Source organism: Acidimicrobiales bacterium (assembly GCA_034521975.1).
Taxonomy (GTDB): Bacteria; Actinomycetota; Acidimicrobiia; order Acidimicrobiales; family SKKL01; genus SKKL01.
On sequence record JAXHLR010000004.1, the window covers coordinates 346030 to 461372 of the forward strand.

Annotated in this window: 112 protein-coding genes, 2 pseudogenes and 1 riboswitch (2 of these 115 only partly in view); of the genes and pseudogenes, 34 read left to right on the top strand and 80 right to left on the bottom strand. The window is 69.8% G+C overall.

Annotation, left to right across the window (positions count from 1 at the left end; genetic code table 11):
* Both U5K29_05965 and recA read right to left on the bottom strand, forming a co-directional pair.
* Positions 1-50: the 5' portion of an SDR family oxidoreductase gene (locus U5K29_05965; GenBank protein ID MDZ7678077.1), read on the bottom strand. 856 nt of this gene lie to the left of the window's left edge; 50 of the gene's 906 nt are visible here — the first part of the coding sequence; it begins with the start codon at positions 48-50; its stop codon lies off the left edge, out of view.
* Positions 51-181: 131 nt separating this feature from the next.
* Positions 182-3664: a recombinase RecA gene (gene recA, locus U5K29_05970; GenBank protein ID MDZ7678078.1), complete on the bottom strand. Its 3483-nt coding sequence runs from the start codon at positions 3662-3664 to the stop codon at positions 182-184.
* Positions 3665-3906: 242 nt separating this feature from the next.
* On the opposite strand from recA, the gene msrB reads away from it, so the two are divergent.
* The 5 genes from msrB (at position 3907) to U5K29_05995 (ending at position 9612) form a co-directional block, all read left to right on the top strand.
* Complete coding sequence (gene msrB / locus U5K29_05975) at positions 3907-4353, top strand: peptide-methionine (R)-S-oxide reductase MsrB (protein MDZ7678079.1); 447 nt, start codon at positions 3907-3909, stop codon at positions 4351-4353.
* A gap of 162 nt (positions 4354-4515) precedes the next feature.
* Positions 4516-6321, top strand: a complete 1806-nt coding sequence (locus tag U5K29_05980; protein ID MDZ7678080.1) for a sensor domain-containing diguanylate cyclase — start codon at positions 4516-4518, stop codon at positions 6319-6321.
* 106 nt (positions 6322-6427) lie between these two features.
* Positions 6428-8878, top strand: coding sequence for a phosphoenolpyruvate synthase (ppsA, locus tag U5K29_05985; protein MDZ7678081.1), 2451 nt, complete (start codon positions 6428-6430; stop codon positions 8876-8878).
* Between the two features lie 78 nt (positions 8879-8956).
* On the top strand, positions 8957-9373 hold the full coding sequence (locus tag U5K29_05990; protein ID MDZ7678082.1) for a hypothetical protein: 417 nt from the start codon (positions 8957-8959) through the stop codon (positions 9371-9373).
* Complete coding sequence (locus U5K29_05995; protein ID MDZ7678083.1) at positions 9370-9612, top strand: DUF6186 family protein; 243 nt, start codon at positions 9370-9372, stop codon at positions 9610-9612. Before U5K29_05990 ends, U5K29_05995 begins: the two co-directional genes overlap by 4 nt.
* A gap of 9 nt (positions 9613-9621) precedes the next feature.
* Here U5K29_05995 and U5K29_06000 read toward each other — a convergent pair whose 3' ends face one another.
* Positions 9622-10527, bottom strand: a complete 906-nt coding sequence (locus tag U5K29_06000) for an LLM class F420-dependent oxidoreductase (GenBank protein MDZ7678084.1) — start codon at positions 10525-10527, stop codon at positions 9622-9624.
* A 22-nt stretch (positions 10528-10549) separates the two neighbouring features.
* A complete protein-coding gene (locus tag U5K29_06005) occupies positions 10550-10921 on the bottom strand; it encodes a VOC family protein (GenBank protein MDZ7678085.1) in 372 nt (123 codons plus the stop codon).
* A gap of 151 nt (positions 10922-11072) precedes the next feature.
* A riboswitch (cyclic di-GMP riboswitch) is annotated at positions 11073-11147 on the top strand.
* A 13-nt stretch (positions 11148-11160) separates the two neighbouring features.
* Here U5K29_06005 and U5K29_06010 point away from each other — a divergent pair.
* The gene (locus tag U5K29_06010; GenBank protein MDZ7678086.1) at positions 11161-11730 is read left to right on the top strand and encodes a hypothetical protein; all 570 of its coding nucleotides are present in this window, start codon (positions 11161-11163) and stop codon (positions 11728-11730) included.
* A gap of 88 nt (positions 11731-11818) precedes the next feature.
* On the opposite strand, the gene U5K29_06015 is transcribed toward U5K29_06010, so the two are convergent.
* From U5K29_06015 to U5K29_06040, 6 genes are all read right to left on the bottom strand, one after another.
* Positions 11819-13078 (bottom strand): competence/damage-inducible protein A, encoded by a 1260-nt coding sequence (locus U5K29_06015; protein MDZ7678087.1) that lies wholly within the window; start codon positions 13076-13078, stop codon positions 11819-11821.
* Between the two features lie 61 nt (positions 13079-13139).
* Positions 13140-13694 carry a CDP-alcohol phosphatidyltransferase family protein gene (locus U5K29_06020; protein ID MDZ7678088.1) on the bottom strand — a complete coding sequence of 185 codons (555 nt, stop codon included), beginning with the start codon at positions 13692-13694 and terminating at the stop codon, positions 13140-13142.
* Between the two features lie 13 nt (positions 13695-13707).
* The gene (rimO, locus tag U5K29_06025) at positions 13708-15009 is read right to left on the bottom strand and encodes a 30S ribosomal protein S12 methylthiotransferase RimO (protein ID MDZ7678089.1); all 1302 of its coding nucleotides are present in this window, start codon (positions 15007-15009) and stop codon (positions 13708-13710) included.
* 64 nt (positions 15010-15073) lie between these two features.
* Positions 15074-15979: an SMP-30/gluconolactonase/LRE family protein gene (locus U5K29_06030; GenBank protein MDZ7678090.1), complete on the bottom strand. Its 906-nt coding sequence runs from the start codon at positions 15977-15979 to the stop codon at positions 15074-15076.
* Positions 15980-16043: 64 nt separating this feature from the next.
* On the bottom strand, positions 16044-17000 hold the full coding sequence (locus tag U5K29_06035) for a calcium/sodium antiporter (GenBank protein MDZ7678091.1): 957 nt from the start codon (positions 16998-17000) through the stop codon (positions 16044-16046).
* Positions 17001-17011: 11 nt separating this feature from the next.
* The gene (locus U5K29_06040) at positions 17012-19489 is read right to left on the bottom strand and encodes a DNA translocase FtsK (protein ID MDZ7678092.1); all 2478 of its coding nucleotides are present in this window, start codon (positions 19487-19489) and stop codon (positions 17012-17014) included.
* A 124-nt stretch (positions 19490-19613) separates the two neighbouring features.
* On the opposite strand from U5K29_06040, the gene U5K29_06045 reads away from it, so the two are divergent.
* Positions 19614-20726: a hypothetical protein gene (locus U5K29_06045; GenBank protein ID MDZ7678093.1), complete on the top strand. Its 1113-nt coding sequence runs from the start codon at positions 19614-19616 to the stop codon at positions 20724-20726.
* 122 nt (positions 20727-20848) lie between these two features.
* Here U5K29_06045 and U5K29_06050 read toward each other — a convergent pair whose 3' ends face one another.
* The 5 genes from U5K29_06050 to U5K29_06070 all read right to left on the bottom strand — a co-directional run bounded on the left by U5K29_06050 (position 20849) and on the right by U5K29_06070 (position 26908).
* Complete coding sequence (locus U5K29_06050; protein ID MDZ7678094.1) at positions 20849-22510, bottom strand: ribonuclease J; 1662 nt, start codon at positions 22508-22510, stop codon at positions 20849-20851.
* A complete protein-coding gene (dapA, locus tag U5K29_06055) occupies positions 22510-23394 on the bottom strand; it encodes a 4-hydroxy-tetrahydrodipicolinate synthase (protein MDZ7678095.1) in 885 nt (294 codons plus the stop codon). Before dapA ends, U5K29_06050 begins: the two co-directional genes overlap by 1 nt.
* Positions 23395-23514: 120 nt before the next feature.
* Entirely contained in the window at positions 23515-24858 is a 1344-nt protein-coding gene (locus tag U5K29_06060) for a hypothetical protein (GenBank protein ID MDZ7678096.1), read from the bottom strand.
* Positions 24855-26093: a hypothetical protein gene (locus U5K29_06065; GenBank protein MDZ7678097.1), complete on the bottom strand. Its 1239-nt coding sequence runs from the start codon at positions 26091-26093 to the stop codon at positions 24855-24857. Before U5K29_06065 ends, U5K29_06060 begins: the two co-directional genes overlap by 4 nt.
* 2 nt (positions 26094-26095) lie before the next feature.
* A complete protein-coding gene (locus U5K29_06070) occupies positions 26096-26908 on the bottom strand; it encodes an SURF1 family protein (protein ID MDZ7678098.1) in 813 nt (270 codons plus the stop codon).
* 54 nt (positions 26909-26962) lie between these two features.
* On the opposite strand from U5K29_06070, the gene U5K29_06075 reads away from it, so the two are divergent.
* Together U5K29_06075 and U5K29_06080 are read left to right on the top strand one after the other, a co-directional pair.
* On the top strand, positions 26963-27226 hold the full coding sequence (locus tag U5K29_06075; protein MDZ7678099.1) for a hypothetical protein: 264 nt from the start codon (positions 26963-26965) through the stop codon (positions 27224-27226).
* A gap of 5 nt (positions 27227-27231) precedes the next feature.
* Positions 27232-27396 carry a hypothetical protein gene (locus U5K29_06080; protein ID MDZ7678100.1) on the top strand — a complete coding sequence of 55 codons (165 nt, stop codon included), beginning with the start codon at positions 27232-27234 and terminating at the stop codon, positions 27394-27396.
* A gap of 9 nt (positions 27397-27405) precedes the next feature.
* Here the strand turns inward: U5K29_06080 and rsgA are convergent, their stop codons facing one another.
* A complete protein-coding gene (rsgA, locus tag U5K29_06085) occupies positions 27406-28398 on the bottom strand; it encodes a ribosome small subunit-dependent GTPase A (protein MDZ7678101.1) in 993 nt (330 codons plus the stop codon).
* A 140-nt stretch (positions 28399-28538) separates the two neighbouring features.
* On the opposite strand from rsgA, the gene U5K29_06090 reads away from it, so the two are divergent.
* Complete coding sequence (locus tag U5K29_06090; protein ID MDZ7678102.1) at positions 28539-29057, top strand: hypothetical protein; 519 nt, start codon at positions 28539-28541, stop codon at positions 29055-29057.
* Positions 29058-29081: 24 nt separating this feature from the next.
* On the opposite strand, the gene U5K29_06095 is transcribed toward U5K29_06090, so the two are convergent.
* A complete protein-coding gene (locus U5K29_06095) occupies positions 29082-30707 on the bottom strand; it encodes a long-chain fatty acid--CoA ligase (protein ID MDZ7678103.1) in 1626 nt (541 codons plus the stop codon).
* Positions 30708-30802: 95 nt separating this feature from the next.
* Between U5K29_06095 and U5K29_06100 the strand changes: the two genes are divergently transcribed.
* From U5K29_06100 to U5K29_06115, 4 genes are all read left to right on the top strand, one after another.
* Positions 30803-31528, top strand: coding sequence for a hypothetical protein (locus U5K29_06100; protein ID MDZ7678104.1), 726 nt, complete (start codon positions 30803-30805; stop codon positions 31526-31528).
* Positions 31529-31573: 45 nt separating this feature from the next.
* The gene (locus U5K29_06105) at positions 31574-33244 is read left to right on the top strand and encodes a response regulator transcription factor (protein ID MDZ7678105.1); all 1671 of its coding nucleotides are present in this window, start codon (positions 31574-31576) and stop codon (positions 33242-33244) included.
* A gap of 73 nt (positions 33245-33317) precedes the next feature.
* A complete protein-coding gene (locus U5K29_06110) occupies positions 33318-33878 on the top strand; it encodes an OsmC family protein (protein MDZ7678106.1) in 561 nt (186 codons plus the stop codon).
* 88 nt (positions 33879-33966) lie between these two features.
* Positions 33967-34953, top strand: coding sequence for a class I SAM-dependent methyltransferase (locus tag U5K29_06115; GenBank protein ID MDZ7678107.1), 987 nt, complete (start codon positions 33967-33969; stop codon positions 34951-34953).
* Between the two features lie 2 nt (positions 34954-34955).
* Here U5K29_06115 and dapB read toward each other — a convergent pair whose 3' ends face one another.
* The 5 genes from dapB to rpsO form a co-directional block, all read right to left on the bottom strand.
* Positions 34956-35753: a 4-hydroxy-tetrahydrodipicolinate reductase gene (dapB, locus tag U5K29_06120; GenBank protein MDZ7678108.1), complete on the bottom strand. Its 798-nt coding sequence runs from the start codon at positions 35751-35753 to the stop codon at positions 34956-34958.
* 27 nt (positions 35754-35780) lie between these two features.
* A complete protein-coding gene (locus U5K29_06125; GenBank protein ID MDZ7678109.1) occupies positions 35781-36488 on the bottom strand; it encodes a nitroreductase family protein in 708 nt (235 codons plus the stop codon).
* A gap of 1 nt (position 36489) precedes the next feature.
* Entirely contained in the window at positions 36490-37743 is a 1254-nt protein-coding gene (locus tag U5K29_06130) for a pitrilysin family protein (GenBank protein ID MDZ7678110.1), read from the bottom strand.
* A gap of 32 nt (positions 37744-37775) precedes the next feature.
* Positions 37776-40202, bottom strand: a complete 2427-nt coding sequence (locus U5K29_06135) for a polyribonucleotide nucleotidyltransferase (protein ID MDZ7678111.1) — start codon at positions 40200-40202, stop codon at positions 37776-37778.
* 224 nt (positions 40203-40426) lie between these two features.
* Positions 40427-40702 carry a 30S ribosomal protein S15 gene (gene rpsO / locus U5K29_06140; protein MDZ7678112.1) on the bottom strand — a complete coding sequence of 92 codons (276 nt, stop codon included), beginning with the start codon at positions 40700-40702 and terminating at the stop codon, positions 40427-40429.
* A 219-nt stretch (positions 40703-40921) separates the two neighbouring features.
* Here rpsO and U5K29_06145 point away from each other — a divergent pair, with 219 nt between their 5' ends.
* The 6 genes from U5K29_06145 to dusB all read left to right on the top strand — a co-directional run bounded on the left by U5K29_06145 (position 40922) and on the right by dusB (position 45982).
* Entirely contained in the window at positions 40922-41779 is an 858-nt protein-coding gene (locus U5K29_06145; protein ID MDZ7678113.1) for a ribokinase, read from the top strand.
* A 318-nt stretch (positions 41780-42097) separates the two neighbouring features.
* Complete coding sequence (locus U5K29_06150) at positions 42098-42535, top strand: VOC family protein (GenBank protein ID MDZ7678114.1); 438 nt, start codon at positions 42098-42100, stop codon at positions 42533-42535.
* The gene (locus U5K29_06155) at positions 42535-43104 is read left to right on the top strand and encodes a riboflavin synthase (protein ID MDZ7678115.1); all 570 of its coding nucleotides are present in this window, start codon (positions 42535-42537) and stop codon (positions 43102-43104) included. Before U5K29_06150 ends, U5K29_06155 begins: the two co-directional genes overlap by 1 nt.
* The gene (locus U5K29_06160) at positions 43101-43904 is read left to right on the top strand and encodes an ABC transporter ATP-binding protein (protein ID MDZ7678116.1); all 804 of its coding nucleotides are present in this window, start codon (positions 43101-43103) and stop codon (positions 43902-43904) included. Before U5K29_06155 ends, U5K29_06160 begins: the two co-directional genes overlap by 4 nt.
* Positions 43905-44001: 97 nt before the next feature.
* Positions 44002-44805: an ABC transporter permease gene (locus U5K29_06165; protein MDZ7678117.1), complete on the top strand. Its 804-nt coding sequence runs from the start codon at positions 44002-44004 to the stop codon at positions 44803-44805.
* A gap of 46 nt (positions 44806-44851) precedes the next feature.
* Entirely contained in the window at positions 44852-45982 is a 1131-nt protein-coding gene (gene dusB, locus U5K29_06170) for a tRNA dihydrouridine synthase DusB (protein ID MDZ7678118.1), read from the top strand.
* Between the two features lie 15 nt (positions 45983-45997).
* Here dusB and U5K29_06175 read toward each other — a convergent pair whose 3' ends face one another.
* The gene (locus U5K29_06175; GenBank protein ID MDZ7678119.1) at positions 45998-46354 is read right to left on the bottom strand and encodes a hypothetical protein; all 357 of its coding nucleotides are present in this window, start codon (positions 46352-46354) and stop codon (positions 45998-46000) included.
* A gap of 51 nt (positions 46355-46405) precedes the next feature.
* Between U5K29_06175 and U5K29_06180 the strand changes: the two genes are divergently transcribed.
* On the top strand, positions 46406-46777 hold the full coding sequence (locus tag U5K29_06180; GenBank protein MDZ7678120.1) for a hypothetical protein: 372 nt from the start codon (positions 46406-46408) through the stop codon (positions 46775-46777).
* 249 nt (positions 46778-47026) lie between these two features.
* Here the strand turns inward: U5K29_06180 and U5K29_06185 are convergent, their stop codons facing one another.
* The 9 genes from U5K29_06185 to rimP form a co-directional block, all read right to left on the bottom strand.
* A complete protein-coding gene (locus tag U5K29_06185) occupies positions 47027-48346 on the bottom strand; it encodes an acyl-CoA dehydrogenase family protein (GenBank protein MDZ7678121.1) in 1320 nt (439 codons plus the stop codon).
* A 66-nt stretch (positions 48347-48412) separates the two neighbouring features.
* Positions 48413-49291, bottom strand: a complete 879-nt coding sequence (locus tag U5K29_06190; protein MDZ7678122.1) for a thioesterase family protein — start codon at positions 49289-49291, stop codon at positions 48413-48415.
* 187 nt (positions 49292-49478) lie between these two features.
* The gene (locus U5K29_06195) at positions 49479-50423 is read right to left on the bottom strand and encodes a bifunctional riboflavin kinase/FAD synthetase (GenBank protein MDZ7678123.1); all 945 of its coding nucleotides are present in this window, start codon (positions 50421-50423) and stop codon (positions 49479-49481) included.
* 57 nt (positions 50424-50480) lie between these two features.
* Positions 50481-51353 (bottom strand): tRNA pseudouridine(55) synthase TruB, encoded by an 873-nt coding sequence (gene truB, locus U5K29_06200; protein ID MDZ7678124.1) that lies wholly within the window; start codon positions 51351-51353, stop codon positions 50481-50483.
* Entirely contained in the window at positions 51350-51772 is a 423-nt protein-coding gene (locus U5K29_06205; GenBank protein MDZ7678125.1) for a ribosome-binding factor A, read from the bottom strand. Before U5K29_06205 ends, truB begins: the two co-directional genes overlap by 4 nt.
* Entirely contained in the window at positions 51769-52062 is a 294-nt protein-coding gene (locus U5K29_06210) for a DUF503 domain-containing protein (GenBank protein ID MDZ7678126.1), read from the bottom strand. The genes U5K29_06205 and U5K29_06210 overlap by 4 nt, the downstream gene beginning before the upstream one ends.
* Before the next feature lie 17 nt (positions 52063-52079).
* A complete protein-coding gene (gene infB, locus U5K29_06215) occupies positions 52080-55079 on the bottom strand; it encodes a translation initiation factor IF-2 (protein MDZ7678127.1) in 3000 nt (999 codons plus the stop codon).
* Positions 55080-55518: 439 nt separating this feature from the next.
* Complete coding sequence (nusA, locus tag U5K29_06220) at positions 55519-56913, bottom strand: transcription termination factor NusA (protein MDZ7678128.1); 1395 nt, start codon at positions 56911-56913, stop codon at positions 55519-55521.
* On the bottom strand, positions 56910-57467 hold the full coding sequence (gene rimP / locus U5K29_06225) for a ribosome maturation factor RimP (GenBank protein MDZ7678129.1): 558 nt from the start codon (positions 57465-57467) through the stop codon (positions 56910-56912). The genes nusA and rimP overlap by 4 nt, the downstream gene beginning before the upstream one ends.
* Before the next feature lie 198 nt (positions 57468-57665).
* On the opposite strand from rimP, the gene U5K29_06230 reads away from it, so the two are divergent.
* Positions 57666-58937, top strand: a complete 1272-nt coding sequence (locus U5K29_06230; protein ID MDZ7678130.1) for a hypothetical protein — start codon at positions 57666-57668, stop codon at positions 58935-58937.
* A gap of 61 nt (positions 58938-58998) precedes the next feature.
* Here the strand turns inward: U5K29_06230 and U5K29_06235 are convergent.
* Both U5K29_06235 and proS read right to left on the bottom strand, forming a co-directional pair.
* Positions 58999-59664 (bottom strand): annotated as a pseudogene (locus U5K29_06235) (class I SAM-dependent methyltransferase).
* Positions 59665-59852: 188 nt separating this feature from the next.
* Positions 59853-61277 carry a proline--tRNA ligase gene (gene proS / locus U5K29_06240; protein ID MDZ7678131.1) on the bottom strand — a complete coding sequence of 475 codons (1425 nt, stop codon included), beginning with the start codon at positions 61275-61277 and terminating at the stop codon, positions 59853-59855.
* A gap of 74 nt (positions 61278-61351) precedes the next feature.
* Here proS and U5K29_06245 point away from each other — a divergent pair, with 74 nt between their 5' ends.
* Positions 61352-62719: an MFS transporter gene (locus U5K29_06245; GenBank protein ID MDZ7678132.1), complete on the top strand. Its 1368-nt coding sequence runs from the start codon at positions 61352-61354 to the stop codon at positions 62717-62719.
* Positions 62720-62755: 36 nt separating this feature from the next.
* Here the strand turns inward: U5K29_06245 and ispG are convergent, their stop codons facing one another.
* The 14 genes and pseudogenes from ispG to U5K29_06315 all read right to left on the bottom strand — a co-directional run bounded on the left by ispG (position 62756) and on the right by U5K29_06315 (position 78284).
* Positions 62756-63985: a flavodoxin-dependent (E)-4-hydroxy-3-methylbut-2-enyl-diphosphate synthase gene (gene ispG / locus U5K29_06250; protein MDZ7678133.1), complete on the bottom strand. Its 1230-nt coding sequence runs from the start codon at positions 63983-63985 to the stop codon at positions 62756-62758.
* 10 nt (positions 63986-63995) lie between these two features.
* The gene (locus U5K29_06255; GenBank protein MDZ7678134.1) at positions 63996-65219 is read right to left on the bottom strand and encodes a site-2 protease family protein; all 1224 of its coding nucleotides are present in this window, start codon (positions 65217-65219) and stop codon (positions 63996-63998) included.
* A 107-nt stretch (positions 65220-65326) separates the two neighbouring features.
* Positions 65327-66496 carry a 1-deoxy-D-xylulose-5-phosphate reductoisomerase gene (locus U5K29_06260; protein ID MDZ7678135.1) on the bottom strand — a complete coding sequence of 390 codons (1170 nt, stop codon included), beginning with the start codon at positions 66494-66496 and terminating at the stop codon, positions 65327-65329.
* Between the two features lie 14 nt (positions 66497-66510).
* Entirely contained in the window at positions 66511-67893 is a 1383-nt protein-coding gene (locus U5K29_06265; protein ID MDZ7678136.1) for a phosphatidate cytidylyltransferase, read from the bottom strand.
* A gap of 51 nt (positions 67894-67944) precedes the next feature.
* Positions 67945-68514, bottom strand: coding sequence for a ribosome recycling factor (gene frr, locus U5K29_06270; protein ID MDZ7678137.1), 570 nt, complete (start codon positions 68512-68514; stop codon positions 67945-67947).
* A gap of 64 nt (positions 68515-68578) precedes the next feature.
* Positions 68579-69358, bottom strand: coding sequence for a UMP kinase (gene pyrH / locus U5K29_06275; protein ID MDZ7678138.1), 780 nt, complete (start codon positions 69356-69358; stop codon positions 68579-68581).
* A 2-nt stretch (positions 69359-69360) separates the two neighbouring features.
* Positions 69361-70155 (bottom strand): translation elongation factor Ts, encoded by a 795-nt coding sequence (gene tsf / locus U5K29_06280; GenBank protein MDZ7678139.1) that lies wholly within the window; start codon positions 70153-70155, stop codon positions 69361-69363.
* 6 nt (positions 70156-70161) lie between these two features.
* Entirely contained in the window at positions 70162-71211 is a 1050-nt protein-coding gene (rpsB, locus tag U5K29_06285; GenBank protein ID MDZ7678140.1) for a 30S ribosomal protein S2, read from the bottom strand.
* 169 nt (positions 71212-71380) lie between these two features.
* Positions 71381-73285, bottom strand: coding sequence for a peptidoglycan DD-metalloendopeptidase family protein (locus U5K29_06290; protein ID MDZ7678141.1), 1905 nt, complete (start codon positions 73283-73285; stop codon positions 71381-71383).
* Positions 73286-73392: 107 nt separating this feature from the next.
* On the bottom strand, positions 73393-74172 hold the full coding sequence (whiG, locus tag U5K29_06295; GenBank protein ID MDZ7678142.1) for an RNA polymerase sigma factor WhiG: 780 nt from the start codon (positions 74170-74172) through the stop codon (positions 73393-73395).
* A gap of 8 nt (positions 74173-74180) precedes the next feature.
* Positions 74181-75020, bottom strand: a pseudogene (locus tag U5K29_06300) (tyrosine-type recombinase/integrase).
* Between the two features lie 123 nt (positions 75021-75143).
* A complete protein-coding gene (dprA, locus tag U5K29_06305; protein MDZ7678143.1) occupies positions 75144-76286 on the bottom strand; it encodes a DNA-processing protein DprA in 1143 nt (380 codons plus the stop codon).
* A 1-nt stretch (position 76287) separates the two neighbouring features.
* Positions 76288-77799, bottom strand: a complete 1512-nt coding sequence (locus U5K29_06310) for a YifB family Mg chelatase-like AAA ATPase (GenBank protein ID MDZ7678144.1) — start codon at positions 77797-77799, stop codon at positions 76288-76290.
* 110 nt (positions 77800-77909) lie between these two features.
* The gene (locus tag U5K29_06315) at positions 77910-78284 is read right to left on the bottom strand and encodes a cytochrome c (protein MDZ7678145.1); all 375 of its coding nucleotides are present in this window, start codon (positions 78282-78284) and stop codon (positions 77910-77912) included.
* Between the two features lie 131 nt (positions 78285-78415).
* On the opposite strand from U5K29_06315, the gene U5K29_06320 reads away from it, so the two are divergent.
* Together U5K29_06320 and U5K29_06325 are read left to right on the top strand one after the other, a co-directional pair.
* On the top strand, positions 78416-78640 hold the full coding sequence (locus tag U5K29_06320) for a hypothetical protein (protein ID MDZ7678146.1): 225 nt from the start codon (positions 78416-78418) through the stop codon (positions 78638-78640).
* Positions 78641-78718: 78 nt separating this feature from the next.
* Positions 78719-79396 carry a histidine phosphatase family protein gene (locus U5K29_06325; GenBank protein MDZ7678147.1) on the top strand — a complete coding sequence of 226 codons (678 nt, stop codon included), beginning with the start codon at positions 78719-78721 and terminating at the stop codon, positions 79394-79396.
* Between the two features lie 14 nt (positions 79397-79410).
* On the opposite strand, the gene U5K29_06330 is transcribed toward U5K29_06325, so the two are convergent.
* From U5K29_06330 to trmD, 3 genes are all read right to left on the bottom strand, one after another.
* Positions 79411-79755 (bottom strand): YraN family protein, encoded by a 345-nt coding sequence (locus U5K29_06330; GenBank protein ID MDZ7678148.1) that lies wholly within the window; start codon positions 79753-79755, stop codon positions 79411-79413.
* A 68-nt stretch (positions 79756-79823) separates the two neighbouring features.
* Positions 79824-80171 carry a 50S ribosomal protein L19 gene (gene rplS / locus U5K29_06335; GenBank protein MDZ7678149.1) on the bottom strand — a complete coding sequence of 116 codons (348 nt, stop codon included), beginning with the start codon at positions 80169-80171 and terminating at the stop codon, positions 79824-79826.
* Positions 80172-80256: 85 nt separating this feature from the next.
* Positions 80257-80994, bottom strand: coding sequence for a tRNA (guanosine(37)-N1)-methyltransferase TrmD (gene trmD, locus U5K29_06340; protein ID MDZ7678150.1), 738 nt, complete (start codon positions 80992-80994; stop codon positions 80257-80259).
* Positions 80995-81234: 240 nt separating this feature from the next.
* Here trmD and U5K29_06345 point away from each other — a divergent pair, with 240 nt between their 5' ends.
* Entirely contained in the window at positions 81235-82047 is an 813-nt protein-coding gene (locus tag U5K29_06345; GenBank protein MDZ7678151.1) for a DUF559 domain-containing protein, read from the top strand.
* Between the two features lie 124 nt (positions 82048-82171).
* Here U5K29_06345 and rimM read toward each other — a convergent pair whose 3' ends face one another.
* The 18 genes from rimM to U5K29_06435 all read right to left on the bottom strand — a co-directional run bounded on the left by rimM (position 82172) and on the right by U5K29_06435 (position 98533).
* Complete coding sequence (gene rimM / locus U5K29_06350; GenBank protein ID MDZ7678152.1) at positions 82172-82636, bottom strand: ribosome maturation factor RimM; 465 nt, start codon at positions 82634-82636, stop codon at positions 82172-82174.
* 10 nt (positions 82637-82646) lie between these two features.
* Complete coding sequence (locus U5K29_06355; protein ID MDZ7678153.1) at positions 82647-82943, bottom strand: KH domain-containing protein; 297 nt, start codon at positions 82941-82943, stop codon at positions 82647-82649.
* Complete coding sequence (rpsP, locus tag U5K29_06360; protein MDZ7678154.1) at positions 82940-83266, bottom strand: 30S ribosomal protein S16; 327 nt, start codon at positions 83264-83266, stop codon at positions 82940-82942. The genes U5K29_06355 and rpsP overlap by 4 nt, the downstream gene beginning before the upstream one ends.
* A gap of 89 nt (positions 83267-83355) precedes the next feature.
* Positions 83356-84804 (bottom strand): signal recognition particle protein, encoded by a 1449-nt coding sequence (gene ffh, locus U5K29_06365; protein MDZ7678155.1) that lies wholly within the window; start codon positions 84802-84804, stop codon positions 83356-83358.
* Between the two features lie 71 nt (positions 84805-84875).
* Positions 84876-85436 (bottom strand): BON domain-containing protein, encoded by a 561-nt coding sequence (locus tag U5K29_06370; protein ID MDZ7678156.1) that lies wholly within the window; start codon positions 85434-85436, stop codon positions 84876-84878.
* A gap of 79 nt (positions 85437-85515) precedes the next feature.
* Positions 85516-86646, bottom strand: a complete 1131-nt coding sequence (gene ftsY / locus U5K29_06375) for a signal recognition particle-docking protein FtsY (protein ID MDZ7678157.1) — start codon at positions 86644-86646, stop codon at positions 85516-85518.
* 64 nt (positions 86647-86710) lie between these two features.
* On the bottom strand, positions 86711-88126 hold the full coding sequence (locus U5K29_06380) for a trypsin-like peptidase domain-containing protein (protein ID MDZ7678158.1): 1416 nt from the start codon (positions 88124-88126) through the stop codon (positions 86711-86713).
* A gap of 56 nt (positions 88127-88182) precedes the next feature.
* On the bottom strand, positions 88183-91659 hold the full coding sequence (gene smc / locus U5K29_06385) for a chromosome segregation protein SMC (GenBank protein ID MDZ7678159.1): 3477 nt from the start codon (positions 91657-91659) through the stop codon (positions 88183-88185).
* A gap of 130 nt (positions 91660-91789) precedes the next feature.
* The gene (locus tag U5K29_06390; protein ID MDZ7678160.1) at positions 91790-92629 is read right to left on the bottom strand and encodes a DNA-formamidopyrimidine glycosylase family protein; all 840 of its coding nucleotides are present in this window, start codon (positions 92627-92629) and stop codon (positions 91790-91792) included.
* On the bottom strand, positions 92622-93338 hold the full coding sequence (rnc, locus tag U5K29_06395) for a ribonuclease III (GenBank protein MDZ7678161.1): 717 nt from the start codon (positions 93336-93338) through the stop codon (positions 92622-92624). The genes U5K29_06390 and rnc overlap by 8 nt, the downstream gene beginning before the upstream one ends.
* A 30-nt stretch (positions 93339-93368) precedes the next feature.
* Positions 93369-93659, bottom strand: a complete 291-nt coding sequence (locus U5K29_06400) for an acyl carrier protein (protein MDZ7678162.1) — start codon at positions 93657-93659, stop codon at positions 93369-93371.
* A gap of 103 nt (positions 93660-93762) precedes the next feature.
* Positions 93763-94749: a phosphate acyltransferase PlsX gene (plsX, locus tag U5K29_06405; GenBank protein ID MDZ7678163.1), complete on the bottom strand. Its 987-nt coding sequence runs from the start codon at positions 94747-94749 to the stop codon at positions 93763-93765.
* A gap of 9 nt (positions 94750-94758) precedes the next feature.
* A complete protein-coding gene (gene rpmF, locus U5K29_06410; GenBank protein ID MDZ7678164.1) occupies positions 94759-94938 on the bottom strand; it encodes a 50S ribosomal protein L32 in 180 nt (59 codons plus the stop codon).
* Positions 94939-95095: 157 nt separating this feature from the next.
* The gene (locus U5K29_06415) at positions 95096-95635 is read right to left on the bottom strand and encodes a DUF177 domain-containing protein (protein ID MDZ7678165.1); all 540 of its coding nucleotides are present in this window, start codon (positions 95633-95635) and stop codon (positions 95096-95098) included.
* Positions 95632-96267 carry an ATP synthase F0 subunit B gene (locus U5K29_06420; GenBank protein MDZ7678166.1) on the bottom strand — a complete coding sequence of 212 codons (636 nt, stop codon included), beginning with the start codon at positions 96265-96267 and terminating at the stop codon, positions 95632-95634. The genes U5K29_06415 and U5K29_06420 overlap by 4 nt, the downstream gene beginning before the upstream one ends.
* Entirely contained in the window at positions 96264-96749 is a 486-nt protein-coding gene (coaD, locus tag U5K29_06425; protein MDZ7678167.1) for a pantetheine-phosphate adenylyltransferase, read from the bottom strand. The genes U5K29_06420 and coaD overlap by 4 nt, the downstream gene beginning before the upstream one ends.
* Positions 96750-96755: 6 nt before the next feature.
* On the bottom strand, positions 96756-97289 hold the full coding sequence (rsmD, locus tag U5K29_06430; protein ID MDZ7678168.1) for a 16S rRNA (guanine(966)-N(2))-methyltransferase RsmD: 534 nt from the start codon (positions 97287-97289) through the stop codon (positions 96756-96758).
* Complete coding sequence (locus U5K29_06435; protein MDZ7678169.1) at positions 97286-98533, bottom strand: hypothetical protein; 1248 nt, start codon at positions 98531-98533, stop codon at positions 97286-97288. The genes rsmD and U5K29_06435 overlap by 4 nt, the downstream gene beginning before the upstream one ends.
* 16 nt (positions 98534-98549) lie before the next feature.
* Here U5K29_06435 and U5K29_06440 point away from each other — a divergent pair, with 16 nt between their 5' ends.
* The 3 genes from U5K29_06440 to U5K29_06450 all read left to right on the top strand — a co-directional run bounded on the left by U5K29_06440 (position 98550) and on the right by U5K29_06450 (position 100914).
* Positions 98550-99212 (top strand): helix-turn-helix domain-containing protein, encoded by a 663-nt coding sequence (locus U5K29_06440; GenBank protein MDZ7678170.1) that lies wholly within the window; start codon positions 98550-98552, stop codon positions 99210-99212.
* An 89-nt stretch (positions 99213-99301) separates the two neighbouring features.
* A complete protein-coding gene (locus U5K29_06445; GenBank protein MDZ7678171.1) occupies positions 99302-100699 on the top strand; it encodes a multicopper oxidase domain-containing protein in 1398 nt (465 codons plus the stop codon).
* Positions 100700-100716: 17 nt separating this feature from the next.
* Complete coding sequence (locus U5K29_06450) at positions 100717-100914, top strand: hypothetical protein (GenBank protein MDZ7678172.1); 198 nt, start codon at positions 100717-100719, stop codon at positions 100912-100914.
* Positions 100915-101002: 88 nt separating this feature from the next.
* On the opposite strand, the gene U5K29_06455 is transcribed toward U5K29_06450, so the two are convergent.
* Genes U5K29_06455 through U5K29_06465 form a run of 3 tightly spaced genes read right to left on the bottom strand, consistent with a single transcriptional unit; the run spans position 101003 to position 105136 of the window.
* Complete coding sequence (locus U5K29_06455; GenBank protein MDZ7678173.1) at positions 101003-101293, bottom strand: hypothetical protein; 291 nt, start codon at positions 101291-101293, stop codon at positions 101003-101005.
* On the bottom strand, positions 101290-103452 hold the full coding sequence (gene recG / locus U5K29_06460; protein ID MDZ7678174.1) for an ATP-dependent DNA helicase RecG: 2163 nt from the start codon (positions 103450-103452) through the stop codon (positions 101290-101292). Before recG ends, U5K29_06455 begins: the two co-directional genes overlap by 4 nt.
* Before the next feature lies 1 nt (position 103453).
* On the bottom strand, positions 103454-105136 hold the full coding sequence (locus U5K29_06465) for a DAK2 domain-containing protein (GenBank protein ID MDZ7678175.1): 1683 nt from the start codon (positions 105134-105136) through the stop codon (positions 103454-103456).
* Between the two features lie 127 nt (positions 105137-105263).
* Here U5K29_06465 and rpmB point away from each other — a divergent pair, with 127 nt between their 5' ends.
* From rpmB to U5K29_06480, 3 genes are all read left to right on the top strand, one after another.
* Positions 105264-105458: a 50S ribosomal protein L28 gene (rpmB, locus tag U5K29_06470; GenBank protein MDZ7678176.1), complete on the top strand. Its 195-nt coding sequence runs from the start codon at positions 105264-105266 to the stop codon at positions 105456-105458.
* 127 nt (positions 105459-105585) lie between these two features.
* Positions 105586-105822 carry a hypothetical protein gene (locus U5K29_06475; protein MDZ7678177.1) on the top strand — a complete coding sequence of 79 codons (237 nt, stop codon included), beginning with the start codon at positions 105586-105588 and terminating at the stop codon, positions 105820-105822.
* Between the two features lie 54 nt (positions 105823-105876).
* Positions 105877-107673, top strand: a complete 1797-nt coding sequence (locus U5K29_06480; protein MDZ7678178.1) for a phosphoenolpyruvate carboxykinase (GTP) — start codon at positions 105877-105879, stop codon at positions 107671-107673.
* A 17-nt stretch (positions 107674-107690) separates the two neighbouring features.
* Here U5K29_06480 and U5K29_06485 read toward each other — a convergent pair whose 3' ends face one another.
* The 8 genes from U5K29_06485 to U5K29_06520 form a co-directional block, all read right to left on the bottom strand.
* Positions 107691-108749 (bottom strand): DUF222 domain-containing protein, encoded by a 1059-nt coding sequence (locus U5K29_06485; protein ID MDZ7678179.1) that lies wholly within the window; start codon positions 108747-108749, stop codon positions 107691-107693.
* A gap of 370 nt (positions 108750-109119) precedes the next feature.
* Positions 109120-109329, bottom strand: a complete 210-nt coding sequence (locus tag U5K29_06490; GenBank protein ID MDZ7678180.1) for a hypothetical protein — start codon at positions 109327-109329, stop codon at positions 109120-109122.
* 322 nt (positions 109330-109651) lie between these two features.
* Positions 109652-109978, bottom strand: coding sequence for an antibiotic biosynthesis monooxygenase family protein (locus U5K29_06495; GenBank protein ID MDZ7678181.1), 327 nt, complete (start codon positions 109976-109978; stop codon positions 109652-109654).
* The gene (locus U5K29_06500; protein MDZ7678182.1) at positions 109945-110547 is read right to left on the bottom strand and encodes a 2OG-Fe(II) oxygenase; all 603 of its coding nucleotides are present in this window, start codon (positions 110545-110547) and stop codon (positions 109945-109947) included. The genes U5K29_06495 and U5K29_06500 overlap by 34 nt, the downstream gene beginning before the upstream one ends.
* A gap of 49 nt (positions 110548-110596) precedes the next feature.
* Positions 110597-111952, bottom strand: a complete 1356-nt coding sequence (locus U5K29_06505) for a TfuA-like protein (protein MDZ7678183.1) — start codon at positions 111950-111952, stop codon at positions 110597-110599.
* Complete coding sequence (locus U5K29_06510; GenBank protein MDZ7678184.1) at positions 111949-113268, bottom strand: YcaO-like family protein; 1320 nt, start codon at positions 113266-113268, stop codon at positions 111949-111951. The genes U5K29_06505 and U5K29_06510 overlap by 4 nt, the downstream gene beginning before the upstream one ends.
* Entirely contained in the window at positions 113265-113585 is a 321-nt protein-coding gene (locus U5K29_06515; protein ID MDZ7678185.1) for a hypothetical protein, read from the bottom strand. Before U5K29_06515 ends, U5K29_06510 begins: the two co-directional genes overlap by 4 nt.
* Positions 113586-113685: 100 nt before the next feature.
* Positions 113686-114933: an alpha/beta hydrolase gene (locus U5K29_06520; protein ID MDZ7678186.1), complete on the bottom strand. Its 1248-nt coding sequence runs from the start codon at positions 114931-114933 to the stop codon at positions 113686-113688.
* 128 nt (positions 114934-115061) lie between these two features.
* Between U5K29_06520 and U5K29_06525 the strand changes: the two genes are divergently transcribed.
* A complete protein-coding gene (locus U5K29_06525) occupies positions 115062-115199 on the top strand; it encodes a hypothetical protein (GenBank protein MDZ7678187.1) in 138 nt (45 codons plus the stop codon).
* A gap of 41 nt (positions 115200-115240) precedes the next feature.
* Positions 115241-115343, top strand: the beginning of a protein-coding gene (locus U5K29_06530; protein MDZ7678188.1) for a hypothetical protein. Its footprint extends 1406 nt past the window's final position; only the first 103 of its 1509 coding nucleotides appear in the window; it begins with the start codon at positions 115241-115243; its stop codon lies off the right edge, out of view.

Below are 115343 nucleotides of genomic sequence, written 5' to 3' on the forward strand. Positions count from 1 at the left end.
GCGCCGGTGATCATCACCGTGCGGCCGTCCATGCGTGGCAGATCGGACATGGCCCCAGCGTAGATCCGGACGCGGCACCGCCGACCGGTGACACGCACACGGCCGGCGGCGGCGTAGCCCCGAACCCGGACGGGCGAGGGCGATCTACTGGTCGGCTGCGCTCGGGGGCGCTGTGGCGGACTCAGTCATCGAGGGTGATGGGCTCGTCGTCGGCGTCGGTCATGGCCTCGACCCCGGCGGCATCCTCGCCGTCGCCCTCGGCCTCGGCCTCGGCGTCGACGCCGATGCCGACCTGGGTCCGGACCCGCTCGGAGATCTCGACCATGATCTCGGGGTTGTCGTGCAGGAACCCCTTGGCGTTCTCGCGACCCTGGCCGAGCTGTTCGCCCTCGTAGGTGTACCAAGCCCCCGCCTTCTTCACGATGCCGAGGTCGACACCGAGGTCGAGGACCGATCCCTCGCGGCTGATGCCCTGGCCATACATGATGTCGAACTCCGCTTGCTTGAACGGCGGGGCGCAGTTCGACACCACGATGTCGTTGGCCACGAAGGTGTGGTGCTCGTCGACCTCGACGTCATAGATCGGACGCCACTCGGCGGGTGAGACCTCGACGATCTGGTCGAACCAGACCTGCTCAGCGAGGATCTCATCCAGGAAGGAGCTTTCGAGCGCATCGGCGAGTGCTCGGACGCGGTCGCGACGCAAGCGGCTCGTTCCGAGCACCTGCTTGAGCCCGCCCCTCGGGTCCCCTGCCCCAGGACCCACCAATGCCGCTGCCTCTGCGGGGGCCATCCCCCGACCTCGCAGATAGGCCAGCACCGGCTCGGTCACTGCCACAGGCAGATAGTTGCGCTGGGAGCCGCGGTGTCGGCCCTCGCCTGCCTCGGCCAACGCAGCGCTCACTGCCTCGCCCTTGCGGCCCCACATGGGGATGACCTCGGCGTAGCGCTCGACGTTCTCGATGCCCGAGATACGTACCTCCCACACGACCTGCTTGGCCTGGATCCGGCGTCCCTCCACCAGACTCGGGCGCCGGGCGCTCGGATCGTAGGAGCGGACCGAGCTGCCGATGCCCCACCGCAACAACTGCCAGTGGATCTGATGGGCGAGCTGTTCGGATGTGGTGGTGAACCCGATGCGGATTCCACCGGTCTGCTCTCGGGTGACATAGCCATCACTGGCCCACAGCCCGAAGATGAGATTGGCAACGACCTCCGAGGACACCTCGGGAGCGAAGAAGGACGCCGGGATGCGCTTCTCGGATGCAAGGTGGCCATGGATCCCTGCCCAACGGACGAGAGCGAGTACGCCATTCTGTTCGCCTGGACGGTGCGAGAGGGCGTAGTCGTAGCCACGGCCCCGCTGATGCACCTCGCAGCCGAGGGACCGGGCGATGTCGCTCACGTCCTCGATGTACTCGGCATCGGTGTTGACGAAGGAGATCGGGGTCTTGCCACCGACATAGCCATCACCGATGAGGTACCCCAGCAGGCGGGCATGGTCGACCGGGACTGGTTCGACGTCGCCGAAGCCGAGGAAGGTGCGAGGGCGGGCGAGGCGATCACCCGTGTCGAGCTCGCCGGCCTCGACCCAGCCGCGGTCGGTCATGACCTTGTGGTCGGGTGTGACCCACAGCTCGGTGCCGTCACGAAGGTGCAGGCCGATCGTCTCCGCCTCACCTTGGTCGAACCGCTGGGTGATGGGACGGACGTGGAGCCCACCGACTTTGTCGGCAGCCACAACGTGGCCTCCCTGCTCGTGTTCGACGATGTCTTCAATCCGCTGGGTGAGCCCGCTGACCGGATCGAACACCGTGGTACCCGCGGCGACGCACTTGTTCTTCACGACCTTGCACCGGGTGCGGTTGCCCACCACCTCGACGCCGTCCTTGATCGACTCGATGCGGCGGATGTCGATGCGGATCGACGAGTAGAACTTCAGCGCCCGCCCACCTGGAGTGGTCTCGGGTGAGTTGTGCACCATGGTGCCGTCGACGAAGTAGTTGTGGGTGCCGTCGACCTCGATGTCGAAGCGGTGGGTGGCTCCACCGTGTGGTGGGCCGGTGGTGATGTCGATGACCGGCAGGGGCATGAGCACCTGGCGCTGGTCGGCGAAGACCGGCTCGACCTCGAAACGGCCCTGGTAGGCGGGCAGCAGCTTGTGCTGCATCGAGGGATGCACGAACGGGGCGATCAGCGCGTGCAGCTTGGCCGTCTCGTCCTTGGAGAAGGTGAGCACCGCCTGGCCCCGGGTCCCACGCGAGCTCAGCGTCGGGTGCAGGTCCCAGGTGTCGGCCAGGTACTCGACCAGACGCCGACGAGACCCTGCCTCGATGGCCTGGACGCAGATCTCCGAGCGCCCACTGCCGCCGTGGGTGCGGGCCTGCAGCCCCTTGGGCCGCAGGCTGAAGCCACCGTCGTCCATGTACCAGATGGCCAGCGACAGCGGCGTGAGGCCCTTGAGGTAGTCGTCGCTGAGCACCTTGCGGCCGCCCACATAGGTGGCGTCGCGCAGCTCGGCCAGCTCGGGAAGCGGCGACAGGTCGTGGAACACCGCGCCCTTGGCGTTGGCGGTGCGGCTGGTGCCGATGTTGGCGAACAGCTCGGCCTTCCAGTCGGAGTAGGGGGCCTGAGCAGCCCCGTGGCCCCATCGAAAGCGAGCGGCGTGGCCGCTGCGGCTCGGCGACAGGGCTCCGTCGCCCATCAACCCCCCGAGCACGACCTGCCACTGGAAGTCGGACAACCGCTCGGAGACCGTCTGCATGACCCGGTCGCCCGGCGCCAGCTCCTGGGCCTCCCGCCACCCGCCGGGTGTGCGGATGAGGTGGTTGGGGGTGCAGGCGAACTGTGATCGCCCGTTGCCCGACGGCTTGGCGACGGTGAACCGGAGGAACTCGTCGGTGCGTCCGTTGTCGAACCAGTTGGTGACCCGCTTGGGCACCACGGCATCGAGCTCGGGGTCATAGGACAGGACCTCGACCGGGAGCTTCTGGTTGACGATCTTGCCGATCTTCTCCTGGGTGCCGTCGGCCAGGGTGACCCGGGTGTGGTAGTCGAAGCACCCGAACATCACCCCGATCTTCTCGCGGAGCTGGTTGATGAAGATGCAGATGGTGTGGGACCGGTTGAGGTTGGCGGTGAGCTTGCGCAGCGCCTGGGACATGAGCCGGGCCTGCAGACCGACGTGGCTGTCGCCCATCTCGCCTTCGATCTCGGCCTTGGGGGTGAGCGCGGCGACCGAGTCGATGACCACCACGTCGAGCGCTCCCGAGCGCACCAACATGTCGGCGATCTCGAGGGCCTGCTCGCCGGTGTCGGGCTGGGAGATCAACAGCTCGTCGACATCGACCCCGATGGCGCGGGCATAGACCGGGTCCATGGCGTGCTCGGCGTCGATGTAGGCGCAGATGCCGCCGTTGCGCTGGGCCTCGGCCACCACGTGCATGGCCAAGGTGGACTTGCCCGATGATTCGGGCCCGTAGATCTCGGTGACGCGCCCTCGGGGGAGGCCCCCCACCCCCAGGGCCACGTCGAGGGCGATGGAACCGGTGGGGATCGATTCGATCGCCATCGTGCCCTTCTCGCCCATCTTCATGACCGAGCCCTTGCCGAACTGCTTCTCGATCTGGCCGAGGGCCATGGACAGTGCCTTGTCTCGTTCCACCGGTCTCTCCCGTGTGTCGTGCGATGCGTGCGATGCGTGCTCTGTCTGGTGGGGCCGGCACGTCTCCCGTGAGAGCTGTGGTGCGATGACCCGATGAACGAACCCTACGGAGGGGGTGTGACACCCGAGCGGCTGCCCGGGCGAATGACACCACCGTAGTTCCGAACGAGTGTTCGATCAAGCATCGAACAGCACAGGTCGAACAGGAGGATCCGAACCCCGCCGGTGGCAGCATGGAACCCATGGCCGACAACACCACCGACGACACCACCGACGACACCACCGACACGGTCTCCCCCATCGCGGTCGACGAGGACGAGCTGCGCGCCCGCCTCACCCCCGAGCAGTTCGAGGTCGCACGCCGCGCCGGCACCGAACGGGCCTTCAGCGGCGCCTACTGGGACACCAAGGAGCCCGGCACCTACCGCTGCGTCGTCTGCGACCTCGAGCTCTTCCGGTCCGACACCAAATACGACTCGGGCTCGGGCTGGCCCAGCTTCTGGGAGCCGATCTCGCCCGACCGGGTCACCCTCCACACCGACACCAGCCACGGGATGACCCGCACCGAAGCCCGGTGCGCGCGGTGTGACTCCCACCTCGGCCACGTGTTCCCCGACGGCCCCCGACCCACCGGCGACCGCTTCTGCATGAACTCGGCGTCGCTCGCCCTCGAACCCGATGAGCACTGATCAGGGCCCTACGCTGCACCCTCCTCGAGGGTTCGAGCCCCACTAGACTGCGAGAAGCTCCCATCTCCCGTCAGGCCCTCGATGCACCCATCACCGCGCCATGACCAAGTTCGGGGAGGCCACCCGCGGCGGCTCCGGCTCCGAAGCCTGATCCTGCTCGTCGTGCTCCTCCCCACCCTCGGGATGCTCGCCATGGCGACTGTCTTGGCGAGCGAAGCCCTCACCACCCGAGACAGCGCGCGACGGGTCGATGCGCGTGTCGCGACCCTCGGCGCGCTCGCCGACGCGAGGGTGGTGCTCGTCAACGAACGAACCACCTCAGGCGTGCTGGTCTTCGCCACCGAGCTCGGCTTCGACGAGGAGGAGCTCCTCGACTTCACGGGGACCGACCACCGCTCCGAGCTACTGGCGTCCCGAACGGCTGTCGACACGAGCGCCATCCTGCGCAGCCTTCCAGCGATGGCCGACCACCGCTCCCGCCTGCACGACGTGCGCGAGGCGGTCGACGAGGGGACCGCCTCGAGCTCCCAGGTCGTGTCGATCTATGACGACCTCACTGCCGCGGTCGACCAGGCGTGGACCGACGAGTTCGACCAGCTCCAGGACGACCTGCGATCCGGGGAGGTCACCGGTTCGCTCCAGAACCGAGCCGGTGCGCTGCGCGCGGCCTTCGCGGCCCAGCGGTGGGGGATGACGCAAGCGTCGTTGGTGATCGAGCTGTACGAGACCGAGACGTCCGACCCCGCGACTGAGATCCAGGTGATCGCAGCAGGTGCCCGCTACCATGCGGCGGTCGAGACCCTTGAGGATGTCCGCGGCCCCATTGCGAACGAGGTCTGGGACGACTACCTGAGCGACCCCGCCGTCCGACGTTTCGGTCGCGACCTCGAGGAGGTCGAGGAGGAACTGGTCTCCGGCCCGTCGCTGGTGCTGGAGGACCCGGCCACCTTCCAACAGTCACTCGCCGACGCCGAGGTCTGGGCCGCGGGACTCGGAGACCTGGTGCGGGCTGCGGCACAGGACCTGAGCACGGAGACCGTCCAGCAGGAGCGCGACGCCGCGAACAGTCTGCAGGTGCGCGTCGGCGCCGCCGGCGTCCTCACCCTCCTCTCGCTTGCCGGCGCGGTTCTGCTCACGAGGAACATGACCCGTCCGGTCCGGCGCCTCGAGGAGGCGGCAAGCCAGATCCGGGCTGGCCAGTTCGACCTCGAGCCGATCGAGACCGGCGGGCCACGCGAGTTGGCCGACACCGCGGTGGCGTTCAACGAGATGACCGCCACCCTCGCCAGCGTGGAGACCTACGCCACCACTCTGGCCGACGCACCCGAGGACCCGTTGCTCGACCACCCCATCCCGGGTCGCACGGGCCAGGCCCTGCAGGTTGCGCTCAACCGGCTGCGCTCGTCGATCCGCCAGGCCGAGAAACGCCGAGGGGAGCTCGAGGTGGTGGCGACCCACGATGCCCTCACGGGACTGTTCAACCGCTCCGCTGCGTTGACGATGATCGGACACGACCTGGCAGCCGCCGAGCGCTCCGACGGTGCGGTCATGGCGCTGTTCATCGACCTCGACGAGTTCAAGCCCATCAACGACCAGTACGGCCACGCCGCCGGCGACGATGCCCTCCGCCTCGTCGCCGATGCCCTTCGCGAGACCACGCGCGAGGCCGATGTCGTCGCCCGTATCGGTGGTGACGAGTTCCTCGTCGCCGGCGCGGTCGCCGACGATGCTGGCGAGGTCGAAGGCCTCGCCGAGCGCATCCGCGACGCGATCGGGTCCACCCGACTCGGCACCGTGGACGGACCGATCGGTCTGCACTGCAGCATCGGCATGGCCCTGAGCCTTCCCGGCGACAGCGTCGACCTGCTCGTCCAGCGCGCCGACGCGGCGATGTACGACGCCAAGAAGCAGGGACGCGACCGCATCGCCTGGGCCCGGTCCGAGCGAATGAGGCCCTCCCAGCCCTAGCGTCGAGCTGCCCCCGCCACGATGACTGAGCGACATGGCGAAGGTCCCGCGACGGAGCGACCATCTCCCCGGTTCGAGTCCTCGGCACAGGGGTAGGGTCGACACCATGACCACCGCCGCGAAGTCCACCACGTGGTGCCGGTGGTTCGCGGACCTGACCAACGACGACGTCGCCGAGGTCGGAGGCAAGAACGCCTCGCTCGGTGAGATGGTCCGCGAGCTCGGCGAACTGGGCGTCAAGGTGCCCGATGGCTTCGCCACCACCGCCGACGCGTACCGCACCTTTCTCACCGCGAACGATCTCGACGACAAGATCGCCAAGGAGATCGGCCGCTTCCGCGACGGCACCAGGCTCTCCACCGTCGGCAAGAAGATCCGCGACCTGATCCTCAAGGCCGAGCTGCCCGGCCCGCTCGCCGAGGCGATCACCAGCCACTACGGCGAGCTGAGCCAGCGCGCCGGACGCCACGACGGCCTCGACGTCGCCGTGCGCTCCAGCGCCACCGCCGAAGACCTGCCCGACGCCAGCTTCGCCGGCCAGCAGGACACCTTCCTCAACATCCGCGGTCCCGACGCGCTGCTCGACGCGGTCCGTCGGTGCTATGCATCGCTGTTCAACAACCGGGCCATCGCCTACCGCGAGGAGAAGGGGTTCGACCACCTCGAGGTCGCGCTGTCGGTCGGCGTGCAGCGCATGGTGCGCTCCGACGAGGCCAGCGCCGGGGTGATGTTCACCATCGACACCGAGACCGGCTTCCCCGACGCCGTGCTCATCGACGCCGCCTACGGGCTCGGCGAGTCGGTCGTCGGCGGCCTCGTCGACCCCGACGAGTACCGGGTGTTCAAGCCCCTGCTCCACGACCCCGACCGCCCCGGCCTCGTCCCCATCATCTCCAAGAAGCTCGGCACCAAGTCGACCAAGATCGTCTACGCGGAGGGGGGCGACGATCCCGGCGCCGATCCCACCGCGACCGTCGACACCGACGAGGCCGACCAGACCCGGTTCGTGCTCGACGACCGCGCCATCATCGAGCTGGCCCACGCCGCGCTCACCATCGAGCACCACTACGGCCGGCCCATGGACATCGAGTGGGCCAAGGACGGTCCCGACGGCGACCTGTTCATCGTCCAGGCCCGTCCCGAGACCGTCGCCGCCTCCCGCCAGACCTCCAGCATCCACACCTACCGCATCCACGAGCACCCCGAGCCCCTGGTCACCGGGGAGGCCATCGGCCAGTCGATCGGTAGCGGCGAGGTCACCGTCATCGACTCCCCCGCCGACGGCGACAAGCTGCCCGACGGCGGCGTCCTGGTCACCGGCATGACCGACCCCGACTGGGTGCCGATCATGAAGCGCGCCGGCGCCATCGTCACCGACCACGGTGGTCGCACCTCCCACGCCGCCATCGTCTCCCGCGAGCTGGGCGTCACCGCGGTGATCGGCACCGGCGACGCGACCGAGCGGCTCAAGGGTGCCGGCGTCGTCACCGTGTCCTGTGCCGAGGGCAGCACCGGCAAGGTCTACGAGGGCGAGCTCGACTACGACGTCGTCGACCACGATCTCACCGACATCCCCGAGACCCACACCAAGGTCATGCTCAACCTGGCCGAGCCCGACGGGGCGCTGCGCTGGTGGCAGCTGCCCGCCGACGGCATCGGCCTGGCCCGCATGGAGTTCGTCATCGGCCAGCACGTCCAGGCCCACCCTCTCGCACTCCTGCACCCGGACCGGGTCGAGTCCGACGACGACCGGGCCCGCATCGACGAACTGGTGCGCGGGTTCCCCGACCCCACGACCTACTTCGTCGAGACGCTCGCCCGCGGGCTGGCCTCGATCGCCGCGTCGCAGCACCCCCGCAAGGTGATCGTGCGGATGAGCGACTTCAAGACCAACGAGTACGCCGAGCTGGTCGGTGGGCGCGCCTTCGAGCCCCACGAGGAGAACCCCATGATCGGGTGGCGGGGCGCCAGCCGCTACTACCACGACAACTACCGCGACGGGTTCGCCCTCGAGTGCCAGGCCATCCGCCTCGCCCGCGAGACCATCGGGATGGACAACATCGTCGTGATGATCCCCTTCTGTCGGACCTTGACCGAAGCCGACGCCGTGCTCGCCACCCTCGCCGAGCACGACCTGATCCGGGGCGCCCACGGCCTCGAGATCTACGTCATGGCCGAGATCCCCGCGAACGCACTGCTGGCCGAGGAGTTCGCCGCCCACTTCGACGGGTTCTCGATCGGGTCCAACGATCTCACCCAGCTCGTGCTCGGAGTCGACCGCGACTCCGACATCCTCGGCAGCGAGTTCGACGAGTTCGACCCCGCGGTGCGCAAGGCGATCGAGATGATCATCGACGGTGGCCACGCCAGGGGCAAGCCGGTCGGGTTGTGTGGCCAGGCCCCGAGCGACCACCCCGAGTTCGCCGAGTTCCTCGTCGAGGCCGGCATCGACTCGATGTCGGTCACCCCCGACAGCTTCCTCTCGGTGAAGCAGCACGTGGCCACCGCCGAGCGCGAACATCGTCACGACCCGCGCTCGGAGGAGCATCGGGGCTGATCGCCCAATTCGGACCAGACACGAGGGCGGACTCTGGTGGACCACGCCGAGCAACCGATGCGCCGAGATCCTCCCGCGATGGCGCCGGCCACGACCACTGCCATCGTCGGTGTGGTCGCCTACAGCGTCGTCGTCGCCCGGATCGAACCGTTCACCCGCCCCTCCGAGGTGGCGATCGGTCTCGGCATCCTCGCGATCGCCGCCATCGCGGTGCGTGCCGGCTGGCACCGGCGGGGACCGACCGGCGCGCGGCTCCGAGCCCCACGGTCGTCGCTGGAACCAGGCTCTCGGCGATCTGGGTCGGTGCTGATCGCCGCCATCGGCTTGTTCCAGCTGGCCCAGTTCCAGTCCAATCCCCGCGAGCCCTATCCGACCCTCAGCTCGCTGGCCTCGATCGCCTTCGGGACATGGCCGGTGCGGGCCGCCGCGATCGCGGGGTGGATCGGCCTCGGCATCTACCTCGTCGGGGCAGGTCCGAGGAAGCACCATCGATGATGCGGGGACTGCCACCCGCCGACCGAACCACCAACCTGGTGATCTGGGTGGTGCTGTGGACCCTGTTCTTCGGCTGGACCGCGTTCACCGCCCTCCGCCACGACCTCCCGCGCTTCGCGACGCTGGTCTCGGCCTTCCGCCAGCGTCGCTGGGCTCGCTGGGCCCTGCTGGCGGCGTGGGCCTGGCTGGGCTGGCACCTGTTCGTGCGCACCTGGGTCGGCGCCCACGGCGAGCCCTGACGTTCGGGGTCATCCCCGCAGGGCCGGGCCGACCGTCTCGATGAAGCGGTCCATCACCTCGTGCTTTGCCACCCCCGCGGGGAGGGTGAAGTCGGGGACGATCAGCTCGTCGACCCCGGCGTCGCGGTAGTCAGCCACGATCTCCACCAGCTGGTCCGGGGTGCCGACGAGCGCCGCCCGGCCGATGTCACGTTCGCGCATCCTGGCCGCCGACGCCTCGTCGTCCATCACGAACAGCAGCCCCTGAGCCGACCGGGTGATCTCGGAGGGGTCGCGCCCGAGGTCCTCGCAGTGGCGATCGAGCACCGCGTTCTTGTGCCGGAGGGTGTCGGGGGTGCCCCACACGTTCCAGCGGTTGGCGTACTTCGCCGCGATGCGCATGGTGCGCTTCTCGCCTCCTCCGCCGATCAGCAGCGGTAGCGGGGAGCGCACCGGCTTGGGCTCGAGCGGCGCGTCGACCAACTGGTAGTGCGCGCCCGAGAAGGTCGTGGTGGGGTTGGCGAACAGCGAGGTGATGACCTCGCAGGCCTCGTCGAGGCGGTCGAGGCGACCCTTCACCGTCGAGAACTCGATGCCGTAGGCCCGGTGCTCGTTCTCCTGCCAGCCGGCCCCGAGACCGAGGACGATGCGACCACCGCTGACGTGGTCGGCGGTGGCGGCCATCTTGGCCAGCACCGCCGGGTGCCGGTAGGTGTTGCCGGTGACCAGCACCCCGATGTCGACCCGGGGCACCAGGGCAGCCAGCGCGCTCACCAGCGTCCAGCCCTCGTGCATCGGACCGGAGGTGTCCTCGGCGTTGGGCATGAAATGATCGACCACGTACACGCCGTCCCACCCGGTGGCCTCGGCGTGGCGGGCGCCGGCGAGGATGTCGTCCCACGGCTGTCCGTTGTTGGTCCAGAAGATGAAGCGCATGGCCAGACCGTACCGGGGGCAGTCAGGGCAGGTCGTGACAAACGGCTTCGATGTTGTGACCGTCGGGGTCGCGCACGAACGCGGCGTAGTAGCCGGGGTGGTACTCGGGCCACACCCTGGGGTTGTGCAGCACCTCGGCGCCCGCCACGACCGCTGCTCCGAAGAAGGTCCGCACCGCCTCGCGGTCGGCAGCGGCGAAGGCGATGTGGATCGGCCGGTTGGTGCCCTGGTCGACCAGGGGGCCCAGCCAGAAGCTGGGCTTGGCGCCGATGCCGTACCCGATCACCGCGCCGAAGTCCAAGACCCTGGAGACGCCCAGCGGCGCCAGCACCGCGTCGTAGAACTCGGAGCTGACCGGCACGTCGGCGCACTGGATCGACACATGGTCGAGCACCTCGCTCAACCTAGTTGCCAGCAGCCCGAGACGCCCGCCGTGGCGATCTCAGGGGGCGCGAGAGAACTCATCACGTCCTTCAGGAATCGGTAACGCCGGCGGTCCCCGGTGCGTTCCCCCTGTTGAGTGGATCACTCCGATCGCTCCTTCCAAGCCGAACAGGCAACCCGTCAGCGATGACGGCAAGCAACGCCACGGGCCTCCCCGAGGCATCCGGGCTACCGAACTGGAGACACCTCATGATGATCACCGAATTCCTCGCAGGGCTCGCCCTGACCACCAAGATCGCCGCGGTCACCGGCGCCGTGGCCGTCACCGGCGCCGCCGCAGGAGCCGCCGGGGTCCTGCCCACCCAGGCAGAGTCCACGATCGAGGCTGACGTCGAGGCCGAGGCCGAGGTCGAGGTCGAGACCCCCGCCGGGCCGGCTGATGCGGACACCGTCACCACCCCGGAGGCTGCCAAGTTCGGCACCGCCGTGGCCGAGACGGCCCGCGAAGGCGGCGTCGACGGTCCCTCGATCGCAGCCGAGGCACGCACCCAGGGACAGGGCGGCGCCGATCAGGCGAACAGCACCCCGGCCGCGGACCACATCCCCGACGGCACTCCGACAGGTCCGCCGGACTCGCTGCCGGCCGAGGCTGACACCCGGGCCGAGACCGACACCCGGGCCGAGACCGACACCCGGGCCGAAGCCGAAGCCGAAGCCGAAGCCAAGGTCGAAGCCGAGGTCGGGACCTCCTCGACCCCCGAGCTCGACGAGATCCCCGACGATCTCGGTTCCGGAGTCGCCCCCGGTCCCAGGGGCTGAGCCAGGCGAAAACCACTCCATCGCATGACCTGTGAGCGGGTCGTCGGCCACCCGGCGATCCCGCTCACCGTCGCGATCGGGGCGACACCTATGGATCGGGTGTCTCGGCCTGCAGGCGACGTCGGAGCAGGTCGAGCACCGAGATGGCCGAGAACTGCTGCACCCGGTGGCGGTCGCCGGGCATCCGCACCTGGCGGGACTCGACCTCGTCGCCGAGCGCCAACCCGAAGAACACCGTGCCGGGACGCTGGTCCTCCTGGGGTTCGGGCCCCGCAACCCCGGTGACGGCGATGCCGACATCGGCATCCAACCGTCGACGCACTCCGATGGCCATGGCCTCGGCCGCCTCGGCCGAGACGACGGGGCCTTCGGGTACGTCGAGCAGCGAGAACTTGACCGCTGACCCATAGGCGACGACGCCACCCCGGAACACCTTCGATGACCCGGGCACATTGGTGATGCGCGACGCGATCAGACCGCCGGTGACCGACTCGGCCACCGCCAGGGTGAGCCCCCGGTCCCCGAGCAGCGAGATCACGGCGTGCTCCATCGTCTCGTCGTCGACCCCGAAGACGATGTCGCCGACGATCTCGCGGACGATGGTCTCCTCCGCCGCGATCGCCTCGTCGGCCTCGGCCTCGGTGGGGGCCTTGACGGTGATCCGCACCTTGATCCCCTCGATTCCGCTGGCGAGGAACGCCAAGGTCGCCTTGGGCTCGGCATCGAGGCGTTCGATCTCGTCGTGGAGGAGCTCGGCCAGTCCCGACTCGGACTGGCCCCAGGTGCGCAGCACCCGGCTCTTGATGACCGCCGTGACCCCAGCCCGGTCCTGCAGGTCGGGGATGACGGTGCCTGCCACCATCTCCTTCATCTCGTAGGGGACCCCGGGAACGGCGTAGACGACCTTGCCCTCGTACGGACCCGCCATCGGACAGACCAGGCCCGGCGCGGTGCCCGGCATCTCAGCGATGGTCGAGGCACCCTCGGGGATCAGAGCCTGACGCAGGTTGTTGGCCGACATCGTCCGGCCCCGCGATCCGAACATCGCTCGGATCCGTGCCTCGATCGCCTCGTCGCGAACCAGCTCGACCCCCATGACGTCGGCGAGGACCTCCCGGGTGATGTCGTCCTGGGTGGGACCCAACCCACCGCACATGATCACCGCGTCGCTGCGGTCGAGGGCCACCCGCAGCGCGCTCACCATGCGGTCGTGGTTGTCGCCCACCTTGGTCTGGAAGTGGCTGTCGATGCCTGCGAGCGCAAGGTGCTCACCCATCCACGACGAGTTGGTGTCGACGATCTGACCCAACAGCAGCTCGGTCCCGACAGCGATCACTTCACAGCGCATGAGCGGTGAGGCTACCGGTAGCGCCGGCCCGGAGAACGACGAGGGGGCGCGCTGGGAGACCTCAGCCCACCTCGGCGGCCCGGCTGCCGTCGTAGAGGTAGTGCAGGCCGGTACCGACGGTGAGCACGACTGCGGCCCACAGGAGGCCGTCGGCCAGCCATGCCGGGTTGGATGCCAAGGGGATGAGGGCGAACCCCACCGCGAGCTGCTGGGTGAGGGTCTTGAGCTTGGCGCTGGTCCGGGCGGGGATCGTCAACCCCCGGCGGGCCCAGTACGAGCGGTACATGCTGATCGCCACCTCACGCACGGCGATGAGGACCACTGGCACGAGCGCGAACCGCCCGATGGCGACCAGCGCAGCCATGGCGCCGAGCACCAGCACCTTGTCGGCGAGCGGATCGAGGAAGGCACCCGAACGGGTGGTGCCGTGACGGCGGGCGAGGTAGCCGTCGAACCCGTCGGTGAGGCACAGGAGCGTCCAGGCGGCGAAGACCCACCACGACGCACCGGCCTCGGTGATCGACACCAGCAGCACCGGCGAGATGAGCAGGCGCGCGATGGTGACGTAGTTGGCCGGCGTCGCCAGCGCCGTCGGACCGAACGCCGTATCGGTCATCGCCCCGCCGTCCTCATGGCCGGGCTCCCACCACAGCGGCCGACGACTCTGCAGCGACGAGATCGGGGCCGAGCGATTCGGTCACCACCACCCGATGGAACCGGCCGACCTCGAGGTGGTCGGGAACGGTGATGACACCGTCGATCTCGGGGGCTTCGCGGTGGCTGCGGGCGACACCGGGCTCGTCGACGAGCACCTCGAGGGTCGACCCGATGAGCCCGGTGCGGCGGGACGCGGTGATGGCATCCTGCATCTCGGTGAGCTCGGCGAGGCGCTCGGCGACCAGCCCGTGGGGCACCACTCCGTCGAGGCCGGCGGCATAGGTGCCGGCCTCGGCCGAGTAGGCGAAGAAGCCGCACCAGTCGAGCTGGGCCTCCTCGACGAAGTGCAGCAGTCGGTCGTGGTCGTCTTCGGTCTCGCCCGGGTACCCCACGATGAAGTTGGACCTGAACGCGGCGTGTTCGTTACGTGCCCGGATCGTGGCGATGCGGTCGAGGAACCGCTCGCCGTCGCCCCACCGCCGCATCCGCCGCATCAACGGGCGCGACACGTGCTGGAGGCTGAGGTCGAAGTAGGCCACATCGGTGGCCAGAATGGCGTCGACCAGGGCGTCGGTGAGATCCGACGGGTACAGGTAGAGGAGCCGCACCCACGGGACCCGGGCGGCCACCGCCTCGACGAGCGGCACGATCGCGCGCTCGCCTACCCCCTGGTCGCGGCCGAACGAGGCCAGATCCTGGGCGACCAGCACCACCTCGGTCGCTCCCAGTCCATCGACCTCAGCCAGGATCGAGTCGATGCTGCGGGACCGCTGCGGGCCACGGAAGCTGGGGATGGCGCAGAACCCACACGCCCGGTCACAGCCCTCGGCCACCTTCACGTAGGCCCAGGGAGCGGTGGAGGGCGGGCGGGGCAGGTTCAACAGGTCGAAGCTGGGGACCGCGCTGGGAACCGCATCACCGGTGGAACCGCGGTCGGGACGGGTCGGCCCCAGGGTGACCGGCACCCCGAACCCCGCGACCGCATCGGCTTCGGGCAGCGCCTCGGCCAGTTCGTCGCCGTAGCGTTCGGCCATGCACCCGGTGACCACGATCTCGGCGCCGTCGCGACGCTGGTCGGACAGGGCCAGCACGGTGTCGATCGACTCCTGGCGGGCATCTTCGATGAAGGCGCAGGTGTTGACCACGACCAGGTCGGCGTCCTCGGGCCGGGACGCGGCGACGAGCCCGTCGGCGGTGAGGGTGCCGACCAGCTTGTCGGAGTCCACCTGGTTCTTCGGACAGCCGAGGGTCTCGACCCAATAGCTCCTGGCCATGACCGCACAAGCCTACCTGGGGGCCGAAGGCGGACCTCAGCCGGGCTCGGCGGCCACCGCGTGGTCAGCCGGCGTGGGACGGCCAGTCGATGGCAGCCAGCACCCCTGTGGCCGACATCGTGACGTACGCGGTGTTGGGGTCGTCGGGGCCGAAGCAGATGTTGGTGACCAACGGATCGGGGAGCTCGACGAACTCGACACGGGCACCGTCGGGTGACACCGCAGTGATCCCGCCGATGCCGAGCGTGCCGACGCAGATCCAGCCCTCGGGATCGACCGCGAGCGAGTCGAACAGCTTCCCGGCCCCCGGGTGACAGAGCACCTGGCCCCCGGCGTTGAGCCCGTCGGTGGAGGCCACCTCCCCGGGAGCGGGCACGTCCCACGCCAACAACCTCCCGTGGTGGGTCTCGGCGACGTAGACCCGATCATCCGATGGTGACAGTCCGATGCCGTTGGGAGAGTCGAGGGGAGCGATGACCTCGCGGATCGAGGCGCCGTCGGCGGTGGCGTGATACACCTGCCCGCGGTCGCGCGTGTTGCGGAACGTGCGTCCGTAGTCGGTGAACCAGAGATCGCCTCGGGCATCGACCACCAGGTCGTTCGGCGCGTGCAGGGCCTCGCCGTCGCAGCCCGTGTAGAGGGTGGTGATCTGACGGCTCGTGAGATCGATGCGCCGGATCGAGCCTCCCACCCAGGTGTCGGGCGTCGTCGGTCCGGGCACGAGCACCTCGCCCAGGTCGACGAAGTCGAAGTTGCCTCCGTTGTCGCACACATACAGCGCGTCGTCGTGACCGAGCGCCGCACCGTTGGGGCCGGGCAGCCCCTCGGCCAGGTTCGAGACCGTGCCGTCGGGGGCGACGCGGCTCACCACGCCTCCCGCGATCTGACACACCACGATCGACCCGTCGGCCATCACCACCGGACCCTCCGGGAACCGCAGCCCTGTCGCCAGCTCTCGCACCTCGGTCATGTGGATCCCCCGTTCGTCGGACCGTGCCGGCCATGGTCCCACGTGGACCGCCCGCCGGTGTCGATCAGCCGGATGGACCGACGAGCACGACCGACCCCGCGTAGACGGCGAGGAGGAACGCACCCTCCCACCGCGTGACCTGTCGCCCGGTGATCATCAACACCCAGGTGCCGAACCCGACCGCGACCATGGCGAGGACGCCGACACCGAGCAGCCGTGGCGCCTCGAGGTCGCCGGTCCCGGCCAGCACGAGCACCGCGCCGACCGCCAGCGAGTTGAACAGGTTGCTGCCCAACAGGTTGCCGACGATGAGGTCGGGCTCCCCGGCCCGAGCCGCCGCGATGGCGGTGACCAGCTCGGGCAACGAGGTGCCGATGGCCACCAGGGTGAACCCGACGAACCCGCCCGACAGCCCCGCTGCATCGGCGATGCCGACCGCGCCCATCACGAGGAGCTGGGCCCCGACGACGGTACCGACCAGGCCGGCGACGGTGCGCAGCACCTCGACCCGCAGACGCGGCATGTGGGCCCGGTGGGTGAACTCGGCCACCTCGCGCTCGAGGTCGGGATCGGGGGTCGTCCCGCCCGAGGTGATGATGACGCCCAGGCTGGCCACCAGTGCCACCAGGAGGACCACCGCCTCCCACCAGCTGATCCCGCCCTGGACGAAGATGGCGAACAGCACGACCGACCCCACCATCAGTGGGGTCTCCTTGCGCAACGTCGAGCCGGCGATGCCGACGGGCACGATCAGCGCGGCCGCGCCGAGCACGAGGGTGAGGTTGGCGACGTTGGACCCGACGACGTTGCCGACGCCGACCTCGGGGTCGCCCTGGAACGCGGCGACCCCCGAGACCAGCATCTCGGGCGCCGAGGTCCCGAACCCGACGACGACCGCACCGACCACCACCGCGGAGATGCGCAGGACCAGGGCGATGCGCGCCGCGCCGAGCACGAACTGATCGGCCGCCTTGGTCAGGAACACCAAGCCGACCGCCACGAGGACGATGTCGAGAATCACGGGATCGGACGCTAGGAGATGTGCTCGACCTCGTCTGCATCGGCATCGTCGTGGTCGGAGGAGCCAGCGCCTGCGAGCTCTTCGGGGGTCATCAGCACCGCCCTGGCCTTGGAACCCTCGGACGGGCCGACCACGCCCCGTTGTTCGAGCAGGTCCATGAGGCGGCCGGCGCGAGCGAAGCCGACCCGCAACTTGCGTTGCAGCATCGAGGTCGAGCCGAGCTGGCTGCGCACCACCAGCTCCATCGCCTGGTTCAACAGGTCGTCGTCATCGTCGCCCCCGGAGGCTCCACCACCACCGCCGCCGGTGCCGGCCAAGCCCAGTGCGGCACCTTCGCTCTCGGCCTGGACCTCCTCGTTGTAGGCGATCTCGGGGGCCTGCTTGCGCCACGCCTTGGCGACGTCGCGGACCTCCTCCTCGGTGACCCATGCACCCTGCACCCGCTGGGCGACCGACGACGTGGCGGTGAGCATCAACATGTCGCCCTTGCCGATGAGGCGCTCGGCGCCGGCCTGGTCGAGGATGACCCGGCTGTCGGCGAGGCTCGAGACCGCGAAGGCGATGCGGCTGGGGATGTTGGCCTTGATGAGACCGGTGATGACGTTGACCGATGGCCGCTGGGTGGCCAGCACCAGGTGGATGCCCACCGCCCGGGCCTTCTGGGCGATGCGGCAGATGCTGGCCTCGACGTCGCGGGCGGCGACCATCATCAGGTCGTTGAGCTCGTCGACCACGATCACGATGAACGGCAGGCGCTGGTACTCGAGCGGTTCGCCGTCGGGGCCGAGCTCTCCCGCGCCCGGGGCGTCACGCAGGTCGCCGCGGTCGTACGCGGCGTTGTAGCCGGTGATGTCGCGGACCCGGACCGCTTCGAGCAGCTCGTAGCGGCGGTCCATCTCCCGCACGGCCCAGTCGAGGGCGTTCGCGGCCTTCTTGGGGTCGACGACGACCTCGGTGAGCAGATGGGGCAGCTTGGAGTACTGGGTGAGCTCGACTCGCTTGGGATCGACGAGGATCATGCGCACCTGATCGGGTGTGGCCCGCATGAGCATCGAGGTGACCACCGAGTTGATGCACGACGACTTGCCCGCTCCGGTGGCCCCGGCGATGAGCACGTGGGGCATCTGGGCCAGGTTCAGCATCACCGACGAGCCGTTGATGTCGCGACCGACCGCGACCTCGAGGGGGTGCTTGGCCGCCTTGGCCTCGGGGGTGACGAGCAGATCGCCGAGGGCGACGATCTCTCGCCGGGAGTTGGGGACCTCGACGCCGATGGCCTGACGCCCGGGGATGGGGGCCAGGATGCGCACGTCGGGCGACGCCATGGCATAGGCGATGTCCTTGTGGAGGCTGGTGACCCGGGCGACCTTGACCCCCGGCCCGAGCTCGAGCTCGTAGCGGGTCACGGTGGGTCCGACCACCATCCCCACCAGGCGTGTCTCGACGCCGTGCTCGGCCAGGGCCTGTTCGAGCACCCGACCGGTGTCCTCGACCGCCTTCTGGTCGACCCGGTGGGGTCCGGCCTTGCGCAGGACCTCGGGCTTCGGCAGCTTCCAGGGCGATGACGCCGCGGCCGGCCCGAGATCGATGTGGAGCTGCTCGGCATCGGTGCGATCGCCGGCGGCGCCGGTTGAATCGGCGGCCGGCGCCGGTGGGCGACGCCGCCGCGTGGCCTTCGGGCCGCCTTGGTCCTGGTCGAACAGATCTGGCGACGGCGAGCCGTCGGGAGCAACCTCGGAGGTGGTGAGATCGATGGCGTGGCCGCCGACCACCATGGTCGGCGTCTCACCCGCGGTGCCGGGCCCGCCTGGGTGACCGTCATCCTGGAACTGGGCGGAGCCATCGGCGCGCTCACCCGGGGCCCGCATGAGGGCGCCGATGCCCGTGCCTGCGCCCCGCACGACGAACCGGAGCGCCGAGGCCACGGCGGCGAGCACGGTGCGGACGGGGATGTGGGTGATGACCACCAGCCCCAGCACGGTGACGGTGACGAGCACCAACGTCGCCCCCCAGACCCAGGCGACGGCCTCGAGCGGCGCGCCGGTGGCAGCGCCGAGGAACCCACCGGAATCGATCAGGGCGTCGACCCCGGTCACGTCGTCGGGCGCATCGACCCAGACGTGGAGGAGACCGGTCACCCCGACCAGCACCAGCGCCGCGCCGACCGCCACGCGGACAGCGGCGCCACGGTCCTCGGTGGCGACCTGCTGGCGAACCAGGGCGATCCCCGCCACCACCAGGGCAACCGGGATCACGTAACGGAGCAGACCAACCAGCGCTCCCGCCCCGGTGTCGATCGTGGTGCCGGCCGGGCCGGCGATCTCGAAGTAGGTGCCGAGACCCGCCACCAACCCGAGGGTCAACAGGATGAGACCCCACGCATCGAGGACGTGGCCCTCGAACGCGGTGCGCAGCACCGGCGGCCGAGGTGCGGCCTTGGTGCTGGATGTGGTGGTGGAACGGGGACGGGAGGACTGCTTGGTGGCCACAGGCACCTCGGACGCGAAGGATCGGCAGGCTCCACCCACCATCCATGGTCGCCGCCCCACCGGTCGAGGTCAAGCATCCTCGGGCGCGACCGGTGGCGCCGTCGCCACCGGATACGGTCGGGCGATGCACCGATCGGTGGGTGTCGCCCTGGCCCTGACCCTCATCCTCGCCGCCTGCGGTGGCGACGACGACGCGGGTCCGAACGAAGGTGAGCAGCCCCCGTCGACGGTCGAACCCGGCCCCTCGGTCCCGGTGCGGGTCATCGGCGCCATCGAGGAGACCGACGAGGGCTGGCTGCTCTGTCCCGGCGCGGTCGCTCCCTGTTGGCCGGTCGTCGACGACCCCGAGCCCGGGACGCGTTCGGGTTCGGTCGTCGCGACCGGCACCTGGGACCGCGACACCATCGACCTCGACACGGTCGAGCCCGGGCCCCGAGACCGGTCCGGGCTCACCAACCCCTGCCGAGCAGAGGGTGACCAGCCCGACGAGGTGTGGCAGGACGACGAGGCCTTCGACGACTACGTCGAGTCGATCCCCGAGCATCTCGCCGGCGTGTGGCTGGCCGACGACGTGTTGGTGATGGTCGTCACCGACGACGTCGGGGCGCACCGCGCCGCTCTCGATGACCGGGGGATCCAGGGTGTCTGTGTTGCCGACCTGGGGTTCGAGCACACCCTGGCCGAGCTCGACTCCACCCTCGAGGAGATGTCACAGCGCTGGCCGTCGTGGGCAGACCAGGGATGGGTGGTGCTCAGCGGCAGCGTCGACGTCGCGGCGAACCGGGTCGTCGTCGCCTTCGACCAGATCGACCAGGGCCTCCGTGACGAGATCGAGACGACGTGGGGTGACCGGGTGGAGATCCGCGCCAACGTCGAGGTGCTCGACGGCCCGGTCGAGCAACTGGAGTTGCCGCCAGCCGAGAACGAGATCACCGTCACCACCCAGCCGCGAGGATCGGGTGGCATGGACGCGCTGGGTCGGTTCACCCTGCGGTTCGATGCGGGCCGTGAGTGCCTGTACCTCGAGGCGAGCGACGGCAGTCGCACCAAGCCGATCTGGCCGTTCGGCTACCGGGCGCTGCCGGACCCGGTCCGCGTGGTCGACGGTCGGGGTGAGGTGGTTGCGGTGGTCGACCAGCAGCTCGAGCTGGGTGGCGGGTCCGGACAGGTGCTCCCCGACTCCGACGACCCCACCGACTGCGGAGCCGCCACCGTCTGGGTGATCAGCCCCACCTGAGCCCCCCGGGCCAAGTCCGCCTCCACCGCATGACCCCCCCCAACGCGTTCTGTGAAGAGTTTCCAACCGCATGGGTGCGAAACCCTTCACAGAAGGCCGGGAGCCGAAGAGGGGCTGATCCGTCAGGCCTCCATGACCACGGGGACGATCATCGGACGGCGCTTGGTCCGCTTGTTCACGAACCGGCCCGCGGCCCGGCGCACCACCCGCTGGATGGTCTCGATGTCGCGGCCCTCGTTGACCAGCGCGTCCTCGATGGCCTCGCGCACGACCGTGGTGGCCTCGTCGAGCAGGTCCTCGGCCTCGGGGGCGTGGATCCAGCCCCGGGTGATGAGCTCGGGACCGGTGATGACCGTCCCGGCCATCACGTCGATCGCGACGACCACGACCACCACGCCTTCCTCGGCCAAGACCCGACGGTCGCGCAGCACCCCATGGCTGACGTCGCCCACGATGCCGTCGACGTAGAGATAGCCGGCCGGCACCGGGTCACCCCGCTTCAGGCCGTCGTCGGAGAGCACCACCGAGTCGCCGTCCTCGCACAGCAGGATGTGGTCGGGGTCCATCCCGACCGCGGAGGCCACCTTGGTGTGGGCGACCATGTGGCGATACTCGCCGTGGACGGGGATGAACCACTCGGGCTGCACGATCGAGTGGAGCGTCTCGAGCTCGCCGGCCTTGGCGTGACCGGTGGCGTGCACGTCGGAGATCCCGGAGTGGACGACATCGGCGCCGAGTCGCACCAGCCCGTCGATGACCTTGCTGACGTTCATCTCGTTGCCGGGGATGGGGTGCGAGCTGAGGATGACGGTGTCGTCGGGGGTGATCTTCAAGAACTTGCTCTCGCCGGCGGCCATGCGGGCCAGCGCCGACATGGGCTCGCCCTGGCTGCCGGTGGAGATCACACAGACCTGGCCGGGGTCGAGGTCGGCGACGTCTTCGATGTCGGCGATGGCGTGGTCGGGGATGTGGAGCAGGCCGAGGTCGCGGGCCAGCTTCACGTTCTTCTTCATGGACATGCCGAGGGTCACCACCGTGCGGTCGAAGGCGATGGCCGCGTCGGCGATCTGTTGCACCCGGTGGATGTGGCTGGCGAAGCTGGCGGTGACGATGCGCCGCCCCTCGTGGGCGTGGAACAGGTCATAGAGCACACCCCCGACCGACGACTCGGACCGGGAGTGACCCGGTTCTTCGGCGTTGGTCGAGTCGGCGAGCAGGAGTCGGACTCCTCCGTCCTTGGCGAGTTGGCCCATGCGGGCGAGGTCGGTGAGTCGACCGTCGACCGGGGTGAGGTCGAGCTTGAAGTCGCCGCTGTGGAGGATGGTGCCCTGGGGCGTGTGGAACGCGGTGGCAAACCCGTGGGGCACCGAGTGGGTGACGGGGATGAACTCGACGTCGAAGGGCCCGATCTGGCGTCGCTCGCCGTCGCGCACCGGGATGAGCTCGGTGCGCTTGAGCAAGCCGGCCTCCTCGATGCGGTTCCGGGCGATGCCGAGGGCGAGCTCGGAGCCGTAGACGGGGAAGGAGACGTCGCGCAGCAGGTACGAGAGGCCACCGACGTGGTCTTCGTGGCCGTGGGTGGTGAGACAGGCCTCGATGCGGTCGGCGTTGTCGAGCAGGTAGGAGAAGTCGGGTAGCACCAGGTCGATGCCCAACATGTCGAGGTCGGGGAACATCAGTCCGCAGTCGAGCAACATGATGCGGCCCTCGACCTCGATGCAGGCACAGTTGCGCCCGATCTCGCCCAGGCCTCCGAGGAAGGTGATCTTGACCGGTGCCGGCATCAGTACCCCAGCTCGTCGAGCAGGGCACGCCCGATGTCCTCGAGCCCGTCGGGTTCGGGACCCATCGGCGGTCGGCAGGCGCCACCCGGGAGCCCCATCAGCCGCAACATGGCCTTGGTCGGAACCGGGTTCGGCGCGGCGTCGCCGGTCTCGAACTCGAACGACGGGATCATCAAGGCGTTGAGCCGGCGAGCCTCGTCGTGCTTGCCTGCCTCGAAGGCCTCGATCATCTGGGCCATGAGGCCGGCCACCCAGTGGGTGGCGACCCCGACGACCCCGACCGCACCCGCGGCCAGCAGTGGCAGGGTCATGTTGTCGTCGCCGCTGTAGACCTCGAAGCCCTCGGGGGCCCGAGCCAGCAGTGCAGCAGTGGCACCGGGGTTGCCGGCAGCGTCCTTCACCGCCACCACGTTCGGGTACGCCTCGGCCAGAGCGAGCATCGTGGCCGACTCGATCTTGCGACCGGTGCGGCCTGGGATGTCATAGAGCATGATCGGGCGATCGGTGGACTCGGCGATCGCCGCCCAGTGGGCGAGCAACCCCGCCTGGGAGGGCTTGTTGTAGTAGGGCGTGACCGACAAGATGCCGTCGACGCCCATGTCGGTGGCGGTCCTGGTCATCGCCATGGCATGGGTGGTGTCGTTGCTGCCGGCCCCACCGATGACGATCGCGTCGGGGACCGCCTCTCGGACCGTGCGGATGAGATCGAGGTGCTCGGCCGCGGTGAGCGTGGGGCTCTCGCCGGTGGTGCCGGCGACCACGACACCGTCGTTGCCGTGATCGACGAGCCAGCGCGCCAGGGTGGCTGCGCCGTCGAGGTCGAGCGCGCCATCAGCGGCGAACGGCGTCGCCATCGCGGTGAGCACCCGTCCGAATCGGGCCATGACGCTCGTCTCCTCCTCGCCGACAATCGGCGTGTTACTGATCGCAGCAGGCTGATGCGAGACCGACGCGATGTTACCAGCGCAGCCCACCCTCCTCGGGTGGCCGGGGCCGCTCCTGGCTCAGCGGGACAGCGGCTCGTAGCGCCGGTCGCCCAGCACATGGGCGACACGCACCCCCCTGGGGGCCGCCGAGCCGTCCAGGGCGCGTCGGAGATCGTCGCGGCGGTGCACCGAGGTGAGGTCTCGATCGAAGGTGAGGACCGCGGCAACCCCGAGCTCGTCGACGAGACCGAGGTGGTGGTGGGCGACGGCCATCGCGTGCGTGCTGTCGGGGTTCCACAGCACCGTGAGCGTGCCGACCCGACGGGTCGGGCGCGCCACGCCGGCCGAGCGAACCGCACCGACATCGCCCACCACCCGTCCACCTCCGGTGGCGGTGTCGAAGACCGCGAGCCCGCCGCGGGTGGCCAGGGCCAGCCGGCTGCCATCAGGCGAGAAGACCGGCTCGAACGCGTACGTCGAGTCGTCGCCGGCCAGCTCGAGCCCTGATGGCAAGGTGGCCATGACCGCACCGTCGCTCGCCGCCAGGATCTCGACCCGACAGTCGAAGGACCGGCCACAGGTCTCGACGGCGAGGCGTGAGGACCCCACTGCCATCACCCGCCCGTGGCCGATCCGGGTCAGCTCGCGCGAGTCGAGGTCGAAGCTGTAGATGCCATGGGGGCTCTCGTGGATCAGGCGTCGACCGGCGACCCCGACGGTGGACCCACCCACCCCATCGAAGGGGAACCCCCACGCCGCGATCTGCTCGCCACGCGGGTCCAGCTCGGTGAACGAACGCCCCGACGGCATGATCACCGTGTCGTCGGTGGTCGTCCACGTCTCGAACGGCCCGGGCAGCCCGTCGTGCGGCGGCCCGAGCGACGAACCCCAGACCGACCCGTCCGAGAGCGACACTCCGGCGAACCGGCTGATGAGCACATCTTCCATGAGGACCCGGGGCAGCTCCTCGGTCCACCCGTCGTCGGGGTCGCCGGTGCGGATCACCTGCGTACCCGTCTCACCGTCGAGGGGGAACTGCACCACCGTGCCGTCGGGCGCCACTTGCAACAGAACCTGATCCTCGAAGCCCTCAACCGCTTCGTACCCGTCGCCGGTGCCCGGTGGCGTGGACGGAACCGAGCTACCCGTGGTCGGCGTACTGGGTTCCGGTTCATCCTCGGCCACCTGGGGGCCGTCCCCGTCGCCACCGGTGACGAGGCCGATCCCCACCATCGCCACCACCGCGATCACGACCAGCACCGCCACCCGTCGGCGTCGGCCACCGGCAGTGACCCTGACCGGTTCGCCCGGCCCGGCCGCCCCGGTCCCTTCGATCTCCAGCTCGGGAAGCGCTCCGCACCCCGGACACGGGCCGACCGGTCCACGGACGGTGCCACAGGAAGGGCAGGGCGACCGACTCATCTGCCCTCGGGCCCGAACCCGGTGTCGCTCAGCAAGAACTGGTGGGGCCCGCTCCCGGGCGCGCCGAGCGCAGCGGACAGGTCGTCGAGACGGCGGACCTCACCGGCGTCGCGATCGAACCAGGCGACCACGATCCGGTCGGGCTCATCGGCATCGGACGGCGCGGTGGGGAGCATCACGAGTCCTGCGGAGGCGTCGGGCGCCCACAGGACCGTGGCGGGCCCGCGGACGAATCGTTCGGGGATGGGCGTCTCGACCACACCGAGGACCTCGCCGGTGTCCACGTCGATCACCGCCACCCCGTCGCGGAGAACCAGTGCAAGGCGCTGGCCGTCGGGTGAGAACCGGTGACCCCACAGCGGCTCGGCCGGCCCGACGACTTCGGCGCCGCCGATGGTGGGATCGACCACCGAGCGGGTCGCGCCGTCGGCGAGATCGATGACGCGCCGCTCACACCGGAGCTGCTCGTCGCAGACGCGGACCAGCGCGACACCGGCGCCGACCGCACGCACCTCCCCGGGACCCAACCCGACGACGGACCGATCGTCGAGGTCGAACCGGAAGATGCCGCTCGGACCGTCGTGCACGACCTGGCGCCCCGCGACCCCGGCGACCTCGCCCTGGCCGCGGGCGACGACCGGCGACTGCACCCCTTCCTGGCGACGCATATCGTCGGTCCACCACTCCACCAGTCGATCGCCGGCGGCGATCAGCGCGCTGCCCCTGCTCGTCGACCCGACGACCCGACCGCGGCCCGAGCCGGCGTCGCCGAGGTTGCTCAGCGACCACCACCGGCCGTCGTGCAGCGACAACCCACCCATCGGGCTCACGAGCACGCCACGGACGAGCACGGCCGGGAAACCGACCTGGGCCCGGTGGAAGTCCACCTGCACCTCGCTGACGACCCCACCCCCCAACGGGGCTTGAAGGATCTCGCCGGCGCCGCTGTCGGTGATCACCAGCCATCGGTCCTCGAACCCCTCGATCGCGGCGAACGGCGAAGCCCCGGGTGTCGGCCCGGTGCCGGGCTCCGACGAAGGCGGGAGGCTGGTGGTGGGGTCGGTCTCGTCGGGCTCCGCTGCGTCGTCGGGCTCCTGCGGCGGGTCGGGCTCCTGCGGCGGGTCGGTCGTACCGTCATCGGGAGTCCAGACGATGTTGAGCACCACCAATGCGGCAACGACCGCCAGCGCGCCGGCGGCCAGGCGGGCACCGGAGATCGTCGCCCGACCAGCCATGCTCAGTCGTCGACCGGGACCTGGGCCGACCTGCGGCGCGGCGGCTTCGCGTGACCCCGAGCCTCTGCTGCCCGTTCACGAGCCACCTTGCGCAGCACCAGCGGGTAGCCGAACGCGGCAATCGTGGCGAAGGTGAACCACTGGAACGCGTACCCGAGGTGTGGCCCTTCGCCGAGTTCGACCGGCTCGACCGGGACCGGAACCTGCCCGGGCTGCGCCGGGGTCTGGCCCGACAAGGTGACATAGGCCGGCAGCACCGGGTAGTCGACCTGTGCGGCGAGGCGGCCGACGTCGGCCCGGGCCAGACGTTCGAGTCGCCCTTCGGCGGGATCGGTGGCACCGAAGCTGCCCCGCTGCTGGCTGGCGGTGACCGAGCCGACCACGGTCACCTCGCCCGCGGGCGGGTGCGCCTCGACGATCCGTTCGCCGTCGCCGACGGCCATGGGAACCCAGCCGCGGTTCACCACCACACCCGTGCCCTCGTCGGTGACCAGCGGGGTCAGCACCCAGTACCCCGGCGCTCCCTCGTAGGTGCGATTCGAGACCGTGACCTGGTCGTCGAGCTGATAGACACCGTCGACCTCCACCGTGCGGAGCTCGACCTCGTCGATGTCGTCCTCGCTGTCGGTTGGCCCGACCAGCTCGCTGATCGGCACCACCGGTTGCTCGGACCGCGATGCCTCACGTTCGTTGACCTCCCGCCGCTGCTCCAGGCGGTCGAGCTGCCACAACCCCGCGACGACACAGCCCGCCACGATGAACAGCGCCAGCAGGTGCGACAAGATCCATCGGGGACGCACGGCGAACCGGTACACGGTGTGCAGAGTAACGGCGGCCGGGCCGATGCCGGCATCGGTAGGGTTGACCGCATGGCCAGCGTGGTTCGTGAAGCCCTCGACGAGCTGATGCGCGCGTCGGACGATGGTCGCGTCGACGCTGTGTGCACCGAGCTCGACGTGCGGCTTCTCGGCGTCTTCGGATCCGCCGTCGATCCGTCCACTGACCCCAACGACATCGACGTGTCCGTCTGGTTCGAAGGCGACTCGCGGGCTCTCGACCTGCTCGACCGACTGACCGAGATGAGCGGGACCGACCGCATCGATCTGCTCGACCGCCAGGCGCTCGCGGGATGAGTCCCGTGCGACTCGATCGCGCCATCGTGCTGAGGCGGCTCCGCACGATGGCCGACACCCTGTCCGACCTCGACAGCCTCGCGGGCTCGACCGCGGCCATCGCGAGCGTGACCACCGACTACCGGCACTACGCGCGAGCCGTCGCCGGGTGGCTCGACCGCACTGGTTGATGCCGCGCGTCAGCGTCGGGAGCGTCGGGCCTCCCGGCGGGCGGTCACCTCGGCTCGTTCCTCGGCCTCGGCGGCCTCTCCGGCCAGCGCCTGCCAGGCCTGGAACCGGGAGCGGGCCAGGTCTCCCGAGTCGACCGCCTCTCGCACCGCGCAGCCCGGTTCGGAGTCGTGGAAGCAGTCGGAGAAGCGGCAGGACCTGGCCAGCTCGGCGATGTCGGTGAACGACGCGGCGACCGCCGCGGGGTCACCCCACACGCCCACTGACCGGATGCCGGGCGAGTCGATGATCACACCGCCGGTCGCCAGCAGGTAGAGCTCGCGGGCGGTGGTGGTGTGGCGCCCCTTGGCGTCGCCGCGCCGCACCTCGCCGGTGGCGGCCACGTCGTCTCCGGCCAGCAGGTTGACCAAGGTCGACTTGCCCGCTCCCGACTCCCCGATGAGGACCACCGTCCGACCGACGAGACGACGGCGCAGATCGTCGATCCCCTCGGAGTCGGGGACCGAGACCACCACCACGTCGACACCCGGGCTGGCCGACTCGACCTCGTCGACCACCCGGTCCACGTCCTCCACCAGGTCGGCCTTGGTGAGCACCACGAGGGGCTCGGCCCCGGCATCGCGGGCCAGCAGCGAGGCTCGCTGGATGCGGCCGTCCTTCACGGGCCGGTCCAGGCCGCACACGACGCCCACGATGTCGATGTTCGCGGCCAACAGCTGCTCGACCCCTTTGTCGGGGTCGCGCCGCCGCAGCAGAGACCGGCGGGGCAACAGGTGGGCGACCGCACCGTCGCGAACCACGACCCAGTCCCCCACCGCTGCCGGTGCGTCGATCCGCATGGGGTACTGGTCGGTTCCGTCGGAGGTCGCGACGGTGAGGGCGACGCCGTCGTGGCGCACGACACGGCCCGGCTCGGGCCGAGCTCCTCCTCGGTCGGCCACTACCTCGAGCGCGGCTGCCCAGCCTTCGTCCCAGCCATAGGCGGCGAGCCCCGCGGTGCTCATCGGCGTCGCGGGCGTCCCTCCCCGAGCGATGTCATGTCGCAGACGCTACCCGCACTCGACATCGAGGACTCCTCTCACTGGGCGCTACGAGCATCTACACTTCGCACTCCAGGACGGGACGGGCGAAGGTGGGGGTTCGGGTGCGAACGATCTTGGCAATGACGGTGCTCGGTGTGATGCTGCTCGGTAGCTGCGGCGACGACAGCGACGACGCGGCACCAGACACACCGGCTACAGACGAGACCGACACCGGCAGCGACGACGACAGCAGCAGCAACGACGACAGCAGCGGTAGCAGCAGCGGCAACGCCATGGGCACAGCGACCATCGACGGGGTCGTCTATGAGTTCCCCGACGTGCGCGACTGCGGTCTCGGCGATTCCGGGTTCCCCAACGATCGCGATTTCGTCGGGTACTCGGCTGACGGAGAGGTCGTCATGTCGGTCGGGTACTTCGAGGATGAGTCGCTCGCCGGCCTCAACTCGATCTCGGTCGAGATCGACGAACCGCACGCGCTGTACTCGTCGCAGTACGCCCCCGACGGCGAGTTCGTCATCGACGTGCTCCCCAACGGCGCCGAGGGCAACACAACGGTGGGCGCGGTGGGCATCGAAGTCTCCAGCGGCGACCGCGAAGCCACCTGGTCGTTCACCTGCTGATCGGCGCCGCCGAGGCGAGCCTGGTCAGGCAGGCAGCTCGTAGTCGTCGAACTTGGCCCGCAGGTCCTTCTTGGAGAACTTGCCGACCGAGGTCTTGGGGATCTCGTCGACGATCTGCACGTCGTCGGGCAGCCACCACTTGGCCACGCGCGGAGCGAGGAACTCCATCAGCTCGTCCTTGGTGAGGCTGGCACCCTCGCGCACCACCACGCAGGCGAGCGGGCGTTCCTGCCACTTGGGATGAGAGATACCGATGACTGCGGCCTCGGCCACTGCGGGGTGGGCCATGATCTCGTTCTCGAGCTCGACCGAGCTGATCCACTCGCCGCCCGACTTGATGACGTCCTTGGTGCGGTCGACCAGGCGGATGTAGCCGTTGGGGTCGACAGTGGCGACGTCGCCGGTCTTGAGCCAACCGTCAGAGGTGAACGACTCGGGTGAGCGCTCGTCGGCGTAGTACTCGCGGATCACCCACGGCCCCCGCACCTGCAGCTCACCGGAGGCCTCGCCGTCCCAGGGCTGCTCCTCGAGGGAGTCGGGATCGACCACCCGCATCTCGACCCCGAACGACACGATCCCGACGGTGGTGCGCAGGTCGGCTGCCTCCTCCTCCGAGAGGTCGCCGAGGCTCGACTTGATGGTGCACACCGAGGCGATGGGACTGGTCTCGGTCATGCCCCAGGCCTGGAGGATCGGCATGCCGATCTTGGCCCGGAACCCCTCCGACAGAGCCTTGGGCACCGCCGAACCGCCACAGGGGATGGCCCGCAGCGACGACACGTCGTGGCCGTCGAGGGCGTCGAGCACGCCCATCCAGATGGTGGGGACCCCGGCGGCGACGGTGACCCGCTCGGTCTCGATCAGACCCAGCAGCGCACCCGGCGAGAGGTCGGGGCCCGGCATGACGATCTTGGCTCCGGTTGCCACCGCCACGTGGGCGAGGCCCCACGCGTTGGCGTGGAACATCGGCACCACGGGCAGGATGACGTCGGACTCGCGGATGCCGACCCCGTCGGCGGCCATCGCACCGAAGGTGTGCAGGAAGATCGAGCGGTGCGAGTACACCGCGCCCTTGGGGTTGCCCGTGGTGCCACTCGTGTAGCACATCGACGCGGCCTGGTTCTCGTCCTCGACCTTCCACTCGACCGGCGACGCCGCGGCGAGTAGCTCCTCGTAGTCGTGGACCTCGATGTCGGCGTCGATCTCGGGGATCTCGCCGCCGGTGTCGTTCATGACCACCAGGTGCTTCACGGTGGTGAAGGTGGGCAACAGTGGACCGAGAAGCCCCATGAGCGACAGGTCGACAAAGATCGCCTCGTCCTCGGCGTGGTTCACCACATAGGTGAGCTGGTCGGGGAACAGCCGGATGTTGAGGGTGTGCAGGACCCGACCCGAGCAGGGCACGGCGAACCACAGCTCGAGGTGACGCTGGGTGTTCCATGCGAAGGTGCCCACCCGCCCGTCAGAGCTGATGCCGAGCCGGTCGAGCACCCCTCCGAGGCGCCTCGAACGTTCGGCCCACTCGCCGTAGGTGGCGCGCTGCAGACCCGTCGGGGTCGCGGTGACGACCTCCTTCTCCGGGAAGTACCGCTCGGCCCGCTCGAAGATGTGTGGCAACCCAAGCTCGGTGAGCTGCATCAGACCCTGCATGTGATCCCCCTGAATGGTGGTCGATACCTCCGACACGCCGATGGTATGCGGCGCGGTGCACTCGTGCCTGCCCGGAGGTGTCAGAATCGGCGGTCGTGAGCGGCGTACCCGAAGTTCGGCCGACCCCGAGCCGCAAGGTCCTCATCCTGATCGCCACGCCGCTCGTGATCCTCACGATCGGCGCCTACATCGGCGACGCGCTCGCGCCAGACCTGGTGAACCGCAACCCGGTGCTGCTCATTCTGCTCAACGCCAGGAACCGCAACCTGGCGCTGGTCACCAACCAGCTCGACGCCGTGACCTTCTATGTCATTGGGACGCTGCGCCTGCTGCTCAGCGACCCGCTCTTCTACCTGCTCGGCTGGTTCTACGGCGACGCTGCGGTGAAGTGGGCCGAGCGGAACACCAAGACCCTCGGCGACTCGCTGCGCTGGGTCGAACAGCACTTCAAGCAGTTCTCGCTCCCACTGGTGTTCGCCTTCCCCAACAACTTCATCTGCCTGTTCGCCGGTGCAGCAGGCATGCGACCGATCGTCTTCGCCGTGGCAAACGTCTCGGGAACGATCGCTCGTCTCGTGGCCATCCGGGTCGTCGGTGCGCAGTTCTCCGGCCCCATCGACTGGCTGTTGGAGTTCATCGGAACCTACCGGATCCCCCTGCTCGTGGTGAGCATCTCGCTCGCTGCGTTCACGTTCCTCAACGAGTTCCGACGGGGCGGCGGCGAGCTCACGGGCCTGACGAAGCTGCCCGACGAGATGGACGAAGGCGACGCATCCCCGACCGATCCCGGTCCGGCTACCAACCCGCACCCCGAGGACTGAGGACTCCGACGGCGGCTGCCCGTCCGTCGGCGGTAGCGTCGAGTCGTGACCTCGGACACGTCCACGCTGGTGGAGCGGGGCCAGCTCGCCCTCGCCGACGGCGACTGGCACACCGCGATCGATGCCTTCACGTCGGTCCTCGAGCTCGAACCTCACCCCGCGGCCAGCTTCGGGCTGGGTTCGGCGCAGTGGTGGCAGGGCGAGATCCGCGAGGCGTTGCGGTCCTGGACCGCCGCCTACCAGGGGTTCCGGCGAGCGGGAGCAGCGGCTGAGGCGATCATGGCCGCCATCCAGCTCTCCTTCATCTACAGCGCCAACCTCGGTAACGAGGTCGTGGCGTCGGGATGGGTCCGACGTGCGGTCCGCCTCGCCTCCGAGGTCGAGATCCCGGTGCTCGACGGCTGGATCGCCCTGACCGAGTCGGTGTTCAGCACCGACCACGCCACCGCGCTCGAGCTCGGCCAGCGCGCCCACGCCACCGGCGTCGCCAACGGCGACCGCGACCTGGAGATCTCGGCGCTGACCGCCATGGGCCTGGCCCATGTGAACGCAGGCAACACCACCGACGGATGCGCGCTGCTCGACGAGGCGATGGCCGCCGCAATCGCCGGTGAGGCCGACACCCCCGACACCGTGGTGTTCACCAGCTGTCTCATGATGCGGGCCTGCTGCGCCTGTGCCGACTTCCCTCGGGTGGTCCACTGGGTTCGCGCCCTCGATGACTTCGTCGAGCGGTTCGGCAACCCCTACCTGCACACGAGCTGTCGCACCCACTACGGCGAAGTGCTCGCCGCCACCGGGGACTGGGGCCGAGCCGAGACCGAGCTGCTGGCCGCCATGCGCCTTGCCGCCGACGGGCTCCCGAAGGTCCAGGCCGACGCCGCCGCCTGCCTGGCCGACCTGCGCATCACCCAGGGACGGGTCGACGAGGCGCGCCAGATCATCCGAGGCTTCGAGGGTCTGCCCGCATTGGCCGCGGTGACGGCCCGACTCCAGATCCTCGACGGCGACCTCACCGGAGCGGAGACCACCATCTCCCGTGGACTCGAGCAGCTCGGCTCCGAGGCAGCGCCCAGCGCCCAGCTTCGAGAGCTGCTCGGGATCTGCCAGCTCGCCAACGGTGACACAAGCGCCGCGATCGAGTTCGGCCGCCAGATCGCCAAGGCCGGCGCCGAGACCGGCTGCACGATCATCCGGTGCCGTGGCCAGCGCCTGTTCGGACGCGCCCTCACTCGCGATGGCGATGTCGGTGACCCCGGCGAAGCCCGCGAAGCCCTCGAAGCCGCACTGGCCGGGTTCGTCGAGCTCGACCTACCTCTCGACGTCGCGAGCACCCGCATGGTGCTGGCCGAGCTGCTCGACGCCGGCGGAGACACCCAGGCCATCACCGAGGGGCGCGCCGCCCATGCCACCTTCGCCGAGCTCGGTGCGATAGCCGACGCCGATCGGGCCGCGAGCTGGCTCCGCGAGCGCGGCACGACCGTGACCCGGGGCGACGGGGGCCCGAGCCTCTCAGGCCTGACCCGACGCGAGACCGAGGTGCTGGGCCGCCTCGGCGAGGGTCTCTCCAACCCCGAGATCGCCGAGCGTCTCTTCGTGAGTCGACGGACCGTCGAGCACCACGTGGCTAGCATCCTCTCCAAGCTCGGGCTGCGGAACCGGGCCGAGGCGGCAGGGTTCGCGGTGCGCCAGGGGGGCGATCTCGCGGCGAAATAGGTGAACTCACCGATGCGGAATCGGTCCGCTTCGGGGGATCCTCGACTCGAACCCCGAGACGAGGAGGAATCCCGTGGCTGACACCGACACCAGATCGCTCAACGGCATCGACATGGAACGGTTGGGGGCGCTGTTCGAACAGGCCCACGCCAGCGAGGGACCGATGACCTTCGAGCTGGGAACCCGGCACCGCTGGTTGGGTGGCCAAGCGTCGGAAGGCTACGCCACGAGCCTGGACGCTCTGGGTGAGACGATCGATCGGTCCCACCACACCTTCCACAACGATCTGCCCGCCGTGCTCGCGGGCGACGACGCCGGACCCGGTCCGACCGAGCTCCTGCTCGGCGCGGTGGGCGCCTGTGTCACCACGGCGCTGGTCCAGCAGGCCACCGCCCAAGGGATCAGGCTCGACCGGTTGGAGATCGACACCAGGGCCACGCTCGACGCCAGAGGCGTGTTCGGCGTCGAAGGGACCGCCGTTGGCCCGCAGGGCATCACCCTGCGCTTCAGCATCGACGCCGACGCCGAACCCGAGCAGCTCGAAGCCTTGGCCAACGCGGCGATCGCGAGCTCGCCGACCGCCGCCGCGATCGCCCAGCGGACCCCGGTGCGTGCGGAGGTGAGGCGGTCGTGACCACCACCGAGACCATCGACACCACCCGAGCCGAGGCCTTCGCCGAGACGCATGACCGGCGTTCTGAACGACGGAGCCTTGGCGATTGATGGCCAGCATCGGACATCGGACCGGCCTGTTCGACACCATGGCGCAGTTGCCGCCGTCCACCAGCGACGGGATCGCCCAAGCAGCGGGACTGGACGAGCGCTACGTGCGGGAGTGGCTGGGAGCGATGACCACCGGCGGGATCGTGGAGCACGACCCCGATGCCGGCACCTTCCGCCTGCCACCCGAACACCACCCGTTCGTAACCCGCGGCGGCGGTGCCACCAACATGGCCAAGACGATGCAGATGTTGCCCATGCTCGCCACGATCTCCAACGAGATCGTGGACCGGTTCCACCACGGCGGCGGTGTCCACTACGAGGCCTACACCGAGTTCCACCGGTTCATGGCCGAGGAGAGCGCCGCCGTGTTCGACGCGGCGCTCATCGATCAGATCCTGCCCCTTGTCCCTGGCTTGCCGAACCGGCTGCGCGACGGCATCGACGTGGCCGACATCGGCTGTGGCAGCGGTCACGCCGTCAACCTCATGGCACGAACGTTTCCCGGGAGCCGCTTCGTCGGCTACGACTTCTCCGAGGAGGGAATCGCCGCTGCCAGCAGCGAGGCGACCCACCTCGGTCTCGACAACGCCACCTTCGAGCTGGTCGACGTGGCCAAGCTCGACGCTGCCGGTGGCTTCGACGTGGTGACCGCCTTCGACGCCATCCACGATCAGGCCCATCCGGCCACCGTGCTGGCGAACATCCACCGGGCGCTGCGGCCGGGCGGCACGTTCCTCATGGTCGACATCAACGCGAACAGCGACGTGGCCGACAACCTCGAGCACCCGGTCGCGCCGTTCCTCTACACGGTGTCGACCATGCACTGCATGACCGTGTCGCTCGCGCTCGACGGCGACGGGCTCGGCACGGTGTGGGGCGAGCAGCTCGCCCGACAGATGCTCGCCGACGCCGGGTTCGTCGACGTCGAGGTCGAGGTCCTCGACGAGGACCCGCTGAACAGCTACTACATCGCCCGCAAGCCCTGACCTCAGACGCCGAGGACGGCGTCGAGGCCGACGGTGAGGCCGGGGAGATCGCCGATGCGCTTCACTGCCAGCACCACCCCAGGCATGAACGACGAGCGGTCGTAGGAGTCGTGGCGGATGGTGAGGGTCTGGCCGGTGGTGCCGAGGAGCACCTCCTGGTGGGCGACGATGCCCCGCAGGCGCACCGAGTGCACCGGGATCCCGCCCGGACCCCTCCCGCCTCTGGCGCCCTCGAGGGTGTTGTGGGTGGTGGGGTCGGGCGCCCACTGGTCGGACGCGGCGGCCATGCGCTCGACGGTGTGCATGGCGGTGCCCGAGGGGGCGTCGATCTTGTGGTCGTGATGGAGCTCGATGACCTCAGCGGTCTCGAAGAACGGGGCCGCCAGCTCGGCGAAGCGGGCCATGAGCACGGCCCCGACGGCGAAGTTGGGGGCGATGACGCAGTTGCTGGAAGAGAACGCGGCCGCCAGCTCGTCATGGTCCGCCTCGGTGAACCCCGAGGTGCCGACCACGGCATGGATGCCGTTGTCGGCCAGGAACGCCACGTTCTCGCGTGCCGCGTCGATGCGGGTGAAGTCGACGGCCACCTCGACCTGCTTGCGGACCAGCTCGTCGGGCCCGCTGGCGATCTGGAGGTCGTGGCCGTCGACCCCGCCCACGGTACTCAGGTCGAGACCGGCGTGGTGGGGATCGACGGCGGCGACGAGCTGGAGGTCGGGGTCGTCGATCACGGCCTGGCAGACGGTCGTGCCCATCCGGCCTGCGGCCCCGAAGACCCCCACTCTGATCGGGTTCGGCATGATCGGAGCCTACTGGTCAGGCACCGTTCACCTCGACGGTGGTGGGCCGGCGCTGGTGTGGCGGGTGTCGGGGGGCTCGGTGGCCCACGGCGCCGGCGACTCCCAGGCGTCGTCGAAGACGAGCTCGCCGACGGGGCGGCGCCGCACGGGTCCGTGACCACCCTCGGGAACGCCGAGGGTGATGGTCGCCATCACGAACACGTCGTCAGGAATGCCGAGCAGGCTGCGCAGCTCGTCCTCCACGCCGTGGTGCCACATGGTCATGACTCCGCCGTAGCCGAGGGCGCGTGCGGCCACCAACAGGTTCTGGCATGCCGGATAGACCGACCCGCCGTCGGTGAGACGTCCTCGGCGTCCGACCATGCAGGCCAGCACCACCACCGGCACCTGTTCGAACCGGTCGACGTACTGCTGCATCGCCCGTGCGGTTCGGGCCTTGGGCGAGTCGCCGTCGGTGCCGCTCCCCTGCTCGTAGCCATCGGCCCGCCGCTTCGCCGCCCAACCGGCACGGAACGCCTCACCCAGCACCGCCTTCGCCTGCAGCGCGTTGGGGCCGTCGCGCAGCACCAGGAAGCGGAAGTTCTGGCGGTTGGAGCCCGATGGCGCTCGGGTGGCAACGAACAGGATTCGGGAGAGATCCTCGTCGGGGATCGGATCGGACCGGTAGCGACGGATGGCCCTGGTGGTCGCGATGGCGTCGAGCACCGCGTCGGCGTCGGTGAACGGCTCAGGCACCTCAGGCCACCGTGGCGAAGCGGTCCTCGTCGAAGGGCCCCACCGCGGCGAGGGTGCGGGGACCGCCCAGCACCCGGGAGGCGACCCGCTGCACGTCGTCGAGGGTGACCGCCGCCACCCGGGCGAGGTGGTCGTCGACCGAGGTGACGAACCCTCGCACCGTCTCGCTGGACCCGAGCCTGCCCATGCGGCTCCCCGAGTCCTCGAGGCCGAGCACCATCGAGCCCGAGATGAAGCCCTTGGCGACCTCGAGCTCGCGGGTGGTGATGCCGTCGGCCACCAGGTCCGACACCACGCCGTCGATGACGGTGAGCGCCTCGGTGGAGCGTCCGAGCGCGGTTCCCACGTAGACGATCAACGCACCGCTGTCGGCGAACAGCGAGGTGCCCGAACCGACCGAGTAGGCGAGCCCACGCTCCTCGCGCACCTCCTGGAACAGCCGCGACGCCATGCCACCGCCCAGGACCTGGTTGAGCACCGCAAGGGCGTAGCGGTCGGGGTCGTCGAAGGACACGGCGCGCCAGCCGAGCGCCACGTGCGCCTGTTCGGTGTCGCGGCGCTGCACCGCCAGCGACCGCGGCGGCTCGGTGGGAGCGTGTCGCGGTGGGCGCTGCCCGCCGGTGCGACCATCGAAGCAGGCCTGGACTCCGGCGACGACGCGATCGTGATCGAGCTGGCCCGCCGCAGCGACCACCAGATTGACCGGGTGGTAGTGGTGGGCGAAGAAGCCGGCGATGTCGTCGCGGCCCATGGCCTCGATCGTGTCGCGGGTGCCCACGGTCTCCCACCCCAGCGAGTGACCGGGGTACATGGCCTGGAACAGCAAGGTGTGCACGAGGTCGTCGGGGTCGTCCTCGTCCATCGCCAGCTCCTCGAGGATCACCTGCCGCTCGGCCTCGACCTCGTTGGGACGAAAGGCGGGGGCGGTGACCACGTCGGAGAGCAGCTCGAGGCCGGCATCGAGCGCGTCGGCCGGCAGCCGCGTGTAGTACGCGGTGTGCTCCTTGGCGGTGAAGGCGTTCATCTCGCCGCCGACCGCGTCGACGGCCTCGGCGATCTGGCGAGCGCTACGGTGCTCGGTTCCCTTGAACAGCAGATGCTCGAGGAAGTGCGACGCTCCCGACAGCTCGGCGGGCTCGTCGCGGCTGCCCACCGCCACCCAGAACCCGGTGGTGACCGAACGCGCCTCGGGCATCGCCTCGGTGACGACGCGGATGCCCGAGGACAGAACGGTTCGTTCGATCCCCTCGCCCACCTGGGCGGGGGAATCGACGCCGGTGCGGGTGCTCAGCGACGGCCTCCGCGGCGTCCGCCGCCGCGACCACCACGCCCGCCGCCGCGACCACCACGATCATCACGGTCGCCGCCGGCGGGTGCCGCGGAGGCGGGCCCGAGATCGCCGAGCTCGCTCTTGAGCTCGTCCTCGAACTCGTCCTCGAACGACACCGCAACGCGGTCGGCGTCGCCCGACCCGGCATCGTCGGAGCGGGAGTCTGAGCGCGAGTCCGAACGTGAGTCGGAGGAGCCCTCCTTCTGCGCTGGCGCATCACCGGCGAGCGACAGCGACACCTTGCCCTGCGGATCGACGTCGTCGACGGTGACCTCGACCGAGTCGCCGAGATCGAAGACGTCCTCGACCTTGTCGATGCGCTTGCCCTTGCCCATCTTGGAGATGTGCAACAGACCGTCGCGGCCGGGAAGGATGTTGACGAAGGCACCGAACTTGGTGATGTTGACCACCCGGCCGGTGTAGGTCGCACCGACCTCGGCCACCGGCGGGTTGAGGATCAGCTTGATCTGGCGTTCGGCTTCCTCGACCGCGTCGAGGTCCGACGACGAGATGGACACGGTGCCGATCATGCCGTCGTCGTCGACGTTGATGTCGGCGCCGGTCTCCTGCTGGATGGCGTTGATGACCTTGCCCTTGGGGCCGATGACCTCGCCGATCTTGTCCATCGGGATCTCGAAGCCGCGGATCTTCGGGGCGGTGGGGCCGACCTCGGGGCGGGGCTCGGCGATGACCTCGGCCATCTTGTCGAGGATGTGCAGGCGGGCTTCCTTGGCCTGGGAGAGTGCCTCGGCCAGCACCTCGAGGGGGAGGCCCTCGATCTTGGTGTCGAGCTGGAGCGCGGTCACGAACTCCGACGTACCGGCGACCTTGAAGTCCATGTCGCCGAAGGCGTCTTCAGCACCGAGGATGTCGGTGAGGGTCGTGTACTTGCCGTTCTCGTAGATGAGACCCATGGCGATGCCGGCGACAGCAGCCTTGATGGGCACGCCGCCGTCCATCAGCGACATCGACGACGAGCAGACCGATGCCATCGAGGTCGAGCCGTTGGACGACAGGACCTCAGACACCAGACGCAGCGCGTAGGGGAACTCCTCCTCGTCGGGAACGACGGGCAGCACAGCACGCTCGGCGAGGAGACCGTGGCCGACCTCGCGGCGCTTGGTGCCACCGACCCGGCCGGTCTCGCCGTTGGAGAAGGGCGGCATCGTGTAGTGATGCATGTACCGCTTCTTCTCGGTGGGGTTGAGGCTGTCCTTGTAGGTGATGTCCATGGCCATGCGGGGCATGCCCAGGGTGAGGATGTTGAGCACCTGGGTCTCGCCCCGCTGGAACAGCCCCGAACCGTGGGCGGTGGGCAGGAGCCCGACCTGGCACGAGATGTCGCGGATGTCGGCGGGGCCACGGCCGTCGATGCGGATGCCCTCGTCGACGACACGGTCGCGGATGACCTTCTTGGTGAGCGCCTTGATGGCACCCGACACCTCACGCTCGCGGCCCTCGAACTCCTCGGCCAGCGCAGCCTTGATCTCGTCGCGGATGGCGTCGTTGGTGGCGTTGCGCTCGGTCTTGTCGGCGATGGCGTTGGCCTCGGCCATCTTCGCCTTGCCCAACTCGGTGACCCGGGCGTAGATGTCGTCGCCGTAGTCGGCCTCGGCCTTGAACGGCAGCGGCTCGCGCACACCGGCCTTGGCGACGAGCTCACGCTGCAGGGCGATGGCCTCGCGGATCCATACCTTGGAGGCCTCGAGCCCTTCGGCGATGACCTCTTCGGTGACCTTGGGGGCACCGTCCTGGTAGTACTTCCAGGTGTCCTCGGTGGCGCCGGCCTCGACCATCATCACCGCGATGTCGGAACCGTCGGCGGTCTCGCGGCCGGCGACGACCAGCTCGAAGGTTGACGCGTCGCCCTCCTGGTAGGTGGGGTGGGGAACCCAGGTGCCGTCGGTGGTGTAGGCAACCCGAACCGCACCGATGGGGCCCTCGAACGGGATGCCCGAGATCATCAGCGAGGCGCTGGCACCGTTGATGGCCAGCACGTCGTGGGGGTTCTTCATGTCGACGCCGAGCACGGTGCCGATGACCTGGGTCTCGTGGCGGAAGCCCTCGGCGAAGGACGGGCGCAGCGGTCGGTCGATGAGGCGACAGGTGAGGACGGCCTCGTCGGAGGGACGTGCCTCCTTGCGGAACACCGAACCGGGGATGATGCCGGCCGCGTAGCGCTTCTCCTCGATGTCGATCGTGAGGGGAAAGAAGTCCATGCCCTCGCGGGCCGAGGTGGCCGCGTTGGCGGTCATGAGGATCTTGGTGCCGTCGAGGGTGGCGACGACCGCGCCCATGCTCTGGGGAGCGAGAAGACCGGTCTCGAAGGACAGGGTCTTGTCGGATCCGGAGATCGGGGCGGAAACGATGATGGGTTCAGCCATGTGTGGCTCCTTCTCGGGGGATCGGTTCCCCCGTTCGAGGCAGCTGGCCAGTTCCCAGATGAGAAGCCCCCGACCGGTCTCTCGTCGAGCGAGCCGGGGAATCCACAACTGGCAGCTGACCGTGCCGCCGGTGGGTTGTCTGGTTGCCCGGTGCCGGCGATGGGAGCCGGCCCCGGATGTGCGACGGGCGGTCCGCTGGGGACCGCCCGAGGCGAGATCTGGTGCTAGCGGCGCAAGCCGAGCTTGGAGATGATGGCTCGATAGCGCTCGACGTCGTTCTTCTTCACGTAGTCGAGCAGCCGGCGCCTCCGACCGACGAGCATCAGCAGCCCACGACGGCTGTGGTGGTCCTTCTTGTGGACCTTGAGGTGCTCGGTGAGGTGGGTGATGCGTTCGGTGAGGAGCGCGATCTGGACCTCGGGAGACCCCGTGTCGGAGTCGTGGAGCCGGTTGTCGGCGATGGTGTCCGACTTTGGCGGAAGCTGATGGATGTCGGCCATGGTGGTGGTGGAATCCTCCGGTGAGGGGTGGGTCGTTGGCCCGGCTTCGAGGACCGCTGGGCGGGAACTGAAGCGCCGAGCGCGCGGGCGGGGTTGCCCGTGCGAGCGATATGAGGCTACCAGCACGGTCCCGCGGTCGTCGCATCGCCACCCGTTACGATGGCGCTTCCGGGGCGCCACCGACGCCCCGAAGCCCACCCCAACCCCCTGGGAGCCCTCGTGGCTGTTCGTGTCGCGGTGTTCGGATCGCTCAACCACGACCTCACGTTCTGGGTGCCGCACCCTCCCGCGCCCGACGAGACGATGCGAGCCCATCGCATGGCCGAGTTCGTGGGCGGCAAGGGCGCCAACCAAGCCGTCGCCGCCGCCCGGCTGGGCGCAGAGGTCTCGATGATCGGGCGGGTCGGCACCGACGCCTCGGCATCGATCATCCGAGAACGGCTCCGAGACGACGGAGTGGACACGGCGGCGGTGACCGCGATCGATGGCCCGACCGGAACCGCGGTGCCGATCGTGAGCGACGACGGGCAGGTGTCGATCATCATCGCCGCCGGGGCCAACGGGGCGATCGGTCCCGCCGACGCCGACGCGGCGGCGTCGGTCATCGCGGGTGCCGACGTGTTGCTGCTCCAGGGCGAAGTGGACGCCTCCGCGTCGGCACGCGCCGCGGCGATCGCCCGCGACGCGGGCCGGCTCGTGGTGTTCAACGCCGCACCCGTGCCCGATCGGGCCGACCTCATCCTCGGCTGCGATCCGCTCGTGGTGGTCAACGCCCACGAGGCGCTCGAGCTCGGGCTGGAGTCGTCCCCGAGGGTCGTGGTGACCCTGGGCGGTGCCGGGGTCCAGGTCGGCGACACCCGGGTGGGGGCGTTCCCCGTCGACGTGGTCGATCCCACCGGCGCCGGCGACGCGTTCTGTGCGGCACTGGCCATCGCCATGGTCGAGGGGGCCGATGTCGTCGCCGCGGCACGGTTCGCCGCCGCCGCCGGCGCGTGCGCCGTCGGGGTGGCCGGCGCCCAACCGTCGATGCCCACCAGGGCCCAGGTGGAGCAAATGTTCGCCGGAGCGGGCGGCTGAGCGGCTGGACCCCCAGGATCTCGAGGGCCATCGATGACCTGGCTGACCCCGAAACCTCGCGGATTCGGCGCGCTGAGCGCGACAAATCCGCGACATCTCCTGGCTGGGTGGTCCTGAGCAGCAGCTCGACGTAGCGACGGAGGGGTGGGTGTGTGTCAGGGCGATGCTCCTCATGTTGGCGATGCGCTTGCTCGGAGTCGGCGCAGCCATCTGGGGCCAACGCCTGAGCGCCCAGGAGCCGACGACCGACCTGGTGATCCGCGACGACGCGATGCTCACTGATGGCGAACCGATCCCGATCGGCCAGACTGGTCGGCGATGCCCGCACACCCCCGTTGGACCCACATCGCCCTCCCCTGCTCCGACATCGAGGCCACGGTCGACTGGTACACCACCTACACCCCACTGGTGGTGCTCGACCGGCGCGAGGACCCCGACGGCAAGAACGCCTGGCTCGCCCACGAGGGCCAGGTCGACAACCCCTTCGTGTTGGTGCTGGTGATGTTCTACGCCAAGGAGGGCAGGCTCCAGCCCCAACTGGCCCCCTTCGCCCACATCGGCATCGAGCTTCCCGCCCGCGCCGACGTCGATGCCATGGCCGACCGCGGCCGCGAGCACGGGTGCCTGGCCTGGGAGCCGGTCGAGCTACCACCACCGGTCGGCTACGTGTGCGCACTGCACGACCCGGATGGCAACGTGGTCGAGTTCAGCTACGACCAGGGCGTGTATGCCAAGGTGCAGGAGGTCTGGGGCTGATGTTCACCGGTCTGGTCGAGGAGCTCGGCGCCTTCGTCGCGCTCGACGGTGGCCGCGCTCGCTTCGAGGCGCGAGCGGTGCTCGACGGGGTGGCCATCGGCGATTCGATCGCCACCAACGGGTGCTGTCTCACCGTGGTGGCCTTCGGCGACGACTGGTGGGAGACCGACCTCAGCGACGAGACGTTGCACCGCACGAGTCTCGGCGCGCTCTCGCCGGGCGACCGGGTCAACCTCGAACGTCCTGCCCGGGTCGGTGATCGTCTCGGTGGCCACATCGTGCAGGGCCACGTCGACGGGATCGGCACCGTGCGAGCCACGCCTCCCGACCTGGAGATCGAGGTCCCACCCGACCTGCTCCGCTACTGCGTCGAGAAGGGGTCGATCACCGTCGACGGGGTGAGTCTCACCATCGTCGAGGTCACCGACGCCGCCATCACCGCCGCCATCATCCCCCACACCGCTCAGGCCACCACCTTGGGCCACACACCGGTCGGGTCCCCTGTGAACGTCGAGGTGGACGTCATCGCCAAGCACGTCGAGCGACTGCTCCAGCCCTACACCGGATGACCGATGCCGAGCCCCTGCCGGCGGCCGAGGGCATCCACATCGACGGGGTCTCGAAGCGCTTCGAGCGCACGGGCCAGTCGGTGGCGGCGCTGGCCGACATCAGACTCGACATCGCCGAGGGCGAGCTCGTCTCGGTCATCGGACCCAGCGGCTGCGGCAAGAGCACGCTGCTGCGGATCATCGGAGGTCTGCTGACACCCGACATCGGGACCGTCACCATCGGCACCCACACCCCCGAACAGGCCCGGCGCCAGAAGCACTTCGGCTTCGTCTTCCAGACCCCGGCGCTGTTGCCCTGGCGCACGGTGATCGACAACGTCGCTCTGCTGGGTGAGGTGAACCGGCGCAACAACCGACGTCACGAGCGCCCGCCACCAGGACCGGCCGAGCTGCTCGATGCCGTCGGCCTCACCGGCTTCGAGCACGCCCACCCCGCCGAGCTGTCCGGCGGCATGCAACAGCGGGTCGCGCTCGCTCGCGCCGTCGCCCTCGGCGCTCCCGTGCTGTTGATGGACGAGCCCTTCGCCGCCCTCGACGAGATCACCCGCTCGGACATGCGCTACCTGCTGCTCGACATGTGGGAACGGACCCGGGCGACCTGTGTGTTCGTGACCCACAGCATCGACGAGGCGGTCGCCCTGTCGGACCGAGTGGTGGTGCTCGGGCCGCGCCCTGGTCGGGTGGCCGCGATCGAGCCCATCGATCTGGGACGGCCCCGCCACCCCGATCTCGAGGACACCGCCGAGTTCCGCAGCCACGTCGGGCACATCCGCCGGCTCCTCCACGCCGGCTCCCGGTGACGCCGTTCCGGAGTCGCGCCGCAATCGTGTCGGGCCGATCATTCGACCACACTGGTCGACGCATGCACACCACCTGCTGTCCGACCCACGCGCGCCCATGAGGACCGTCGCCGGACTCCCCGATCCTGTCCAACCCCATCGACGGGTGCGCCGCACCGCGGCGGGCATCGTGCCCGCCCTCGTCGCGTTCGGGGTGATCTTCGGTGGTTGGGAAGCGTTCGTCCGGGCCCGAGGGATCAACGAGATCATCCTCCCCACGCCGTCGGCGATCGCCATCGAGCTGTGGGAGAACCCGGGCCGATGGTGGAGCGACGCGGTCGTCACCGGCGGTGAGGCGGTGTTGGGACTCGGCGTCGCCTTCGTGGTGGCGGTGAGCCTGGCCATCGCCATCTCACACTCGGTGCTGATGGACCGGGCGCTCAGCCCCGTCGTGACCATGATCCAGGTCACCCCGGTGATCGCCCTGGCCACACCGCTCACCATCTGGTTGGGGTTCGGCCTGGCTCCCAAGGTGGTGATGGCGGCGCTCATCACCTTCGTGCCGCTGGTGATCAACGCGGCGACGGGCTTCCGGGCCGTCGAACCCAGCACCCACGAACTGTTCCGTTCGGTGGCCGCCAGCCGCGCCGAGGTGTTCTGGAAGCTGCGCGTGCCCCACTCGCTCCCCTATTTGTTCTCCGCCCTGCGAGTGTGCGTCGGCCTCGCCCTGATCGGCGCCCTGGTGGCCGAATGGTTCGGCAGCACCGAAGGCCTGGGGCGCACCATGGTCCAAGCCCGCAACAGCCTGGCCTACACCAAGCTGTGGGCGGCGGTGGCGGTGCTCATGCTCATGGGCATCGTGGGTGTCACGCTCGTACGCCTCGTCGAACGCTGGGTGCTGCGCTGGCACCCCAACAGCTGAGGCCCCACGTGGCCACCCGGGCGGCGCGACCAGCATCATGGATGCCGTGACCCTTCACATCGGCCCGTTGCACCTCGACCCTCCGGTCGTGCTCGCCCCCATGGCGGGGGTGACCGATGCGCCGTTCCGCGTGCTGTGCGCCGAGTGGGGCGGTGGCCTGTTCGTGTCCGAGATGCTGACCGCCCGCGGGCTGGTCGAGGGCGGCGAGAAGTCGTGGCGCATGGCCCGCCACCACCCCGCCGAAGCGATCCGCTCGGTCCAGCTCTATGGCGCCGATCCCGCCACCATGGGCGAGGCGGTCCGCTGCCTCGTCGACACCGCCCGCATCGACCACATCGACCTCAACTTCGGGTGCCCGGTCCCCAAGGTGACCCGCAACGGTGGCGGCGCGGCACTGCCGGTGCGCCGCAAGCTGGTCGCCGCGGTGATGCAGGCCGCTGTCGACGCCGCCGGACCGGTGCCGGTCACGGTGAAGATGCGTCTCGGTCTCGACGACGACCGCCTGACCTATCTCGACACCGCCCGGGCGGCGGCCGAGGCCGGAATCGCGGCCGTCGCGCTCCATGCTCGCACCGCCGTCCAGGGCTACTCGGGCACCGCCACCTGGGACGCCATCGCCACCCTCCGCGAGGCGCTCGGCGAACAGGTACCGGTGCTCGGCAACGGCGACATCTGGTCGGCGGCCGACGCGGTCGACATGATGGCCACCACCGGGTGCGACGGCGTGGTGGTCGGTCGCGGATGCCTGGGCCGTCCCTGGCTGTTCGCCGATCTGGCCCGCGCCCTCGAGGGCGAACCGTCCCACGGCCCTCCCCGGCTCGGCACGATCGCCACGACGATCCGTCGCCACCTCGAGCTGTCGCTCGACTGGTACTGCGACGAGACCGGGGCGATCCGTCGCCTGCGCAAGCACCTGCGCTGGTACCTGCAGGGATACCCGGTGGGCGCCGACCTGCGACGAGCGGCAGGCTCGGTCTCCACTGCGGCCGACGTTCGCGCCCTGGCCGATCGCCTCGACCCCGACCTGGAGATCCTGACAGAGGCCATCACCGCTCCCCGAGGACGCACCGACGCGATTCGCCGCCTGGCGCTCCCGGACCGCTGGAGCGACGACATCTGGCACGACCGGGACGGCGGGCCGGTCGATGACCCGCTCATCGCCCACAGCGGCGGCTGAACGCCCCGCGGCCTCTCAGCGGTCGGGGTTGCCGTCGGGACAGGTCATGAAGCGCCGGACCAGGCCGTCGCGGACATCGACCTCGTAGTACCCGTCGGTCTCGCTCACGAAGGTGTAGGTGCCGTCGTCGTCGGACTCGAGGCGCCAGCTGTCGTCCACGGGAAACACGTCGGAACGGGCCTGGACGAAGACCCGCAACGCGTCGGTGGGTGACATGTCACCTTCGATGTCGGAGTCGTCTCGTGCGACCTCGCACCCGTCGGGGACATCGTCGCCCGATCGCCACGCCACCAGCCCGAGCGCGCCGACACCGACGAAGACCAGTACCGCCACCGCCGCCAACACCTTCTCGAGCACCGACCAGTCCTTCACTCCACCATCTTGACAGGGCCCTCTTCACCGTCGGCGCGCGATGATCGACCCATGGGTCTCCACCGCCACCGCCGATCGACCATCGTCGCCACCGTCCGAATTGCCCTGCTGGTCGCCCTCCTACTGACGGGGCTGATGGCCGAGCCCGGCCCGGCACTGGCCCAGAGCGATGAGAGCGGCGATGCCACCAGCACCAGCGTCGTCGAGCGCGACGGGCAGTCACCGGCAGGCGACATCCTGCCCCAGCCCAACAGCGGCGAGGCACCCGACTCTCCCGGCGATCCCGGCGGGTGGCAGCAGTACCTCGTGTTCGGGCTCATCTTCGCCGGTCTGGCTGCGATCGTGGCGCTGGTGGTCCGAGAGTCCCGACAGGCGCGCTCGCCCGATGCCCGCCAGAACCCGACGGCCGGACCCGAGGGCTAGGGCCGAACTGGGGGAGCGAACGGACCGAGCCCACCCGTGAGCATCGTGGGGTCGTCCCCGCCTCGGTCCACGCGGACCCGATTGCGCCGAGCACGCTGGCGGCGGGGGTCGACCAGCCACGAATCGACCTCCGCGAGGATCTCGTCCGGGATGTCGTTGCTGCGTTCCGAACCAGAAGCCGACAGTGTGCTGCTCATACCTCAGTTAACGCCGTGGGTGGTGGATGTGTTACGGCAGGTGGCGGACCGCTCAGTTGCGGGGAACGTCCTTCCACGGCAGTCCCTTGGACGCGTCGGGCTCGCGGGGCAGACCGAGCACCCGATCGCCGATGATGTTGCGCTGGATCTCGGAGGTGCCGCCCTCGATGCTGTTCCCCCGCGACCGCAGGAACGCCCGAGCCCGCATGGCCGTCGCGGTGTCATCGGGCTCCCACGCCATCGGGGTGCCGAGCAGATCGACCGACAGCACCTGGCTCGTCATGTTGAACTCGGTGGAGAACAGCTTGGCGATGGAGCCCTCGGGGCCGGGTTGACCGGCCTTCTGCTGGGCCGCGGCCCGCTGCATGTTGAGCGTGGAGATCCGACCGACGATGTACATGCGCATGAGGCGGTCGCGCACCACCTTGTCGTCCCAGGTGCCCTTGTCCTTGGCCTCCTGGATGAGTAGCTGGACCACGGATCCACCGCCCCGCATCCCCTCGGCGGTGCCGTCACCGAAGCCCGGCCGGCGCCGTTGCTGATCGTCGCCACCACCACCACGCCGACGGCGGCGCCCGGCCGACCCACCACCGAATGCTCCCGAGAGCGCGACCCGCTCGTTGAGCAGCGTGGTCTGGGCCACCGACCATCCCTCGCCTTCGGGCCCGAGGCGACACGAGTCGGGGATGCGGACGTCGTTGAGGAAGACCTCGTTGAACTCGGCATCGCCGGTGATCTGACGCAACGGGCGGACCTCGACGCCGTCGGTCTCCATGTCGAGCAGGAAGTAGGTGATGCCCTTGTGCTTGGGGGCGTCGGGGTCGGTCCGGGCGATGAACATGCCCCACTTCGCGATGTGTGCGCCCGATGTCCAGACCTTCTGGCCGTTCACCACCCACTCGTCGCCGTCGCGAACCGCCCGGCTGGACAGTCCGGCGATGTCGGAGCCGTTGCCTGGCTCGGAGAACAGCTGGCACCACCACTCGCCCTGGGCCATCCCCGAGAGGAACCGACGCTTCTGGTCCTCGGTGCCGTACTCGCGGATGGTGGGCGCGGCCAGACCGAAGCCCAAGATGTTGAACGACCGGGGCACCTCGTACTCGGACTTGATCTCCTCGACGATGGCCGCCTGGTGGCGATCGAGCCCGGCCCCGCCGTACTCGACCTCCCAGTCGGGCATGGCCCAACCCGCCTTGCCGATCTCGTCCAGGAACGCCGCCTGGTCGAGCTGGGCCCGGCCTCGGGCAAAGGCCTCATCGTCGTCGTTCTCGATGCCGGCGACCCAGTCGGCAGGCAGGTGGTCACGCAACCAGCCGGTGAACTCGTCGCGGAGTTGGTCGTCGGATCGGGTGTTCGTCACGTCGGTGCTCATCGGATCGCTCCTGGAGATGTCGGATGGACTCGTATCAGGGGGAGAGGATCGCGGGGACCGGCCGGATCAGGGCGGCGGTGGGGCACCCGTGGAGCGCAGGAGGCACTCCTGGACGAACGAGGCGACCAGCACCCCGTCCTGGGTGTGGAAGCTGCCCCGCGCCAAGCCCCGGGCCCCGTGGTTGGTGATGGGGTCGACCGAGAACAACAGCCAGTCGTCGACCCGGAACGGTCGGTGGAACCACACGGCGTGATCGAGGCTGGCACCTCCCCAACCCGAGTGGTCCGACCCCGGTGCCCTGGCGCTGCGCACCACCGCCATGTCGGACACGAAGGTGAGTGCGCAGGCGTGCAGGTTCGGGTCGTCGCCGAGCGGTTCGCGCGACCGCACCCACGCGGGATGGGGCCGGAAGTCCTCGGTGACCTGCAGCGGCCGCATGTCGAACAGGCCACCCATGGGGCCACCTCGTCGCATCCGGCGAGCCCGCTCGATCCGGGCTGCCCGGGCATCGGGATCTGATTCGCCCGCCCCTTCCTCGGCCTCGAGCGCCTCGCGCATCCACGGTGGGGCGTTTCGGCCCCGGCCCAGGGGCATTCCCATCGGCCCGTCGCCCATCGTCACCTCGTCGGGGCCGGGCCGAAGCTCGGGTGCTTCGACCTGCCAGTCGTAGCCCTCCTCGACCACGTGGAACGACGCATCGAGCACGAAGATCGCCTCGTCGCCCTGGCGGGCGGTGACCCGGCGGGTGGCGAACGAGCGCCCGTCCCGGATGCGCTCGACCTCGAGGTGCAGCGCGATGTTCGGACGACCGGGCCGGATGAAGTAGGAGTGCAGCGAGTGAACCCGGCGATCGGCGGGAATCGTCAACGTGGCGGCCCGCAGCGACTGACTGGCAACCTGACCGCCGAAGAGTCGCGGTGGACCCTCGGCCGGAGTGGGCGCCACGTAGAGGTCAGGCCCGACAGCTTCGAACTGCAGGAGCTCGCGCAGTCCGCCTGGTCGAGCAGCATCGGTGGAACTCAGAACTGCGTGCCTTTCCGATCATGACCGGGCTTGCCCGTACCGGTCCGATGCTTCGGCACTCTAATGGTTCTGACCGCGACCCCCGACAGAGGGTGTCGCGGGCCCACGATCAGGACAGGCCCAACACCTGACGGGTCGTGGCGACATCGACCTCGAGCTGGGCGACCAAGGCCTCGATCGACTCGAAACGCATCTCGGAGCGCAGCAGCTCGACGAACTCGACCCGAGCCAACTCGTGGTAGAGGTCGCCGTCGAAGTCGAGTAGGTGGGCCTCGAGCAGCGAGGTGTCGGCGTGCTCGTAGAACGTGGGGCGACGTCCGAGGTTGATCGCTGCCGGGTGGCGATCGCCGCCGGGTTGGATGTACCAGCCGGCATAGACGGCATCGGCGGGAATGGCCATGGCCCTCGGCACGGGGATGTTGGCGGTGGGGAAGCCGATCTGGCGGCCCCGCTTGTCGCCTTGCACCACGGTTCCCCGCAGCTCATAGAGCCGACCCAGCATCGTCGCCGCCGAACTGACGTCGCCGCCGGCCAGCGCCCGACGGATGGCGGTCGAGGAGACGGGTTCGACGGCTTCGTCTCTCTGCAGCAGCGAGAGGCCGTGCACCTCGAACCCGTGGCGGCCACCGAGCTCGCGCAGCAGCGCGACGTTGCCGCCGCGCTGGTGTCCGAAGTGGAAGTCCTCGCCAACCACCACGGCCTTGGCCCCCAGACGTTCGACCAGTACCTCGCCCACGAAGTCCTCGGCGTCCTCCTTGGCCCTGGCCTCGTCGAAGTGCACCACGAACGTGCAGTCGACCCCTGCCGCTTCGAGGAGCTCCAGCTTCTGGTCGAGCGAGGTCAGCAGCGCCGGCGCGCTCTCGGGCCGCAGCAGCGTGGCCGGATGACGGTCGAAGGTCACCACCGCGGTGGCGACGCCCAAGCGGTCGGCTTCGGCCTGGGTGGCCCTGATGACCGACTGGTGCCCGAGGTGCACCCCGTCGTAGACGCCGATGGTGACCGCACAACCGGCGATGGATGCGGGACTGTCCTCGTTGTCGCGGATGACCTGCACGACCCCGACGCTATCGGCCGTGGCAGTCCGGGCACCACAAGGCCGAACGGTCGCCGATCATCGGGGAGCCACCACCACCGCCGGTTTGACGCGACCGTCGCCGGCGGGCTCGTAGACCGCGAGGAGCCGACCCTCGGGGTCGACGACCGGCCACGGCCCGTCACCGTCGGCACCCAGCGTCGCCCGGTCGAGCACCCGGCCGTGTCCGACCAGGACCGCGGTGTCGGTGTCGGCCCGCACCGACGCGTAATCGCGCAATGCCGCCGCCGGCGGCAGGACCACCGGCGCCTCCACCGGGTGAGCATCGGCCAAGGTGAACGATCCGATGGCGGTGCGCCGCAGCGCCCTGAGGTGGGCGCCACCACCGAGCGCGGCACCGAGGTCGGCGGCCAAGGTCCGCACGTAGGTGCCCGACGAGCACTCGACCTCGGCCTCGAGCACTCCCGGCTCGCCGTCGACCGAGGTGAGCTCGAACCGGTGCACGGTGACGGGGCGAGCCTCGCGCTCGACCTCGACCCCTTCGCGGGCCAGCTCGTGGAGGCGTCTGCCACCCACCTTGACCGCCGACACCATCGGCGGCACCTGCCAGATGTCGCCGGTGAGCGCCAGCGCCGCCTCGCGGGCGGCGTCGAGGGTGACGTGGGACATGTCGTAGGTAGCGGTGACATCGCCCTCGGCGTCGAGGGTGGTGGTCTCGGAGCCGAGCACGATCTGGCCCACATAAACCTTGCGCAGCGGGGTCAGGAACCGCAGCAACCGGGTGACCCGCCCCACACCCACCAGCAGGACCCCGGTGGCACCGGGATCGAGGGTGCCGGCGTGGCCGACCTTGCGGGTGCCGAGCACCCCACGCAGCTTGGCGACAGCGTCGTGGGAGGTCCATCCCGGCGCCTTGTCGATCACCGCCAGCCCGTCGGGGCCTGTGCTCACGGTCCGTCCTCGTCCGGATCAGAAGCCGACCGAGGATCGGGCTCGTCGTCACGCACCTCGGGGAGGTCGCGCAGGATCGCCTCGATGCGGGCCGCGCTCTCGGCCACGGTGTCGAGCCGGAACACCAGCTCGGGCACACGCCGGACCCGCGCCTGGGTGCCGATGGCCCGCTGCAGGCGGATCCGATGATCGGCCAGGGCGAGCGCGGCGTCCTGCTCCTGATCGGCGTCGTGCACCAGGTAGAACACCGTTGCCCGCGACAGCTCGGCATCGACGTCGACCTCCATCAACGTCACCAGATCGAGCCGGGTGTCGTCGATGCGCTCGAGCTCGTCTGCCAGGATCTCCTGGAACAGCTTGTTGAGCCGCGCGGTGCGCGGGTAGTGACGCCCCGAGCTACCACGGGAGCGCCGGCTCACCGATCCACCTCCAGCCAGTGGCGCTCCACCCCGAGCACCTGCACGTCGGGCACCGACCAGATGAAGCGTTCGACCTCATCGACCACCTCGGTGGCATGGTGAGCTGAGTTGGACACAACCGCCACCCCGATGCAGGTTCGCTGCCAGGTGTCCTCGTGGTCGACCTCGGCGATGGCCACGCCGTAGCGCCGGCGCGCCCCTTCGATGATGGGCTTGAGCGTTGCTCGCTTGGCCTTCAGCGAGCGGGACTCGCCCAGGTGCAGGTCGACACGCATGCTGAGCACGTGCACGGATCAGGCTCCGATCGTCAGGATCGGGGGATCTCCCGCTCCTCGTAGGTCTCGATGATGTCCCCCTCCTTGAGGTCCTGGAAGTCGGAGAGGCCGATGCCGCACTCGTAGCCGGTAGCGACCTCCCGCGCGTCCTCCTTGAACCGCTTGAGGGAGCTGATCTCGCCCTTCCAGATGACGGTGCCCTCACGCAGGAACCGGACCTTGGAACCACGCCTGATCACACCGTTGGTGACATAGCAGCCGGCGACAGCGCCGATCCGGGGCACCCGGAAGATCTCGCGCACCTCGGCATCGCCGGTGACGACCTCTTCGTACTCGGGCGCCAGCATTCCGACCATGGCGCTCTCGATCTCTTCGATCGCCTTGTAGATGATCTCGTAGGTGCGGATCTCGACGCCCTCGGAGTCGGCGAGCTCGCGGGCCTTGCGGTCGGGCCGGACGTTGAAGCCGATGATGGTGGCGTTGGAGGCGGCCGCCAGCTCGATGTCGCCCTGGCTGATGCCACCGACACCGCGATGCACGAACGAGAGCTTGACCTCGTCGCGTTCGAGCTTCTTGAGGCTCTCGGTCAGCGCTTCGAGCGAACCGTTGACGTCGGCCTTCACGATGAGGTTCAGGTTGGCGGCCTCGCCGGCCTGGATCTGGCTGAAGACGTCCTCGAGACGGGCACCTCCCGACATCGCGTGGGCATCGCGGCCTTGGCTCGCCACCCGCTGCCAGTGCTCGCGAGTCTCGGCGACCTTGGAGGCCTTGCGCTCGTCGGGGGCGACGACGAAGATGTCGCCGGCCTTGGCGACGTCGGACAGGCCGAGCACCTCGACGGGGCTGGACGGTCCGGCGGTCTTGGCGTGCTCGCCGAGGTCGTTGATCAGCGCACGGACCCGACCCCAGGACGCGCCGGCGACGAGTGGCTCACCGACTGACAGCGTGCCGCGTTGGACCAGCACCGTCGCCACCGGCCCGCGGCCGACGTCGAGGTGGGACTCGAGGACGACGCCCCGGGCCCTCCCCTCGGGCGTGGCCCGCAGCTCTTCGAGGTCGGCGACGACCAGCAGGTTGTCGAGCAGATCGTCGATGCCGAGCTCCTCCAGCGCCGAGATCTCGACGACCACCGTGTCGCCACCCCAGGCCTCGGGGACCAGCCCGTGCTCGGAGAGCTGCTGGAGGACACGGTTGGGGTCTGCGTTGTCGCGGTCGATCTTGTTGACCGCCACGACGATGGGGACCTCTGCCGCCTTGGCGTGGTTGATGGCCTCGATGGTCTGGGGCATGACGCCGTCGTCGGCCGCCACCACCAGGATCACGATGTCGGTGGCCGAGGCTCCTCGGGCACGCATCGCGGTGAAGGCCTCGTGACCAGGTGTGTCGATGAAGGTGATCTCGCGTCCGCCGCGCTCGACCTGGTACGCCCCGATGTGCTGGGTGATGCCTCCGGCCTCGCCCGACACGACGTTGGCGCTGCGGATGCGATCGAGCAGCAGGGTCTTGCCGTGATCGACGTGTCCCATGACGGTGACGACCGGCGGGCGCGGTGGGGCGTCCTCGTCATCCTCGTCGTCGTCGAGCAGATCGACCTCGAGCATCTTGAGCAGCTCGACCTCTTGCTCCTCGCCGGGATCGACCAGACGGATGTCGGCGCCGACGTCGGCGGCGAACAGCTCGATCATGTCGTCGGAGAGCGACTGGGTGGCGGTGACCATCTCGCCCTGCTGCATGAGGAAGCGCACGACGTCGGCTGCGGTGCGGTTCAGCTTGGGGCCGAGGTCCTGTGGGGTGGAGGATCGTTCGATCACCACCGTTCCCTTGGGAACCGCAGCATCTTCGGGCGTGTAGGTGGGCACGTCCATCGGCTGCAGCTCTTCGCGTGAACGACGACGACGCCCCTTGCGGCGCGGCGGGCGACGTTGCTGGCCACCGGGACCGCCACGCCCCCCACCTGGACGGCCACCAGGGCCACCACCAGGACCGCCACCGGGAGGACCGCCACCGGGACGGCCACCGGGACCGGCGCCTGGACCCGCACCCGGGACGCCCCCACGCGGACCGCCACCAGCGGGAGGTCCACTGGAGCGGACGCCGGGACGCGCACCCGTGGGCGGGCCACCGGCGCGACGCCCCGGCGCAGGGCCACGGCCGCCCAGACCGGGTGGGGGTGGGATGGGCTTGCCCGATCCCGACAACGGGGGACCGGGTGGGGGGGGAATGGGCTTCCCCGATGGCGAGGTCGGGGGCGACTTGGCCGCAGGTGCTTGCGGGGCCCCACGTTCGGCCGGCGGCGACGGGGAGTCGGGCGCGGGTCGCTCAGCGGGTCGCTCAGCTGGTCGTTCCCGGGCCGGCTGCTCGGGGGCCTGGCGCTGCGACGCCGCGGGCGCCTCCGGCTGTCGGGGTGGGGGCTGAGGCGGTGGGGACTCGCTGCCGGCGGCCGGTTCGGTGCGCTTGGGTGGGCGCGGGGGATGCTCGCTGCCGCTGGAGGTCACCAGCCCCTTGCGCTCGCCGGGCGCGGGACCGGACGACTCGGACCGGCTCGGCGCCTCGGCGGAGGTGTCGGTGGGTTGCTCGGCGGCCGGCGATGCCGGAGCCGCGTCGGTGGAAGCGGCCTCGGTGGAAGCGGCCTCGGTGGAAGCGGCCTCGGTGGAAGCGGCCTCGGTGGAAGGGGCCTCGGCTGCCGGAGCGTCGGCTGCTGGAGCATCGGCCGCCGAGGTGGCGGCGGCGGACTCGTCCACCGCGGGGGCACCCTCGGCGCCTGTGGCCGGAGCCTTCTCCGCCCGGGCCTTCTTGGCGGGCGCCTTCTTGGCGGGTGCCTTCTTGGTCTTGGAGGACGGCTCCTCCGGCTGCTCGTCGCGGACGAGGCCTTCGCGTTCGGCCTTGCGTCGAACCCGATCGGCCTGTGCATCCACCACGCTGGAGGAGTGGCTCTTCACCCCGATGCCGAGCGCGTCGCAGAGATCGAGCGTCTCCTTGTTGGTCAGCCCGAGCTCTCGTGCCAGCTCGTACACACGGATCTTTGCTGCCAAAGCCCTGTCCAGTCCCTTCGTCGTTGTTCGATTCGTGGTGTTGCGTGCTCGTGGTGGGTGTCCGGGGGTGGCGCGCCAGGACCCCTCGTGGACCGAAGGACCAGTCTCGCGCACTGTCCCCACCGGCACGAATGCCGGGGAGGTCAGCGCTTGGGCGTGTGCCCCGGGGAGCGTGTCGGCGGCTCAGAACCGAGGTCGTCCTCGCTCACGAGGATCCCTGTGATCGGAGCCCGGAACGCCCGGGAGAAGGCCTTCCGCTTGGTCGCCTCGGCGAGGCAGGTCGTGGGGCCTCGACAGAGCCAGGCGCCACGTCCCTCCAGGGTAGGACCGATGACCACGAATCCGTCGGGTCGTCGCACCGTTCGCACCAGATCGGGCTGTGGTGCCGGACGCCGACAGCCGATGCAGGTGCGGATCGGGACACGGTCCCGCCGCGTCGCTATGGCGTCTCGTCTCCGTCGTCGGCCACCGATTCGGTGTCGGCAGCGGCATCGGCTGAGGTGGCGACCGGCTCGTCGGCGACCGACGCGGACTCAGCCGCCGCCGTGTCCGCCGATCCGGCTGTCGGCTCGGATTCCTCGGCCTGATCGGCTTCGTCGGCTTGATCGGATTCCTCGACCTCGACCGCGAGGTCGTCGAGCGATGCGCGGCCGCCGTCGACGACCGCTGCCTCCTCGGCGTCGAGCGGCTCGGTGTCGGTCAGCTCCGCCTCGTTCTCCGACCCTTCCTCGACGCTGGCCGACCACTCCTCGAGCGACAGCGCGGGGCCGCCCTCGGCGGGCTGCCACATCTGCTCACCCGACTCGGGATCGACGATCCACTCGCCCTCGGCCCACTCCTCGCCGGCATAGGACTCCTCCTCGGCGAGCTGGGTCTCGCTCTTGATGTCGACCCGCCACCCGGTGAGGCGCGCCGCCAGACGAGCGTTCTGGCCTTCCTTGCCGATGGCGAGCGACAGCTGGTAGTCCGGCACGATCACCGTGGCCGTTCCGGACTCCTCGTCGATGCGAACCTCCTTGACCCTCGCCGGCGACAACGCCTTCATGACGAAGTCGGGCGGGTCGTCGGAGAAGGGCACGATGTCGATCTTCTCGCCACGCAGCTCGTTGACCACCATGCGGACCCTGGCGCCACGGGCTCCGACGCAGGCACCGACCGGGTCGACGTTGGAGTCGTTGGACCAGACGGCGATCTTGGTGCGGTGCCCCGGTTCGCGAGCGCACGCCTTGATCTCGACGATGCCGTCGGCGATCTCGGGGACCTCGAGCTCGAAGAGGCGCTTGATGAGGCCGGGGTGGGTGCGGCTCACCACGATCTGGGGGCCCTTCGCGGTCTTGCGGACCTCGACGATGTAGGCCTTGAGGCGCCCGCTGGCCTCGGGGCGCTCGTAGGGGACCTGCTCGGCCTGCGGGAGCAGCGCCTCGACCCGCCCGAGGTCCAACAGGGTGTAGCGGCTGTCGCTCTGCTGGACGATGCCGGTGACGATGTCGCCTTCGCGACCGGCGTACTCCTCGTACTTGAGCTCGCGCTCGGCCTCGCGGATGCGCTGCATCATGACCTGCTTCGCGGTCTGTGCCGCGATGCGACCGAAGTTGGCGGGGGTGACGTCGAGCTCGGGACCGACCGGTTCGCCCTCCTCGTCGAGGTCCTGGGCCAGCACCCGGATCTCGAAGGTGTCGGGATCGATGGTCACCCAGGCGTACTCGTGGGCCTCGGGCATGCGCTTGTAGGCCGACTCGAGCGCGTCCGCGAGCGCCCCGAAGAGCGTCTCGACCGAGATGCCCTTGTCGGTCGCCAACGCCTGCAGCGCCTCCATCATCTCGGGGTTGCTCATCGGTTGGACCTCCTGGTGGAACCCTCGTCGGGCGCGCTCGGGTTGGAGTTGGCATCGGGCGGGGTCATGCCCCACTCGAACACCGTGCGGGCAGAGTCGATCGTGTCGTAGGCGAGGCGGGCCTCGCTGTCGTCGGCGCCGGAGTCCTCAGCGGCCCCGGAGGTGGCGTCGTGTCGGATGGTCACGGCCTCGTCGTCGGCACCGAGCACCACGCCACGGACGCGTCGGGCGGGCTGGGCGGGCTCGCGCACCTTGACCGTGACGGTCTCGCCGACCGCTCGCCGGAAGTGCTCGGGGGTGCGAAGCTTGCGCTCGAGCCCGGGAGTCGAGACCTCGAGGGTGTACCGACCGTCGATGGGATCGACCTCGTCGAGGGCCCGTGAGATCTCCTTGGTGATGACGCCGAGATCGTCGATCCCCGGGGCCTGGGCGCCGCCCACGCCGGTGACGGTGACCCGCAGGGTGGGACCGTGCTGGTCGAGATCGTAGAGCTCGAACCCGTGGGTCGCGACGATGGGTTCGGCGATGGCGCGCACCTCGTCGATCCTGGTCATCGTCACCTCCCAGCGGTCGTTGTCCGGCTGCTCTCACAACAAAGGCGTGGGCCGAAGCCCACGCCTTCGTGCGACACTGCGTACTAGAGCGAGGACCCGGAGTATACCTCACGACAACCGTTCGGCGGGCTGAGCCGGGTCAGGTCGCCACCTCGATCGGTCTCGTTCACTGTCGTACCCCCTCTGCATACTTGACGCATGGATGCAGCAGCGCTGGCCAGGGTCACCGACACGGTGGCGGCGATCGATGTCGACGCGCTCGAGCCGCGCCATGCCGAAGACCTGACGGCCGCTGCGGCCCGCCTCTCCCACGCTGCGGGGGCCCTCGCCGCCCGGTCCGCCCGGCGGGTGGGCCAGACCGGTGCGCACCGTCGATGCGGCGATCGCACCGAAGCCCACCACCTCGCCCGGGTCTCGGGAGTGGGGCTTGGCGCAGCGAAGACCGCCCTCGACGTCGTCGGCGCCACCGATCAGCTGGCGGCCACGGATGAGGCGTACCGAGCCGGTGAGGTGTCGCTGCGTCAGGCCGCGGCCATCTGCGGTGCCGCGCTGGTCGACCGGCGAGCCGAGTCGCGCCTGCTCCGCATCGCCACGACGCGAGGCATCGGCCAGCTCGAAGAGGAGTGCGCCCGGGTGCGGGCTGCTGCGGCTCCCGACGACGAAGCCGAACGCCATCGGCGGGCTCGCCGCGAACGGGGTGCGTGGAAGCACCAGAACCACGACGGCTCGGCCGAGATCCGATTCCGGTCCTCGACCGAGGACGTCGCCGAGGTCTGGGCGGTGGTGTCGGCCTACCGCGACCGGCTCTTCCGTTCCGGCGGGGCCGACAGCTCGACCGGCGAGCGACCAAGCTTCGACCAGCGCAGCGCCGACGCGTTCCTCGACATGGCTCGAGCCGCGGCCAACGGGAGCGTGCTCACCCCCGCGACCCAGCCGAGCCTCGACCTCGACGGCCTGGAACCCATCCGCCCCGGGGTCAACGTCGCGAAGGTCATCGTCCGAGTCGACCTCGCCACCCTTCTGCGTGGCTACCCCACCGGTGACGAGGTGTGCGACATCCCAGGCCATGGCCCCATCCCGGTCGCCGCGCTGCGCGACATGCTCGCGACCGGCAACCCGATCCTCGCCGCGGTCGTCACCAAGGGGGTCGACGTGGCCACGGTGGCCCACCTCGGGCGCGACCCCACCGCCCACCAGCGCACGGCCCTCGAGTGGCTGAACCCACGGTGTCGAGCCGAAGGGTGCGACCGCACGATGGGCCTCGAGATCGACCACCGCATCGACTGGGCCCCGACCGAGGTCACCCTGTTGGGCTGGTTGGAGTGGCTCTGCACACACCACCACGGCCTCAAGACCTCGAAGGGCTGGCGCCTCGTCCACGGCAAGGGGATCCGAGCCTTCGTCCCACCCGACGACCCGAGGCATCCCAACCAGGCCCGCAGCACCAGCACCAGCACCAGCACCAGCTGACGAGCGTGGTCCGCAGCGGAGCAGCCCGGTTCGGCCGGTGCTTCGCGCGCCTCGTTCCGAGTCAGCCTTCGATGGAGGCGGCGACCAGCAGCACGAGTGGCACTCGACGCCGACGTTCGAGCTCGGCACCGTCATCGGCGAGCAGGGCAGGAGAGGGCTCGCACTCCCGGACGCCATCGAGCCGGAACCCCACGTCGATGAGGACACGCAGGTAGTCCTCGACGGTGCGGTGGTGCCAGACCACCGTCGATCCGAACCACGGCCGCTCGCGGGGACCGCGCACGAAGGAGTCGTCGACGGTCCAGTCGGCCCGGCGACCGTGCCCTCGTCCTTCGTTCGAAGTGATGACCGGATAGCACACCGAGAACACGAACCGACCACCTGGACCGAGCGATCGGCGCACGCTCGCGACCGCGTCCTCGAGGTCAGCCACGTAGTGCAGCGCCATCCTCGACAGCACGAGGTCGAACGTGCCGAGCGAGGTGCCGAGCTAGGTGCTGAGCTCGGTGCTGAGCTCTTCGATCGCGATCCGCCAGAAGTCCACACCGTCGGCTGCATGCTGAACACGCGCCAGCTCGACCATCGCCATCGAGGCGTCGATGCCCACATAGCGGGCCGCACCCAGCTGTCTCACCAGCGGTGCCGTCGATCCATCGCCGCTCCCCAGGTCGAGGACGGGCGAGCCGGACAGATCGCCGAGCATCTCGACGAGGTTCGGCTGTTCCATCACCACGTTGGGACTCGACGCTCCCCCGTGTCGATGTCGCAGGTAGGCCGCCCGCGAGCTTGCATCGTCGTAGAACTCCTCGGCCGTGCTGGTCACGTTCGATCCTCCTTGTCGGTGGAGGTCCGAAGCACCCAGATGCGAGATCGTACAGGAGGCGTCGCCAGGCGCGCCGAGTTCGCCGGGACGGTTCAGTAGGCGCGGGCGACCAGTGCCACGAGGTCTGCCTCGTCGGCCGAGCCCGGAACCGAGCCGTCGGGGCGCTGCAGGCAGCGGACGGTGATCGAGTGCTCGGCGAGCGTGTCCTCGCCGGCATCGCCGACCAGGTCCCACGGGATACGGGCGAACCCGGTCGCGGCAGCCTCGATCGCCTCGTCGATGGTGGAGACGTCGACCAGCCCGTTCGCCACCGTGGCCACCGCTTGGTCGTGCAGCGACCACTGGGCCGCGTCGAGGGCCGAGCGGACCGACCCGGCCATGTCGACCACGCCGGTGGTGGTCTTGCGATCGGGCGAGTCCGAGGGCAGATCCCGGCGCACCACGGTGACGACACCGGCGGCGAGATCGCGAGGACCGACCTCGACCCGGACGGGAACCCCCTTGAGCTCCCAGTCCGTTGAGCGCCGCCCGAACGACACCTCGACGCGGTCGTCGAGCTCGGCCCGGATCCCCGCGAGGCGGATCTCCTCGACCATGAGACGGGCTCGCTCGAGGCACTCCTCGTCATCGCGGACGACCATGACGACCACCTGGATCGGAGCGAGCCGGGGCGGCACCCTCAGCCCGTCGTCATCGCCGTGAGCCATGATCAGACCACCGATCATGCGGGTGGACACTCCCCACGACGTGGTCCAGGTGAGCTGGAGCTGACCGTCGGCATCGAGGTAGTCGATCCCGAACACCTTGGCGAAGTTCTGACCGAGCTCGTGGCTGGTGCCCATCTGCAGCGCCTTGCCGTCGCCCATCATCGCTTCGCAGGTGAGGGTGTTGATCGCGCCGGCGAAGCGCTCCCTCGCTGTCTTGCGGCCGATGAACACCGGGATGCCCAACACCTCGACCATGAAGTCGCGGTAGACCTCGTGGAGGATCCTCAGCGCGTACTCGCGGGCATCGACCTCGGTGGCGTGCGCGGTGTGTCCCTCTTGCCACAGGAACTCGGTGGTGCGCAGAAAGATCCGTGGACGCAGCTCCCAACGGACCACGTTGGCCCATTGGTTCAACAGCAGGGGGAGGTCGCGATGGCCCTGGATCCACTTGGCCATGTACTCGCCGAACACGGTTTCGGAGGTGGGTCGCACCACCACCGGTTCGTCGAGGTCCTTGCCCCCGGCGTGGGTGACCACGGCAAGCTCGGGGCTGAAGCCTTCGACGTGGTCGGCTTCGCGCTGCAGGTACGACTCGGGGATGAACAGGGGGAACGACACGTTGGAGGCCCCGGCCTCTTTGATCCGGTCGTCGACCTCGCGCTGCATCCGCTCCCAGATGGCGGTGCCGTAGGGCCGGATGACCATGGTCCCCCGCACCGGGCCGTTCTCGGCCAGCTCGGCCTTGGCGACGACGTCCTGGTACCAACGAGGGAAGTCCTCGGCCTGGGGTGTGAGCACTCGAGCAGCCATGGACGGCGAGCCTACCCGGATGGGCACCATCGCCGATTCGGTGTTGACGCCGCACCCGCTAGGGTCAGCGATCGGTGTCGGATCCCACTGCCCTCTCTGCCAGCGCCGCGACCCGGATCGCCGACGCCGACCACCACGTCTCCAGCTTCGTCGCGCTCCGCCATGCGATCGGCTCGGCATGGGCGTTGCTCGTCGGCATCACCCTGCTGATGCTCGGCACCGGGCTCCAAGGGAGCCTGCTCGGTCTCCGAGCCAACTTCGAGGGCTTCGACACGACCACGGTCGGTGTCGTGATGTCGAGCTACTACCTCGGCTACCTGCTCGGCTCCACCCAAGCGCCCAAGCTGGTGGCCACCGTCGGCCACATCCGGGTCTTCGCCGCCTTCGCATCCATCGCGTCGAGCACCGTGCTGCTCCACGCCCTCGCCGTCGCTCCCGCCGGATGGGTCGCCTTCCGCGTGGCGTCGGGGTTCTGCATGGCGGGCCTGTTCGTCGTGGCCGAGAGCTGGCTCAACGACACCGCCACCAACGAGACCCGCGGCTCGATGCTGTCGCTCTACGGAGTGGTGGTGAGCGGTGGCATGGGAGCAGGTCAGCTGCTGTTGAACCTGGCCGATCCCAGCGGCTTCGAGCTGTTCATCCTCACCTCGGTGCTGGTCTCGCTCGCGCTGGTCCCCGCCGCGCTGTCGGTGCGTTCCGCACCCCGGTTCCTCCAACCCACACCCGTCAGGCTCAAGACGGTGTTCGAGGCCGCGCCGCTGGGGGTCGTGGGGGCGATCCTGTCCGGCGCCGCGTCGAGCGCGATCTTCGGTGTCGGGGTCATCTACGCCCAGCTCCGAGGGCTGACCCTCGCCGAGACCGCGACGTTCATGCTCGTCGCCATCCTCGGCGGAGCGGTGCTGCAGTGGCCGATCGGATGGCTCTCCGACCACACCGACCGGCGCCGCATCATCAGCGCCGCCGCGGCAGTGGCAGCGGGCTTGTGCGTCGTCGGCACCATGGGTCCCAACGGAGTCGTCCTGCTTGCGGTCATCGGCCTCCTCGGAGGGTTCTCGCTCCCGCTCTACCCTCTCGTGAACGCCCACACCAACGACTGGATCGCCCACGAGCAGATGGTCGGGGCGGGAAGCCGGCTCATCATGTCCAGCGGCATGGGGGCCATCGGAGGACCGATCCTGGCATCGACAGCGATGGCCACCATCGGCGCCGCGGGGTTCTTCTGGTTCCTGGCCGTCGTGCACGTGGCGGTGGCAGTGTTCGCCGCGTGGCGGATCGTGGTCCGGCCACCGCGACCGGTTGGCGAGCAGACCCACTTCGCCCCCGTTCCCGCCCGCGGTTCGTCGGTGCTGGTGTCGGCGATGTACCCCGAGGCCTACGACGAGGAGGACGAGCCGGTGTTCGACACCGAGGAGATCCCCGTGGTGGTCATCGACGACGAGTAGGTCGCTGGCACGGACCGAAGCGCCGTCGACTGCCGCTCAGCGGGTGAGGTTGCGGATGACCTCGACCCGGGCCTCGCTGGCGTTGGCGTCGGTGCCCTTGTCGTCGAGCAACCGTGCCCGGTCGCGCTCGGCCTCGCGCGCCGCCTTCTCGGTGTCGACCCTGGCCAGGGCGGCGTCGGTGCCGTGCTCGACGATGAACTCGGCCCACTCGACCAGCTGGCCCACCATCTCGTCCTCGGGAACCACCGCCACGTTCTGGCCCTTCACGAACAGATGGCCTCTCCCCCGCCCTGCGGCGATGCCCAGGTCGGCGTCGCGCGCTTCGCCCGGACCGTTCACCACACACCCCATCACCGCCACCTGCAGCGGGATCTCGCGCTCGCCGAACGCGGCCTGGGCGTCGGCCGCCACCTGGATGACATCGACCTCGGCCCGCCCGCAGCTCGGACAGGCGATGAGGTCGATCGACTTGCGCTCACGGAGCCCCAAGGCCTCGAGCAGCTGGCGCCCGGCGCGGGCCTCCTCGACGGGGTCGGCGGTGAGCGAGTACCGGATCGTGTCGCCGATCCCCTCCGCCAGCAGGGTGGCGAGGCCCGCGGTGGCCTTGACCACACCTGCGGGGGGTGGGCCGGCTTCGGTGACCCCGAGGTGCAGCGGGTGGTCGGTGGCCTCGCTGAGCTGGCGGTAGGCCTCGATCATCAACGGCACGTTGGATGCCTTGACCGAGATCTTGACGTGGTCGAAGTCGACCTCGTGGAAGTAGGCAAGCTCGATCATGGCCGATTCGACCATCGCCTCGGGGGTGACCCGCCCGCCGTGCTTCTCGTAGAGGGCGGGATCGAGCGATCCGCCGTTCACCCCGATGCGGATCGGCACACCGCGATCGCGACACTCGGTGGCCACCGCCTTGATGTGCTCGGGCTTGCGGATGTTGCCGGGATTGAGCCGCAGACCGTGGACTCCCGCCTCGAGCGCGGCCAGCGCCATGCGGTACTGGTGATGGATGTCGGCGATGATCGGCACCGGCGAACGCGGCACGATGCGCGCCAGCCCTTCGGCCGCCTCGCTCTCGTTGCAGGTGCAGCGCACGATGTCGCACCCTGCCGCAGCGAGGGCGTAGATCTGCTGGAGGGTGCCCTCGACATCGGCGGTCTTGGTGATGGTCATCGACTGCACGGTGACGGGCGCATCGCCGCCGACGGGCACAGACCCAACCATGATCTGGCGGGTCGGGCGGCGGGGGAAGGTGACCGATCCTGGATCCATCGTCAGCCGATCAGTTGGGGAGCTCGAGAGGACTGGCGATGTCGAGGTACAGCGCCACCAAGCCGATGCCCACCAGCACGAAGATCACCGCGTAGGTGAGCGGGATCAGCTTGGCGACATCGGCGTGGTAGCGGGCCTTGGACCGAGACAGCACCTCGCGGACACGTTCGTAGGTGGCGATGGCCACGTGGCCGCCGTCGAGCGGGAGCAGCGGGACCAGGTTGAAGATGCCGATGAAGATGTTGATCAGTGCCAGGAACAGCAACAGTCCCGCAGGTCCGGTGTCGGCCATCTGAGTGCCGAGTCGGGCCGCGCCGTAGATCGACAGGACCCGGTCGCCTTGGGCTTCGATGTCGGTCTCGTCGGACGCGGTGGTGTCGGGGGCGTCGGTTCGGGCGGTGTCGACGGCCATGCCCAGGAAGCTGGAGATTCCCGACGGACTGAAGATCCGGCCGATGGCCTCGACGGTGAGCCGGGAGACCTCGGCGAACTCGGTGACCGTACGGACGGCGGCCGAGGGAAGCGACAGCCGTTGCGGCGGGTAGTACGCACCGATGCCGAGGAACGCGCCACCCTCGCCCGACTCGCCGAGATCGACCGTGCGCTCGATGGCCTGCCCGTCGCGGTTGACCGTCACCCCGACAGACTCGCCGGGACGGTGCTCGCCGAGGACGTCTTGGAGGTCGTCGAAGGTGACCACCGGGGCGCCGTCGATGGCGACGATCCGATCGCCGACGTCGAGACCGGCCTGCTCCGCAGGGCTCACCGACGAGGGCTCGGGGCCCGCGAGGTATCCGACCTCCCAGTTGTCGTCCTCGGCGGCACCCACCGCGGCGAAGTACACCAACATGGCGAGGAGGGCGATCATGAAGTGCATGGTCGAACCCGCCACTGCGACCGACATCCGCCGCCAGTAGGGCTTCTCGCGGTAGGTGCGCGACTCGTCGGCGGGATCGACCTCCTCGAGGTTGGTCATCCCGATCACCTTGACGTAGGCCCCCGCGGGGATCGCCTTGATGCCGTACTCGGTCTCGCCTCGGGTGAACGACCAGATGCGGGGTCCGAACCCGATGAAGAACTCGGTGCACTTCATGCCCGCTGCCCTGGCGGTGACGAAGTGGCCGAGCTCGTGCAGGAAGATCATCACCACGATGGCCAGCACCACCACCAGCGCCGACAGCCCTGCCCACAGTCCGAGCAGCACCACGCTGCCGACGAGCAGCGCGAGACGCATCGCGCTGGAGCCGGTCGGCTCCGGTGGCCGCGCCGGGTGTTGTGGAGGTTCTGCGGGGGGACGCTCCGAGCCCGCATCGGCGGGTTCGGAACGAGCGTCCACGTTGGTCACAGGTTCGACTCGATGTGTTGACGGGCGAGGACTCGGGCGATGCGATCGGCTTCCACGACCTCGTCGACCGACGTCGCGGTCCCTCCATCATGCCCGTCGAGGACCCCATTCGCGACGTCGGGGATGGTGGTCCAGGCGATCTCCCCAGCGAGGAACGCCGAGACCGCCTCCTCGTTGGCCGCGTTGAGCCAGGCCGGCGCAGTGCCGCCCTGCCGGCCGGCCTCGTAGGCCAGCCCCAGGCAGGGGAAGGCCTCGTGATCGGGCGGTTCGAAGTCGAGGCGGCCGAGGTCGCCCCAGTCGATGCGACCGAACGGAGTGGCGATCCGGTCCGGCCACGCCAGGGCGTAGCCGATGGGAAGACGCATGTCCGGCAGCGACAGCTGGGCGATCGTCGATCCGTCGGTGAACTCGACCATCGAGTGCACGATCGACTGGGGGTGCACGACGACGTCGATGTGGTCGAACCCCAGGTCGAAGAGCAGGTGGGCCTCGATCACCTCGAGGCCCTTGTTCATGAGCGTGGACGAGTCGACGGTGATCTTGGGTCCCATCGACCAGGTGGGGTGGGCCAGCGCATCCTCGATCGTCACCTCGGCCAGTTCGGCACGGGAGCGTCCGCGGAACGGGCCTCCACTGGCGGTGAGGATGATGCGCCCCACCCGCTCGGGGCGGTCGTTGGCCCGCAGGCACTGGTGCACCGCGGCGTGCTCGCTGTCGACCGGCACCATCTCGGCTCCCGGCGTGGCCATCGCCGCCTTCACCACCGGACCCCCGGCGATGAGCGACTCCTTGTTCGCCAGGGCCAGGCGGTGACCGGCCTCCAGCGCGGCGATGGTGACATCCAACCCGGCGAAGCCGACCACCCCGTTGACCACGACATCGCCGATGGCGGCCGCGGTGGCCAACGCATCGGGCCCCGACAGGAGCTCGACACCGGACGGGAGACGGGCTTCGAGCGTCGCTGCGGCATCGGGGTCGGCGATGGCGACAACCTGCGGCCGGTGACGGCGTGCCTGTTCGGCCACCAGCTCGACCGACCGTGCCGCGCCCAGCGCCACCACCTCGAAGCGGTCGGATTCGGCCTCGACGACGTCGAGGGTCTGGGTGCCGATCGAGCCGGTCGAACCGAGCAGGCACACCTTGGTGCGTGCCTGGTCATCGCTCATGGGTCGCTCCGGAGTCAGAAAACCAAGTGGGCCACGTAGTAGGTGGCCGGCAGCGAGACGAGGATGGCGTCGAAGCGGTCGAGCACCCCGCCGTGTCCGGGCAGGACCGTGCCCATGTCCTTGACCCCGAGGTCTCGCTTGATCATCGACTCGCACAGGTCGCCGAGCGGTGAGATCAGGGCGAGGACGACACCCAGGACGATGGCGTCGCCCGGCGAGCTGAACGGGGTGATGCCCCCACCGATCACGCCGCCGACACCGGCCCAGGTGACCAGGAACGCGGCGACCATGCCCCCCACCGTGCCCTCGATGGTCTTGTTGGGGCTGATGGCCGACAGCGGGGAGCGTCCCATCGAGCGCCCGACGAGCAGTCCGACGATGTCGTAGGCGATGGGCCCGAGCACCGCGGCGAGCAACAGCCCGGTGCCGTGGGGCAGGCGCAGCAACAGGGCGGCGAACGAGCCGAACCCGGCCACGTAGGCCACGGTCAACACGGTGACGCCCACGTTGGGCACGGCGTGGTCGTCGCCGATGTCGAGCACGTACCACAGCAGTGCGACCAGCACCGTGAGCATGGCACCGAGCACCAGTCCCGACTCGCCCCGCCAGTACGCGGCGAGCGGCATCGTGACCGCCGCCGCGAGGGCGACGAGAGCGGGGGGCGAGTAGCCGACGCGTCGCAGGGTGCTCATCAGCTCGGCCGAAGCCAGGACGAGCACGACGACGACCAGCACCATGGCAGCCGCGGGTCCGACGCTGATCAGTGCCAGCGCACCCGCCGCCAGGGCGACACCCACGACCGAGGCGAGACCCATGTTGCGTCCGGCGGCGGGTCCTCGTGCACGGTCGGCGGCGAAGGGGTCGGCACTACGGTCGCCGTAGGGGTCGGACGGCTCCCGCGGCACCGACAACGGATCGGGCGGTGCCTGCGCGTCGTCGAAGGTGAAGAAGTCGTCCGACGCGGCGCGGTCGTCGCGCACCCCCATTCGGGGAGGTTCGTCGCCCAGCATGCTCAGGTCGGCATCGTCCCAACCGCTGGACTGGTCGCGCCACCGCGGCTGGGAGGTGCTCACCCTCGCCCACGGGGCCAGGTCGTCGTCGCCATCGCTGAAGATCCGGGGGACCTCACCGGTGGGTGGGTCGGTCCAGTGCGGCAACGAGTGCGATCCCGAGCCCTCGCTTGCAGGCGCCTCGCCGAGCCCCGACTCGTCGTCGGTCTCGCCGAGCAGATCGCGAGCGCGGAACGGTCGGGGCGTATCCTCCTCGGTGGCAGCGGGATCAGCACCCTGGTCGGGCTCGACCGGCCGATCGGACTCGTCGGATGGATCCATCGCACCGAGCAGTCGGAAACCCTCCTGCTCGTCGTCGTCGTCGGGGTGGGTGGGTCGATCGTCCACGGAGGACCTCCTGATGCTCCCGGGGAGCTGACCGCGGCGAGAGCCGCCCGGTCAGACCTCGAGCAGCTCGGTCTCTTTCTGCTCCAGTGCTGCGGTGATCTCGGCCTCGTAGGCGTGGGTCCGCTTGTCGAGCTCCTTTTCGGCTCGGGCGAGGTCGTCCTCTGACATCTCCGCGTCCTTCTGGGCGGCTTCGAGGTCCTTGCGGGCGTCGCGGCGGGCGTTGCGGATCGCGATGCGACCGTCCTCGGCCATCTGGCGAACCACCTTGACCAGGTCCTTGCGTCGCTCCTCGGTGAGGGGCGGAAAGCTGAGCCGGATCGAGTGGCCGTCGTTGCCGGGGGTGAGCCCCAGGTCGGAGTGCTGCAGTGCCTTCTCGATGGCGCCCAGGTTGTTCTTGTCGAACGGGGTGATGAGCAGCTGGCGCGCCTCGGGGACCTGGAAGCTGGCGAGCTGCTGCATGGCCATCTCCTCGCCGTAGGCCTCGACCGGCAGGCGCTCGACCAGCGCCGGGGCTGCCCGCCCGGTGCGGATGGAGCCGAACTCGTGGCGCGCGTGGGCGACCGCACGCTGCATCTTGTCGCCGGCGTCGTCGAGCACGAGCTCGACCAGCTCTTCGCTCATCGGGCTGCCGCCTCTGGGGTGGGGACCATCACCGAGCGAGACGCGGGAGATCGGGGACCGACGGTCATGTGACCAGCGTACCGACCGGCTCACCCGCCAGGATGGACCGCACGTTGCCGGGGCCGAGCAGGTCGAAGTAGACGACGGGCATCTCGTTCTCCATGCACAGCGTGACCGCAGTGGAGTCCATGGCCTGCAGCCCCTGCTTGATCACGTCGAGGTAGGTGATCTGATCGAGCTTGGTGGCGTCGGGATTGGTGCGGGGGTCGTCGGTGTAGATGCCGTCGGTACCTCCGTGGGTGCCCTTCAGCAACGCTCCGGCCTCGATCTCGACCGCCCGCAGCGCCGCAGTGGTGTCGGTGGTGAAGAAGGGGTTGCCGCTGCCTCCAGCGAAGATCACCACTCGGCCCTTCTCGAGGTGGCGCACGGCCCGTCGGCGGATGTAGGGCTCGGCCACCTGGGCCATGTGGATGGCGCTCTGCACCCGGGTCGGCTGACCGAGCTGCTCGAGCACGTCCTGGAGGGCCAGGGCGTTGATGACGGTGGCGAGCATGCCCATGTAGTCGGCTTGGGCGCGGTCCATGCCCGCACCCTGACCGGTCATCCCCCGCCAGATGTTGCCGCCGCCGACCACCACCGCGATGTCGACGTCGAACTCGGCCTTGACGGCGACGATCACCTCGGCGATGTCGCGCACCGTCGCACCGTCGATGCCGTAGCTGGCGGCGCCCGCGAACGCCTCGCCCGACACCTTCAGCACCACACGATCCCATCGGGCCGTTCGCTTGGACGCCACGGGATCGAGGTTCGCCTCGGTGCCGGTGTCGGGGTCGGCCGCGGTCACGGTCAGCTGCCGATCACGATCTGGTCGAAGCGCACCAGCTTTGCGTCGCCGAGCAGTTGGGCGATGGTCTGCTTCTCGTCGCGCACGAAGCTCTGTTCGAGCAGAACCCGTTCCTTGAACCAGCCGGTGAGACGACCCTCGACGATCTTGTCGAGCGCGGCCTCGGGCTTTCCCTCGGCCTTGGTGAGGTCGATGAGCGCACTGCGCTCGGCCTCGACCAGCTCGGTGGGCACCTCGTCGCGGCTGCGGTAGTCGGGCTTGGAGAACGCGATGTGGACCGCGATGTCGTGGGCGAGCTCGACGGACCCGCCGCTGAGCTCGACCAGCACGCCGTTGACACCACGACCGTCCTGCAGGTGGAGGTAGGCGTCGACGATGTCGCTCTCGCCGATCTCCCAGCGCACCACCTCGCCGACCTCGATGTTCTCCTTCTTGGTGATCTTCATCTGGTCGACCTCGGCGGCCAGCTCACTGACCGCTCCCTCGCCCCGAGCTGCGACCGCCTCGGCCAGGGTGGTGACGGCCTTGATGAAGTCGTCGGCCTTGGCCGAGAAGTCGGTCTCGCACTTGAGCTCGACCATGGCGATGGCGCCGTCGGCCCTGGCGATGGCGACCGCTCCCTGGGTGTTCTCGCGATCGCTGCGGCTGGCGGCCTTGACCAGACCCTGCTCGCGGAGCCACTTGGCGGCGGCGTCGAAGTCGCCGTCGTTGTTGGTGAGCGCCTTCTTGGCGTCCATCATGCCGGCGCCGGTGGCCTGACGCAGCGCCTGGACGTCCTTGGCGGTGATGCTGGACATGGGGGGTTACGACTCCTGGGTGGTCTCGTCGGGGGCGGACTCGGACTGGGTGGTGGCATCCTGGGCGGCCTCGGCAGGAGCGGCCGGAGCAGGCGAGGAGGTCTCCGCAGGAGCAGCCTCGGCAGGAGCGGCCTCGGCAGGGGCAGCCGGAGCAGGCGAGGAGGTCTCCGCAGGAGCGGCCTCGGCAGGAGCAGCCTCAGCAGGCGCAGCCGGGGCGGCCTCGGCACTGGCGCCGGACGCGATGCGGGCCTCCCGCTCGGCTGCGGCAAGCGCAGCCTGACGACGGGCCTCGGCTTGCTGGGCGGCGATCTCGTCCTCCTCGCGGAGGCTGCGACGGGGGCCGCTGCTGTCGCCACCCTCGCGACGGGACCGGATGAAGCGTCCCTCGAGAACGGCGTCGGCGATGACCCGGCACATGAGGTCGCCGGAGCGGATGGCGTCGTCGTTGCCGGGGATCACGTACTGGATGATGTCGGGGTCGCAGTTGGTGTCCACCACCGCCACGATCGGGATGCCGAGCTTGTTGGCCTCGGTGACCGCGATGTGCTCCTTCTTGGTGTCGAGCACGAACACGATGTCGGGCAGCTGCTCCATGTCGCGGATGCCACCCAGGTTCCGCTCGAGCTTGTCGAGCTCACGGGAGATCATCAGCGCTTCCTTCTTGGGCATCGCCTCGAACTCACCCGAGGCACGCATGCGCTGGTACTCCTTCATCTTGGCCACGCGCTTGGACATGGTCTCGAAGTTGGTGAGCATGCCGCCGAGCCAGCGCTCGTTGATGTAGGGCATCCCGGACTTCTCGGCATAGGACTGCACCGGCCCCTGAGCCTGCTTCTTGGTGCCGACGAACAAGATGGTGCCGCCGCCGGCGACGGTGTCGCGCACGAACGTGTAGGCGGTCTCGATGCGCTGGAGGGTCTGCTGGAGATCGATGATGTAGATGCCGTTGCGGTCTCCGTGGATGAACCGCTGCATCTTGGGGTTCCAGCGCCTCGTCTGGTGACCGAAGTGCACCCCGGCCTCGAGCAGTTGCTTCATGGTCACGACAGCAGTCATGACGGCTCCTTCCATCGGTTGGACGAACACCGCACCAACGCCCGGAGGCGACCGTGGTTCGATGCGGCTGGAGATGAGGATTCGCCTTCGGGGTTCCGAGGGCGCGACCCGCGAGCAGGCCGACCCGGCAGTCTAGCGGGCGAGAGCCACCTCATCACCAGCCCGATCATCAGCCGACCGAGGCACCGAGCGCATCGCCGAGCAGGTCGCCCGCCAGGTCGTCGGGACCAATGGGCAGAGTCGCAGCGGTGATGGCCAGACCGCCCAGACTGGTCGCGGTCAGCACCATCTCGGAGGCGAGGTGGTCGCCCATGGTCTCGAACAAGCCCCGACACGCGGGACCCATGTCGGCCAGACCCAGCGCCAGCTCCCTGGTGGTGGTCTCGTGCCCGGGCACCGCGCCATGGGCGCCGGTCCCCACGATGGGCACGGTCACGTGGCGGGCCCCGTCGAGCCGGGTTCTGCGGTCGGCGACCAGGGGGTCGCCGCTGGCTCCCGCGCTGAGGTAGTCGGGCCCGTCGGGCAGGGGTCTCGACCCGAGCTCGAGGAGCAGGTCGGAACGTCGGGACAGGTCGGGGAGATTGGTACCCCGCGGGTCGGCGGTCGAGCCGATGACCCCCTCCACGGCCCGGAGGGCGATCGTCCCTCCGGACAGCGTGCTCGCCTCGACCGACAGCGTGGCCAGATCGGCTCCCTGGTGGGGCGTGGCCATGGTGGCCACCAGCCCCAGGCGCTCGATCACCTCCCGTCCCCCCTCACGGGACTCCAGCTCGCGCAGGGCCAGGCGCGCCACGACGCCACCCTGGGAGTGGGCGTAGAGGTCGACGGTGGCATCGGGCGCGGAGCGAGCTACCTCGGTCAGCAGGTCTGCGAGCAGCGCGCCACGTGAGCCCAGCTCGGTCGAGGACGCTCCCGGGCCATAGGCGGTCGCCTCGATGTGGGCCAGGTCCCCGGTCGCCGACGCGGTCTCGTCGTCGAAGTGACCGGGGGTACGCCCGCCCGCATAGCTGAACCCGATGACATCACCCTCGTGGTAGCCGAGCTCGTCGGTCCGGAGCTCGCCGATGGATGCCCCGTCGCTGCTGGAGTCCAGACCAGCCACCAACACCGCGACCCGACGACCCGCCGGCTGCTCGGCGATGACGCCCTCGGGGGTGCAGATCTGGCGATGGTGCCACCACTCGACGACCGTCGCGAACGTGCGCCAGGGCGATTCGAGCACGTCGAAGGTGAACAGCAGTATCGGGGGCACCTCGCCCTGGGCGAGCGGGACCAGGATCCCGAAGACCACCCCGGAGAGGTACGGGTTGACCGCACCGAGGGCGTAGGGGGCCAGATACCAGCTCACCTCCGCCACGTACGGGGCAACAGCCATGACCACCTCGGAGGTGGAGGTGCCCAACCACCGGGCGGCCTCGAGCTGCATCCCGAGCACGGTCGTGCCGCTGTCGATCATCCACCCGCCCGCTCCCATCAGCGCGCCTCCCAGGCGGCCGAGCACCCCGAAACCACCGCCTCCCCCCAGGTCGAGGGCGATCAGCCGGAGCTCGGCCGCACGCTGGCCCGGGGTCGTCCAGGCGCTGCCGCCCAGGGGCGACTCGGGCACCAGCCGCACCGCGATCGGTCCCGCCCCGAAGAGCGCCTCGGGGTCGACGTAGCGACCCTGCTCGCGAACGCCTACGTGGGTGACCCCACCTGCGCGGGCAACGACCTGGCCTGCGGCCACCTGCTGGCCCAGCCGGACCGACAGCTCACCGACACCCGAGTAGCTGGTCAGGCGCCGGTCGGGGTGCTCGACCGTGACGTGCAGGGCGCCCCCGACCTGGCCGGCGAAGGTGACCACACCGTCGGCCGCGGCCCGGATCTCATCTCCGGGCGCGGTGGCGTACTCGACCCCCCGGTTGCCGGGCCCGAAGCGGGTGAGCGGGGGTCTGAACCCGTCGATGATCTCGGCGTCGACCGGATGCTCGTAGGTGACCGCACCGGAACCCTCGTCGGCACGCGCGGGAACAGGGACGAGGAGGGCAGCGACTGCCCCGAGCACAACAATGAGCGCCGTGACGCGCACCACCATGGGACCACTCCCGACAACAGCGGTTCGGGGGGAAGTGGTTCGGGGGAAGTGGTGGTGGGCGGGTCAGGCTCCGGGCCGCTCCACGGTGTGACGCGACCGGGTGACGGCTACGCCAGCTCGCGCTGCGATGCGGAGATCCTGGACCGCAGCTGGAGCACCGCCTTGGTGTGGATCTGACACACACGACTCTCGGTGACCGAGAGGACCTCGCCGATCTCGGCGAGGGTGAGACCCTCGTAGTAGTAGAGGGTGAGCACGATCTTCTCGCGCTCGGGCATGCGGTTGATGGAGTCAGCCAGCAGCGACCGCATCTCCTCGACCTCGAACGCGTCGACCGGGCCGTCTCGCTTGTCGGCGATCGTGTCGCCCAGGGTGAACGACTCGCGCTCTCCCCCGCCCATCGACAACGTCTCGTCCAGCGCCGCCAGACCCACGAACGAGATCTGGCTCAAGGTCGCCTGCAGCTGCTCCTCGCTGACGTCGAGCTCGGCGGCGATCTCGCTGTCGGTGGGCGTGCGGTGCAGCTTCGACTCGAGCGTCGAGTAGGCGTTCTCCACCGCTCGGGCCTTGGCCCGCACCGAGCGAGGAACCCAGTCGATGGATCGGAGCTCGTCGAGGATGGCGCCCTTGATGCGAGAGATCGCGTAGGTCTCGAACTTGAACCCCCTGGCCGGCTCGAACTTCTCGATGGCGTCGATGAGCCCGAAGACTCCGTAGCTGGCCAGGTCGGCCTGTTCGACGTTCTGGGGCAGACCCACCGCCATGCGCCCGGCGACGAACTTCACCAGCGGCGAGTAGTGCAGGATCAACTGGTCGCGGACACCCCGGTCGCCGGTGCGCTTGAACTCGTTCCAGATCTCATCGATGTCGAGGGGGTCGTGATCCACTGAGTTCCCTATCCGCGGGGGTGGGTGGCCTCGTGCACCTGCTGGAGGCGCTCGGTGCTCACGTGCGTGTAGATCTGAGTGGTACCCACGTCGGCATGGCCGAGCAACTCTTGAACCGAGCGCAGATCGGCGCCGCCGTCGAGGAGGTGGGTGGCGAAGGTGTGGCGCAACGCGTGGGGGTTCACCGGGTTCAGTGACCTGGTGTCGAGGATGCGTCGCACGTCGCGTGGGGTGAGCGGCTTGGCCCGACGGTTGAGGAACAGCGCGCCGCTGCCCTCGCCCCGGTCCATCTGATCCCGCCCGAGGTCGATCCACGCGCGGACCGCCTGGGCCGCGGCGGCCGACAACGGCACGCGTCGCTGCTTGTCGCCCTTGCCCCAGACCCGGACCTGGCGACGGCTCAGGTCGAGGTCGCCGGCGACGAGGCCGCACAACTCGCCGACGCGAAGCCCTGAACCGTAGAGCAGCTCGATGACGGCGTCGTCGCGCAGCGAGATCGGGTCGTCGGCCACCGGCGCGGTGCCGTCGGCAGGAGGCGACGGCTCGAGCAGGGCGTCGAGCTCGTCGTCGCGCAGCACCCGCGGCAGCCGGCCGGTGCCCGACGGCGCGGACAGCGAGACCGCGGGATCGGTGTCGACCAGCCCGCAGGAGTGCGCCCAGGCGAAGTACCGCCGTAGCGACGAGGCCTTGCGGCCGACCGAGCGGCGGGCGTACCCCCTGGTGGCGAGATGAGCGAGATAGCGCCTCAGGTGGATCCGGCGGACCGAGGCGGGGTCGTCGACTCCGGATCGGGCCACCCAGGTCACGAAGGCGTCGAGGTCGGACCGATACGCCCGGCGTGTCGCCGGCGACACCCCGGTCAGCACGGCCTCGAAGCGGTCCAGGTCCCAGCCCACGGTCCCACCGTACCGGGCGAGACTCCATGTGACCCCCCACCTGCACCCGAACGACCACGTGGTGACGTGTGCTGATCATGTCCGCACCCGTTCGACCCAGCCGCCCGAGCGCACGAGCCACCCTCGGTGCTCGAGGTTCATCAGCCGCACCGCCAGATCGCCGAGCGCCAGACCGGAGCGAGCAGCCAACTGGTCGACACTGACCGGCGTGTCGCCGACCAGGTCGAGCAGGTCGGCGTCGGCGCGGCCGAGGTCGGAGCGGCGCGGCGCGGAATCGTGGCCCGCGGCATCGTTGGCTGTGACAGCGGAGAACCCGAGAGCGATCAGCACATCGGTGACATCGCGGGCAGGGCCGAGGCCCTCGTGCAACAGCGCGTTGGTGCCCGCCGAGGCAGGGCTGCGCACCGACCCGGGCACCACCAGCGCCTGGCGGTCGCGCCGAAGTGCTTCGTCGACGGTGTGCAGCGCACCACCGGTGGCGTGGGACTCGACCACCACGACCACCTCGGACAGGGCGGCGATGATCCGGTTTCGAGCGGGGAACCGCCACGGCAGCGCACCTGCGCCCATCGGCACCTCCGACACCAGCACGCCCCTGGCCGAGACCGCATCCCAGAGCCGCTGGTGACGACGCGGGTACACGGTGTCGAGACCCGTCCCGACCACACCGATCGGCGCGGCACCATCGCTGGCCTCCAACGTGCCTTCGTGCGCGGCGCCGTCGATGCCCAGCGCCAGTCCCGACACCACCGCCACACCAGCCTCGGCCAGCTGCCGGCCCATCTCCCGTGCCGTGAGACGGCCGCTGCGCGTGCACCGGCGGGTTCCGACGATGGCCACCCGCCGGCCGCTGATCGCTTCGAGATCGCCGACGGAGAACAGCACCATGGGCGGTTCGAGATCGGCCGCCAGGACCGACGGAAATCGATCGGCGCCGATGGTGGTGACCTCGATGCCGGCCCGATGGTGCTGGTCGAACAGCGCCGATGGGTCGAGCGTCCGAGATGCACGCGCCCACTCGTCCTGGATCTCGCGTGCCTTCGCGCCGAGGGCACGAGCCACGTCGGGCTCGTCGGATGGTCGCCCCCGGCACACGGCATCCCAGGCTCGGGCGAACCCGAAGGTCCGCACCAGGGCGGTGAGCCTGCCCGGCCCCATGGCGGGCAGCGAGGCCAGCGCCACCGCCGCCTCTTCGGGTTCCCGGCTCGAAGCTCTCACCTCAGACCACCGCCCCGATCTCGAACGGCGCGGGAACGGCGCGAAGCGACAGCGCCAGCGCCACATGCTCCACCGACAGCGACCCGCCACGGTCTTCCCGATCGGCGAGGGTGAGCGCCAACCGCCGGATGCGGTGCAAGCCACGACCCGTGAGCTGTCCCGCCCTGAGCCTGGCCTCGAGCAATCTGGTGGCATCGTCTGACAGCGGTGCGACCTCGTCGAGATGTTCGGCGGCCAGCTCGGCGTTGCACCGCACCTCGCGGCCCCGGGCCCGCTCGCGCGCCGTCGCCACCCGCTCGCGCACCGACGCCGTGGACTCGCCGGGTTCGCCGCCGATGAGATCGTCGACCTCGGGGGCGGCGACGTCGATCCGCAGATCGAAGCGGTCGAGGATGGGGCCCGACACCCGCCGGTGGTATCGGGCCCTGGCCGCGTCCGAGCAGGTGCACAACCCGGGAGCGGCCCCTTGACCACAGGGGCAGGGGTTCATGGCCGCGATCAGCAACACCCGAGCCGGGAAGGTGACGGTGCCCGCCGCCCTGCTGACCCGGATGACGCCCTCCTCGAGCGGCTGACGCAGCGCGTCGACGACCGGAGCCTGGAACTCGCCGAGCTCGTCGAGGAAGAGCACGCCGTGATGGGCGAGGCTGATCTCGCCCGGTCGCATCATGGCCGACCCACCCCCGGTGAGCGACACGGTGGAGGCACCGTGGTGCGGGGCCCGGAACGGCGGGCGCCGCACCAGTCCGGCCGACAGGGGCACGCCCGCGGCGGAGTGCACCATGGTGGCATCGAGGGCGTCGTCAGGGGTCAGATCGGGGAGGAGGCCGGGCAGACGCTTGGCCAGCATCGTCTTGCCGGCGCCCGGCGGACCGACCATGAGCAGGTGGTGCCCGCCGGCCGCCGCCAGCTCGAGGGCCAGCCGGGCCATCGGCTGGCCGCGCACGTCGGCCAGGTCGGGTTCGTGGTCGCGCTCGGGGACGGGCTGCACGGGAGCGCTGGGCCATGGTTCGTCGCCGTCGATGGCGGCGACGAGGGTGGTGAGGTCGGTGGCGGCCCTGACCCGATGGTGACCAACCAGCTCGGCCTCGCCCACCGATCTGGCCGGCACCACCACGGTGGGCGAACCCAGCGCGTGGACCAGCGGCACCGTGCCGGCGACGGAGCGGATCGTGCCATCGAGGCCGAGCTCGCCGACGAAGGCCATCCCCCGCACGCGGTCGGGTTGAATGCGTTCCACGGCCACGAGCAAGGCAATGGCGATGGCGAGGTCGAGCTGAGAGCCCGCCTTGCGCACACCCGAGGGGGCGAGGTTGACCGTGACCCGCTTGAGCGGCCACGGCAGGCCGCTGGACAACAGTGCGGCTCGGACCCGGTCGCGCGCTTCACGACACGAGGTGTCGGGCAAGCCGACGACGGTGAACCCGGGCAAGCCGTTGGAGACGTGGACCTCGACCGATACGGCACGGCCCTGCACGCCGAGCAGCGTGGCCGATGGGACGGTGGCGATCACCGGACCCTCCTGACACGATTGGTGGTCGGGAGGGGGAAGTGGTCGTCAGCCTAGGCGACCGGTGTGACGCTGGGAAGGGCGATCATCGGAATTCCCTCACCGGTGCGGGCTCAGAGGACCTCGCGGACATAGCGGACGATGGCGTCGATCTCCTCCTGGGAGAGGTCGCCGCCGAAGCTCGGCATGGCGCCTCGGCCCTCGGCGATGATCGTGGCCATGGTCGTGGCATCGGGTTGTCGATCGGGCGACCAGGGACCCCGCAGATCGGGACCGGCACCTCCGCTCCCGTCGGCGCCGTGGCACCGGGAGCACTGGGCGTTCCACAGCTCGCGACCCTCGACCAGCACGGGGTCGGCGTCGCCGGCATCGTCGACCGGAACCTCGGGCGCCTCGGAACCAGCGCAGCCACCGAGCGTCATCGCCGCCATCGCCACGAACCCGAGCACCGACGCGGGCACTCGTCGCTCGACCTGCATCGCCTTCATCCGGGGCACGATACTGATCGCATGGGAATGAACCCATTCCGCCCTCGTCGCGGTTCGCGCGTCGCCGACATCGCCTTCGTGGTCGTCGCCCTGGTGGTGTGCGCCGCGCTCGTCGCCTGGGCAGCGCTGGGATGAACGCCGACATCACCGCCACCCTCCCCGATGACGAGCTCGACGTGCGGTTCATCCAGCCCTATGCCGCCACCAAGACCTATCTGTGTCCCGGGTGCAACCAGGACATCACCCCCGGCACCGGCCACATGGTCGTCGTCCCCCACACCGATCCCGACCTTCGCCGCCACTGGCACCGCGGGTGCTGGAACCACCGCCACCGGAGGCGACCGGGACGGCGCTGAACGCAGGCCCCGCGACGGGACCGCAGCACACCCGGATGACGAGCCGGCGACCCGGAGCACGGGCCCTATGCTCCGACCATGGAGCTGGTGCTGGTACGTCACGCCGAACCCGAGTGGGTCCGGGAGGGTCTGAGCGTCGACAACCCGCCGCTCACCGACCGCGGACGCGACCAGGCCCGCCGGCTGGCCGACCGTCTGGCTCACGAGCACTTCGACGCGGTGATGGTGTCGACCATGCAGCGGGCATGCCAGACCGCTGCGCCCCTGCTCGAGGTGCTGGGGGCCGAGCCGAGGTTCGAGAACTGGCTCGAGGAGCTGCGCATGCCCGACTGGACCGGCACGCCGTCCGAGGAGGTCGACGAGCTGTTCACGCGAGCCAGAGCCCGACCCATCGAGGACCACTGGGACGGCATGGCCGGGGGCGAGAGCTTTCGAGCGTTCCACGAACGCATCACCAAGGGCCTCGAAGCGTCCCTCGCACCACTGGGAACCTTCCCGACCGACGACGACACTCCGCTCTGGGAGATCGACGACGAGGACGCCCGGGTCCTCGTCGTGGCCCACGCGGGCACCAACGCCACCATCATCGGGCACATGCTGGGCATCCAGCCACTGCCTTGGGAGTGGGAGCGGTTCGTGATGTTCCACGCCTCGTTCTCGGTGCTACGACCCATGCGGATCGGCCAGGGCTGGTCGTTCAACCTGTTCAAGCTGGGCGATGCCGAGCACCTGCCGGACCAGATGCGCACCCGCTGAGCCTGGACCAGCGCTCAAAAGGCTCCTTCGATCACCTCGACCCGGCGCCCCATCACGGCCGCGACGTCGAAGCGCACCTCGCGGGGACGCTGCACCGCCTGGTCGAGCCAGACGGCGGCCAGGCGGCGGATGCGGCGCTGCTTGGCCGGCGTCACCGCCTCGGCGGGGGAGCCGAACGCCCCCGAGCTGCGGGTCTTGACCTCGCAGAACACGACCGCTGCGCCTTTGCGGACCACGAGGTCGAGCTCGCCGTCACGGCACCGCCAGTTGCGATCGACGATGTCGTAGCCGTGGTCGAGGTACCACTCGGCGGCGCGAGCTTCACCCGCCGCGCCGAGGACCTGTCGTGCATGAGGCATCGCCGCTCCCGTCGTCGTGGGTCACCGACGACGGTACCGAGGGAGTGTGACAGCCTTCGGTGGGTGGCTCAGGTCTCGCGCTTCTCGCGGATCCTGGCCGCCTTCCCGACACGGTCGCGCATGTAGTACAGCTTGGCTCGGCGCACGTCGCCCCGGCTGACGACCTCGATCTTGGAGATGATCGGGGTGTGGAGCGGGAAGGTGCGCTCGACGCCGACGCCGAAGCTGACCTTGCGGACGGTGAAGGTCTCCTGCAGGCCTCCGCCCTGGCGGCGCAGCACGTAGCCCTGGAAGACCTGGATGCGCTCGCGGTTGCCCTCGACCACGCGGACGTGCACCTTGAGCGTGTCACCCGGCGCGAAGTCGGGGATGTCGTCGCGAAGACTGCTCTGATCGACGAGATCGGTGGGTTGCATGGTGGCGCTCCTGCGCGGGTTCGGGGAGGGCCGGCGGCGCTCACCCTGGTTGAGGCGGACTCAGCAGGATAGAGGATCGTGCCCGTCAGTCCAAAGCCGGGGTGTCGAGACCGAACTCTGCCAGCAGGACACGGTCCTCGTCACCGAGGCCGCCACGTTCGACGATGAGGTCGAGGCGCTGGTCCAGTGTACGGGCGATCGCCTGGGCCCGGCGCCAGCGGGCGACCCGTCCGTGGTCCCCGGACCGCAGGACCTCGGGCACCTCCCACCCGCGGAACTCGGCCGGACGCGTGTACTGCGGGTACTCGAGCAGCCCGTCGCTGAACGACTCCTCGCCGGCGGAGGCATCGTTGCCCATCACGCCGGGGACCAGGCGACCGACCGCCTCCAGGATCACCATGGCCGCCACCTCTCCTCCGGCCAGCACGTAGTCGCCGATGGACACCTCGTCGTCGACGAGGTGCTCGCGGATGCGGTGGTCGACGTCCTCGTAGCGGCCGCACAACAGCGAGAACCCGTCGGTGGCGGCCAGCTCGCGTGCCATCGCCTGGTCGAAGCGTTGACCGCCGGGGTCGCACAGCAGCAGGGGTCGGGGCGGCTCGACCGCCTCGACCGCAGCGAAGACCGGCTCGGGCCTGAGGACCATGCCCGCTCCCCCGCCGAAGGGCGCGTCGTCGACGCTGCGGTGCACGTCGGTGGTGTGGGCGCGCAGGTCGTGGGCCCGCACGTCGAGCAATCCCCGCTCCTGCGCCTTGCCCAACAAGCTTTGGGCGGCGAAGTCGTCGACCATGCCGGGAAAGATGGTGAACACGTCGATCCTCATGCGAGGTCCAGCCTTCCACGCGGGTGCGCACCGCTCCCAGCTCCTGCGGGACCGCTGGGCCCGTGGGCCACACGGTTCGCTGTCTCAGGTCGTCGCTGTACTGGTGCGATGGACCACGATCTCCAGCTCCTCGAGCTCGCATCGCGCCAACACGGACTCGTCACCGCGCCGCAGGCTCACAGGATGGGCCTCTCGGCGAGACAGGTTCAGGGCCGCGTTCGGCGAGGTTCGTTCGAACGGGTGTCAGCGCTGGTCCTCCGGGTGGCCGGCAGTCCGCACAGCCGCGAACAGGAGATCCTCGCCGCCGTGTGGTCGTGCGGGCCGACCGCCGTGGCCTCACACTCCACCGCCGCGTGGCTCCACCGTCTGGACGGGGCCCGACTGACGCTCCCCGCCGAGGTCACGGTCCTCCGCCCGGCGCGGGGAAACCGACAAGTCGCTCGGGTCCACGAGACGAGGGTGCTGACCAACGCCGACCGCGGCCGCTGCGGGCTGATCCCCGTCATGGCTGTGCCGCGGACGTTGGTCGCACTGGCGGCCATCGAGGCTCCCGACGCGGTCGAGGCCGCGCTCGACGGCGCGCTCCGCGACGGACTCGTCAGTCACCGGGAGATGGTCTGGCATCTCGAGCGGCTCGCCACCTCCGGACGGGCAGGGTGCGCGCTCCTCCTGTCGCTCCTCGGTGCCGAGCCGAGCTCCACTCGCCGCTGTGAGAGCTGGCTCGAGACTGAATGCCTCAGGTTGTTCCGCCGCAGCGAGTTGCCCGAACCGCAGGTGCAGCGGGTGGTGCGCGACTCGACAGGGCGGGTGCTACGTGCCGACTTCGCGTTTGCCGAGGGCCGCCTCGCCGTCGAGGTCTCGGGCCACGCCACCCATGCCACCCGTCGTCGACGCCAAGAAGACGCAGAGCGTCGGGCCGAGCTGGCGCTGCTCGGCATCGCCCACCTCGAGCTCACCTACGAGGACGTGACCGAACGCCCCGACTACGTTGTGCGGCGCGTGCGCCAGATGCTCGAGCACCTGGGCGATCTGCCGGCACAGACCACCCCCTGAGGTCGCTTCCTGCCGGCAGAACGGCGGCGACGACCGTCAAGGGACCGACTGCCGGCACAGACCACCCCCTGAGGTCGCTTCCTGCCGGCAGAACGGCGGCGGAGCGCTACCGATGCCGGTGGGGCTACAGGTCGAACAGGCCGGCCGGGGGGTCGATGGTGACGGTGCCGGCGTCGTGGTCGACCACGAAGGTGAGCGGTACCAGCGCGCCGGAGTCGAGGACCAACAGATCGTGCGCCGGGTTCGCCTGCACCGAGTCGACCCTGCCCCGTGCGGTGCCGTCGAGCTCGACCACCTCGGCACCCACCAGCTCGTGGACCCAGAGCTCGTCGGGATCGTCGAGCGCCTCGGCGAGCAGGACGGTGCCACGCAGCGCATCGGCGGCCTCACGGCCCTCGATCCCCGCGAAGGCGACGATGTGCTTGTCCTGGTGCGGGCGTGATGACTCGACCTCGAGGGTGTGGTCGCCCGCGACGAGCACCGCACCCGGCTCGACCCGTTCGAGACGGTTGGTGGTGAGCGCCACCACGACCTCGCCCCCCAGGCCGTGGGCCTTGGTGATGCGTCCGACCTCGAGGTGGTCGGTCATGGACGTGGCGTCAGTCGACGAACTCGACGTCGACATCGACGCCGTCTCGCACCGCAGCCGCCCGGACCACGGTGCGGATGGCGTTGGCGACCCGGCCACGGCGGCCGATGACCCGGCCCATGTCCCCCGGAGCCACGTGCACGTCGAGGCGCACCCGGTCGAGTCGATCGTCGTTGACCTCGACCTCGACGCCGTCGGGATCGTCGACGACTGCCTTGACGAGGTACTCGAGTACCGAGGTGGCGGTAGCCGCCGGCTTGCGGTTGGGGTCGAAGTCGTCGTCGAGATCGGCGTCGGTGTCGGTCACGAGGTCGACTCGGCTTCGGCGGGGGTCGCTTCGCCAGGACCGGCTTCGGCGGCTGGCGGCGGGGTCCCGGTCTTGAACCACTCCCAGGCCCCTGAGGCCTTGAGCAGCTTCTCGACCGTCTCGGTCGGCTGGGCACCGCTGCGGAGCCACCCGACCGCCTTCTCGTTGTCGATCTTGATCACCGAGGGATCGCGGCGGGGCTCGTAGGTGCCGAGGATCTCGATGAATCGCCCGTCGCGGGGCGACCGGGCGTCGGCGGCGACGACCCGGTAGGTCGGCTGCTTCTTCTTGCCCATCCGCATGAGGCGGAGCTTGACGGCCACGTTCGTGTCTCTTCCTGGATCGGTGTTGGGGATCGACTGCCCAGCATAGGGCGCTGGGGCGACTGGACAGTCTTGGCCAGATGTGGCCCTCAGTTCAACTTGGGGCCCTGACCCGGCACGGGGAACTGGTCGCCGAGCTGGCCGAGTCCGAGCGGGTCGTCGGGGTCGAAGCGAGGCTTCTGGGGACCCTTGGGGGTGACGCGCCCGCCCTTCTTGGCCTTCTTGTTCTTCTTGCCCTTCTTGGCTCGGCCGGGCATGCCGCCACCCATGTCCTTCATCATCGACTGCATCTGTTTGAACTGCTTGATGAGGTTGGAGACCTGATTGGGCTGGGTGCCGGAACCGTTGGCGATGCGGGTGCGCCGCGACCCGTTGATGACCTCGGGCTGCACCCGCTCCTCGGGCGTCATCGACTTGATGATGGCCTCGATGCGGGCGATCTCGCGATCGTCGATCTCGGCGTCCTTCATCTCCTTGGGGAGGCCCGGCATCATGCCCATGAGGTTCTGCAGCGGGCCCATCTTCTTGAGCTGCTGCATGGTCTCGAGGAAGTCGTCGAGGGTGAACTGCCCTTCGAGGAGCTTGGTCGCCGTCGCCTCGGCCTCCTCGACCTCGTAGGCCTCCTCGGCCTTTTCGATGAGGGTCAGCATGTCGCCCATGCCGAGGATGCGACCCGCCAGGCGATCGGGGTGGAACTGGTCGAAGTCGGCCAGCTTCTCGCCGGTCGACGCGAAGGCGATGGGGCGTCCGACGACCTCCTTGACCGACAGGGCGGCGCCGCCGCGAGCGTCGGAGTCGAGCTTGGACAGGATCACGCCGTCGAGCTCGAGGGTCTCGTGGAACGACTCGGCGACAGCGACGGCGTCCTGGCCGGTCATGGCGTCGACGACGAGGAAGGTGTAGTGCGGTTCGACTGCGTCGGAGATCTGACGGACTTGTTCCATCATCTCGGCATCGATGCCGAGACGACCGGCGGTGTCGACGATGACGACGTCGCGACCGAGCCGGCGGGCCTCGTCGAGACCTCGCTTGGCGACGTCGACGGGGTCGGTCGGCTCGGACCACACCGGAACGTCGACCTGGTCGGCCAGGGTGCGGAGCTGGTCGACCGCGGCGGGGCGCTGGAGGTCGGCCCCGATGAGCAACGGGTTGCGCCCCTGCTGTTTGAACCAGCGCGCCAGCTTGGCCGTGGCCGTGGTCTTGCCCGCGCCCTGCAGTCCGGCCATGAGGACCACCGTCGGCGGCTTCGACGCGTAGGTGATCTTCATGGTCTCGCCGCCGAGGGTCTCGATGAGCTCCTCGTGGACGATCTTGACGACCTGCTGGGCCGGGGTGAGGCTCTTGCTCAGCTCCTCGCCGGTGCAGCGCTCGCGGATGCGGTTGACCATGCCGCGGGCGACGCGAACGTTGACGTCGGCCTCGAGCAGGGCGACCCGGATCTCGCGGAGGACCTCGTCGATGTCGGCGTCGCCGAGGCGACCCTTGCCCCGCAGGCGTTTGAAGATTCCGTCGAATCGGTCAGAGAGTGCGTCGAACATGCAGGAGCCGATGCTACCGGACGGTCAGGACCCTTCGACCACCGCGCGGGTTCGCGCACGGTGCCAATGGATCAGGCCGACACCTCTTCGGTGGACTCGGAGGCATCGGCAGCCTCGGGATCGTCGGTCTGGATGCCGGTGGCGGTGCCCTGGTCGGCGTCGCCGCCGATGGTGACGTTGTTGAGCACCGACACCACCCCGCGGACCGCCTTGGCGGCATCTTCGAGGTCGGAGCGGCCGGTGTCGTGGGGGGCCTCGCCGGCAAGGGTGACCACACCGTCGGTGACCGAGACCTCGGGTTGGGGAAGGTGCCAGGTTCGGGTGCTCGATGCCAGCTCGGTACGCACCTGGGCGGTGAGCGTCTCATCGTCGATCGGGCCCGACGGTGTGCCCGAGGCCAGGTCGCGGGCCTGTTCGACGAGCTGGCGGCCGGTGGGGGTCGAGGTGAAGAACCAGCCGAGCCCCAACCCCGCGGCGAAGGAGATCACGCTGCTGCGCATGGCCATGCGGGAGGTGAGGAAGGTGGTCTTCACCGAGAGCTTGAACAGGCCCAGTGCTGCCTTGATCGGCAGGATGATCGCCGCCGCCACCAGGCGAAACGGCAACGTGATGAGGAATTTGATCGCACCCACGGCCAGCTCCTTGTCGAGATCGTGTTCCCCCGGACTATCACGAGACCGCCCGAATCGAAACCCCCAGGGGAGTTTGAGGCTAGTCGGTGGCGAAGAGCGCTTCGACGAACTCGTCCGGATCGAAGTCGATCAGGTCGGCAACGGTCTCGCCGACGCCGACCAGCTTGACCGGGATGCCGAGCTCGGCCTGGATGCTCACCACGATGCCACCACGTGCCGATCCGTCCAGCTTGGTGAGCACCACCCCGGTGACGTCGGCGGCGTCGGCGAACTGCTTGGCCTGCATGAGCCCGTTCTGGCCGGTGGTGGCATCGATGACCAGGAGCACCTCGGCGACCTGTCCGGGTTCGCGGTCGGCGATGCGACGCACCTTGGCCAACTCTTCCATGAGGTTCACCTTGGTGTGGAGCCGGCCGGCGGTGTCGGCCAGCACCAGGTCGTGACCCCGGGATGCGGCCCGCTGCACGCCATCGAAGATGACCGAGCTGGGGTCGCCGCCCTCGGCACCGCGGACGAAGTCGGCACCGGTGCGCTCGGCCCAGGTCTCGAGCTGTTCGGCGGCCGCCGCCCGGAAGGTGTCGCCGGCCGCGACCAACGCTCTGCGTCCTTCACCCGCCTCGCGCGACGACAGCTTGCCGATCGTCGTGGTCTTGCCGGCACCGTTGACCCCGACGATGAGCCACACCGGGACCCGACCTTCGTCGACGGTTCGGCTGAGGGTGCGGTCGTAGGCACCGATTTGGACCTTCATCTCCTGCTTGAGGGCGTCGAGCAGGGCGGCGGGCTCGGTGATCGACTCGTCGGCCACGCGCTCGCGCAGGTGGTCGATGAGGGTCATGGTTGCTGCCACGCCGACATCGGCGCGCAGCAGGGCCTCTTCGATCTCCTCCCAGGTCTCCTCGTCGATCCCGGATCGACCCAGGATCGAGCCGACGTACCCGCTGAAGGTGGAACGAGCCTTGCCGAGACGGTCGCGCAGACGTGGTGGCGCCTCGACGACCGGCGTGTGGTCGACCAGGTCGGGAGCGGCGGTGTCGGGAGGGGCCTCGGCCACGGCGGTGCCAGCGGCACCGGAGCCGGTCCGGTCGACCGAACGGGTGGGCGGCGGTTCGAGCTCGGGGCCGCGGCGACGCCGGGTGGTGACGACGAACGCGGCGGTGGCCCCGACCACGACCAGCAGGGCGATGATGATGATGAGCAGCTCAGCCATGACCCGTTGAGCCTACTGATCGGCGCGCACGACCCCGGCACCGCGGACCGTCACGTCGGTGCGGTCACAGCTCGGAGATGGTGAGCACCACATCGAGGTCGATGTCGGAACCGTCGCGCACCACCGTGACCGTGACCGGGGTGCCGGGGTCGAGCGCGAGGATGCTGGCCCGGAGGTCGCGAACCCCACGAATCGGCTGGCCGTCGATGGACACGATGAGGTCACCGACCTCGATGCCGGCGTCATCTGCGGGCGTACCGGGGGTGACCTGCTGGACCAGCGCGCCGGGCCGTCCCTCGACCGCTTCTCGGACCGACACCCCGAGGAAGCCGGACTGGATCGGCTCGCCGTCGATGAGCCGATCGGCGACCGAGATCGCGAGGTCGATCGGGATGGCGAAGCCGACGCCCTCGTTGCCGCCACCCTGGGTGCGGATGGCGTCGTTGATCCCGATGACCCGGCCGTGTCGGTCGGCCAGGGCACCACCGGAGTTGCCGGGGTTGATCGAGGCGTCGGTCTGGATCATCCCGACCAGGTAGGTGGCCTCGGTCTCGACCGGCCGGTCGAGCGCCGAGACGATCCCGGAGGTGACCGTCTGCTCGAGGCCGAAGGGGCTGCCGACCGCGACCGCCATCTGACCGACCGCGATGTCGGCGTCGACGCCGAGGACGGCAGGAACCAGTCCGGGGCGAGGATCGATGGCGACGACCCCGACGTCGGTCTCGGGGTGGGTGCCGACGATGCTCGCCTCGACCATGGTGCCGTCGGCCAGGCGGACCCGAACCGCGTTGGCCCCCTGGATGACGTGGGCGGCGGTGACGATGTGACCCTCGTCGTCCATGATGATCCCCGACCCCAAGCCGAAGTCGGTGTCGATCTGGACCACCGACGGCGCCACCGCCTCGGCCACCGCCGCCACCGGCTCGACCACGTCGTCGGGGACGATGCCAGCCTCGCCGCCGTCGTCGACCGGGACCGTCTCGGATTCGGACGCGGCCGGGGACTCGGCCTGCTCGGTCGACTCGCGCTCGGACAGCGCCCACCCCGCGAGCGCACCACCGCCGACGAGGGCGATCGCGGCGAGCACCACCAGGGGCAACACCCACCATGGAGCCCGAGCACGGGGTTCCGGCTGGGCGCTCGGTGGGGTCGATGGTGGCGCCGGCGTGGTCGATGACGCGCCCCACTGGGCGCGGGGAGGGGCGGGAGGCGCTGGGGGCGGCGGCGCAGGCGACGGCGGTGGGGTGGATGCACCCGGCCATCTCGACGTCTCCGGCGGGGGGACGGGGGGCGGCGACAGGCCGCCCGACTGGGGGCTGTTCGGCGTGGTCGCGGCGTCGCTGGAGAACGGGTCGTCGGCCTGGACCGTGGTGTCGTCGGAGGACGAGGGGAGCGATGTCTCAGGAGCCTCGTCGGGCGCCTGGTCGGAATCGGTGTCGTCGGCGACACCGGGTTCTGGCTCATGGGGGGTGGTGGACACGCGACCTCCTTGCCCTGCGCAGGCTATCGGCGAACCCCGAGGGCGTGACCGCGCGCTCAGGCCGGCGACGACACGCGTTCGGACACGACCCGGGAGGAGCCGCCGGGCACCATGGTGACCCCGTAGAGGCAGTCGGCTGCCTCCATGGTGCGCTTCTGGTGGCTGACGATGAGCAGCTGGGCCTCGGTCCGGAACTCGTGCAACAGGCCGAGGAAGCGGTGGAGGTTCACGTCGTCGAGCGCGGCCTCGACCTCGTCCATCACGTAGAAGGGGCTGGGCCGGCTGCGGAAGACCGCGAACAGGAACGCCAGCGCGGTGAGCGAACGCTCGCCGCCGGAGAGCAGCGAGAGCTTCTTGACGTTCTTCCCCGATGGCTTGGCCTCGACCTCGATGCCGGTGGCCAGCATGTCGTCGGGTTCGGTGAGGCGGAGCCGTCCGGTGCCGCCGGGGAACAGCGTCTCGAACAGCTGGGCGAAGTTGGCCGCGACATCGGCATACGCGTCCGAGAAGATGTCGACGATCTCGGCGTCGATGGCACGGATCACCTTGGCCAGGTCACGGCGGGTGGACTTGACGTCGTCGAGCTGTTCCTCGAGGAACGTGTGGCGCTCCTGCAGCGCCTCGTACTCCTCGAGCGCCAGCGGGTTGATCGGGCCCATCAGCCGAAGCTCGCGCTCGAGCTCGCGCACCCGGGCCGCGGCGGTGACACCGTCGGCGAGCGGAGGGCACTCGGCCTCGATGGCAGCATCGGGATCGACGTCGAGGTCGCGACGCAGGGTCTCGACCGCGGTCTCGATCCGCACCTTGGTCTCGGCGTCGGCCATCTCGATGCGGCTGATCCGCTCGCGGGTCTCCTCCAGCGCCTGCTCGACCCCGGCGCGCTCACGGCGGGTGGCGTCGAGATCGGTGGCCACGGATCGGACGGCATCGGACTGCTCCTTGCGAAGCTCGTGGAGCCGCACGAGCTGGGTCTCGACGAGGTCGAGACGCTCGGCGACCAGACCGGCGAGCCGGGTGGTGGCGGTGGCCCGGCGATCCATCTCGTGCTTGCGGGCGTTGGCCTCGTCGCGCTCGTGCTGGTCGCGGTCGAGCCGGTCGGTGATCTCGGCCCGGCGTTGGGTGAGCACCGAGCGTCGCTGCGCCAGACCCGCGGCGGCCACGTCGAGCTCGTGGCGGGTCGCGGCCAACGCCGTGGTGCGCTCGTCGAGACGGCTGCGGGCCTCGGCCAGGGCGCGACCTTGCTCGACCCGCTGGGCCTCTTCGTCCTCGAGGACCGGCAGGATCGCGGCCAGCTCGTCGCGACGGGCGGCTTCGCGCTCGAGGCGGGCGACCTGGTCGCGACGCTGGTTGTCGAGCGCCTCCCGCTGGGTGGTGGCGTCTCGCCGTTCGGTCTCGACGCGCTGGAGCCCGTCGCTGGCCGCGCTGACGGTGGCGTCGTTGGCGTCGAGCTCCTTGGCGACGGCGCGCTCGGCGTCGCGGGCGACGGCGAGCGCGGCGTCGGCAGCGTCGACGGCCGACCCGGCCCGCTCGACCTCGGTCGCGGCGGACTCGGCGTTGGCGGTGGCTTCGTCGAGCGCGGCGCGGGTGGCGCCCGACCCGGCCATGCCGATGCGCCAACCGGTGGCACTGAATCGGTCGCCGTCGCGGGTGACGACCACGGCCTGGGGGTTGGCGATGGCCAGGTCGACCGCCGCCTCCCAGCCGGTGTCGACCACGACCGCGCGCCCGAGGAGGTGATCGAGCAGCGCCTCGACGTCGCGGTTGTCCGAGCGCACGTGGGACCGCACCGGCTGGCCGACGGCGACCGGGGCCGTGGTCGCCGCGGCGGGGACCGCGGCCCCGAGTGCGAGCACCGCGCCCCGGGCCTGACCGTGGTGGAGGGCTTCGAGGGCCCGACGGCCGGCGTCGAGACCGTCGACGACCACCGCGGTGAGCGCGTCGCCCACGGCGGCCTCGAACGCGGCTTCCCACCCCTGGTCGACCTCGACGACGTCGAGGAGCGTGCCCACCACGCCGGCGATGTCGGCCAAGCGTTCGGCGCCGGCCCTGGCTCTGGCCTCGTCGAGGGCGAGCGACAACGCCTCGGCGCGGGCGGTCCAGCGGTGGCGTTCGGCCTCGGCGTCGCGGCGGGCGGTCGTGGCCCGCTCGAGCGTTTCCTCGGCCTCGGTCCGGCGTCGCTCGGCGTCGTCGAGGCGAGCGACGATGGGCTCCTCGGCGTCGGTGGCCGCCGACAGCTGCTCGCGGAGCCGCGCCGCCTCGGCGTCGAGCTCGGATGCTCGTTGGGTGAGACGGGCCAGGCTCTGGTCGAGGTGGGCGAGGTCGGCCTCGCCCTGCTGGATCGATCCGTTGAGCCCCGACAGCTCGCCCCTGACCTCGGCGGCACGGCCCGACGGCTCGGCGACTCCGTCGCCCCAGTCGGTGTCGAAGCGCTCGCGGTCGGCGGCGAGCCTGGTCTCTTGGTCGGCGAGGTCGTCGAGCTGGGGTTGCAGGGAACGTTCGGCCTCGTCGACCTGGGCCAGCTCGTGGTCGAGGCGAGCGGCTTCGGATTCGAGGTTGGCGATCACGGTGTGGTCGACCATCGCGGTGCGTTCGCGATCGATTCCCCGGGTGCGCTCGAGCAGCACCGCGTGCAGGCCACGAGCCCGCTCTCGCAGCGACTCGAAGCGCGCCAGGTCGTTGCCGAGGTCGTCGCCGCCGGCGGCGGTGAGTCGAGCCTCGGCCGCCATGACCTCGGTGTCGAGACGAGACAGGGTGCTGCGGTGCTGTCGCTCGGCCTCGGCCAGCTCGGCACGGGTGGCGGCATCGGCGTCGAGCTTGGCTCGCAGGGTGGCCAGCTCGCGTCCGGCCACGTGCACCTGCAGCGCGTGCAGCTCGGCCACGACGTCACCGTGGCGTCGGGCAGCGTCGGCCTGACGCTCGAGGGGTCGCAGCTGACGACGGACCTCGCGCAGCAGGTCCTGGATGCGCAACAGGTTGCCCTCGGTGGAGGACAGCCGGCGTTCGGCCTTCTCCTTGCGGCGCCGGTACTTCAACACACCGGCCGCCTCTTCGATGATGAAGCGCCGGTCCTCGGGTCGGGCGTTGAGCACGCCGTCGATCTGTCCCTGGGACACGATCACGTGCTGTTGACGGCCGACCCCGCTGTCGGAGAGGAGCTCTTGGATGTCGAGGAGCCGGCAGGGGACACCGTTGATGGCGTACTCGCTCTCGCCGGTGCGGAACAGGATGCGGGTGAGGGTGACCTCGGTGAAGTCGATCGGCAGCACCCCGGCGGTGTTGTCGATGGTGAGCGACACCTCGGCCCGCCCGAGGGCGGACCGCTTGGTGGTGCCGGCGAAGATGACGTCGTCCATCTTCTGGGATCGCACCGAGCTGGGTGCCTGGGCCCCGAGCACCCAGGCGATGGCGTCGACGACGTTGGACTTGCCGCTGCCGTTGGGGCCGACCACGACGGTGATACCGGTCTCGAGGTCGAGCGAGGTGGTCTCGGCGAAGGACTTGAAGCCCTTCAGGGTCAGGTTCTTGAGGAACACTCGGTCTCCGGACCTGATGCCGGCGTACCGGCGACGTGACGGGTGATGGCCCCGAGGCTAGCGCCGACCGCGACCCGCCTCGGTGACCACCCGGCGCAGGGACGAGCGCGGCCACAGGGGTGGGCGGGGATCAGACCTGGCACTCCTCGCACATGTAGGTGGTGGTGCTGCCGGAACGAACCTTGACGATCGGCACCCGACACCGACGGCAGGCCAGCTTCTCGCGTCGGAACACCTTCACGTGCTGTTGGTACTCGCCGGACTTGCCGTGCAGATCGACATAGGAGTCGCCCTCGAGCGAGGTGCCGCGGTACTTGATGGCATCGTGCAGGGTCTCGACCAGCGCCCGGTAGAGACGGCGGATCTCCTGGGTGGTGAGCGACCCGGCCACGCGGTCGGGGCGAAGACCCGCGGCGAAGAGGATCTCGTCGACATAGAGGTCGCCGAGGCCGGCGAGCACGGTCTGGTCGAGCAGGAAGGCCTTGAGCTTGACCTTCTGGCCGCGCAGCATCTCGGCGAAGAGGGTCCACGACACCGGTGTCTCGACCGGATCGAGCCCGAGCGTGCCGAGCCCGGGAAGCTCCGAGGCGAGGTCGTCGGCGGCGATGACCGACATGGAGAGGGTGCCGCTGCGGTCGCCGAAGCGGAGCTGGCCGCCCTGGGTGAAGGCCATGATGACCTGGGTGTCGGGGTCGACCGGCTCCTTGGGAGTCGTCTTTCGTATCCATCCGCCGCTGCCGAGGTCGACGACCAACACCTCGCCCGAGTCGAGGGCGAACAACAAGATCAGTCCCTTGCGGCTGACACCTCTGATCTTGGCGCCCTCGAGCTTGGAGCCGAAGTGCTTCTTGTTCGGGTGTCCGGTGATGGCGCCCATGGTTCCGGGCACCTCCACCGACTTGACGCGCTTGGTCGAGATTTCCTTGTCGAGCTCCCGCCGGATGGTCTCGACTTCCGGTAGCTCACGCATCGGTGTCGCGCTCCCCTCGTTCGTTGGTGTCATCAGGGGCGATGCCCGCGGCCAGCGCGGCGAAGGCCACGCCGGCGGCGGCCTGCTCCGCCTCTTTCTTGGATCGACCCTGACCGTGGCCCCACACCTGCCCGCCGATGCGGACCTCGGCCCTGAACACCTTGGCATGATCGGGCCCGCGACCGACCACGTCGTAGACGGGCGCCTGGTTGTCGAACCGCATGGCCGCCAGTTCCTGGAGCCTGGTCTTGAAGTCGCCGTGTCCGGCCAGATCGTGCGACACCGGGATGTGGGACCCGATGGTCTCGATGACGACCTCGCGTGCCGCGGCCCATCCTCCGTCGAGGTAGACGGCGCCGAACACCGCCTCGAGGGCATCGGCGAGGATCGACGGTCGTGACCGGCCACCGGCTCCCTCCTCGCCCTTGCCGAGGCGAACCGCCTCTCCGAGCCCCAGGTCGAGACCGGCCTCGGCCAGGGTGGCGGCGCTGACCGCGGCCGCGCGGATCGGTGCCAGCTCGCCCTCGGGCCGGTCGGGCCAGCGCTGGTAGAGGTGCTCGGTGACCGCCAGCCCGAGGACGGCGTCGCCGAGGAACTCGAGACGTTCGTTGGACTCGGTGCCCGGGTGCTCGGCGCACCAGCTCCGGTGGGTCAGCGCCAGCTCGAGGAGCGCGCCGTCCCGGAACCGGTAGCGGAGCCGGTCGAGCAACCAGTCGAGGTCGGGTGCAGAGATCAGCGGCTAGCCCACTCGGGAGTGGATGTAGTCGACGGCGTCGCGGACCGTCTTGAGATCTTCGAGGTCTTCGTCGTCGATGCGGAACCCCACCGTGCGCTCGCCGAGCTCCTCCTCGAGCGCCTCGACCAGCTCGATGAGCGCGAGCGAGTCGGCTTCGAGGTCGTCGGCGAACGACTGGCCCTCGGCGATGGTGGAGGGGTCGATCTCCAGGATGTCGGCCAGGCGGTCGCGGATCAGCTCGAAGATCTCGTCACGACCGATCGGACCGTGTTCGACATGGGTCTCTGCTGGCACTCGGTGATACTCCCCGGGTCATCGGATGGGCATGACGCGGGGGATGGTAGCCCACGCGCCCTTGTGAGGTTGTGATTCGGCGGGACCGGGGCTGGTCGTGCCCTCAGGACCGGGCGACAGCGGTGCGGATCGACTCGACGAGGCCGGCCTGGACCATCTCGGCGGCGGTGCCCACGGCGTTGCGCATGGCCAGGGCCGAGGACGAACCGTGGCTGATGATGCACACGCCGTCGACACCGAGCATCAGCGCCCCGCCGGTGTTCTCGGGATCGAGCTGGGCATAGAGCGGCGAAAGCGCCGGCATGAGCGTGCTCGCGGCGTCGCGGGCCTCGTCGCTGGAGTCGAAGACACCGAGCAGCGCGCCGATGAGGGCCCGCATGCCACCCTCGAGCGACTTCAGGGTGACGTTGCCGGTGAAGCCGTCGGTGACGCACACGTCGGCGACCGACGCCATGAGGTCGCGCCCCTCGATGTTGCCGATGAACTGGGCCCCGAGGGCGTCCCAGTCGATGTCGACCAGCAGCTTGTGGGCATCTTTGACGAGCGCGTTGCCCTTGGTGGGCTCCTCGCCGATCGACAGCAGTCCCACCTTCGGGCACTCGACCCCGTAGCGGTCGCGGGAGTAGATGGCCCCCATCAGGGCGAACTGGACGAGCCACTCGGGCTGGCACTCGGAGTTGGCTCCCGCATCGAGCAGCACGCACGGCGCGCCGACGGGGTCGGGGATGGGGGTGGCGATGGCGGGGCGGGCGACGCCTCTGATCCGGCCCATGCGCAAGAGCGCGCTGGCCATGGTGGCGCCGGTGTTTCCGGCACTGACCATGGCTGAGGCCTTGCCGTCGCGCACCGCCTCGGCGGCACGCACCAGCGAGGAGTCCTTCATGCGCCGCACGCTGCCGCTCGGGTCGGCATCCATGGGGATCACCTCGGATGCCTCGATCACCTCGAGGGGACCGGGGTCGCGGATCTGGTCGGATCGCCCGACGAGCACGACGGGGATGCCGTCCTCCTCCTGGGCCTGGCGGGCACCGGCGACGATCTGATCCGGGGCGTGGTCGCCCCCCATGGCGTCGACTGCGATGGGCAGCACCTGGCGGACCTAGTCGACCTCGATGGCCTGGCGGCCCTTGTACCAGCCGCAGGCGCCGCACACGACGTGGGGCAGCTTCGCTGCGCCGCACCGGGGGCAGACGCTGCGCGACGGGGCGTCGAGCTTCCAGGCCGACGCCCGGCGGCTGCGGCTCTTGGCCTTGGAGGTCTTCTTCTTGGGGACAGCCATCTCGATGATCCTCAGGCACAGGGGCGGAAGCAGGCGGGCTCCCGCGGGGACGAACGTGGACGCCTCCGGCCGGTGGCCGGGCACAAGGAGGAGATGATAGCGGCCCAGGCCTCGCTGCGTCGAAGCCGCCGGCCCCCGCTCGGGCTCGGTGGGGGTCTCAGTCGTCGAAGCGGAGCTCGTCGAGGGCGGCCCAGCGGGGATCGGCCAGCCGGGACGGCGCGCCGTCGGGCTCGGCTTCGGGGTGCGCGTCGTCGGAAGGCTGGGCGGGGAAGTCGTCGGGGGCGGGGCCCCGACAGGTCTCGCTGCACAACGGCGCCAGCGGCAGCGCGAGCAGCAGCGACTCTCGCGCCGCAGCACCCAGATCGATCTCGTCGCCCTCGATGGGCCACACCTCGTCGTCGAGCGGCACCCGGGAGAACACCTCGTGCACATCGGACTCGAGCTCACCCTCGATGGGGTCCAGACAACGTCGACAGGTTCCGTGCCACCGGGCGGTCACGGTTCCGGTGAGGGTGAGGGTGCCGGGATCAGCGGTGGATTCGACCGTGAGATCGAGCGACGCGACGGTCCCAGCGTCGATGACCGAGCCCGAGACCTCGAGCGCCTCCACCGGGAGCTCGCGCTCGACGTGTCGGCGAGTGCCGGGACGCTGGAGCAGATCGCCGACCCCGAGGCGCAGCTCGCGCCCCTCGGTCATCGCTGATCCTGGTCGAAGAACACCGTGGTGGGTCCTGCCTCCTCCCCGCCGCGGTCTTCTTCCCCACCACCGTCTTCGGTCGCCTCGGCCGGGTCGGGGTCGTCGCTGAGGCCGGGACCCCCGAGCTTCGCGGTGCCCTGCAGCTTGGACCTGCCCTCGGCGACGGTGCGGGCGGTGCGTTCGAGGACGATCTCGAAGCTGGCCAGGCGCTGATCGCAGAAGTCCTCGATCTCGTGGCGCATGGCGCGGGCGTCGGCCTCGGCCTTGTCGACGACCTGGCGGGCCCGCGCCTCGGCGGCCTTGACGACCTCGGTTCGCTGCACCATCGCTCCGGCTCGGGCGCGAGCCTGTTCGATGATCTCCTCGCCCTCGCGACGGGCCTGGGCCAGGAAGTCGGCGCGCTCCTTGAGCAGCCAACGGGCGGCGCGCAGCTCCTCGGGGAGCCGGTCGACGGCGTCGTTGAGCATCTCGAGGATCTCGTCGCGGTTGACCATGACCGAGGTGGACAGCGGCATGGGGCGAGCCGAGCCGATGATGTCGGCCACGCGGCGAAGCATGGTCTCGGCCTCCATGGGCGGCTGGCCCGCCGGAAGGTCGGAGATGGGCTCGAGGTCGCTCGGTCGGTCGGTCATCGGTCGTCGCTCCACCGACCCTTCATGCGCTCGATCACCGCGGGCGGGACCATCGATGCGATGTCACCCCCGAAGCGGGCGATCTCGCGGATGAGGCGCGAGGCGAGGAAGGAGTGCTCCGATGCCGAGGGGATGAACAGGGTGTCGACCCCCGAGATGGCCTGGTTCATCTGGGCCATCTGCAGTTCGCTCTCGAAGTCCGACACCGCGCGCAGGCCCTTGACGATGAAATCGGCCTCCACCTCCCGGGCCAGGTCGACCACGAGGCTGGAGAACATGGTGACCCGCACGTTGTCGAGGTGGGCGAAGACCTCCTTGATCATCGCCTCGCGCTCGGAGAGGCTGAAGAGCGGCTCGCCCTTCTGGGGGTTGCGCATCGCGGCGACGATCACCTCGTCGAACAGGCGCGATGCCGTCTCGACGATCTCGAGGTGTCCGTTGTGGACGGGATCGAACGAGCCGGGGTACAAGACGACGGCCACAGCTGGCTACTCCGGGGGGTGGGGAGCGGATCGGGACAAGATGGTGACCACGGTAGCCCCGTAGCGCTTCTGACGAACCAACTCCCAGCCCGGAGGCGCCGCCACCCCGCGGTCGGACTCGCAGACCACCAGCGGGGCGGCACTGGCCTCGAGGAGCTCGTCCCACCGGTCGAACCGGTACGGGGGGTCGCACAGCATGAGATCGGCCGGCAATGCGTGGCCGAGGTAGGCGAAGGCGTCGGAGGGCACCACCTCGGCCCGGTCGGCGAACCCCAACGACTCGAGGTTCGCCTCGATCGCGGCCCGGGCCCGACGATCGTGTTCGACGAAACGCACCCGCGCGGCGCCTCTCGACAGCGCCTCGAGGCCCAGGGCACCGCTGCCCGCGAACAGGTCGACCACGGTGGATCCCGCGACGGCACCGAGCGAGCCGAGGGCGTTGAACAGCGCCTCGCGGACCCGGTCGGTCGTCGGACGGGTGTCGAGTCCGGTGGGTGCGCCGATGCGACGGCCACGGGCGACCCCGGCGACGATCCTCACCCGAGGGACGGTAGCGGCCCGGGCCGGGGACGGAGGAGGACCACGAGCAGGGCGCCGCGGACGGCGGCGTCGACCACCCACACGGCGAGGGCGACGCCGGAGAAGGTCCACCAGCCCACGACGAGGGCGGCCGCGGCCACGTTGCCGGCGAGCAACGACACCCACGAACGGGTGATGGCGAAGCCCCGGGCCTGGGAGCGGTGGTCGCGACCCCGCATGATCGGCCCCAGGTAGGCGAGGGCTCCGACCACGAGCTGGGCGATGCCACCGACGGCGAGCACGAGCCACAGGCGCCGGGGCAGCGGGTTCGATCCGAGGGCCTCGGCGGCCGCCCACCCGAGGGCGATCGCCCACCACACGAGGGCGGCCACCAGCTGGGCGAGTCGCGGTCCGGCCCACCGCCACTGACGCACCCCCAGACGGGGAAGCATCGCGACGGTGGCAACCATCGCCACCGCCGCGGCGGCGAGGCCGGCCGCGGCGATCGGTGTCCAGCGGCCCGCCTGGCCGACCGCAGCCGTCGCCACCCCGGCCCCCAGCAGACCGAGTGCAGCTCGGGCACGACCGGGCCGGTAGCGGGGCGACATCCGCGTGCGGGCCTCGGTGGCGAAGAACGTGGGGAGGGTGGCCGCGACGACCACGCCGACCAGACCGAACACGTTGATGAGGGTGTGGGCATCGCGTGCCGCGACCGGTTCGAGCGAACCGTCGAGGGCGAGGAGCAGGCCGAGCCCGCTCCCGGCCAGACCGAGGGCGATGGCCAGGAGGTAGCCGTCGATCGACGGGAGGAAGCGCTCGATCACCGCGGTGCGACGGATCCGGACGAGCAGGAGCGCGAGCAGGGCGAGCGCGGTCAGGATCGCCGCTCCCCCGGCGGCCACGACCCATGGCGTGGACCCCATCTCCTGCCCGACGACCAAGGCGACGACACCGGTGGCCAGAAGCCACCGTTGCGTGCTGACCAGTCGGGTCGGCGGCGGCGTCGCGGCCGACCAGGTGATGGCGAAGAGCTGGGTCGTTGCCGAGATCGCGCTCAGGACCCCGCCGAGCAACAGGAGGTGCAGTGCCATCCACCACCGCTGGGACCCCGCGGCGAGGGCGACCACTGCGGCGGCGACCACGAAGAGTGCGGCCAGACCCAGGGTGGGCCCGGCCTGCCGGTGGGCCGTGGTGACCCGTCCCGGCGCGCCCTTGGGACGGCCTGAAGGATCGGGACTCTCGGCCCTGGTGGCCTTCTCTGTCATCAGCTAGAACTATGCCATGCCCGACATCCAGCAGCAGGCCCGAGCACTCGGCGATCCCACCCGCCACGGCATCTTCCGTTACCTGGCCGATGCGGAGCGACCCGTCGGGGTGGCAGAGCTCACCGCGCACTTCGGGCTCAACCACAACGCCATCCGTCAGCACCTGGCCAAGCTCGACGACGCCGGCCTGGTGGTGAGATCGGTCGCACGCCATGACGGGCCCGGCCGCCCTCCGCTGGTCTTCGAGGTCGATCCCACCGCCGGAAGTCGCTGGGACGTGACCGGCCCCTACGAGCGGTTGGCCCGCTGGCTGGCCGAGATCATCCGTACCGGGGACAGTCCCCGGGAGGTGGGTCGCCGGGCCGGTGCCAGCCAGGTGCTGGTGGGCACCGAGGCGCCCGACGGCCTGGGCGAGCTGGTCGATCAGATGACCCGGCAGGGCTTCGATCCCACCCTCGACGACCGGCCCGGGGGGCTCGACGTGGTGCTGCAGAGCTGCCCGTACGAAAGCACCGCGCTCGCCGACCCCGACACGATCTGCAACCTGCACCTGGGGTTCGCCGAGGGCGTCGCCGAGCGCGTGGGTGGCATCGCCATCGGCGGCCTGCACCCCCACGACCCTCGCCAGGCGCGCTGTCGGCTCCGGGTCCGGACCGGCTCGGAGGAAGCAGGCCGATAGACGGCCGCCGATTCGGGACCTTCGGCCCTTCCGGCCGAATCAGCAGTTCTTCCAGACTTCACTAGAAGAACCTCTGATAGGAGAACCCGATGACCGCACCCTCCACCTCCTCCCGCGACGCGTGGCCGATCGTGACCGCAACGCTGGCCGTGTTCGCGCTGATCGTCGCCGGCATCGCGCTCGTGGCCAACACCAACGACGGCACCACGACCGAGACGGCGGCCGCCGCCGGCTATGACGGACCGGCCCTCGAGGTGGACGTCGAGCTGGGCGATCTCTACATCGAACCCGCCGTCGTCGAGGTCGAGGCCGGTCGTCCCCTCGTGCTGCACGTGACCAATGCCGGGGCGATGGCCCACGACCTCGCGCTGGAGAACGGCGAGGCCACCGCCATGCTCGATCCCGGCGAGTCCGAGACCCTCGAGGTGGCCGGTCTGTCGCAATCCACCGTCGGGTGGTGCACCGTGGCCGGCCACCGCGAGTCGGGCATGGAGATGACCTTCGAGGTGTCGGGCGGCGACGGCACCTCCACCGCGCCGGTCGGCGCGACGGCCGACGATGCAGGCGATGACGGGGGCGATCACGCCACGCTGGGGGCCAACCCCGAGTGGGACGGCGAGTTCACCCCGTTCGATCCGGCGCTGGAACCCGCACCCGGTGGTACCGAGCACGAGATCACCCTGCGGGCGACCGAGACCCAGATGGAGGTGGCCCCGGGGGTGTTCCAGGAGGTCTGGACCTTCGACGACCAGGTGCCCGGCCCGATCCTGCGGGGCTCGGTCGGCGACCTGTTCACCGTGACCCTGGTCAACGACGGCGAGATCGGCCACTCGATCGACTTCCACGCCTCCAAGGTCGCCTGGAACGACGAGATGCGCACCATCGCCCCGGGCGAGTCGCTCGTCTACCAGTTCCAGGCCGACCACGCCGGGATCTTCATGTACCACTGCGGTACGGCCCCCACGCTGCACCACATCGGCAACGGCATGTTCGGGGCCATCATCATCGATCCGCCCGAGCTGCCCGAGGTCGATCGTGAGTACGTGTTCGTCCAGAGCGAATGGTACCTCGGCCCCGACGGCGCCCCCGGCGATCTGAACAAGATGACCGACGACAACTGGGACCTGGTGGTCTTCAACGGCCGCTGGAACCAGTACGCCCACCAACCGATCCGGGTGGAGACGGGCGAGTCGATCCGGGCCTGGGTGCTCGATGCCGGGCCGTCGGAGAACTCCTCGTTCCACATCGTCGGCACGATCTTCGACACCGTCTACAAGGAAGGCGCATATCAACTCCAGCCCGGCCCCGGACAGGGAGGCGCCCAGGCGCTCGATCTCCAACCGGCACAGGGCGGGTTCGTCGAGTTCGACTTCGCCGAGGACGGGCTCTACCCGATCGTGACCCACAAGTTCTCCAACGTGGGCAAGGGTGCGCTGGGCTTGTTCCAGGCCGGCGAGGTCGAACCCGCCGAGGACGCTGCCCACTGACCGATAAGGTCACCCGCATGGAACCCGAGGCGACCATCGACTGCATCGACTGTGGCGGGACGTGTCACCTGATCACTCCCCCGCCCGAGGAACGACGGTGGCAGCCGGGCGACGTCGCGGTCTACCGCTGCGAGGACTGCAACGACCGCTGGGACCTGATCCTGCCCGACGAGGACGACCTGCGCGGCGACCGGTGGGAGCCCGACCAGATCTGATCGCCGCCGCGATGGGTCGCCGACGCGCTCTGTGGGCGCGAAGGTGCTGCACCACGACACGTTCGCGCCCGGAGAGCTCTTGCAGCCATCAGCTGTCGAGGCCTGCTCGTCGTCGCAGCCACCGCCACTGCAGGTAGCGGCGGCCGACCGCGGCCATGTAGGTGAGCCCCAGCGCGCCGACGAACGAGCCGACGAACCAGTTCCAGAACAGGATCATCAACAACCCGACCCAGAACACGGCGAAGCCGAGCATCGAGTCGATGATCAGGATCGAGCGCCAGTTGCTGGCGTAGATCGCGGGGTTGGCCCACTTGCCGGTGGGCTCGAACTCCTCGTCGCCGTCGTCGCCGGGGCCTTGGGCTCGATCGGGGTCGGTCATGACTTGAGCAGGTACTCCGAGGTGTCGTCGTCGCCGAGGAACAGCTCGAGCTCGGCCGCCAGACCACGGTGGGCGTCATCGACCAGCTCGGGATCGTCGTCGACCATCTCGATGGCGATCGCTCGGGCCCGCTCCACCCAGTCTCGGTCGCGGCGCAGCGACGCCAGCTTGAGGTCGTTGCGGCCCTTCTGCCGCTCCCCCATCAAGGTGCCCTCCCCGCGGAGGTCGAGGTCGACCTCGGCCAGCTCGAAGCCGTCGGTCGAGCGCACCAGCGCCTCGAGGCGGGCGCGCCCGTCGGGGGTCGTGGCTGCTCCCACCAGATAGCACCACGACTGTTCGGCGCCACGGCCCACTCGACCTCGGAGCTGGTGCAACTGGGCGATGCCGAACCGGTCGGCGTCGAGGATCACCATCACCGTGGCGTTGGGGACGTCGACCCCGACCTCGATGACGGTGGTGGCCACCAGCACGTCGAGCGCTCCCGAGCGGAACAGCTCCATCGTCTGCTCCTTCTCGGCCGGCGACACCCGCCCGTGCAACAAGCCCACCGACAAGCCGGCCAGCTCGTCGGAGCGGAGGCGCTCGAAGGTCTCCTCGGCCGAGGCCACCTCGAGCTTCTCGGATTCCTCGACCAGCGGGCACACCACATAGGCCTGGCGTCCGGCGGTGACCTCGGCCCGCACGGTGTCCCACATGGCGGCCTCGGCGCCGCTGACCTGGCCGTCGATCTCGCCGTCGGGTCGGGTCTGCACCCACTCGGTGACGACGGGGGTGCGCCCGGGGGGCAGCTCGTCGAGCACGGACACGTCGAGGTCCCCGTAGACGGTCATGGCCGCGGTGCGGGGGATGGGGGTGGCGGTCATGACCAGCACGTCGGGGACGGTGCCGTCGGTGTTGGCGGCGCGCAGCGCGGCCCGCTGGTCGACCCCGAAGCGGTGCTGCTCGTCGATGACCACCGCGCCCAGGTCGGCGAAGGTGACCCCCTCCTGAATGAGGGCGTGGGTCCCGACGAGCAGGTCGACCTCGCCGGCGCCGAGTCGTTCGAGCATCCGGCGGCGCTCGGCGGCGCTGGTGCGGTTGGTGAGCAGTTCGACCGCCAGCGGGCGGGTGGCGAACAGCGACGCCTCGCCGGCCTCGACCTCGAACCCGTCGAGGAGCCCACGGATGCCGAGCCAGTGCTGTTCGGCCAGCACCGAGGTGGGGGCCATGAGCGCACCCTGGTGGCCACCTTCGATCGCGACCAGCAGCGCGGCGACGGCCACCACCGTCTTGCCGGCCCCGACGTCGCCCTGCAGCAACCGGTGCATGGGATGGGGTCGGCCGAGATCGTCGATGATCTCGTCGACGACACGGCGCTGAGCACCGGTGAGGGGGAACGGCAACTGTCCGAGGAACCGGTCGAGCTGGGCGAGGTGGGTGGTGTCGTGGGCGATGCCGGGCGACTCGGCCTCGAGGCGACGCTTGCGCTGCACCAGCGCGAGCTGCACCCGCAACAGCTCGTCGAACACCAACCGGCGACGGGCCCGTTCGGCTGTGCCCAGCGTGTCGGGGGTGTGGATGCCCCGGAAGGCGGCGGTGCGGCCGACCAGGTCGAAGCGGGCACGCACCTCAGCGGGCACGGGCTCGGCGAACTCGCCGGCGCGGTCGAGCACCTCGTCCATCCACCGTGCCAGGTCCCATGACATGACCCTGACCTTCTCGGACTGCGGATAGACGGGGATGATCCGCCCGGTGCGGTCGCCGACGAGGTCGACCACCGGGTTGGTCATCTGCAGCCGGCCACCGAAGCGCTCGATCTTGCCGAACAGGATCGTGTTGGTGCCCGGCGGCAACTGCTTCTCGCGCCAGGGCTGGTTGAAGAACGACACCTTGAGGGTGCGGTCGCCGTCGCTGACCGTGGCGTTGACCATGGTCTTGCGGTTGCGGGTCCGGCGGGTCGAGATCGACCGCACGGTGACCAGGATCATCGCCTCGTCCCCGTCCCCGAGATCGGCGATGCGGGCCTGGCGACTGCGGTCGATGTAGCGACGAGGGTAGGTGGTGAGCAGGTCGAGCACGGTGTGGATGTCGAGCTCGGCCAGCGAGGCGGCCTTGGCCGCACCGACCCCCTTCAGCTCGGTGACCGGGATCCTGGCCAGCTGGACCAGTGTCCGGGCCACGTCACTCCACGCCGAGGGTGTAGGGGTAGAGCGGTTGTCCGCCGTGGTGCACCTCGGTCTCGGCGTCGGGGCGGTGCTCGTCGAGCCACTCGGTGATGTGGCGGGTGGTGGCGGGACTGGACCCCTCGCCCTCGAGGATGGTGACCAGCTCGTGGTCGTCGGTGACGATGCGGTCGACCAGACCGGTCACGGCGTCGGCCAAGGTGGCCGAGACCGACACGATGCCCGTCGGGCCGATGCCGATGTAGTCGCCGGTGGCGATGGGTCCGACCTCACAGGTGGAGTCGCGCACGGCGGTGGTGACCTCGCCGGTGACCACCTCGTCGGCGGCGTCGGCCATGGACACGGCGTTATCGGCGGCGGGGGCCTGGGGGTCATAGGCCAGCAGCGCGGCCATGCCTTCGACGACGGAGTGGGTGGCGACCACCCGGACGGTCTTGGTGGTCTCGGCGTCGACCTGGTTGGCGACCGCCACGATGTTCTTGTTGTTGGGCAGGATGACCACCTCGTCGGCGGGCACGGCGTCGACGGCGTCGAGGAGCTGGGCGGTGGAGGGGTTCATGGATTGACCGCCGGCGACGATCTGGTGCACCCCGAGCGAGTGGAGGATCCGCTGCACGCCCGGGCCGGTGGCCACCGCCACCACCGCGCACGGAACGGGCTCGCTCGGAGCTTCGGGCCCGCTTCCTGGTTCGGCCGCACCTTCGCGGACCCAGCGCTCCTCTTCGACCTGTTCGGCCAGGTCGGTGACCCGGATGGTGCGGGGCCGTCCGATGTCGATCGCCGCTTCGATGGCGGCACCGATGTCATCGGTGTGGATGTGGCAGTTCCACAGCCCGTCACCGCCCACGACCACGATCGAATCGCCGATACCCGCCCACACGTCCTTGAACGCCCCGATCGTCTCGTCGGGAGCTTCGAGGAAGTACATCACCTCGTAGCGCAGGTCGCCCACGTCGCTGTCGTGATGCTGGTGGCCGACCCCGTCGGCGTCGACCAGGTGGGGGTGGGCCGACACCACGCCCTCGCCCTCGGTGGGTGTTGGCATCTCCCGTCCGTCGACCACGTGCAGCATCGAGTCGAGGAACAGCACGAAGCCCGCGCCTCCGGCATCGACGACACCGGCCTCGGCAAGAACCGGCAACAACTCGGGGGTGCGCTCGAGCGCGTCGAGGGCCTTGGTGCGGGCGGCGTCGAGGCTGGCGACGAGGTCCCGGCCGCCGGCCACGGCGGTCTCGGCTGCCCCGGCAGCTTCGCGGACCACGGTGAGGATCGTGCCCTCGACCGGGCGCATCACCGCCTCGTAGGCGGCGTCGGAAGCGGCGGTCAACGCCGCCGCGAAGGTGGGGGCGTCGAACGTTCCGGCTTCGCGGACCACGGAAGTGAATCCCCGCATGACCTGGGAGAGGATGACCCCCGAGTTGCCGCGCGCGCCCATGAGGGCGCCGTGTCCGATGGCGCCGCACACCGCGGTCAGGTCGGGACCGTCGCCGTTGGCTCCCAGGTCGTCGAGCTCGGCCACGACCGACTCGAGGGTGAGCGCCATGTTGGTGCCGGTGTCGCCATCGGGCACGGGATAGACGTTGAGGCGGTTGATGTGGCGCTGATGGGCCCGCAGCGCGTCGCGGAACTCGCCCATGACCCGGCAGATGGCCGAGGGGTCGAGACGGTCCAGAACGGTCATGGGTGCCGAGGATACCGACTGACCGGGGCCCGGCTTGTCCATCGGCCTTCCGACGCTGGTAGGATCGCTCCTCGTCCCGGATCGCCTTGGCGCGATTCCCCTTCGTCTGATCCTCCCGAGGTGCCCCATGGCCGCCGTGTGTTCGGTGTGCGGCAAGAAGCCGTCGTTCGGCATGCAAGTCAGCCACTCGCACCGTCGCACCAAGCGTCGGTGGAACCCCAACATCCAGCGGGTCCGTGCCGTGGTCGGCGGATCGACCAAGCGCGTCGACGTGTGCACCGGCTGTCTCAAGGCCGGCAAGATCCAAAAGGCCGTCCGCTAGCGGGCGCGTCCCCTACCTGGCGAAGCCCTCCATGCCGCCCGCGCGCCCGGTCGCCGTTTGGTCAAACGAAGAACCCGGAAGCTACCGTGAAGTGCCTCACACTCGACGAGGCGCAGGAGAGCAATCGGTGCAGGGTGTCATCAAGTCCTACGACCCGGCCACGGGAGACGGCGTGGTGACCCGCGACACCGACTTCGGCGAGTTCGATCTCGCCCCCGGCGCCCTCGACGGGTCCATCCTCAGGATGCTGCGTCCCGGCCAGCGCGTGGTCTTCGAGCTCGACGGCTCGGATCACGCCACCACCGTGCGGCTCGGCTCCGAGGCCGACATGGGCACCCGAGGGTTCCCCCAGATCGAGGCCTGACGCCTCGACGTCACCGACCCATACTCAACCCCCCGGCGAGAGGCTAGGCACGACGTGAGCACCCCGACGAAGAACTCGAAGCTGCTGACCTGGGTGAACGAGTGGGCCGAGATCCTCGGTCCCGACTCGGTCGAGTGGTGCGACGGATCGGCCGAGGAGTACGACCGGTTGTGCCGGCTCCTCGTCGAGAGCGGCACCTTCCGCACCCTGAACGAGGCCAAGCGCCCCAACAGCTACCTCGCCCAGTCGGATCCCGCCGACGTGGCCAGGGTCGAGGATCGCACCTTCATCTGCTCCGAACACGAGATCGACGCCGGCCCCACCAACAACTGGCGGGCGCCCGCGGAGATGAAGGCCGAGCTCACCGACCTGTACCGGGGAGCGATGGCAGGCCGCACCATGTACGTGGTGCCCTTCAGCATGGGCCCGCTCGGATCGCCCATCGCCCACATCGGCGTCGAGCTCACCGACTCCGCCTACGTGGCGGCGAACATGCGGATCATGACCCGCATGGGCCAGGCGGTGCTCGACACCCTCGGCGACGGCGAGTTCGTGCCGTGCGTGCACTCGGTCGGCGCGCCCCTCGAGCCCGGCCAGGCCGATGTCCCGTGGCCCTGCGATGCCGACAACAAGTACATCGTGCACTTCCCCGAGACTCGCGAGATCTGGTCCTACGGCTCGGGCTACGGCGGCAACGCCCTGCTGGGCAAGAAGTGCTTCGCCCTGCGCATCGCCTCGACCATGGCCCGCGACGAGGGTTGGATGGCCGAGCACATGCTCATCGTCGGTGTCACCCCTCCGGGTGGGCACAAGCACTACCTCGCGGCCGCGTTCCCCTCGGCGTGCGGCAAGACCAACATGGCGATGATGATCCCCAACCTCCCGGGTTGGAAGGTCGAGACGATCGGCGACGACATCGCCTGGATGAAGTTCGACGACGACGGCCAGCTCCGGGCCATCAACCCCGAAGCCGGCTTCTTCGGCGTCGCCCCCGGCACCAGCGAGGCCACGAACCCCAACGCCTTGCGTTCCCTCGACGCCAACTGCATCTTCACCAACACCGCCCTCACCGACGACGGCGACGTGTGGTGGGAGGACCTCACCGACGAGCCACCGGCACACCTCATCGACTGGCGCGGCAACGACTGGACGCCTGACTCCGACACCCCGGCCTCGCACCCCAACGCCCGGTTCACCGCCCCCGCTGCGCAGTGCCCGTCGATCGACCCCAAGTGGGAGGACCCCGCGGGTGTGCCCATCGAGGCGATCCTCTTCGGCGGCCGGCGCGCCACGAACGTGCCGCTGGTGACCCAGGCCCGCGACTGGGAGCACGGCGTGTTCCTCGGTTCGATCATGTCGTCGGAGAAGACCGCCGCCGCCGCCGGCACGATCGGCGAGGTCCGGTTCGATCCGTTCGCCATGCTGCCGTTCATGGGCTACAACGCCGGCGACTACATGAACCACTGGCTCCACATCGGACGCAAGGGAGACGCGGACAAGCTGCCGAAGCTGTTCTGGGTCAACTGGTTCCGCAAGGACCAGGACGGTCGGTTCATCTGGCCGGGCTTCGGGGACAACATCCGGGTGCTCAAATGGATCATCGCCGAGCTCGACGGAGTGGGGAACTCGGTCGACACGCCCATCGGCCTGGTGCCAACCGTCGAATCGATCGACCGGTCCGGCATCGAGGTCACCGACGAGGAGATGGCCGCGTTGCTCGAGGTCGACCGCGACTCGTGGAAGGGCGAGATCCCCCTGATCCACGAGCACTTCGAGTTCCTCGGCGAGCGCCTGCCCAGTGAGGTGCGGGCCCAGCTCGACGAGCTCGAGGACCGCCTCGCCGACTACTGATCCCTGCCCCCTCTCGGTCACCAGTCGTCGTCTTGGTCGTCGGGGTTGGGTGGGTGTCGTCGTCGTCGGCCGCTGTGGTGGGCGGGGCAGCGGAGGCGTCCGTTGGCTTGGATGGTGAGCCCGCCGGGTTCGTAGGGGTCGATGTGGTCGACGTCGCAACGATGAGCGGGGACGGTGCAGGTGTCGATGTCACAGCGCCGGTCCAGGACTTCGACGGCGCGGCGGGTGGCGCCGGTGAACAATCGTTGGCGTTCACCGACATCGAGCACTCGTGACGGGCCGTCGAACACGACCCGTTCGATGTCGGCACCCTGGAGCAACGGCAGGATCTCGCCGGGGGTGACCACCGGACCGGTGGAGAGCTCACACACCCGGCCGGCCAGGGTCGGGTAGTCGACCAGCACCGTGATCAGCGGCCGAGGCTGTTTCGCCCCCTTCGGTGCACTCGAAGCCCGCCGGGCCATCTCGATCAGCGCGTCGTAGCGGCGCTGGGCCGCCGTGCGGGCCAGATCCGCATCGGTCGCCGCGTCGCCCAGCCGGTCGCGGGCCTCGGCCCAATCGTGTTTCCACAGTTCGTTCTCGATGCGTTCCAGCGCGGTGCGGAACTGGGCGAGACCGATCGGGTCGAACCAGGCGTCGAGCGCCCCGGTGCCATCGAGGGTCTCGGACAGATGCAACCGCCGGGCCTCATAGCGATCCCTCGCCTGGTCCTCGACCCCGTCGGGATCATGGAGCTGACACCAGTAGTCGATGGCTCGACAGAAGTCGTCGAACCGCAGGCTGCGGGCCTGGTCGACCAGCATCTCCTCGTCGACCGCGAACGCGTCGAGATCGACCCTGGCCGCACCGATCAACCGCAACACATGAGCCACCGCGATCTCCCCGGCCCCATGGGCCCGGTCGGTGACCGGCATCTGCCGCAACCGCCGGGCCCGACGCACCACCGACCGGCACTCACCCACCGGCCGCCCCGCCGCCCGACCCAACCACCCCGAACACGACTTCGACCCATCATCGGCCCACACCCGCCGAGCATCGGCCTCACCCGCCAGATGCGCCACCGCCGCATCACCCACGCGACGCCGAACCCACCCCGGCCAGCTCGTCGTCACCCAACCCGCAGGTCAGCTCGCGTCGGCAGCGGTCGGTCGTCGGCAGCCTCAACCCGCCAGGCATCAGTATCCTGGCGTGCCGAGAGCCTCGACGACATCTGACGCTCAGGCACCGACGCACTCGCGACGGCGATGTCACTCAGCCGTCACCATCCCGGTGTGCCCGAGCCATCGACCACCGTCGAGCGCAAGTGCTGACCGTGCGAGCCGGCGCATCCGACGCCTCGAGGCCGCAGTCTCGTCAGGCGATCGCAGTTCACCCAAGGCGCCGAGCGCCACCCCGAGGTCCTGGCGGCGACGGTGCCACGGCGGCACCGTCCCGGTCCTGCGCGGCTCAGACCCCGATGGTCATGGTGCGGATGGCCATGCCCATGAGGAACAGCCCGCCCAGGCCATAGAGCAGGTAGCGCCACTGGTACACCTGTTGGCGGTAGCTGTAGATGATGCCGACCGCGGCGATCGACGCGAAGCCGTAGAAGGTGTGGAAGTCGTCGACCTCGCGACCTTGCGAGGCGATCATGATCGTGCCGAGGATCGCCTGCACGACGATCGTGACCTGGGCGGCGGCGGTGAACCACCACAGCGACGCGGTGCCGGAGCCGTTCCCACTGGTGCGCGCCGAGTGCCCACAGCCCGGCCGCGGCGTTGGCGAACACGACGGCCCAGGCGAAGTCGCCGTGCAGCGACAGGATGCTCACTGCCGAGGAGACGGTCGCCGGCGGTCAGGTCCCCGGCGTGGAGCCGCCGGCGACCTCGTAGGACCACAGCTCCGCCGATCATGGCGACCGGGGCCTCTCCCCCGCCGTGGCCTCCACCGGGATGCCGCCCGGTGCCCACCGCCGCCCGACTCGCCGGAACCGGACGACTCACCGCGGTGGCCGTGGGCGAACGCCGGGCGAGTTGACCCAGGCCTCGAAGGACTCCTCGTCGCGCCAGCGGGTGATGACCAGCCAGGTGGTGCGGTCGTCGGTCGGCTTCAACAGCTCGAAGCCCTCGAAGCCGGGCTGGTCGTCCACCGCTCCGGCGCGGGCGGCGAAGCGCTTGGCCAGCTCGTCGCCGCTGTCGGCGGGCACGGTGATGGCGTTGATCTTGATGACGTGGAACCCATGTCGTCGGTCCTCGGGTCGGGTCTGGGCAGCTCTTCCACAGTAGGACGATCTCAACGGGCCCATGCCACCAGTGAGAACCGGCATCCCTCGAACCCCTGGCCCGGCTCCATGGTCACCTCGCTCACCTCGTGCAGCGTGGCGCTGTGGAACAGCACGAGCCGATTGTCGAGTGCCTCGACCACGGTGATGTCATCCTCGGTCCACGCCGCCGGGGTCGCCCCGTCGATCTCGGGGGAGTACACCCGCAGCTCGCCACCGCGGAACGCCGGTGGGTGGCGGTGCAGGAACCAGACCGCTGAGATCTTGCGGGCTCCCTCCGCACCGGCGTCTCGCTCATCGAGGTGAGGTCGGTAGTAGCAACCCGACGACGACGCGGTCACGATGAGCTGGATCGACTGCAAGGTGGAGGCATCGATGTCGAACACCTCGGCCTGGGCTTCGATCTCGGCACACAACAGCCCGAGGAACGCCGACTCGAGCTCACCGAGCCGGGCCGAGTCGAGCACGAGGGCATGACGCTGCGCCGAGGGGCCGCCCCGAGTGTTGCCCCAGACGAACTCTGCCTCGCAGGCGGTCACGCGTGCGAACAGGGCGTCGCGCAGATGAGCGGGAAGGAAGTGGTCGCGCACCAACAGACCTGACCTGTCGCTCACACCCACGAGTGCCGCCCTCCCACGCCGCCGGGACGACCGGTCGTCGCGGTCATCCCGACGATCGGTAGACGTGCTCACGGCGCAGAGCTTGGATGAATGTCGCACGGTCGCCGAGCTGGTGTTCCAGGAGGTGCTGATCCAGGTCGCAGGGCACGGATCCTCCCCACTCCTCTTCGAACCACCACCTGAGCAGGTCCTCATCCGAGACCACCTCGCCGCCGTGGAGACCATCGGCGGTCCACGATGGGCCCAACACCTCGTGCTTCTCGCGGGCGCGCTGGAGCAGGGACCCGTAGCGGCGGGAGCCGCGGAGCACGTCGATGGCGATCGGGTCCAGCTCGAGTCGCGACTTGGCGCGAGCCCACGCCACGAACGCCTCATCTCGCACCTGGGTCCGCAGGTTCGCGGGTGTCATCTCCTCCTCGGCGAGCCAGGTCTCCACATCCGAGGGCTCGAGCAGGCCCATCCGGGCTCGCATCTGGTCGAGGACCGCCTGTGTCTCCTCCGGGCGCAGCTCCAGCGAGCGAGCCTGGGCGTAGGCTCCTGCCAACCAGCGCACGAAGGCGTCGTCAAAGACCTGGCGGTGCTCGTCGGGGCGGAGGCGCAGCTCATCGAGCACCCGCTGCATGTCGCCGCCGGTGGGCCGTGCCGAGCTGGCGGACTGATCGGTGATGATCTCCTGCAGGGCACGCTCCCAGAACGTCGTGTGCTCGAAGCTCCAGGTCACCGTCGGAGGTCGAGCTCCGTTCGTCAACCATCCATGCACCTCGCCGAGGAGCTCGCGGGCGTCGTCGGCCTTGAGGTCGATGGACCCCTCGGCCAACCAGGCCTCGAGCCGTCCGACCGATGCGTCACTGAGCGCGCCGCTGGAGCGGATCGTGCCGACGATGCCCGACCAGGTCCGATCGGTGTAGTGGAGCGACTTGGCGAGGTCGATCGAGGTCGCGGCGTCGTGCTCGTCGAGCGTTCCTGCCGCGACGGCTCGGTCGAGGGTCGCCCGGACGTTGACCATGGCCACGGTGACGGGCCGGAACTCATCATCTGGGCCGAGATGAGCGACCGCGACCTCGTCGTCGTCCTCCAACCAGCCCGAACGGAACCAGTCATAGACCCGTCCCACGCCGACCATGCCGAAGGGCTCGAGCTCGGCGGCGCGCAGCGCGCCCATGCTGGCCGCCCCGAAGAGCGCGACGCCCTCGTTCATGGCCCACAGCAACTCCTTGTGCCACGGCGAGGGGACCCGTTCGAAGTAACCGTCGATCATGGCGATCGCCCGAGGTCGGGACTGAACGGCGCGATACACATCGCCGAGTGCCGCCGGCGGCCGGACCTCGGCACCAGGAAATCGGCGGCTGACCTCGTCTGCCCGCAACGTCGGACCGGTGAAGACGATGACATCGCTCATGCGGGACGACCTCTGTCGATCGCGGCCTGGGCCCGTGGACCGGGTCGGTACTGCTGGGAGCCCGGTCCCCGATGCTCCAGATCGGGCACGACGACCTTGTAGACGGGAATCGAATGCTGATGTTGAGTGAGGTCGATCGTGACGACCTCGTCGAGACCCCTGGCGGTGAGCAATCGGACGATCAGCTCCACGTCGCCCTCCAGCGAGTCGGTCGCATGGCTAGGAAGATCGGCGAACGATCGCGGGGTCGGCTCGTCGAGCAACCTACGCTGGTAGGCACGGCTCTCGGACCCGGTCGAGCGGGCATAGTCGCGGTAGAGGTAGTCGTCGCGCGAGCCGACGATGAGGGTCAGGCGACTCTGGGCGGCCTCGGTCAACGCCCGGGAGAACGCGATCGCACTCGAGGGATGGCAACCGTGGCCGGCACCGACGGGTAGCGGGCGCCACGGGTTGGGCTCACGGTCGAAGAGCTCGCAGGTGACCGACGGGAGCCCGATGTCGGTGGTCGTGTCCCATGCGGCGACCGCGACTCCCGCCTCGTCGCATCGCCGCAACAGCGCCCGGCAGTCCGGGTCGGCAACAGTGTCGAGCGCGATCCGGCGGGCGGCGCGTCGGGAATCGGAGCCCATCTCGAACAGGGTGGTCGAGTCCCGCTCGATGACCTCGCAGAGCCCGTGGCTGATCGCTTCGAGGGGGTGGTTGCCCGACGCGAGGCCGTTGGAGGTGGTGATGAAGCAGCCCGCCCCGGGGAACTTGGGGAAGCTGCAGTCCGTGGACACCACCTCTTCGGGAACCCACACCGGATCGCCGCTCACGATGTCGACGCCTTCTGCCCACAGGATCTGGAGCCCTCGATCGAACTTGCCGCCGATCGCCTTGGGCAGCCGGTCGATCTGGAGCATCCGTGCGCGAGACAGGACCTCGTTGGCGCTGGCCCGCCACAGTTGCCCGTCCATGTGCTCGGCATGCCAGAGCTCGATGCACTCCATCACACCCGACGCCTTGGCGGCGTCGAGGGTGAGGCCCTTGCCCTGGGAGACCGACAGGCCCCGGGAGTTGGGGCGGACGACCATCACGACGGGGATGCCGATGATGTCGAGCCCGGTCACGTTGGCGACGCGGGTGATTCCGAAGGCGTCGAAGCGTTCGCGGACCCATGCCACGGTCTCGTCGGGCGGACGCACCCGGTGGGTTCCGTGCACCGTGGTCTTTCCGGCGGTGCCGAACCGTTCCACCAGAGCATCGACGCCCGGCGGCCGGGCCGCCCCGGGCGAGCGAGGCTCGTCCCGGAGCGACCCGATCAGCACCTCGGTCATCGCCGGAAGTACTGAAGCGATGACGAGTCGACATCGGTCGGCTCGTCGCCGACACCGGCGGAGACGGGCAGCGATCCGAACGGCCCGGTCATGGCCTTCATCGGCTGAAAGATGTCGGATGGGAACGACGTCTGGGAGATGGTGCGGTTGAAGTCGAAGCCGGAGACCTCGTCGTCGGCGAAGGCCTCTCGTGCCACATCTGCACCTTCGCCTTCCACCTTGTAGTTCTGGAGGATCTCGTTGGGGATGAAGTACACCTCTCCCCCTCCCCCCTGGATGAGGGCTCCTTCGACCGACTTGCGTTCTTCACTGGCCATGATGTGCTCCTCGAGCGCTCGGGTGTAGCTGTCAACCTGGCCAGACGAGGAGATCCACCGGTGGTTACAGGGCGCGGACCGACTCGGCCTGCGCTGAGCGCTACGAGGTGCCGGAGCGGACCACGGCGAGGAAGCGGTCGATCGCCCGGAGGGTGTGAAGCGTGCGCACGGAGGAGAACAGGTCGAACGCGTGCTGGGCCCGAGGCAGCTCGGCGTAGACGACCGCCTGGTTCGACACCTCGCGCAGCATGCGGGCGAAGGAGCGGGCCTGTTCGACCGGCACGAGGGTGTCGTTGGTGCCGTGGGCCAGGAAGAAAGGTGGGGCGTCGGGTCCGATCCAGCTCATGGGGCTGGCCTGGTCCCAGGCGTCGGGTTCGTCGGCCAGAGTCGTCTGGAAGACGTGCTTGGTGAGCAGGGCCTCCAGTCCGGCGCTGCCGGTGCCATCGCGGTTGGTGAAGTCGTAGACGCCGTACATGGGCACCGCGGCCCGGACGCTGGTGTCGGCGTCCTCGAACCCGGGCTGGAAGGCGTCGACGTTCGGGGTGAGCGCGGCGAGCGACGACAGGTGGCCGCCCGCCGACCCTCCGGTGACGACGACGAAGTCGGGGTCGCCGCCGTACTCGACGATGTGGTCCTTCACCCAGGCGAGGGCCCGTTTGACGTCGACGATGTGGTCAGGCCAGGTGCTGCGGGGCGACAGGCGGTAGTTCAGCGCGACGCTGACCCAGCCCCGTTCGGCGAGGTGACCCATGAGGGGGTTGGCCTGATACTCCTTGCTGCCCATCGTCCACGCACCGCCGTGCACCTGGACGAGCACCGGCGCGCCGGCGTCGTCGGCCAGGTCGGCCCGGCGCCAGATGTCGAGGTGGTTGCGGCGGCCGTGCACGCCGTAGGGCACGTCGCGGGTGGTGGCGTAGCGGCGGCGGAGCCGGGGCAGCGGGTTGGCGACCTGGCGGAGGGTGATGCCCGGGTGTTCGGGGGGCGCGAAGGTGGCGTCCATTCGCTGCCGGTAGTCGGGGCCGAGGCCGTCGACGAGGGCGGCTTCGAGCACCTCGTCGGCCTCCGAGGCGACCCGGTCGAGCGCGACGAGCCCGGCCCATGACGCGGCGGTGAGTGCCAACCCGGCCCGACCGGTGCCGGTGCGCAGCGCCCCGGCCTTGACGAACCCGGCGGAGAGCGCAGCCTGCCAGGCGAGGGTGTGCAGCGGCATCTCCGAGATGGTGACCCCATCGCCGAACGCGAGGACCGAAGCGCGACCCGACCGGCTCACCGGGTGCCAGGCGTTGAGCGTGCGGGCGGCCCCGATGGCGCTGGCCGCCAGGAAGATCGACCCTGCGCGCCGTTCCATGGTCGCCGAGGCTACCCGGCCACCGATCGGTCGGCGCCCCGCCGCTGATGGGGACGAGCCGAGCTCGCGGCGACATCGATGACGCCGGCGGTGTAGGAATTCGCGCGTCCCGAGCGATGGAAGGGATGGTGAGCAACGTTCCCGTGTCCGATCAACGCCGAGCCCTGCTGTCGCTCTATGACCGCGCCGCGCCCGAGGTCTACGGATACCTGGCGTCGCGTTGTGGGTCGGCGAGCATCGCCGAGGACCTGACCGGCGAGAGCTGAGCCCCGGCACAGCGACCTCGCTCACCGCTACGCTTTTCGGCATGCCGGGGCCATACGATCGACAGCTCGAACCGCACCAGCAGTACACCTACACGCTCGATTCCGAGTCGGGCCACTCATCGGTCTACAGCGATCCCCCGACCC

What these genes read in the sequence shown, in the direction of transcription:
- U5K29_06065 (MDZ7678097.1), bottom strand. Translation starts at nt 26,093, where the DNA reads ATGGCTGGTCGGGCGACGATCTCCGGTGCCCGCCTGGCCGCCGGCGCG.
- U5K29_06095 (MDZ7678103.1), bottom strand. Translation starts at nt 30,707, where the DNA reads ATGCAGGGTCTGATGCAGCTCACCGAGCTTGGGTTGCCACACATCTTC.
- U5K29_06450 (MDZ7678172.1), top strand. Translation starts at nt 100,717, where the DNA reads ATGGAACCCGAGGCGACCATCGACTGCATCGACTGTGGCGGGACGTGT.
- U5K29_06465 (MDZ7678175.1), bottom strand. Translation starts at nt 105,136, where the DNA reads ATGACCGTTCTGGACCGTCTCGACCCCTCGGCCATCTGCCGGGTCATG.
- U5K29_06045 (MDZ7678093.1), top strand. Translation starts at nt 19,614, where the DNA reads ATGCACCGATCGGTGGGTGTCGCCCTGGCCCTGACCCTCATCCTCGCC.
- frr (MDZ7678137.1), bottom strand. Translation starts at nt 68,514, where the DNA reads ATGAGCGAAGAGCTGGTCGAGCTCGTGCTCGACGACGCCGGCGACAAG.
- U5K29_06440 (MDZ7678170.1), top strand. Translation starts at nt 98,550, where the DNA reads ATGCCCGACATCCAGCAGCAGGCCCGAGCACTCGGCGATCCCACCCGC.
- U5K29_06390 (MDZ7678160.1), bottom strand. Translation starts at nt 92,629, where the DNA reads ATGCGTGAGCTACCGGAAGTCGAGACCATCCGGCGGGAGCTCGACAAG.
- U5K29_05995 (MDZ7678083.1), top strand. Translation starts at nt 9,370, where the DNA reads ATGATGCGGGGACTGCCACCCGCCGACCGAACCACCAACCTGGTGATC.
- U5K29_06315 (MDZ7678145.1), bottom strand. Translation starts at nt 78,284, where the DNA reads ATGAAGGCGATGCAGGTCGAGCGACGAGTGCCCGCGTCGGTGCTCGGG.
- rimM (MDZ7678152.1), bottom strand. Translation starts at nt 82,636, where the DNA reads ATGACCGACCACCTCGAGGTCGGACGCATCACCAAGGCCCACGGCCTG.
- U5K29_06325 (MDZ7678147.1), top strand. Translation starts at nt 78,719, where the DNA reads ATGGAGCTGGTGCTGGTACGTCACGCCGAACCCGAGTGGGTCCGGGAG.
- U5K29_06260 (MDZ7678135.1), bottom strand. Translation starts at nt 66,496, where the DNA reads ATGAGCGATGACCAGGCACGCACCAAGGTGTGCCTGCTCGGTTCGACC.
- U5K29_06160 (MDZ7678116.1), top strand. Translation starts at nt 43,101, where the DNA reads ATGACCGATGCCGAGCCCCTGCCGGCGGCCGAGGGCATCCACATCGAC.
- U5K29_06010 (MDZ7678086.1), top strand. Translation starts at nt 11,161, where the DNA reads ATGATGATCACCGAATTCCTCGCAGGGCTCGCCCTGACCACCAAGATC.
- U5K29_06445 (MDZ7678171.1), top strand. Translation starts at nt 99,302, where the DNA reads ATGACCGCACCCTCCACCTCCTCCCGCGACGCGTGGCCGATCGTGACC.
- U5K29_06420 (MDZ7678166.1), bottom strand. Translation starts at nt 96,267, where the DNA reads ATGACCGACCGACCGAGCGACCTCGAGCCCATCTCCGACCTTCCGGCG.
- trmD (MDZ7678150.1), bottom strand. Translation starts at nt 80,994, where the DNA reads ATGAGGATCGACGTGTTCACCATCTTTCCCGGCATGGTCGACGACTTC.
- rpmB (MDZ7678176.1), top strand. Translation starts at nt 105,264, where the DNA reads ATGGCCGCCGTGTGTTCGGTGTGCGGCAAGAAGCCGTCGTTCGGCATG.
- U5K29_06505 (MDZ7678183.1), bottom strand. Translation starts at nt 111,952, where the DNA reads ATGAGCGATGTCATCGTCTTCACCGGTCCGACGTTGCGGGCAGACGAG.
- rpsB (MDZ7678140.1), bottom strand. Translation starts at nt 71,211, where the DNA reads ATGACTGCTGTCGTGACCATGAAGCAACTGCTCGAGGCCGGGGTGCAC.
- U5K29_06000 (MDZ7678084.1), bottom strand. Translation starts at nt 10,527, where the DNA reads ATGCGCTTCATCTTCTGGACCAACAACGGACAGCCGTGGGACGACATC.
- U5K29_06415 (MDZ7678165.1), bottom strand. Translation starts at nt 95,635, where the DNA reads ATGACCGAGGGGCGCGAGCTGCGCCTCGGGGTCGGCGATCTGCTCCAG.
- U5K29_06455 (MDZ7678173.1), bottom strand. Translation starts at nt 101,293, where the DNA reads ATGACCGACCCCGATCGAGCCCAAGGCCCCGGCGACGACGGCGACGAG.
- U5K29_06050 (MDZ7678094.1), bottom strand. Translation starts at nt 22,510, where the DNA reads ATGCCGGCACCGGTCAAGATCACCTTCCTCGGAGGCCTGGGCGAGATC.
- U5K29_06515 (MDZ7678185.1), bottom strand. Translation starts at nt 113,585, where the DNA reads ATGGCCAGTGAAGAACGCAAGTCGGTCGAAGGAGCCCTCATCCAGGGG.
- dapA (MDZ7678095.1), bottom strand. Translation starts at nt 23,394, where the DNA reads ATGGCCCGATTCGGACGGGTGCTCACCGCGATGGCGACGCCGTTCGCC.
- U5K29_06015 (MDZ7678087.1), bottom strand. Translation starts at nt 13,078, where the DNA reads ATGCGCTGTGAAGTGATCGCTGTCGGGACCGAGCTGCTGTTGGGTCAG.
- U5K29_06435 (MDZ7678169.1), bottom strand. Translation starts at nt 98,533, where the DNA reads ATGACAGAGAAGGCCACCAGGGCCGAGAGTCCCGATCCTTCAGGCCGT.
- tsf (MDZ7678139.1), bottom strand. Translation starts at nt 70,155, where the DNA reads ATGTCCAGCATCACCGCCAAGGACGTCCAGGCGCTGCGTCAGGCCACC.
- U5K29_06495 (MDZ7678181.1), bottom strand. Translation starts at nt 109,978, where the DNA reads ATGCCGGTTCTCACTGGTGGCATGGGCCCGTTGAGATCGTCCTACTGT.
- U5K29_06155 (MDZ7678115.1), top strand. Translation starts at nt 42,535, where the DNA reads ATGTTCACCGGTCTGGTCGAGGAGCTCGGCGCCTTCGTCGCGCTCGAC.
- U5K29_06330 (MDZ7678148.1), bottom strand. Translation starts at nt 79,755, where the DNA reads ATGCCTCATGCACGACAGGTCCTCGGCGCGGCGGGTGAAGCTCGCGCC.
- U5K29_06150 (MDZ7678114.1), top strand. Translation starts at nt 42,098, where the DNA reads ATGCCCGCACACCCCCGTTGGACCCACATCGCCCTCCCCTGCTCCGAC.
- U5K29_06060 (MDZ7678096.1), bottom strand. Translation starts at nt 24,858, where the DNA reads ATGAGTCGGTCGCCCTGCCCTTCCTGTGGCACCGTCCGTGGACCGGTC.
- ftsY (MDZ7678157.1), bottom strand. Translation starts at nt 86,646, where the DNA reads ATGGCTGAGCTGCTCATCATCATCATCGCCCTGCTGGTCGTGGTCGGG.
- msrB (MDZ7678079.1), top strand. Translation starts at nt 3,907, where the DNA reads ATGGCCGACAACACCACCGACGACACCACCGACGACACCACCGACACG.
- U5K29_06185 (MDZ7678121.1), bottom strand. Translation starts at nt 48,346, where the DNA reads ATGAGCACCGACGTGACGAACACCCGATCCGACGACCAACTCCGCGAC.
- rimO (MDZ7678089.1), bottom strand. Translation starts at nt 15,009, where the DNA reads ATGGCCAGGAGCTATTGGGTCGAGACCCTCGGCTGTCCGAAGAACCAG.
- rimP (MDZ7678129.1), bottom strand. Translation starts at nt 57,467, where the DNA reads ATGACCAGGATCGACGAGGTGCGCGCCATCGCCGAACCCATCGTCGCG.
- dapB (MDZ7678108.1), bottom strand. Translation starts at nt 35,753, where the DNA reads ATGCCGAACCCGATCAGAGTGGGGGTCTTCGGGGCCGCAGGCCGGATG.
- U5K29_06255 (MDZ7678134.1), bottom strand. Translation starts at nt 65,219, where the DNA reads ATGCGTCTCGCGCTGCTCGTCGGCAGCGTGGTGCTGCTCGGACTGTGG.
- ppsA (MDZ7678081.1), top strand. Translation starts at nt 6,428, where the DNA reads ATGACCACCGCCGCGAAGTCCACCACGTGGTGCCGGTGGTTCGCGGAC.
- rpsO (MDZ7678112.1), bottom strand. Translation starts at nt 40,702, where the DNA reads ATGGCCGACATCCATCAGCTTCCGCCAAAGTCGGACACCATCGCCGAC.
- rpmF (MDZ7678164.1), bottom strand. Translation starts at nt 94,938, where the DNA reads ATGGCTGTCCCCAAGAAGAAGACCTCCAAGGCCAAGAGCCGCAGCCGC.
- rplS (MDZ7678149.1), bottom strand. Translation starts at nt 80,171, where the DNA reads ATGCAACCCACCGATCTCGTCGATCAGAGCAGTCTTCGCGACGACATC.
- U5K29_06075 (MDZ7678099.1), top strand. Translation starts at nt 26,963, where the DNA reads ATGGCCAGCGTGGTTCGTGAAGCCCTCGACGAGCTGATGCGCGCGTCG.
- U5K29_06290 (MDZ7678141.1), bottom strand. Translation starts at nt 73,285, where the DNA reads ATGGTGGTGCGCGTCACGGCGCTCATTGTTGTGCTCGGGGCAGTCGCT.
- U5K29_06020 (MDZ7678088.1), bottom strand. Translation starts at nt 13,694, where the DNA reads ATGACCGATACGGCGTTCGGTCCGACGGCGCTGGCGACGCCGGCCAAC.
- proS (MDZ7678131.1), bottom strand. Translation starts at nt 61,277, where the DNA reads ATGGCTGCTCGAGTGCTCACACCCCAGGCCGAGGACTTCCCTCGTTGG.
- U5K29_06135 (MDZ7678111.1), bottom strand. Translation starts at nt 40,202, where the DNA reads ATGGCTGAACCCATCATCGTTTCCGCCCCGATCTCCGGATCCGACAAG.
- ispG (MDZ7678133.1), bottom strand. Translation starts at nt 63,985, where the DNA reads ATGGATCCAGGATCGGTCACCTTCCCCCGCCGCCCGACCCGCCAGATC.
- U5K29_06320 (MDZ7678146.1), top strand. Translation starts at nt 78,416, where the DNA reads ATGAACGCCGACATCACCGCCACCCTCCCCGATGACGAGCTCGACGTG.
- U5K29_06520 (MDZ7678186.1), bottom strand. Translation starts at nt 114,933, where the DNA reads ATGGAACGGCGCGCAGGGTCGATCTTCCTGGCGGCCAGCGCCATCGGG.
- U5K29_06030 (MDZ7678090.1), bottom strand. Translation starts at nt 15,979, where the DNA reads ATGACCGAGGTGCGAGAGCTGGCGACAGGGCTGCGGTTCCCGGAGGGT.
- U5K29_06180 (MDZ7678120.1), top strand. Translation starts at nt 46,406, where the DNA reads ATGGGTCTCCACCGCCACCGCCGATCGACCATCGTCGCCACCGTCCGA.
- ffh (MDZ7678155.1), bottom strand. Translation starts at nt 84,804, where the DNA reads ATGTTCGACGCACTCTCTGACCGATTCGACGGAATCTTCAAACGCCTG.
- U5K29_06510 (MDZ7678184.1), bottom strand. Translation starts at nt 113,268, where the DNA reads ATGACCGAGGTGCTGATCGGGTCGCTCCGGGACGAGCCTCGCTCGCCC.
- rsgA (MDZ7678101.1), bottom strand. Translation starts at nt 28,398, where the DNA reads ATGAGCACCGCGGGGCTCGCCGCCTATGGCTGGGACGAAGGCTGGGCA.
- U5K29_05990 (MDZ7678082.1), top strand. Translation starts at nt 8,957, where the DNA reads ATGGCGCCGGCCACGACCACTGCCATCGTCGGTGTGGTCGCCTACAGC.
- U5K29_06230 (MDZ7678130.1), top strand. Translation starts at nt 57,666, where the DNA reads ATGGATGCAGCAGCGCTGGCCAGGGTCACCGACACGGTGGCGGCGATC.
- U5K29_06165 (MDZ7678117.1), top strand. Translation starts at nt 44,002, where the DNA reads ATGAGGACCGTCGCCGGACTCCCCGATCCTGTCCAACCCCATCGACGG.
- U5K29_06115 (MDZ7678107.1), top strand. Translation starts at nt 33,967, where the DNA reads ATGGCCAGCATCGGACATCGGACCGGCCTGTTCGACACCATGGCGCAG.
- nusA (MDZ7678128.1), bottom strand. Translation starts at nt 56,913, where the DNA reads ATGAGCAACCCCGAGATGATGGAGGCGCTGCAGGCGTTGGCGACCGAC.